Below are 112,810 nucleotides of genomic sequence, written 5' to 3'. Positions count from 1 at the left end.
TTCGAATCCATCACCTCCGTCTTTCGCAAGTACGCGGAGTTCAATGGTGTGGCGAGTCGCCCCGAATACTGGTGGTTCGCTCTGTTTTCGTTCATCACGACGGCAATAGCAGGATCGCTCGATCCTTTTGCCGGAACTGATATGGCCAATGTCGGGTTCTCGATGGGCCTGAGCAGCGCGTGGTCGATCGCACTGCTCGTGCCGCAGCTAGCTGTCACGGTGCGCCGCTTGCGCGATACCGGCCGCCACTGGGGCCATATCTTCTGGATCCTCGTGCCGGTTGCCGGTCTCGTCGTGCTCATCGTGTTGCTCACCCAGCCGAGCGTCGTGTGGCAGCAGCAAGCACAACCGAGTGTTCTCCCGCAGACCCCAGCCGCTCCATAAATTTTTCCCAGGAAACGCCGCCACCATAAGGCGATGATTTCCCACGCTGGCCGCGACGAGTGCGCTGCTCCTGTCTCTAGCCGGGTGCACGGCCGCCGAGACAGCAATCGTTGAAACGAGCACTCCCACGGTCGAGGCGATAGAGAGCGCCGCGATTTCGAGCGTAAGAACAACGGCGAAGCGCATGGCGGCCACCTATGCGTAGCGAAGCAGCCACGAGTAGCTAATCTGGGTAGATGAACGCGTGCCCGTGCCAATCGTCCGAGGCCTACGACGAGTGCTGTGGCCGCTTCCATCGCGGTGAGGCACTCGCTCCCACCGCTGAACGCCTCATGCGCTCGCGGTACAGCGCCTACTCTGTCGGCGACACCGCCTATCTGCTGAAGACCTGGCATCCGTCTACCCGTCCCGCAACGCTCAAACTTGATGCTGATGTGCGCTGGTTTCGACTCGACATCGTCTCACGCACCGCTGGCAGCATGTTCGATACCACCGGCACAGTCGAGTTTCGCGCGCACTATCGCCACGACGGCGGAGCCGACCAGCAGCACGAGAACAGCGACTTTGTGCGCGAAAATGGCGCCTGGCTTTACGTTGACGCTATCTAATGAGTGAGAACCAAGGAGAACCGGTGAACTACATACTCTCGATCGATCAGGGCACCACCAGCACGCGCGCGATCATTTTTGATCACGATGGCAAGCCGGTCACCTCGGGCCAGCTGGAGCACGATCAAATCTTCCCCAAGGCGGGTTGGGTCGAACACGACGCCACCCAGATCTGGAACAACACGCGGGAGGTCATCGGTCAAGCGCTCTCCAAGGCCAACATCACCCGCCACAGCATCGCCGCGGTCGGCATCACCAATCAGCGTGAGACTGCCATCATTTGGGATCGCGCCACCGGCAAGCCCGTCTACAACGCCATCGTCTGGCAAGACACCCGCACTCAGACCATCATCGATCGCATCGCCGATGGCGACACCGACAAGTTCAAGAAGATCACCGGACTTCCGCTCGCGACGTATTTCTCTGCATCCAAGATTGTGTGGATGCTCGAGAACGTCGACGGAGTGCGCGAGCGGGCCGAAGCGGGCGAGCTTGCCTTCGGAACCCCCGACACCTGGATTCTCTGGAATGTCACCGGCGGCCCTGACGGCGGAGTGCACGCCACCGACGTCACCAACGCGAGTCGCACGCTGCTGATGGATCTCGAGTCGCGCACGTGGAGCGAAGACATTCTCGCCGAACTGGGCATTCCGGCTTCACTCATGCCCGACATCCGCAGCTCTTCCGAGGTATACGGCACCGTTTCGACCTCGAGTCTGCTGCGCGAAGTTCCCGTCGCGGGCATCTTGGGCGACCAGCAGGCAGCAACTTTTGGGCAGGCTGCCTTCGAAGCCGGCGAATCGAAGAACACCTATGGCACCGGAAACTTTCTCATCACGAACACCGGCACCGACATCGTGCACTCCGACAACGGGCTCATCACGACGCTCGCCTACCAGCTCGGAGACGACGCGCCCCGCTACGCAATCGAAGGCTCGATTGCCGTAACGGGCTCGCTCATCCAGTGGCTGCGTGACAACCTCGGCATCATCTCTCGTTCCGAAGAGGTAGAGACTCTCGCCGCGTCAGTCGACGACAATGGTGGCGTTTACTTCGTGCCGGCGTTCTCTGGTCTCTTTGCGCCTCACTGGCGTCCGGATGCGCGAGGAGCCATTCTCGGCCTCACCCGTTTTGCCAACAAGGGTCACATTGCTCGCGCCGCACTCGAAGCCACCGCGTTCCAAACCAGCGACGTGATCGAAGCAGCAAATGCGGATGCCGACGTCGCGATGACGGAACTGCGAGTGGATGGCGGCATGGTCGCCAACTCCGCACTCATGCAATTTCAAGCGGACATCCTCGATATGCCGGTCGTTCGCCCCGAAGTCGCCGAGACCACGGCACTCGGTGCTGCGTACGCGGCCGGTCTCGCCGTCGACTACTGGAGCGGCCTCGACGAACTGCGCGATCGCTGGAACGAGGGCGAACGCTGGGAGCCTCAGATGGATGCTGCCGAGCGTGAGCGCCTTATCCGCAACTGGAAAAAGGCCATCAGCAAGACGCTCGATTGGGTCAACGAAGACACCGACTAGGCAGCTGTCGGGCGTCTCGTGGGTCTCGCAGGCCTCGCAGGTTTCGCGGGCGACGCGAGCCTACGATTCTCGCTCGCCTAGCGATTGGTCGCGGCGACCCATTCGTCGAGCTTGGCGCTTGCGCGGCCGGAGTCGACGATGTCTTCGGCGCGCTCAAGCTGTTCGCGCAGTCGCTGCACGAGAGGTCGCCGGCTTTCGTCGGCATCCTTCGCCAATTCGAATGAGGCCAGGCCAGCGGCTGCGTTGAGCAAAACAACGTCTCGCGCCGGAGACTTCTCCCCCGCCACAATCGAGCGAATCACCTGAGCGTTGTACTCCGGGTCCTTGCCCAAGAGCGCTTCGATCGGCGCGCGCGGGATTCCGAGCTCAAGCGGGTCGAGGTCGTGCTCGGTCACAGAACCGCGCGACACTTCCCACACATGGCTGTGGCCAGTCGTCGTCAGTTTGTCGATTCCATCGTCGCCGCGGTAAACGAGCGCAGTAGCGCCGCGCGTTTGGAACACCCCCACGAGCAGGCTCACTCGCTCGCGGCTACCGACGCCCACGGCCGAGGCCTGCGGGCGAGCGGGATTGCACAGCGGACCGAGGATATTGAAAAGAGTCGGAATGCCCAGCTCACGTCGGGTCGGTCCCGCGTGAGCAAAGCCGGGGTGGAAAAGCGCGGCGTAGACGAAAGTAATGCCCACCTCGTCCAACACTTCGGCGACGCGTTCCGGCGCGAGATCGAGCTTGAGGCCTAGAGCACTCAGAACATCGGATGCTCCGCTCTTGCTACTCGCGCCGCGATTGCCGTGCTTAATAACGGGCACGTCCCCCGCTGCAGCGATAACCGACGCGACAGAGGAGATGTTCAACACCGCGCCGTAGGGGTCTCCGCCGGTGCCTACTATGTCCAATGCCATCGGGTCTACTGGCAGAGGCAGCGCACTAGACAGCGCTGCATCGCGGAATCCGACGATCTCGTCGACCGTTTCGCCCTTGATGCGAAGCGCAATCAACATGGCGGCCAACTGAGCGGATGTCGCTTCACCCACCATTACAGAATTCATCGCCCAGGAGGCTTGGCTGATCGACAAATCCTTGCCGGACACAAGCGTTGAAAGGATTTCTGGCCAAGTTGGAGATGCAGACATGAATGAAATCCTACCGATCCTGAACCGACAGGCCGGGGATTGAAAAACTTACGCCGAGTTATCAGCCATAATAGATACGTGACCACAGCTGCCCTCAACCGCTCTCTTGGAGCCCAGTCTGTCCAGCGACCGAACACTGTTGCGGTCGGTACCATCGTTTGGCTTGGTAGCGAGGTGATGTTCTTCGCCGGCCTCTTCGCTATTTACTTCACGTTGAAGTCGACGTCCCCCGGATTGTGGGCGGAACAGACCGAAAAGCTCAATGTGCCATTCGCGACGACAATCACGATCATCCTCGTGCTCTCGTCCGTGACCTGCCAGTTTGGCGTCTTCGCCGCTGAGCGTATGCAAGTGAGCCGCACAGGTTCGCTGTTCGACATGCGCAAGTGGGGCATGACCGAGTGGTTCTTCATGACATATGCCATGGGAGCTGTCTTCGTCACCGGCCAGGTCTGGGAGTACGCAACGCTCGTTTCCGAGCACGTTAGCCTATCGAGCGATTCCTACGGCTCGGCCTTCTACATCACCACCGGGTTCCACGGACTCCACGTAGCTGGTGGCCTCATCGCCTTCCTGCTCGTGCTCGGTCGCGGCTTTGCCGTCAAGAAGTTCGGACACAAAGAGGCAACGACTGCAATCGTTGTTTCCTACTACTGGCACTTTGTCGACGTAGTGTGGATCGGCCTCTTCCTCATCATCTACGTGCTCAAATAAGAAACGGAATAGACGTAATGGCCTCACAGGCAGCTCGCGCGTCAGGCGGATCTCGATCCGCTGGGCGACGCCATCCCCTTGCGACTGTAGCCCTCCTGCTCGTCGGCCTCTTGGGAACGGGCGGTGCATATGCGCTGTTCACTTCCAGTGCAACGGCAGAGACCAGCGCATCCGCTGAAGCTCTCGTAGAAGAAGGCGGAAAGCTCTTCGCCGCAAACTGTGCGACGTGTCACGGTCTCGACCTTCAGGGAACGACTCAGGGCCCCACGCTTATCGGCGTCGGTGCGGCAGCAACCGACTTTCAGGTAGGAACCGGTCGTATGCCCATGGCAATTACCGGTCCGCAGGCTGAAGTTAAGCCGGTTCAGTTCACCGAAGAGCAGATCCAAGCTCTTTCTGTCTTCGTCGCAGCGCAGGGCCCCGGCCCCGCAATCCCCGCTGACATGTACCTCACCGGTGATGCAGACGTTTCTAATGGTGCTGAGCTCTTCCGCATCAACTGCGCAATGTGCCACAACGTTGCTGGTGCTGGTGGAGCACTGACCGAGGGCAAGTACGCCCCAGCGCTCTCCGGCGTAACCTCAAAGCACGTTTACGAGGCCATGCTTACTGGCCCGCAAAACATGCCTGTATTCAACGACGCCAACCTCACTCCGGAGGAAAAGGCAGACATCATCACGTACCTCAAGTACCTCGATGAGACGCCTTCCGTTGGTGGATTCACGCTTGGATCACTCGGCCCCGTTTCTGAGGGTCTGTTCATCTGGATCTTCGGCCTTGGCGCGATCGTGGCAATCACGGTCTGGCTCACGGCTAAGTCAAACTAGTTAGCGACCGCTTCACAGCGGACGGTTGAAGGGATAAGAATGGCAGACGACCACGGCGACACCGCCGGCAGCATGGCTGCGGGTAAGGACGTCGAGCAGCACGGCGCTCCTGCACACAGTGCAGGCACCGCCGTCGTCGCAAGTGACGAGGTGCCCAACCCCGGGTTCCTCCCGCATCGCCCTCGTGTAACGGACCTCGACCCCAAGGTCGACAAGCAGCAAGAGCGTCGAGTATCGATGCTGTTCGTGTTGTCGATCGTGGGCAGCGTGCTCGCAGTAGTCGCCTACTTCGCGTTCCCCATCGAGCCCGGCAACATGCAGTCGGTTCGCAACAACACTCTCTTCCTCGGCTTGGGAATCACCCTTGGCCTTCTGGGAATCGGTATTGGTGCCGTTCACTGGTCCAAGGCGCTCATGCAGGGTCACGACCTCGTCGAGCAGCGCCATGGAACACGAGGCAGCGAAGAAACTCGCGCCAAGGCTATTGAAGTGTTCACGCTGGGCAACAAGGACTCCGGCTTCGGCCGCCGTACGCTCCTGCGCAACACCCTCATCGGAGCCCTTGTTGTAACGCCCCTTCCCGCTATCGTTCTGTTCCGCGACTTGGCCCCCGCTGAGGACCCCGTAGGGCTGCTCAAGCACACCTATTGGGAGAAGGGCATGCGTTTGACGCGCGACCCCAGCGGAACCCCCATCAAGGCATCTGATCTCACGATCGGTTCTGCTTTCCAGGTCATTCCTGAAGGGCTCAACGACTCCGAGCACCGCATCGAAGAGAAAGCGAAAGCTGCTGTTCTGCTCGTTCGCTTGAAGCCAGAAGACCTGCAGGTTTCCGAGGGACGCGAAGATTGGAACTACGACGGAATCGTCGCTTACTCCAAGATTTGCACCCACGTCGGATGTCCCGTTGCACTGTACGAACAGCAGACGCACCACCTGCTCTGCCCGTGTCACCAGTCGCAGTTCGACATCAAGCGCGAAGCTGCCGTTATCTTCGGCCCAGCGAAGCGTCCACTTCCGCAATTGCCGATTACGGTCGATTCAGAGGGTTACCTCATCGCTAAGAGCGACTTTGAAGAGCCCGTCGGACCAAGCTTCTGGGAGCGCCAGCTATGACAACCACCCCCACCCAGGACGCACAGCCCAAGACACGCGGACAGCGTTTCACCGGAGCTGCAGCGAACTACATTGACGAGCGCACCAGCATCTCCGGGCTCGTCAAAGAGGTAGGTCGCAAGATCTTCCCCGACCACTGGTCCTTCATGCTCGGCGAGGTAGCTCTTTACAGCTTCGTCGTCATCCTGCTCTCGGGAACTTTCTTGACGTTCTTCTTCGAAGCTTCGATGGTCGAGGTCGAGTACGACGGTTCCTACGCACCGCTGAAGGGAATTCAGATGTCGACCGCTATGGCGTCGACGCTCGATATTTCCTTCGACATCCGTGGCGGACTCTTGATGCGCCAGATCCACCACTGGGCAGCCCTGCTGTTCGTGGCTGCGATTGGTCTGCACATGCTTCGCGTTTACTTCACGGGAGCATTCCGCAAGCCGCGCGAAATCAACTGGTTCATCGGTTTCGTTCTCTTCATTCTCGCGATGGCTGAAGGCTTCACCGGCTACTCGCTGCCCGATGACCTGCTCTCCGGTAACGGTCTGCGCATCATCGACGGAATGGTCAAGGGAATCCCGGTCATCGGAACGTGGATCTCGTATCTGCTCTTCGGCGGAGAGTTCCCCGGCATCGACATCGTCAGTCGTCTCTACATCCTGCACATCATGTTGCTGCCAGCGATCATCATCGCTGCCATCGGTATCCACATGCTGCTGCTTGTGATCAACAAGCACACGCAGTTTGCTGGCCCCGGTCGCACCAACGACAACGTCGTAGGCTCCCCCGTCATGCCTGGCTTCGCCGCCAAGGCCGGTGGATTCTTCTTCATCGTCTTCGGTGTCATCACACTGATTGCATCGACATTCTCGATCAACCCAGTCTGGGTCTACGGTCCGTACGACCCCTCCCCTGTTTCTGCAGGTACTCAGCCTGACTGGTACATCGGATTCGCCGACGGCGCCCTCCGACTCGTGCCACCAGGGTGGGAAACAGAGTGGTTCGGCTTTACGTGGTCGTTCAACATCATCGCTCCGTTGGTGATCTTGGGCCTCTTCATGGCGATCGTCGCTTTCTACCCGTTCATCGAAGCGTGGATCACTGGCGACAAGCGTGAGCACCACATCGCTGACCGCCCGCGTAACGCTCCAACCCGTACCGCTATCGGTGCAGCCGGAGTCACGTTCTACGCAGTCCTCTGGGCCGCAGCGAGCTCGGACCTGATAGCAACGCACTTCAAGCTATCTATCGAGGGAGTTATTCACTCCTGCCAGGCTCTGCTCATCGTCGGACCGATCATTGCGTACTTCATCACGAAGCGGGTATGTATCGGCCTGCAGAAGAAGGACCGCGAGATCGCCCTCCACGGTTACGAGTCAGGACGCATCGTTCGTTTGCCGCACGGTGAGTACATCGAAGTTCATGAGCAGCTCTCCGAGTACGAGCGCTGGAAGCTTGTGAGCTACACGGACTACAAGCCGCTGATGATCCGCCCGAATGATCAGGGTCGTATCTCAATCGCACAGCGTCTGCGTGCTTCGGCTTCACGGTGGTTCTTCGAGGACCGCATCGCTCCCGTTTCGCAGCAGGAGATCGAGCAGTCCAAGGACGAGCACCACTAAGGCTGCTCCCCCGCCCTAAACCCTGTGGGCCTCACCGAATTTGTTTCGGTGAGGCCCACAGGTCGTTAACGGGTGATCAACGACTGATCTAGCGGCCGCTACAGCGCGGCGCCTCTCTACAGGATCTGCCGGCGCAGACACTTCTGGAGGTCCTCGAGTTGGCTCTGCTGACTTCAACGAACCCCTCTCAAGGCAGCGCTAAAGCACACCACGCTCCGGACTCCACTGCGACCTTCTTCTGAGAAGTGCACACATTCGCCCGGGCACTCATTGCGTCTCGTGGGCGCAGCGCAGCGCAACGCACAATGTGCGCGGTGCGGCAGAGATCGGCCTCGGCCCACACTGCGAACAGCGACACCCCGAGACACCGAACCGCCGTTCCTGACCGTGCTGCAACCTCAGAGCGCCAACGAAACACCTGTGAAGCGCTCAAGGAGGAACGACCTCAGCGAATAGTCGAGACCTCCTGAGCGTCAGGGTTGGCAGCGCTGCCCACGACGCCAGGGATTTGCAGCGCTGCGGACGTTGCCGCGGTTAGCGGGGCTTCAAGCGCCGCCAGGTACGTCAGATGCGCGAGGTACGCCAAGTACGCCAAGTACGCGAGATACGCGAGATAGGACGAATTCGCCCAGGTCGCCCAGCCTGCGTCGCCGATTACCCACCTTCAGCCTCGGAGAACCCCACGAGGAGTGGACGCGAGCAACGGAAGCGAGGACGACGAGCGATGCAGACCTTGAGGCTACCCTCCGGGTCGTGCTGCGAAAGGGCAGGATCGAGTCGTCGCAACAGATCCATGGACGCTGCCATACATCGCGAAGATTCCCGCCGAGGCAAAGACGCTCGGTAGCCCGCTGCAGGCTCAAGACGACTCTTGGCATCGCTGCACAACGCCAGCACACAGACATCTGGGAAAGTCCGGCTAACGGACAAGCAGCAACTTGGGGCGTGCGGGACTCGCGTCGAAATCGCAGAGGCGCGCACTTTGTCTTTGGCTACCCCGGCGGACCTATTGCAGTCAATCGGGAGAGACGAAAACCAAAGTGATTAGTCGAAGACGCGCTTCAGGAAGTCGGCGGTCGACATATAGCCGATGCGCTCAAAGAAGTCCGCAGAACCACGGCTGGGTACAGTCAACTGACGCACACCGCGCTCGAGGCAGACGGCCTCTACCGCTTCAACGAGCCGAGTGCCGATACCGGTACTTTGCACGCTGCTATCCACCACCAGCTCTTGAAGCTGAGCTGAACTTCCGTTGGTGTGGAGCAAGTGTGCGATGGTCGCAAAAGCGTACCCGACAACCGCACCAGCGGGCTGCGCGGCCACGAGCATGAGCGTCGTAGCCCGATCGTCGACCGCATGGGCGAAGGCAGAATCGAACGCCGCGCGATCCGGAGCGTACTCGGTACCCAGCTGCTTGAGCAGCTCGAATACCGAGGACGCGTCCTGAACAGTGGCGGGGCGAATCTGCGCCGCGTTAGTGAGCGAAGTATCCGCGGTAGTACTCATACGTCCACCCTACGAGGCTAACGACGAGAATTCCTCCGCCGATGAATGCAATCCATGGTCCAATCGCTACGCCCAGGAAGACGAGCGAAGCAGCACCAGCGAGAACGATGGGCCACCAGCTCCAAGGGCTGAAGTGCCCCTGCTCGGCGTCGCCGTCTTCAATGTTGGCGTCCATCCGGTCTTCGGCAAGCTCTGCACCCTGTGCCTTGTGAACCTTGTCGAGGTAAAAGGCAATCAGAGCCCAGAGCATTCCACTCAGGAGAAGCGTTATGGTGCCTACCCACTCGACCTGCTGGTGAGCAGCATCGAGGAGCGACCATGCGGTGTACAGCCCGGCCAAGATGAAGAAGAAGACCGTGAGGATCCAGTAGAGCTTGACGTTTGCATTCATCGGTTACTTCACCTTCTCATCTGCGAGGTCGTAGACGGGAGCTTCAGGAGCGTCCTTGCCTGGACCAATTCCAACCGGGATTCCCGCTTCGGGGTGGTTCAAGTCAAATGCTGGGGACTCTGAACGGATCCGAGGGATAGACGTGAAGTTGTGGCGAGGCGGCGGGCAGCTCGTTGCCCACTCGAGTGAACGTCCGTAGCCCCACGGGTCATTAACCGTGACCTTGGGCGCCTTGCGGGCCGTCACGTAGACGTTGTAGAGGAACGGAATCATCGAGATCGCAAGCACGAATGCACCGATCGTCGAGACCTGGTTCATCCACGTCACACCATCTTCTTCAAGATAGGTGCGGTAACGACGCGGCAGCGCGACGACGCCGGCCCAGTGCTGGATGAGGAAGGTCGTGTGGAAGCCGATGAAAAGCAACCAGAAGTGGATCTTTCCCAAGCTTTCGTTGAGCATCTTGCCGGTCCACTTGGGCCACCAGAAGTAGAACCCGCTGAACATGGCGAATACCACGGTTCCGAAGACTACGTAGTGGAAGTGGGCTACGACGAAGTACGTGTCAGACACGTGGAAGTCGAGCGGCGGGCTTGCAAGGATGACACCCGTGAGCCCACCGAAGGTGAAGGTAACGAGGAATCCGATAGCCCACAACATGGGCGTTTCGAAAGTGATCGAACCGCGCCACATTGTGCCGATCCAGTTGAAGATCTTCACACCTGTCGGCACCGCGATGAGCATTGTCATGAGCGAGAAGAACGGGAGCAGTACCGAACCGGTGACGTACATGTGGTGAGCCCACACCGTGACCGACAGCGCTGCGATCGAGATCGTCGCATAGATGAGGGTGCTGTAACCAAAGATCGGCTTGCGGCTGAAGACCGGGAATACTTCAGAGACGATTCCGAAGAACGGAAGCGCAATGATGTACACCTCGGGGTGCCCGAAGAACCAGAAGAGATGCTGCCAAAGCAGAACCCCGCCATTTGCCGGGTCATAGATATGACCGTCGAATACACGATCCATGCCGAGGCCAAACATCGCTGCCGCCAGAACGGGGAACGCCATGAGGATCAGCAGCGAGGTCACGAGGGTGTTCCACGTGAAGATTGGCATGCGGAACATGGTCATACCCGGAGCACGCATCGTAATGATCGTCGTGATGAAGTTGACTCCACCAAGAATCGTTCCGAAACCACTCATAGCGAGACCGAAGACCCAGAGATTTCCACCGATGCCGGGCGAGAACGTGGTGCTCGACAGGGGTGCGTATGCGAACCAGCCGAAGGATGCCGCACCCTGAGGGGTAAGGAAGCCGGCGACCGCGATCAGCGAACCGAAGCTGTAGAGCCAGTAGGCGAAAGCGTTAAGACGCGGGAACGCAACGTCGGGAGCTCCGATCTGAAGCGGCATCAGCACGTTCGCGAAGCCAGCGAACAACGGCGTCGCGAACATCAGCAGCATGATCGTGCCGTGCATCGTAAACAACTGGTTGTACTGCTCACCAGTTGCAACGATCGAGAGACCCGGCTCAAAGAGCTGAGCACGGATGACCAGCGCCATTACACCGCCGAGCAGGAAGTAGAAGAATGACGTGATCAGGTACATGTACCCAATAGTTTTGTGGTCCGTCGAGGTGATCCAGTTCACCATGACGTTGCCCTTACGTTCGACGCTCATGAGCCCTATTCCTCGTCGCTGCTGCCGTTGCCGGGCAAGTTCTGGTTGACGTTGTATTCGAGTCCGATTTGGCCCTCGAAGCCGGCGTCGCGCTGGCTTTCGATGTACTCGTCGTACTCAGCCTGAGACACAACCTTGACGGTGAAGAGCATGAGCGAGTGATACTCGCCGCATAGCTCAGCGCACTTGCCCTGGTACGTGCCTTCCTTAGTGGGGATGAAGTACATGTAGTTGCTCTTGCCGGGGATCATGTCCTTCTTGTAAAGGAAGTCCACCACCCAGAAAGAGTGAATAACGTCGCGAGACTCAATCTTGATCTCGACCTTCTTGTCAACGGGAAGCACCAGCTGAGGAAGGTTGTCGACGTCAACAGTGCCGTCGGGGTTGAAGTCTGCCTGAACACCCGCGCTGTAGACGTTGTCGTCAACGTAGTTGAAGTCCCAAGCCCAACGCTTGCCGATGACCTCGATTGACACGTCGGGGTTGACCTCGACCTGCTCGATAGCAGCCTGGTCACGCGCAGTGAACGCGAAGAACCCGATGACAAGGATCAGAGGCACGATCGTGTAAAACACTTCGATCGGCATGTTGTAACGGAGCTGAACGGGTAGCCCGGTCTGTCCACGGCGACGGCGGTAAACAACCGCAGCCCAGATGATGAGGCCCCACGTGATGACACCCACCACGAGCAAGACAATCCACGATGTTACCCACAGCCCGATGATGCGGCTTGTGTGGTTAGTGGTTTCGGGATCTCCCGGGAGCCAGCCCTGCAACTGCTCTTGAGTACAGCCGGTCAGCACCAGCATCGTAACCAGAGCTAGTGGGATCGCTGCCCATCGAATTCGGCGGTTAGAGCGCACCTGTGACCTCTCGAAGAACACGGACTAATACCTTTCCAGTGTATATGCAGCGAGAGGGGGTATTGATTACCGCCTCGCCCCGCACAAGCGAAAAGGTGCACCAAATCGGCGCACCTTCTCGCAAAATTGCTATGAAATTAGTGAAAACTGTCGCCGCAGGCGCAGCTGCCTTCGGCATTGGGGTTGTCGATAGTGAAACCCTGCTTCTCAATCGTGTCTTCGAAATCGATGCTGGCACCGTCGAGGTACGGAACGCTCATTTTGTCAACGACAACCTCGACGCCGTCGCCGAAGTCTCGGCTGACGTCTCCGTCAAGGAAGCGCTCGTCGAAGTAGAGCTGATAGATGAGCCCTGAGCATCCGCCGGGCTGAACGGCCAAACGAAGACGCAAGTCATCGCGACCCTCTTGCGACATGAGGCTACGCACCTTGTTCGAGGCAGCCTCGGTGAGTGCAACACCGTGGGTGTCAGTTTCAACAGCGGAATCAGTCATGAGGTAATTCTACGCCCGCCGTTCCAACTTTGCGAGCAGCAACGCCTCCGTGAGGATGGCGCGCTTGAAGACTCCGAGGTGAAGCGACTCGTTGGGGCTGTGAGCGCGCGACTCGGGGTCTTCAACTCCGGTAACAAGAATCTGCGCCTCAGGGAATACCTCGACGAGGTCGGAAATGAACGGGATCGACCCACCGATCCCCGTCTCGAGAGGTTCGTTGCCCCAGGCCTCATGCATGGCCGACTTGACGATTTCAACGGCCCAACCACTCGTGTCAACTAAGAACGGGCTGCCCTTGTCGACATCGGATATCTCAAGGTGGGCACCAAAGGGTGCGTTCGCTTCGAGATGGTCGCGAAGCGCTACGAAGGCGTCTTCGGGATCTTGACCGGGTGCAATTCGGGCGCTCACCTTGACGGTGACGCTCGGCGTGAGCGTGTTGGATGCGTTCATCACGGTAGGCGCGTCGATGCCTGTCACCGTTACTGAGGGTTTGTCCCAGAGCCGACTCAAGACGCTTCCATCGCCAATCGACGAAACGCCATCGAGAAGTCCCGCTTCGTGGCGTAGCTTCTCTTCGCTGTACTCGGGGGTTTGCGATTCGCGACTAGTGAGTCCCTCCACCGCGACCGCGCCGTCTTCGCCATGAAGCGTCGCAAGAAGCTTGATCGCGGCGAGCATCGCATCCGGAACCGCTCCCCCGAACATGCCAGAGTGCGAGGCGTGCGCGAGAGTGGAGACCTTGAGCTTGAATGTCACGTTCCCGCGCAGTCCGACTGTCAGCGACGGGGTGTTGATGTCCCAGTTGTCCGAGTCGGCAACCACGATAACGTCAGCAGCGAGCTTCTCGCGATTTTCTGTGATGAAGTTTGCGAACGAGCGCGAACCAAATTCTTCCTCGCCCTCAAAGAACGCTACGAGCCCGAGATCGAAGTCGGTTCCGACTGTCTCTACAAAAGCGCGGATCGCTGCAACGTGTGCCATGATTCCGGCCTTATCGTCAGCCGCACCGCGGCCGTACAGGCGGTCGCCGCGCACGGTGGGCTCGAAGGGAGGCGAATCCCAGTCTTCATCGTGGCCAGGAGGCTGAACGTCGTGGTGGGCGTAGAGCAAGATCGTGGGCTTGCCGTTTCTCGCCTTGCGCGTCGCCAATACCGCCGGGTGACCCAGCGTGTCGCCCTCAATAGGCGCTCGAGCGAGCTCTACCGTCTCAAAAACGCCAATGTCCTCGATCAGGGCTTTAGCCGCTTCCGCGCTGCGCTTGACCTGGTCTGAATCGAAGCCATCCCACGATACTGAGGGGATGCGAACGAGTGCCCCGAGCTCGGCAACCGTGGCCGGCAAAGCCGCTTCCACGGCCTCGGTAAGGGGAACGAGCAGAGGATCGGGAGTCGTCGACGCTGACGTCGGCTGCGGCGTGTGAGTCATACGAGTAATCTTAGATCGACACCAACGCAAGGAACCCCGTGGCAAAAACTACTTCGACCGATAACACCCCCACTCCCGAGAACTCCGACGAGCACGACGGCGTCGCCTCAGGCAAGGGACGCCCTACCCCCACTCGCAAGGAACGCGAAGCCGCAAACTTGCGCCCCCTCGTCTCCAATGACCGCAAAGAAGCGCGTCGCACAGCTCGCACTCAAATGCAGGCAGAGCGCGAACGCGCCCGTATTGGCATGGCGAACGGTGAAGAGAAGTACCTTCCGATTCGTGACCGCGGACCGCAAAAACGTTTCGTGCGTGATTACGTGGATGCGCGCTTCAACGTGGGCGAATTGCTGGTGCCGATGATGTTCGCTGTAATCATCATGACGTTCTTCCCGCAGCCCGAGGTGCAGGTCATCGGCCTCATGGCACTGTGGGGCTTCTTCCTCGTCGCCACACTCGACGCCGTGCTGCTCGGACTTCGACTGCGCAAAAAGATCAACGAGAAGTTTGGCGAGTCTCGCGCCGAACGCGTCCGCTGGTACGCCGCAATGCGCTCACTTCAGCTGCGCATCATGCGTCTTCCCAAGCCGCAGGTAAAGCGCGGCGAGTTCCCGGCCTAAGGTTCTTTCGTTCGAACGGCGCCGCGCGTAAGAACACTCGCGTGGAGCCGTTCAATGACGTCGCCGCAGCGGACGTCGTCGTAGCGGGGCAACCTCAGCGTTGCGCTGTTAGGCAGCCTCTGAACGCATTAGTTTCGTGAGCTTCGAGTTGATCGAACGCGCCCAGAACGGGCCGCGGTAAATGAACCCGGTATAACCCTGCACGAGCGTGGCTCCTTCACGCAGCCGCTCAGCAACGTCTTCGGCGGTCTCGACTCCACCGACGGAAATCACACAGAACTCTGAGGGTACGACCGCCCGGATGATGCGAAGCAGTTCGAGAGAACGCGCCTCGACCGGCTTGCCCGATACTCCCCCGGCCCCGGCGGCTTCTACCGTCTCGGCGGGCGTTGAAAGCCCTTCACGGGAGAGCGTCGTGTTCGTCGCGATGATGCCATCGAGTTCATCGACAGCGAGACGCGCAATTGCGCGAGCTTCGTCATCCGTCACGTCGGGAGCGATCTTCACAAGAACCGGCGTCTGACCCGCAGCCGACTTAACTGCCGTGAGCAGGGGCTTGAGCTTGTCGATCTCCTGGAGCCCTCGGAGACCGGGCGTATTGGGTGAGCTGACGTTGACGACGAGATAGTCAGCAAGCGGGGCTAACGCCCGAGCACTCGTGAGGTAGTCCGCCACCGCATCATCGACCGCGACCACTCGCGACTTGCCGATGTTGACGCCAATGATTGGTCGGCCTGCTCGGCGACGAGCACGCTCGATCACTTGGGCGGCTCGAATAGCTCCGGCGTTATTGAAGCCCATGCGATTGATGACGCCACGATCTGCCACGAGACGGAACAGGCGAGGCTTGGGGTTACCCGGCTGCGGCAACGCCGTGATTGTGCCGACCTCCACGTGGCTGAAGCCCAACTGCCCCAGGCCCTGAATACCCACACCAGATTTGTCGAACCCGGCAGCGACGCCAAAAGGCGAGTCGAAGGTGAGCCCCAGAGTCTGCACGCGCAATGAGGGATCAACCGGACGCTGCAGCAGCTTTCCCACGCCAACTGCGGGCAGCGCACGAATCACTAAGAAGGCCAACGAGTGCGCGAACTCTGGATCGAGTCGCTTGAGAACAGTGCGGAAGAAAAAGTCGTACATGGCTAACGGTGCTCTCAGCGGTAGAAGGTGGGGAGAATCAACAAGTCACCGTGGCGACTACGAAGCGGTGCCGTGGTCGAGACGAAGTTGGTTGATCGCGGCGTCAAAGTCGTCGAGCGAGTCAAACGCTTGATAGACGCTAGCGAAACGGAGGTACGCGACCTCGTCGAGATCACGCAACGGCGAAAGAATCGCGAGACCAATTTCATTGGCGTCGATCTGAGCTGCACCCGTTGCGCGAATCGCTTCTTCGACCTTTTGGGCGAGCACGGCCAAATCGGTATCGGTGACCGGTCGACCCTGACACGCTTTGCGTACGCCACTGACGATCTTCTCGCGACTAAACGATTCCACAACGCCGTTTCGCTTGATCACGTTCAACGATGCGGTCTCGGTGGTGGAGAAACGGCGACCACACTCGGGGCACTGCCGACGGCGACGAATCGAAAGGCCGTCGTCACTGGTTCGTGAGTCGACAACCCTGCTGTCAGGATGCCTGCAAAAAGGGCAATACATAGTTCCTTAAGAGTACCCGGTTAGCGATCGGTGAACCGCTTACTCACAGCCGAGCCGTGAGCCGGGAGATCCTCAGCGGTACTGAGCGCCACGATGTGGGGCTCAAGCGCACGCAAAGCGTCGTGGCTGTAGCGAATAACCTGCTGCGGACGCAGGAACGTGTACGCGCCGAGGCCCGATGAGAAGCGTGACTGTCCACCGGTAGGGAGTACGTGATTCGAGCCGGCGAGGTAGTCACCCAAACTGACGGGTGACTGGTCACCGAGGAAAATTGCTCCGGCGTTATCGATCATGTCGAGTACCGCCCCCGATTCTTCCGTCTGGATTTCAAGGTGCTCGGGACCGTAAGCGTTACTGAGTGCAGCAGCGGCAGCCATGTCGCTCACCAAAACGATCGCCGACTGCTGCCCGTCGAGAGCCACGGATGCGCGCTGAGAGTGCAACGTTGCTGCCAATTGTTCAGCAAGGTGCGTTCGTACGGCATCCGCGAGTTCTTCGGAATCGGTGACGAGAACCGCAGCGGCAAGCTCATCGTGTTCTGCCTGACTCAGCAAGTCTGCAGCAACGAGGCGGGGATCGGCCGAGCCATCCGCAATGATCAAGATTTCGGTAGGACCAGCTTCGGAGTCGATGCCGACGACACCCCGCACAGCGCGTTTTGCTGCGGCAACGTACACGTTGCCCGGGCCCGTAATGATGTCAACGGGGTCGAGACCAAGCTCCTGAACGCCGTAGGCGAAGGCACCAATAGCCCCCGCGCCGCCCATCGCGTAAACCTCATCGACGCCGAGCAGACCGGCCGCACCCAAAATTGTGGGGTGCACTGCTCCCCCGAAATTACGCTGCGGCGGGGAGGCTAAAGCGACCGACGAAACACCGGCGATTTGGGCAGGAACGACGTTCATGATCACGCTCGAAGGATAGACAGCCTTACCGCCGGGTACGTACAGCCCCACACGGTTGACCGGCTGCCAGCGCTGAACAATCTCAGCGCCATCACCCAGCTGCGTCATCATTGGCGGCGGCACCTGGGCCTTACTCGCAGTGCGCACACGGTCAATAGCCAGCTCAAGGGCCTCGCGAACGGATGGCTCAAGGGCACGAGTAGCTCGTGTGATCTCGTCGGCGTGAATTCGTACGCGCGCGGGAAGAACGCCGTCAAGACGCTCGGCCTGGTCGAGAAGAGCTTGCTCGCCGTGCTCCCTTACATCGTTGATGAGTTGGATCGCAGCAGCGGAAGCCACCGACACGTCCATTTGGGCACGCGGGATGACACGAGAGAGTTCCGCACGGCTCAGAGCGGCGGACCGGAGATCAATTGTTTTCAGCGACATGGCTTGACCATGCTAGTTCTTTCTCTGCTTGGAATTCGCCTTGGGCAATTAGGGTTGAGGTGAGCATATGGATAATTCACACGTAGCAAACGGAATCGACGCCTTCAAGGCTGCCTTCAGGCGGCATGCCGCGGGTGTTGCCGCCATCACATCAGTTGCCCCGGACGGTCGCCCGGTGGGGTTCACCGCAACCTCTCTTGCGTCGCTTGCAGCCGTGCCACCCATGGCGACGTTCAACATGGCGCAGGTCTCGAGCTCGTGGCCCGCAATCACTGTCGGAAACCAGATAGCCATCCACATGCTGGGCCCCCACAGCCGTCACCTTGCCGAAACTATGGCTGCCGACCACGACCTTCGATTCGTGGGAGACCACTGGAAGCCCACCGAAAGTGGACTCCCCCTGTTAGAAGGCGCGACTGCGGTCATGATCGGGCGCATCGTGGACGTGCATCCGGTGCATAACAATGCCGTTGTCGTGGTCGAGATCGAGCACGGTATCCTCGGCGACGAAGACGAAGCACTGCTGTATCACGAGCGCACCTACATGCGCCCGATGGGGCTCGAGCACGAAACGCCTAGCGTCTAGCACCTCGCCGTCTAGCTATCCGACGACCTGTCGCGACGTCGTTAGTCACGCCTGAGCGGGCTACTGAAGCACCGTGCAATTAGCCGAGCGAACCCGGCCCCAGCAGAGACTTCACTTCGCCATAAAGGTCAGCGGAGACCTTTACGCGGTACGGAAGTTCGAACACTCGCGCGACATCGCCGCGAACGAGGCGCAAACGCACTTCGACATCGCCCGCGTGCCGGATGAGAACCTCGCCGAGTCCCGAAACGACATCGGTCGTCGCCCGCTGTTCTTTCACCGTCAAGACGATCGGCCCCGAGCCCAAACTGGGCCCTAGATCGGGCGAGAACATACTCACGGCGTGAAGGTTCATGCCATCGTCACGTGCGCTCGCTCGTCCGCGCACCACGACGATGGAGTCGTTGACCAGACCAGGCGCGAATTCTTGGTACGTCTTGCCCAGAAACATGACATCGATCTCGCCCGCAAAGTCCTCTACCGTCACGATGCCGTACTGATTTCCGCTGTTGCGGGCAACTCGATGCTGCACGCTCGTCACGAGACCCGCGATGGAAACGTGCTCACCATCAGCGACCGCATCCCCCGACAACACCTCGGTGATCGTAAAGTCCTGATGCTTGGCAAGCTGAAGCTCGAGACCTGAAAGTGGATGATCAGAGACATAGAGCCCGAGCATCTCGCGCTCGAAGGCGAGCTTGTCGCGTTTCGACCATTCGGGGCGCTCTGGAACACCGTCGTCGTCTTCATCGAAATCGAAGATTCCCCCGAAGAGATCGACTTGACCGTTCGCTTCGTTGCGCTTGAGGCTTACCGCGGAGTCGCAAGCGCCCTCGTGAATTTCGAGCAGGCCGCGGCGCGTTGCGCCCAAGGAGTCAAATGCTCCCGACTTGATCAAGGACTCAACGGTGCGCTTGTTGGCGACCTGGATTGATACCTTGCGCAAGAAATCGTGGAACGACTCGAAACGACCCTTTTCGGTGCGCGCGCGTACGATCTGCTCCACGACGGCGGCACCAACGTTTCGCACGGCGCCGAGACCGAAGCGGATATCGCCGGCGACGGCCGTGAAGTTCACGGTCGACTCATTGACATCTGGTGCCAGCACCTTGATGCCCATGCGCCGACACTCGCTCAAGTACATACCGAGTTTGTCTTTAGAGTCGCCGACGCTGGTGAGAAGCGCCGCCATGTACTCGGCCGGATAGTTGGCCTTGAGGTAGGCAGTCCAATAGCTCAGGACGCCATAGCCCGCACTATGCGCCTTATTGAAGGCGTAGTCGGCGAACGGCATGAGCGTTTCCCACAACACCTTGACAGCTTCTTTGCTGTAGCCGTTGTTTTGCATGCCGGATTCGAAGCCAAGGAACTGCTTGTCGAGCTCTTCCTTCTTCTTCTTACCCATGGCGCGGCGCAGAACGTCCGCTTGGCCGAGGCTGAAGCCAGCGACCTTTTGGGCAACCGACATCACTTGCTCTTGATACACGATCAGGCCGAACGTCGTACCGAGAATCTCGCGCAGGGGCTCTTCAAGCTCGGCGTGGATAGCATCGATGCCTTCAAGACCGTTCTTACGAAGCGCGTACTTCGTGTGCGAGTTCATTCCCATGGGGCCCGGTCGGTACAGGGCAATTACCGCAGAAATATCTTCGAAGTTAGTGGGCTTCAGCTGCTTAAGCAGCGCACGCATTGGCCCGCCGTCGAGCTGGAATACGCCGAGGGTGTCTCCTCGCGCAAGCAAGTCGTAGGTCTTTTGGTCCGCATCCAGATCGAGATCTTCGATAATGAGTGGGGACCCGGTATTGGCCTCGATCATCCTGAGCGCATCTTCGATAACCGTAAGGTTTCGAAGACCCAAGAAGTCCATCTTGATCAGGCCAAGGCTCTCCAGCGGTGGCTGGTCGAACTGAGTGATTATTGCGCCATCATCTTCTCGGCGCATGATCGGCAACACATCGAGCAGCGGTTCAGCCGAAAGAACTACACCGGCGGCGTGAACGCCCCATTGGCGTTTCAATCCCTCCAGGCCAACAGCGGTTTCGAATACTTTCGCTGCCTCGTGATCAGTGTCGACAATGCCGCGGATGTCGGCGGCCTCTTTGTACCGCGCAGCGTCCTTGTTGCGCACATCACCGAGCGAAATATCTTTACCCATGATGGCGGGAGGCATCGCCTTGGTGAGCTTCTCGCCTACCGAATACGGCATGCCTAGTACGCGCGCCGAGTCTTTCAGCGCTTGCTTGGCCTTGATCGTTCCGTAAGTGACAATTTGAGCTACTCGGTCGTCGCCGTATTTCTCGGTGACGTAGCGAATCACTTCGCCGCGGCGGCGATCGTCGAAGTCGACGTCGACATCGGGCATCGATACACGTTCAGGGTTGAGGAAGCGCTCGAAGATCAGGCCGTGGTGCAGCGGGTCGAGCTCAGTGATACCGACCGCGTACGACGCCATGGAACCAGCAGCGGAGCCACGACCAGGCCCCACACGGATGCCCTGTGACTTGGCCCACTCAATGAAGTCAGCAACCACGAGGAAGTAGCCGGGGAAACCCATCTGCTGAATAACATCGACCTCGTACTTGGCCTGCGCCAAGTGTGCTTCGGATGGCGCGTTGTTGAAGCGCTTGTTCATGCCACGCGCAACTTCTTTTTCGAACCAGGTCGCTTCGGTCTCCCCTTCGGGAACAGGGAAGCGCGGCATCAAGTCGCGGCCCTCGAAGTTGATCTCGCTGCGCTCAGCGATCAACAACGTGTTGTTGCACGCTTCGGGATGCTCGCGGAACAGTGAACGCATTTCGGCTGCCGACTTGAGATAGAACTCGTTGGAGTCGAACTTGAAACGGTTGGGGTCGTCAAGCGTTGAGGCCGACTGTACGCACAGCAGCGCTGCGTGTGCGGTGGCATCGTGAGCATGCGTGTAATGCAGGTCATTGGTGGCCAACAACGGCATATCGAGCTCTTTAGCGAGCTTGATGAGGTCGAGCATCGTGCGTCGCTCAATGTCAATTCCGTGATCCATGACTTCGGCAAAGAAGTTCTCTTTGCCGAAGATGTCTTGGAACTCAGCAGCCGCTTGACGCGCCTCGTCGTAGAGCCCCAAGCGGAGTTTGGTTTGTACTTCGCCACCGACGCACCCCGTGGTGGCGATGATGCCCTTGGAGTACTGGCTCAGCAGTTCGCGGTCCATACGGGGCTTGAAATAGAAACCCTCGATGGAGGCGCGCGACGAGAGACGGAAGAGGTTATGCATGCCCTCGTTGTTTTGAGAGAGCAGCGTCATGTGGGTGTAAGCACCGCTACCACCGACGTCGTCGCGAGCTTGGTCGCTACGACCCCAACGAACTCGGGTCTTGTCGCTGCGTGCCGTACCCGGTGTTACATAGGCTTCCGTACCAATAATCGGCTTGATGCCTTTGGCTGTGGCCTGTTTCCAGAAGTCGTAGGCGCCGAACATGTTGCCATGGTCGGTGATCGCAATTGCAGGCATTCCCTGCTCAACAGCGGCATCCAACAGCGGTCCGACGCGGGCAGCACCGTCGAGCATCGAGTACTCACTGTGAACGTGCAAATGCACAAACGAGTCGTTATTAGCAGCCACAGACACTCCGAATTCTTTCGAAATCTAGCCTAAGCCAGCACCCCAGACGGACTCTAACTGACGCGCCCTAGTCGGTCCGAAGCACCTCAAGTGCTGCCTGAAGGTCGGCCGGATACGGCGACTCGAACGTGACCTGTTCACCAGTCGCAGGATGGGCGAATCCCAGCTTGTGGGCGTGCAACCACTGGCGTGTGAGCCCTAGGCGAGACGAGATAGTGGGATCAGCGCCGTACATCGTGTCGCCGACGCACGGATGCCGTTGAGCAGCCATGTGAACACGAATCTGGTGCGTTCGCCCAGTTTCGAGGTGCACCTCAACGAGCGCCGCCGAAGGAAATGCTTCGAGCGTTTCGTAATGAGTGATCGAGTCTTTGCCGCCGGCTACGACCGCAAACTTCCAACTTGATCCCGGATGGCGACCAATCGGTGCGTCGATAGTTCCGGCGAGCGGATCGGGATGCCCCTGCACGACGGAGTGATAGATCTTGCTGACCTCGCGGTCGTGGAACGCACGTTTGAGTGCCGTGTACGCGATTTCAGACTTCGCGACGACCATGAGCCCACTCGTGCCCGCGTCGAGGCGGTGCACGATCCCGGCGCGTTCGGCCGCGCCCGAGGTGGAGATCCGGTAGCCGGCGCCCGCAAGAGCGCCGAGAACAGTGACGCCATCCCAACCGATAGACGGATGCGCGGCAACGCCAGCAGGCTTGTCGATCACGACAATGTGCTCATCGTCATAGATGATGCCCAGTGTGTCGAGCACCACTGGCACGATCTGCGGCTCAGTCTTTGATACCCACGACACTTCGAGCCATGCACCGGCAGCGAGCCGGTCGGACTTGCCCACCGTCGAACCGTCCATCGTGACGCCACCACCGGCAGCTACCTCAGCGGCGAAAGTACGGGAGAAACCCAACAACTTGGCGAGAGCAGCATCAACTCGTTGCCCCGCTAAGCCCTCGGGAACCGGCAAGCTTCGAGTTTCCACTGATGCTCCTTGATAGTTATGGCGAACGATGTGATGCCACACTCCCCCGGCTTCGCCGAATGGGGTGCGAACACAGCAAAAGCCGCCAGCGGCGGTGGAGCCTAAGCTCGCACCGACCGACTGACGGCCATTGCAGAAAAACTAGCTACCGGAGAAACCCGAGAAGCTGGCCGGAGGCTGCTGTGCCGACTGAGGCGCAGCGAAGTCTTCGGGGGTGAGGTGACCAGAGGGCTGCGAAACCGGAGCCTGGCCCTGCTGAGCGGACTCTTGAAGTGAAGGACCACCGGCGGTGACAAGGCTCGACGAGTCGAGCTCGTGCAGCTGGTCTTCGATGTAGCTCTTGAGCTTCTCGCGGTACTCGCGTTCGAAGTTACGCAGCGATTCGATGCGACCCTCGAGAGCTTCGCGCTGCTGCTCGAGAACTCCCAGCTGTTCGCGCTGCTTAGCCTCAGCCTGAGCAGCGATCTCAGCCGCAGCCGACTTGCTCTCGGCGAGAATCTCGGCGGCAGATGCCTGGCCCTCAGCAACGATTTCAGCGGCGGATGCCTGGCCTTCAGCAATAAGAGCGTCACGCTTCTGCACGCCCTCGCGGACATGTTCCTCGTGCAGACGGCGCGCGAGCTGAAGCAAGTTGTTGGTGCTGCTCGCGTCGTCAAGAACTGACGACACGGGCTCGGGAGCGGCGATAGCAGGGGCCGGGGCACTCTCGATAGCAGCGGGAGCCGGAGCAGCAATTGCTGCTGGCGCAGGGGCCGCAGCAGCAGCGCTGCCGGCGGACTGCTGAAGCTCAGTCGCCCGAGCTTCAGCCGCACTCAAGCGCTGACGAAGCTCGTCATTTTCTTGGTTAAGTCGGCGCAACTCAACAACAACCTCGTCGAGAAAATCGTCGACATCATCTTGGTCGTATCCCTCACGGAACTTTGTTGATTCAAACCGCTTGTTGACCACGTCTTCTGGAGTCAAAGCCATTGCCGCCACCTCTAAAACTTTCTTTCAACGTATACACAACGTTCAACGTTCGCGTCACGATCGTACTGACGGAACCTGATTAGTTGCCGCATGCTCTCTGACAAGAGTACATCGGCAGCCCCTAGTTCTAAAAGCCCCGCAAAATGGAGGTGAGAATTATGCACACAAGCATGACGAGCATCCACGATAGGTCGAGCGCTCCGTTGCCGATTCTCACCATTGGCACGACCTTGCGAACCGCCTTGATCGGAGGATCAGTAATCGTGAAGACGAGCTCGGAAAGTACAAGACCGACCCCGCTGGGGCGCCATCCTCGAGCAAAGACGACGACGAGGTCGAGAATGAATCGCGCCCACATCGTAAACATGAACAAAGTGATGGCGTAGTAAGCCACCAGGGCAATAACAGAAACGGGATTCACCCCTCTAGGTTAGCGGGCTATGAGGGGCCCGCCGCGCAGCTGCTTACTGGCCGAAGAAGGAGGCGTCGACGTCGGACTCGACCTCAGCCTGCTCGCCACTGACAGCAACGTGGGCGGGAGACAGCAGGAAGACCTTGCTCGTCACACGCTCAATTTTGCCGTAGAGGCCGAGTGAGAGTCCGCTAGCGAAGTCGACCAAGCGACGCGCATCCGGTTCACTCATCTGCGACAGGTTAATGATGACGGGGATGCCTTCACGGAAGTTTTCCGCGATCAGCTGAGCGTCCTTGTACTGGCGCGGGTGCACCGTCAAAATCTCGTTCATCTCTGCCTCCGCAGTGCTGGGCGCAGCACGACGCAACGGGGTAACCGGCGCGCGGTTAGAGCTCGCTGGAGCCGGTGCTGCTGCGACAGGGGCAACCGGCGCGGCTGGCGCAGTCGTTCCCTGCTCGTACTCGTAGTCCTCATCGGCGAGGCCGAGATAGACCATTGTCTTGCGCAGTGGGTTGGCCATGATAATCCTCCGAATGGTGAAGCTTCTGCTTCGAGATTAACCATGGTCGGGTCGATTTCCCGTGATTGCCGTGCCAATACGTAGGTGTGTCGCGCCTTCGCTGATCGCTTCGACGAAGTCGCCAGACATGCCCATCGAAAGGGCTGAGGCATCTGGATGCTGCAGTTGCACGCGCTCAGAGAGACCCCGCAACGCGGCGAACGCCGGCCGCGGGTCTTCACCTAAGGGAGCGACGCCCATGATGCCGCACAGGCGGAGCCCGGGGGCCGCGGAGACACGATCAGCGAATGCTTCAAGGTCGGCCGCGACAACGCCACCGCGACCGTGGTCATCGGTGAGGTTCACCTGCACGAACGCATCAATCGGCGTCTCGGCCTCTTCATTCGCCAGCGCGGTTATGAGCGAATCACGATCAACAGAATGAATCGATTGACAGTAGGCACGAACTTGCCGCGCCTTCTTGCTTTGGAGCTGGCCGACAAAATTCCATCGCAAATCGAGATCAGCCAGTTCAGCTGCTTTCGCTTGCGCCTCCTGATGTCTGTTCTCGCCGACATCACGAACACCAAGCCCGTGAAGCTCGCGCACGAGACTCGCTGGGTGAAATTTGGTGATCACGATGCGCGTAATCGACGACAGATCGCGGGATGCCGCACGTGCGGCATCCGCGATCCTGTCGTCGACCTCTGCAAGTCGTTCGCCCAACGGAGTTAGGTCGACCATCGTGACTACTTCAGGAAGTCAGGAACGTCGAGATCGTTGTCGTTCTCGTCGTCATCGTCAAAGCTACGGTCGATCGGCGTTGCCGGAACGACACTCGGCTGCGACTTCCAGTCGGTGTCCTTCGTCGACGCGGAGTCATTCGCTGCAATGTGCTCCGCCGGGGGCTCGGGCACAACGTAGTTCGTACGACGACCTTCTACGGGCTTAGCTGAGGGCTCTCCCCCGTCGAAGCCGGCAGCGATCACCGTTACGCGCACCTCGTCACCGAGAGTGTCGTCAATAACGGCACCGAAAATGATGTTGGCTTCGCGATGGACGGCCTCTTGAACGAGACGCGCGGCATCGTTGATCTCAAAGATGCCGAGGTTGGATCCGCCCTGAATGGAGAGCAGCACACCGTGCGCTCCATCGATGCTGGCTTCGAGCAACGGGGAGGCAACAGCCAACTCAGCCGCTTTTATGGCCCGGTCGGCCCCGCGTGATGAGCCGATGCCCATCAGCGCAGAACCAGCGCCCTGCATAACCGACTTAACGTCGGCGAAGTCGAGGTTGATCAGACCCGGGGTCGTGATCAGATCGGTGATGCCTTGAACGCCGGCGAGAAGAACCTGGTCAGCGGTCGAGAAAGCCTCGAGCATGCTGATGCCACGGTCGCTGATCTCGAGAAGGCGATCGTTGGGAACGACGATGAGGGTGTCGACCTCGTTCTTGAGAGTCTCGACACCGATTTCGGCCTGAGATGAACGGCGCTTGCCCTCGAAGCCGAAGGGCTTCGTAACGACACCGATCGTGAGTGCACCGATCGACTTAGCGATACGGGCAACAACGGGGGCGCCACCGGTACCGGTTCCACCACCCTCACCGGCGGTGACGAAGACCATGTCAGCACCCGCAAGTGCCTCTTCGATCTCTTCGGCGTGATCTTCGGCGGCACGACGGCCGACCTCAGGGTCAGCGCCGGCTCCAAGTCCGCGGGTCAGTTCGCGACCGACGTCAAGCTTCACGTCGGCATCGCTCATAAGCAGCGCCTGGGCGTCGGTATTGATCGCAATAAACTCGACGCCTCGCAGGCCGAGCTCGATCATTCGGTTGACGGCGTTCACGCCACCGCCACCGATGCCGACTACCTTGATGACTGCGAGGTAGTTCTGGTTTGATGTCACTTTCGGCCTCCACTGGAAACTATCAACCTCGACTTGAGGTTTAAAGTTATGCTCAGTATGTATTTCTTTTGTTGAGAGTATGCGGATAGCGCCCCACACGGATGCACCGTGAACCGCGTGTCGGAAAGTGTTCAGCCAAATCGGGGCGCAGCGCACCTCACCGAAGGCGCGGCGCTAGCTAGGACGGAAAATTCCGTTGCTGGGAGCCGAGACATCGAACTCGCCAGCCTCGGCCGGATCCCGCTGAGCAATGAGAGCTTCGAGCAGCGCAGCCTTGCGTGCTGAGTCGCTAGCGCTACCCCAGACCACGCGCTGGCCCACACCCGAAAGCACGAACGACACGTCGTCTTTTGTGGACGCTGACACACTATCTACCCGGGCACGGAGATCAGAGGGCAGTGCGAGCAACACCTCCGTAACCGCGGCAAAAGCAGCGCTTGACGTATCTGCTCCCCCAATATCGATGAGCGGCACGCCAGCGATACGTTCAGCCGACTCTTGAATTGTGATCCCGGCAGGGTCGACGAGCGTGAAGACGCCATCAATCTTGACCGAACCGATCGGCTCACGTTCGACGATGTGAACCAGAAGAGTATCCGGGGGCACGATTTCGGTAACGTAGCTGCGAATCAGAGGGAATACCGATAGCTCAGTATTGATGGCGTCAAAGTCGAGCAGCGCGAGTGGCGTGCCCGCTTGAGTCTCGACCGCTGCTTGGACCTCAGCAGAATCAATACGGTTCGTTCCGTCGACGATCACGGTGCGCAGAGCCAAAATGGGCGAAAAAACTGCGACCGCGATGAGCCCGAGGAGAACAGCGACAAGAGCGGCAATTGAGAGCAGCGTGTATTTGCGAGTGCGAGCTCGACGGGTGAATCGCCGCAACTCAGCCTTCTCTGCCCGCCGTCGATCGCGCGCGGCACGACGAAGCTGCCGCTTGGCCGCGACATCCGGACTCGGTTCAGCGCGGCTAAGCCGAAAACGGCTGCGCTCTCGTGGAGTGCGCGGTGCTTTTTTCGCGACGGTCGGAGCATTCGCCTCGCGCGCGGCATCCGGCGCCGGAGCGCGCGTGGCGGCCGGAGAGCTGACCTTCGGCGCACGCGAGGCTCGCGGTTTTTTCAACGGAGCCGCGCTGTCAGCAGGTCCGCTTGCGCCAGCATCAGCGGCACTACGCTTGCGACGCGGCTTTGCCGATGCGGGGTCGGGCTGTTGCGCAGCCTTATCGAATCCTTCAGGCCTCTTCACTCGGCACCTGATCTGCCCCGGGCGCGGTGTGTCCCGCGCCGCCGGAACGGCGATCGATTGCTGCGATGAGCTGCGGAATGATGCGATAGACGTCGCCACAGCTCAACGTCATCACGATGTCTCCCTCGCGAGCGACCTCGGCAACGCGCTGCGCGGCCAATTCCCAATCCGGAACAAAATCAACCCGCGACGAGTCAACAAAGCGCGATGAGACGAGCTCACCGGTAACTCCCGGGATCGGGTCTTCGCGGGCGCCGAAAACATCGAGCACTACCGTGTGATCGGCAAGTCGCTCGTACACTTCGGCAAACTCGGATGCCATATCGCGCGTGCGACTGAACAAGTGCGGTTGGTGAACGGCGATCAACCGCCCCTCGCCGACAACACTGCGAGCCCCACTCAGCGCGGCCTCCACCTCGGTGGGGTGGTGGGCGTAGTCGTCGTACACGCTGACGCCATCGACCACCGCGTGCAGCTCAAAGCGGCGCTGGGTGCCCGCGAACGTGGAAACCGCATCGATAGCAGCGCCCAGCTCGTGGCCAAGACCGATGAGCACGGCGATGGCGCCCGTGGCGTTTATGGCGTTGTGGCGGCCAGGGACGGCGAGTTGAACTCGCTCTTCGCGACCGTCGACAACGATCGTGAATGCCACCGGCCCTTGAGACGTAATCGAGTGAATGCGAACCGTGGCATCCGCGGCTTCACCGAACGTGACGACGTTGCGGTGTTCAAGACGCTGAGTTACACGCACCGCACCGGCGTCATCGCTCGACACCACAACCGCTTCGGTCGCCTTGGCAGCAAACTCGACGAATGCGTCATCAAAAGCGTCATGCGAGCCATAGTGATCAAGATGATCGGCGTCCACATTCGTAATGAGGGCGATCGCTGTGGAGTACAGCAAGAACGAGCCATCGGACTCGTCAGCTTCTACAACAAAAATGTCATCGGTGCCTGAGCCCGAGCTCGTGCCCAATCCCTGAATAATGCCGCCGTTGACGAAACTCGGCGATGCGCCGAGTTCACGGAGCGCGGTGATAATCATTCCCGTGGACGTTGTCTTGCCGTGTGCCCCCGCAACAGCAATCAGACGATCGCTACCGACAAGCCACGCTAGCGCCTGGGAACGGTGCAGCACCGGGACGCCGCGCTCAACTGCAGCAACGTACTCGGGGTTATCCGGCCAGAGCGCACCCGTGTAGACGAGAGCCTCAGCATCGCCGAGGTTCGCTGCATCGTGCCCGATAGCAATCGTGGCGCCGGCCGCACGCAGAGACTCGACGTTAGCGTTCGCTGCGCGGTCTGAGCCTGTCACCGTGATTCCGGCATCCAAGAACATGCGGGCGATGCCGCTCATTCCTGAGCCACCCACCCCGACAAAGTGCGCCGAGCGCAAGGGTCCGGGCAGCGGCATAGACAAATCGGGGAAGATCATGATGTCAATGGTAGATCGCGCGAGAGGGCCAAATCGACGAGCTCGAGCATCCGGTCGGTTCCGTCAAGGGAACCCACTGTGGATGCGCGGGCTGCCATGTCAGCAATGAGTGCCCGTTTGCGCAGCATGGGCACGAGCTCGGAGCTCACCCACTGGGGAACAAACTGGCTGTCCGCTACGAGAATCGCGGCGCCCGCATCCACGGCGGTGCGAGCGTTGTACTTCTGCTCGCCATTGCCGACGGGGTAAGGAACATAAATCGCCGGGATGCCCAGGCCAGTGAGTTCCGCCACCGTCGAGGTTCCTGCGCGTGCGATTGCCAGATCCGCAGCCGCGAGAGCCAGTTCCATCCGGTCGCAATATTTGACGACAACATACCCGGGGAGTTGAGGGTCCTCCACGGCATCGCGGTACTCCCCCGTGATGTGGAGCACTTGCCAGCCGGCGCCGAGAATGCGGGTTATTGACGCCGCAATCGTGTCATTGATGCGCTTGGCACCGGACGATCCGCCCGTCACGAGCAGCGTCGGCTTCTGGGGGTCGAGACCGAAGAACGGATCAGCGTCGGTGCGGGCAGCGAAGCGATCAAGCGTCTCTATTTCAGCCCGCAATGGCATTCCTACGACCACGCCACCACGGATGGGCGTGCGGTCGAAAGCGGTACCAACGAACGGAGTGAAAAACGATCCCAGGCGGTTGGCGATGCCCGGACGGCTATTTGCCTCGTGAATAACGAGCGGAATCTTCGCCTTGCGCGCCCCCAGATAGGCGGGTGCGGCGACGTACCCGCCGAAGCCAACGACAACATCCACCTGGCGTTCGGCAATGATCTCGACCACTTCGTCGATCGTTGCGCGAAGGAGAGCAGGAAACTTCAGCGCGGCACGGTTGGGACGACGGGGGAACGGGAGCTTCGCAATCGTGAGCAGTTCGAAACCGCGCTCGGGCACCAAACGTGCCTCAAGCCCCTCTTCGGTGCCCAAGACCAACACTTTAGCTTCGGGCTCCCGCGCACGAATGCGTTCGGCGACAGCCAGCAAGGGATTGACGTGGCCGGCTGTGCCGCCACCCGCCAGTAAATATGTGGTCATCGACGTCCTCGAGCTCGATTTGCGGCCAACATGCGTGAACGATCCGCCGGCGACTGCACAGGAGCTTCCTGCACCGCGGCAGTCCCCTTGCCTGCAGCTTTCGGCTGGCCAGAGGTTGCGGCCGGACGTGGCGTCGAAGCGCCCGGCTTATTGCCAGCGCGGGCGAAAGAGAGCACGACACCGATGGCGAGCAGCGTGGCGATGAGCGCCGATCCGCCCGTCGATATCAGCGGTAACGGAACTCCCAAAACGGGGAGAACTCCAAGGACTACAGCGATGTTGACGAACGCTTGACCAACGACCCACACCATTACACCGGCCGTCGTGATGCGCACAAAGCTGTCGTTGGTCGAGCGGATGATGCGCACGAACGCGACAGCAAGTGTGACGAAGAGGATGAGCACAACAACGGCGCCGATAAGGCCAAGTTCTTCACCGATAATGGCGAAAACATAGTCGCTGTCGGCGTGAGGCAGCCAACCTCGTTTGGCAACCGAGTTACCAAGCCCCAAGCCGAAGAGGCCACCGCCCGCAAGCGCCCAATAGGCATGTTCAATTTGCCAGCACGTATCTTGATAGTCCAGCTCGGTGCAGCCGTTGATCCAGACGTCGATTCGTGACGCACGAGAGCCACTGGTAGTGGCGAACATAATCGCTGCCAGCGCGAGGCTAACTACGCCTACAGCCAGATGACGCAGTCTCACTCCTGCGAAAAACAAGCACGCAAAAACGATGAGCAACATGATGGATGCTGTTCCCAAGTCGTTTCCGATCAGCACGAATCCGATCGCAGCGCCGGCGACCGGGCCGACCGGAAGTAAGACCTGTTTCCAATCAGTGAGTTGGTGCTGTTTTGCCGACAGCACCCACGCGACCCACACGATGACAGCGACCTTGACGAACTCCGATGGTTGCGCGCTGAAGGAACCGATCTGAATCCAGTTTTGGTTTCCGCCATAGCCCCAACCGATACCGGGCACGAAAACGAGCAGCTGCAGTACACCGCCGAGGATGAGCCCGGGAAGAGCCCAGCGTTTCCAAAATCGTACGGGGGCTCTCGAGGCGACAAGCATGAGAGGGATCCCGATGAGGGCGAACGCTGACTGACGCAAGAAGCTGCCAAAGAAGCCTTGATCGGCCGCGTAGGACTCAACCGATGACGACGACAGCACCATGACTAAGCCGAAGATGACCAAGAACAACGTTGTGCCAAGAAGCAGGAAAAAATCGCTCGACTGAGACGAAAAAATCTGCTTAACCGGCACGCGAGCGGCTACCGGCTTGTCAGCGTTACCACTGGATTGTGGCGATTTCGTGGCCGGAGCCTGCCGAGGCTGAGCTGCGGCGTTAGTCGACCGCGGGGGCCGTTGTGGTCGCTGAGGAGGCGCCATCGTCGTTTCCTCCTACTCGTTCGAGCACTGCTGCTGCGAACTTTTCTCCGCGATCCGAATAACTGCTGAACTGATCCATGGATGCCGCTGCCGGCGCCAATAAAACGGTGTCGCCTTCTGAAGCGATCCCGTGCGCCATTTCCACGGCGCGCGGCATCACGTGTTTAGTGTCAGTCGCGTCGACCTCGAAGACCGGAATCTGGGGCGCGTGTCGCTCGAATGCCGCCCGGATTGTCAGCCTGTCGTTACCAATCACGATTGCTGCTTTGAGCCGCGGCGCGTGCTTGGCCACGAGTGGCGCAACATCGACGCCCTTCAGCAGACCACCCAGAATCCACACCACGGGTTCTGCGGCAGACAGGGAAGCGCTGGCGGCGTGCGAGTTAGTCGCTTTGGAATCGTTGATCCACGTTACTCCCCCACTCACGAGCACAACCTGGTTACGGTGAGCATCGATCTCGAAACTCGCAACTCCAGCGCGCAGCGCTTCGATGCTCACTCCCGCCGCGCGCACGAGCGCACTAGCAGCCAGAATGTTAGCGACCATGTGAGGCGCAGCGAGATGACGTTGTTGTAATTCGTCGAGCGTGAAAAGTTCGAGCGCGGCGTTGTGACGGTCGTCCCCGAAAGCACGGTCAGCCAGAATGTCGCTCACGATTCCGAAATCACTGGGCCCTGGAGTATCGAGGCCAAAGCCAATTGCCCGGCATCCCTCGATGACATCGGCGTCCTCGACCATCGCCCGAGTCTCGAGGACTGCTCGGTTATAGACCGCCGCGACCTTCGTGTTGGCGTAGACGGTTGCCTTGGCGTGTGCGTAGGCGTCGCGTGAGCCGTGCCAGTCAAGGTGGTCGTCCGCAAAATTGAGGCACACGCTAGCCAGGGGCGAGATTGCACCGACGCCGTCGCGCGGCATCCCGTGCAGTTGGAAGCTCGAGAGTTCAACCACGAGAAAATCGAAACCATCGGGATAGCGGATCGCATCGAGAACGGGAATGCCAATGTTGCCGACGGCTCCTGCACGAAAACCTGCGGTTGTCAGGATGTGAGCGGTCAACTGCGCTGTGGTGGTCTTGCCGTTGGTTCCCGTGATCGCGATCCACTCGGCGGGAGTGCCCGTTTTGTCGCGCAAGCGCCACGCGAGTTCGATCTCGGTCCACAGGGCAACATTATTCTCGCGGCACCAGGTCAGCAGAGCGTGGTCGAGAGGGTAGCCCGGTGAAACGATGACGACATCGGGTGTGTGTGCTGCTAACGCAGCGACTTGAGCCTCTGCGGTGCCGCCGAGCGCAAGCGTGGCACCGATGACCTGAGCCATCTCGATGCGGTTCTCGGATGCCGCATCCGCGATCACCAGAACGTCAGCTTTCAGCTCGGTGAGGGTGTCTGCCGCGGAGAAGCCCGTTGCGCCCAGCCCGAATACAGCAACGCGGAGCTCGCTCCACGCTGCGTTCCAACTGGTGAATGAAGTGAGGTCACGCACAGCTACTGGTTAATCCATTCGAGATAGAAGGTGCCGACGCCGGCCGCAACGAAGAGCGCCGCGATGAGCCAGAAACGCACAACAACGGTGACTTCAGCCCAGCCTTTGAGTTCGAAGTGATGATGCAGCGGACTCATCAAGAAGATGCGTTTGCCGCGAGTGATCTTGAAGTAGGCCCGTTGCAGGATCACAGAGCCGGTGACGATGAGGAAGAGACCACCGATCAGAACGAGGAGAAGCTCGGTGCGGCTCATGATGGCGAGAGCAGCAAGAGCGCCGCCCAGGCCGAGCGAGCCGGTGTCGCCCATGAAGACCTGAGCCGGAGAAGTGTTCCACCAGAGGAAACCGATGAGCGCTCCGGCAATGGCGGCAGCGATGATCGCGAGGTCTAGCGGGTCACGCACTTCGTAGCACTTGTAGAGCACTTCGCGGTCGATGCTGGGGTTACTGCACGACTGGTTGTTCTGCCAGAACCCAATCACGATGTACGAGGAGATCGCGAAAATTGCCGACCCCGTCGCGAGACCGTCGAGCCCGTCAGCGACGTTAACGCCGTTCGAGGTGCTCACGATGATAAGCGTCACCCAAATGGCGAACAGGATGGCGCCGGCGACAACGCCGAACGTCGCAAGGTCAAGCCACGGGATGTCGCGGATGCCCGAAATCATCGACGACGCCGGCGTCAAGCCACCCGGGTCCGGAAAGTTCAAGGCAAGAGCGGCGAAACCTGCAGCCACGATGACCTGACCGGCCACTTTAGACCAGCCGCCCAATCCAAGGCTGCGCTGCTTGCGGGTCTTCATGAAGTCATCGATAAAGCCGATGAGGCCGAGGCCCACCATGAGGTAGATCACCAAAAGGCCCGACAGAGTGACCGGCTCGCTCGCGACCCAATGACCGACGAAGTAACCAATCGTCGCGCCCAAGATAAAGACGATTCCGCCCATCGTGGGCGTTCCACGTTTGGTGTGGTGACTCTCGGGGCCGTCGTCACGAATGAACTGGCCCCACTTCAAACGAACGAAGAGCCTGATGAACATTGGCGTGAGTAGGAGGGTAAAGACGAGAGAGAATCCCGCCGCAATGAGCAGGGCGATCATGCGGTCACCTCAGCAATCCGGTCACCGAGGTGCCGTAGGCCAGCAGAGTTCGACGATTTCACCAACACCACATCGCCCTCTCGCAGTTCTTCACGCAGCACAGCGTATGCCTCTTCGACACTATCGACGAGTACCGACTCTCCATCCCACGAACCTTCAAGACCCGCGGCGTTATGAATGTGACGGGCTGCGTGGCCCACCACGATCAGCTTCTGCACGTTCAATCGAACGATCAGGCGACCGATGCGGTCGTGCTCTTCGTTGGCGTAGTCGCCCAGTTCAGCGATCTCCCCGAGTACGGCGACAGAACGATTGTTCGGCCCGACGACCTGAACAAGGGTCTTAAGCGCAGCCGCCATCGAGTCGGGGCTCGCGTTGTAGGCGTCGTTGATGACAGTGATGCCCCCCGGAGCTTCCAGAAGCTCCATGCGCCAGCGCTCAGCGCGGTCGATCGACTCCAACGCCGCGACCGAATCTGTCGGAGAAACGCCCAAGGCGCGGGCCGCCGTGATCGCCGCCAGAGCGTTGGTGACGTGATGCTCGCCCAGGATGCGCAACTGGACCGGCATTACCGTGTCGTCAACGTGCAGGTCGAAAGCGGTGCCCTTCGCCGTCGCTTGGATGTCGTCTGCCCAGATCTCAGCAGAGGAGTCGAGCCCGAAGAACGCCACCTTCGCGTCCGTCTGCTGCGCCATAGCCTTGACGCGGCCGTCATCGCTGTTCAATACAGCTGTCGCGCTAGCAGGAAGGCTGGAGACCATCTCGGACTTGGCACGGGCCGTGGCCGCGGCATCCCCAAACTTGCCGATGTGAGCGAGGCCAACCATGAGAACAATGCCGACATCGGGCATTACTACCGATTGCAAACGAGCGATATCGCCAATGCCGTCGGCACCCATTTCGACGACCAAATAACGCGTGGAGTCGGCGACGCCCAACATCGTGATGGGAGCGCCCACATCGTTGTTGAATGAGCCCTGCGGTGCGACGGTTTCGCCGCTGCGCTCAAGAATCGTGCGCAGCATGTTCTTCGTCGTCGTCTTGCCGTTCGAACCGGTCACAGCAACTACCTGCAGGTCGCCCTTGCTCCGCACCGAAGCAACGACAAAACGCGCCAAAGCTTGAAGGGCGGCGACGCCGTTGCTCACGATGATCTGCGTCACGTCGAGCTCAAGAGGACGCTCAGCGATGACGAGAGCGGCACCGTTCTCGACAGCCTTAGCGGCAAAGAGGTGCCCGTCGGTCGTTTCGCCGCGAAGCGCAAAGAAAATGGACCCCGGAGTGTTCAGTCGCGAATCGGTCTGGACGGTGCTGGCTGGGAGTCGCCGCTGACCATCGCTACCGTCGCTCAGCTCTCCGCTGACGGCGGTGGCAATCTCGGCAAGACTCAGTTCGATCACGTGGGGTGCTCCAGGGTTGATAAACGCGGGGGAACTCACCAACGCAACGGCAGATCCGGCCCTGATGTGCTTGAGGGGGTAACACGGTAGGTGGTGAGCGTTTGGGCCATGATGTCGCGGAACGTCGAGGCGATGGCGCCGGAATATATGCTATCCGGGATCCCGGCAGTCGCGATCACAATGTACTCAGGGTCGTCTGCCGGGGCGAGGCCAGCATAAGAGATAACCACGCTACTACCGTAGGCACCGTTCTCAGCGACCTGCGCCGTTCCGCTCTTCACAGCGACGCGGTAGCCAGGAATCTCAAGATTCGGAGCTGACCCACTTGAGCTGTACACCATCTCCATCATCTGCAGCGTTTGTTCGGCAGCTGTCTCAGAGATGACTCGCGTGCCTTCGGTCGACGGCGTATCAGTGACGGTGCCGTCTGGCCACGTGCAACTCTCGACGAGAACCGGAGGCAGGCGGACTCCGTCGTTGCCGAGCGCCTGATAGGCACTCGCCATCTGAATGGATGTCGTGCTCAGACCTTGACCGAATTGAACGGCGTAGTTTGTGCGAGCGTCCCAATCGGCCGCGTCGTACAGGGTTCCACTCGATTCACCGTTGAAATCAATTCCGGTCTCCTCGCCGAGGCCGAACTGCTGCAGGTAATCATGACGAGTTGCCGCGTCAAGAAGGTCGGTGTACTGAGCGATGGCCGTGTTCGACGATTCAACGAGCGCCCCCGCCAGTGTCAGACGCTGATCTTCGTGGTAGAACGAATCACTAATGATGCCGCCACCGTTGGTGAGTTCAAGGGCATAGGGCGAAATAACCTGCGTGCTCTGGTTGGCGACTCCAGCATCGATAAGCGATGCCGCAGTCAACGCCTTGACCGTCGAGCCGGGCTCGTACGGAGTGCTGAACGCGCGCGAGCCCAAAGCTCCGATTTCAGCAAGATTAACGTCATTGGGGTCAACCGTCGGCCAATCGCTCACGGCGAGCAAGTGCGCATCGCTGACGCGCATGACAACACCGGTCGCCCAGGTCGCACCGAGAGATTCGGCAGTCTGCTCCATCCGCTGCTGCACGTAGAACTGGAGGTCACGATCGATTGACAACGCGAGGGTGCCACCGTCTTGGGGCTCGAGCGTTTCGATCGCGCTACCCGGAAGCGCGACGCCGTCCTCGCCGCGGGCGTAACTTGCTTCGACATCCGTACCGGCTAGGCACTGGTCTTCGGTGAGCTCCACTCCTGCCTGAGGCCCGTCAGTACCGATGAAGCCCACAAGATTCCCGGCGATCTCCCCGTTGGGGTAGCTCCGCTCCGGGTTCACTTCATAGTAAAGCCAAGAAATCCCTAAATCGGCCACGGTCTGATACTGCTCCAGGGTGATGCCCGTAGCGAGATATTCGAAGTCGGACTCCGGATTTTCTAGGATCATCGTGAGCATCTCGTTCGGGTCACCCCCGATGATTTCAGTGATCTTCTGCAGATCTTCCAAAACCACCACCGAGGCGTTTTCTCTGAGCAAGGTCACACGGGGTGAAATAACGATGTCGAACCGCTCGACGCTGTCGGCGAGCACGGCGCCATTCGTATCGACGATGTCACCACGTGTGCCATACGTCACACTTGTCAACGTTCGCTTCGTGTCGGCTTCGGCATTGAGTGCTTCGGCCTGCACGATCTGCAGATCGATCAAACGCACCATGAAAATGGCAGTTAGCACCGCAACCGTGAGGACAACAAACGACACTCGTGCGCGAGTAGAGCGCGGTTTCATCGGTCCTCCCTCCGAGGGGTCACCTCAATCATCGCGTGACAGGCGCAGGAATCGCGTTATTGGCGGGCTCTGGCGCGGCGGTCTCTGCTGCGGCTGCTGCCGTGCCCGACGTAGCAGCACCAGCGGTCGCAGCAGTTGCAGTCGCAGTCTTCGCTGCGGCTTCTGCAGCCGCAGCTGCTTCTGCACTCACCAAGGGAACTCCTGAGAGCAACGTGTTACCGACAAGGCCACAGCTTCCACCACAACCAGTGGGATCCGCGCTGCCCGGCAAACGGAAAACGGACCCGTCGGTGATATCAAGTGAGTACGGCGTCGCGTTAGGAACCATTCCGAAGCCTGCAGCTTGGGCGGCAAGGTTTTGCGAAGACGACTGCAAGGAAAGCGACTCGAGCAAGCTCTGCTCGGTGCGGATAAGAACCTTCTGTTCGTACTGCAAAGAGTCGATCTGGTAAGCACCCTGCGTGACGACGATACTCAGCAACAGCTGGGCGGCAAGGATCACGAAGAAACTGGCGACAGTGACAACGGCGTAGAGCATGCGCGGGCGTGCTTTGCGCTGAGCCTTTGTCGTGGTGACGATCTCGATGTGCGAGGGACGCCCCGACGGACGGTGCAGCGGTTGTGGCTGTGCATAAGCGAGGTTAGTGCTCATGAGGTGACTCGCATTCGTTCAATCGCTCGCAGTCGTACGGGCTTTGCTCTCGGGTTAAGGTCTTGCTCCTCTTGGCTGGCTTGTTCGGAGCCACGGACCAGGAGTTTGAGTTCTGCTTTGTGCTCGGGAAGCTCGACGGGCAATCCCGCCGGCGCCGTCGAGCGTGAGCGACGCTGCAATTCGCGCTTCACGATCCGGTCTTCTAGCGACTGATACGCCAGAACGACCATTCGACCGTTCAGGGCCAACGAATTGACCGCAGCCGGAATAGCGCGCTCCAGAACCGAAAGTTCTTGGTTGACCTCGATGCGGAGGGCTTGAAAAACTCGCTTAGCCGGGTGACCGGCACGCTGTGCAGCGGCAGGAGTAGCCGCGATGATCAACTCAACCAATTGGGCAGAAGTTGTCAGCGGCTGCTGTTCACGGAACTGAACGATCTTGCTCGCGAATCGAGGAGCGAGCTTCTCGTCGCCATACGCATAGAAGATGCGGCGCAATTCAAGTTCGCTGTAGGTCGCAAGGATGTGCTCGGCCGTTACCGGCGTCGAGGCATCCATTCGCATGTCTAGCGGAGCGTCTTGAGAATAAGAGAAGCCCCGCTCAACGCGATCGAGCTGGAGGGATGAGACGCCGAGGTCGAAGAAGATACCTTCGACTGACGCGATTCCCAATGAATCGAGTGCCTGCGGAATCTCGTCGTAGACAGCATGAACAAAGTGCGTGCGGCCAGCGAAAGGCTCAAGCCGGCGTCGAGCGATAGCAAGAGCATCCTCATCTCTGTCGACTCCCACGAGCGTGAGGTCGGGGAATCGCTGGAGGAATGCCTCCGCGTGACCGGCCATGCCGAGGGTTCCGTCAACGAGAACTGCTCCCGGAGCGTTCAGTGCCGGCGCGAGCAACTCAATCGAGCGCTCAAGGAGTACTGGGGTGTGGATGGTGTTGTCAGCCATGGCGTAGGGGCCTAGTTCTTGGATGCTGATCCCCATCCGACTCGACCTGATATCGGGGAAGAAAATCAGGGCGTTCGGCTGGGAGTCAGCGTCGAAGAGCTAAAAGAGTCCCGGAATCACCTCCTCGGTGGTGTTGACGAAATCGGCCTCAGTGGCCTCGTAGTAGTTGTTCCAGGCTTCGGTGTCCCAGATTTCAGCGCGGTTACCCGCACCGATCACCGTCAGGTCGCGCCCTAGCCCGGCATACTCACGCAGCCCAGCGGGGATCGTTACCCGGTGCTGCTTGTCGGGCGTCTCTTGGTTTGCTCCAGAAAGAAAGAGACGCAAAAAGTCGCGCCCCTGCTTGCTCGTGACAGGCGCCTTGCGAATCGCCTCGTGCATTACTTCGAACTCGCGCTGGCTAAAGACGTAGAGGCACCGTTCTTGGCCACGAGTGACCACGACACCGGAAGCGAGTTCCTCACGGAACTTCGCCGGCAGGATGATGCGGCCCTTGTCATCGAGCTTGGGGGCGTAGGTGCCTAGAAACACGGCGCCCTCCCCTCAATCTCCGGCCCGGATTCTGGTTGCCTCCACTTTACTCCACTTTCAACCACATATCTAAGGTTTTCGGCGAACTCGCGCAAAAGTTATCCACAGAGACCAGTAAACATAAGGGTTTCTGGGGTGGAGGAAAATGGAGCAAATTTCCAAAAATGGGAGGGCTCTACCCTGTTCAGGGCACAAAAAAAAGGACCAGCCCGAAGGCTGGTCCTTGAAAGTGGAGCGGGTGGGAGCGTTAGCCGCGACCGTCCTGGCGGCGATCCCAACGCTGGTTGATGGTGTCCATGAAGGACGAACCACGCTTCGGGGAACGCCCCGCTGAAGCCGGCGAGATATCCGGTTCGGGCTCGGCGGCACCCGAACGAGAAGGAGACACAAACAAGAGGACTCCGGCGAACATCACAACGAAACCGAGAACTCCGATAAGTGGCTGCTGAATGATTACGCCGGTAAGCAGCGCAATGATTCCAGCGACGCCCACCAAGACGCCAATAACCATCATTCGATAGTTGGGCTTGCCTTTGCGAGGACTGACTGCGCTGACGAAATCGGCGTCGTTTTGATAGAGGCTGCGCTCCATCTCATCGAGGGCCCGCTGCTCTTGCTCTGAAAGCGGCATTCCGTTCCCCTCTCTCTGGGATTTACGGCTAGGTCTCTATAGTACGCCCCGTTTCACTAGGTAGGCTAGACGAGTGCCTGAGAGTAACCAGTTAGTTGACCTTGTCCAGCTGAAGATCGATGAGTTTCTGAGCGAAAAGCGCAGCGAACTCGAAGCGATCGCCCCCGAGTTGACAGCCCTCACCGATGTGGGAGGCTCCCTTCTCGCCGGCGGCAAGCGCTTTCGTGCTCTCTTTTGCTACTGGGGATGGCAATCAATAGCGGGACTTGCATCGCCCCAAGACCCCTTTGCCGATGACACCAACAGTCAGGACCTCACCGGAGTACTGCTCTCCGCCTCAGCGCTGGAACTTTTTCATGCAGCCGCGCTCGTCCACGACGACATCATGGACCGCTCCGACACGCGCCGTGGCGCCCCTTCGGCCCACCGACGCTTTGAGGGCATGCACCACGACGGCGGCTGGAGCGGCAGCGCCGAAGCCTACGGCGAGGCCTCCGCGCTTTTGCTTGGCGACCTCCTGCTCGGCTGGAGCGACGAACTTCTCGGTCGGGGTATTGCCACCCTCCCCCGCCCGTCAGCTCTTGCGGCGCGCAAGGAGTTCATGACCATGCGCACGGAGGTGATGGCAGGCCAGTTCCTCGACATCCACGATGAAAGTGCCTGGGCTAGCTATCCCGAGTCCGAGGCCCTTGAACGCGCTCAACGGGTACTGATCTACAAATCGGCGAAGTACAGCGTTGAGGCGCCGCTGGTGCTCGGCGCAAGCCTAGGAGCCGGCAGCGACGAACAATTAGCATCGCTCCGAGACTTCGGCTTGCCGCTCGGAGTCGCATTCCAGCTGCGCGACGACGTTCTCGGAGTATTCGGAGATCCCGAAGTCACAGGCAAGCCGGCCGGCGACGACCTTCGCGAGGGCAAGCGCACGGCAATAATCGCAATCGCACGCCAAAAGCTCTCGGCCAGCGCGAACTCCATCCTCGACGAGCTTCTCGGCGACCCTGACATGAGCGACGAGCAAGTCAACATGATTCGCTCCACGCTCCAAGAATCCGGCGCGGTCGACCAAGTGGAGAGAGTTATCTCTCGCAACCTCGAGCGCGCATGTGAAGCGATTGAAACTGCGAACCTCGCTCCGACGGCTCGAGCACGACTTCTTGAGCTCGCCACTGCCGCCACTACACGTTCGTTCTAAGAACTGAGTCGTCCGCTTACTCGCGACAACGTGGGTGAGCGGACGCGATCGTCTTTCATCTCATCGAGCGAGACCGCTCAGCGGAATCGCGACTACCGCGTGAGACGCAACGAGAAAACGCGCTTAGAAGCCGAGAGCCTGAGCGACACGACGCACTTCAGCCTTACGCCCGGCGCGCAGTGCCTCCACCGGAGAAACTCCCAAGCTCGGCTCGCTCGAGAGCAGCCAATTCATCGCCTCGTCGGAGCTGAATCCCGCGTCAGACAAGACGACAATGGTTCCCTTGAGTTCACGCAACGGAGCGCCATTAACGATGAAGACATCGGGAACTTGCCAGACGCCATCAATTTTGCTGGCGAGCAGAGCGCCCTCTTCAATAAGGCGGCGCACTTGGCTCACCTTGAGCCCGAGGAGCTCGGTGAGGTCTGGAACAGTAAGCCAGTTGGTGGTGGGTGATTCATTCACACGTTAAGACTGCCACGTCATTGCCGGAAAAACTGACAGTTCGCATGGCATGCGCAGATATTCATTAGTGAACTTAGATAACACCAATCACATCAGTCACTCCTGCCACAATGGTTGACACTAGATCGCTTCTGTGACAACTTTGGAGCGGTGATCTCAGTGATCACATACACCTTCTCGGGGCCGGGAGCAGGAAGAACGACATGACACAATTCACCATGGATGACACAGACAGCGTCGCATCGAGCGTTTTCGCAGGGCTAGTTCCTGCGACATCCGCTCACCTTGACGACCGCGCACGCCGCACGGCGCAGCAGCGGGCTCGCGTTAATCGCAGCGTCATTAACACCGTTCCGGTACTGCTCGTGGGTTCGCTCGCCGCAGCAACCTTCAATTTGACCGGGCCTGTTGAGCCAGTCAACGCCAAGACGCCCGACGACCCCCGGCTGTCCGCCGAACGCGCCAACAAACCCACCACCATCACAGCAAGCACGGTCAGTGAAGCCTCGGTGGCCGTCATCGGACCGGCTCCCGCAAGCTACCGCGTGGCCGAAGGTGACACGGTCAGTGACATTGCCTCTCGGTACGGGCTCTCGACGGCATCCGTACTCGCTTTGAATGGGCTGAGCTGGTCGTCGATGATCTTCCCCGGCCAAGAACTCAAGCTCACAAAAGAAGCAGTGGAAACGCTGCCAAGCGTCAACCACGTCAAAACCACCAACGGGCAGTACACCATCGTTGCTGGCGACACCGTGAGCGGCATCGCCAATAAGTTCGGGGTATCCACCATCTCCGTGATGTCGGCAAACGGCTTGGGCTGGTCGAGCATTATCTACCCCGGCCAGACCATCATCATCCCCGGCAACCTGAGTTCGCCTACTCAGGAAACCGAGGAGTACGACTTCACCCTCGACGAAGACTACGCCGACGATTCAGTGTCGTCAGAGGCACCCTCCAGCGACGTCGTCGACGACGATGTCGCTGTCGAAGCCCCCGTCGGCGAAGTCGTCGAGTCCCCCGCCGCCGTAGTCGAACCAGAGCCGGCACCCGCTCCGGCGCCGGAGCCCGTTTCTGTTTCGGGAACTACGTACCTCGTCGTCTCTGGCGACACGATTTCAGCAATCGCTTCGCGCGTCGGAGTCTCGACTCAAGCGCTTCTCGACGCCAACGGTCTCACCGCTTCGAGCATGATCTATATTGGCGACAAGCTCACGATTCCATCGTCGAGCTCGGTTCCTGCTAGCAGCGGTGGCACTGTCACTTACTTGAATGCTGAAATGCGGGCGAACGCCGAAGTCATCATTCAGGTGGGCCGCGACCTGGGAGTCTCGGATTACGGCATTACGATCGCTCTCGCTACAGCGATGCAAGAGTCGAGCCTGCGCAACTTGAACTGGGGCGACCGCGACTCGGTCGGGCTCTTCCAACAGCGGCCAAGCTCCGGTTGGGGAACGGTCAGCCAACTCACCACACCCGAATACGCAGCACGCTTGTTCTACGGCGGACCGAGCAACCCGAACAAGGGCATCACGCGCGGATTGCTTGACATTTCGGGCTGGGAAAACATGACTCTGACCCGCGCCGCGCAGGCCGTGCAGATCTCCGGACACCCCGATGCGTACGCAAAGTGGGAAACATCCGCCCGTTCTTGGCTCCAACAGCTCGGCTAACCGGCAGAACAGCCGTGTCTAGCGGCACTCTCGAAGCTCAGAACTTTAGACTCTCAGAGTGAATGCGAACTCTACTGATCCGATGATCGGCCGTCTGCTCGACGGCCGCTATCAGATTCGTTCGCGGATCGCCCGTGGCGGCATGGCTACCGTCTACTTGGCAACCGACCTGCGCCTCGAGCGCAAGGTTGCCATCAAAGTGATGCACGGCCACCTTGCCGACGACAGTAAGTTCAAAGAACGCTTCGTTCAAGAAGCACGTTCCTCGGCTCGCCTCGCCCACCCCAACGTCGTCAACGTCTTCGACCAGGGTCAAGACAGCGACATGGCCTACCTCGTCATGGAATACCTGCCCGGCATCACGCTTCGTGACCTCCTACAAGAGCACCGCATTCTGACGACCGAGCAAACGCTCGACATCATGGAAGCCGTACTCGCAGGCCTTGCCGCGGCCCATAAAGCAGGAATCGTTCACCGCGACCTCAAGCCGGAAAACGTTCTCCTCGCCGATGACGGGCGCATCAAGATCGGTGACTTCGGCCTCGCCCGCGCGGCCAGCGCCAACACGGCTACTGGCGCAGCGCTTCTCGGCACAATTGCCTATCTCTCCCCCGAACTCGTCACGCGGGGTTTGGCTGACACCCGCAGCGATATCTACGCCGTCGGCATCATGATGTACGAGATGCTTGTCGGTGAGCAGCCTTTCAAGGGCGAGCAGCCCATGCAGATCGCTTATCAGCACGCCAATGAAGTGGTGCCCAGCCCCAGTGCAGCCAACCACCTCGTTCCTGCTGAGCTTGACGACCTTGTTCTCTGGGCAACTGCGCGGGAGCCGGATGACCGCCCCAAGGACGCGCGCGCCCTACTCGACCAGCTGTACCAAACGCACAGCTCGCTCATGACGGCGCTGCCGCCCACGGCATCCACTGCAGTGCAGCGCACGATGGTCTTACCGAGCGCTCCCGCTGCCGAGCCGCACAACTCCACGGCGGACACTCAAGTGTTCGGCGCCGAGCTTCAGCAAGTGGCGGCTCCCGCCCCCACTCAGGTTTCGGAGAACACCACGACACTCTCGACACGCGCCACCAAGCGCAAGTCGCGCGGCTGGTGGCTCGTCGTTGTGATCGTGCTGCTCGTCGGCGGTGCTGCCGGCGCAGGCTGGTACTTCGGCGCCGGCCCCGGCTCTCAAGTCACCATTCCCGAAAGCATCAAGAGCGCGACTCCCTCCGAAGCTCAAGCCATGCTCGAAGAGCTCGGACTCGTGGTCAGCGACGAGCTTGGCGAGACCTACGACCCCGTCGTAGCCGTTGATCTTGTCGCCAACGCCACTCCCGAAATCGGCACCGCCGTGCCAAACGGGTCGACCGTTCAACTACTGATCTCGCAAGGACCACGCCCGATTGCTGTCCCCGAGTTTCTCGGGATGACAGAGGAGGAAGCGCGCACCGCCATCAGCGAGGCGCCCTTCACTCTTGTGGAGCCGACCGTCAAACAGTTCGATGGAGATATCGCTGCCGGCCTCGTTGTCGACGTTCTCGGCGCTGACGGGGCTTCTATCGTGGGCGCCGAAACGTACGGTGAGCTTCAAGACGTCAGCCTCATTGTCTCAGCCGGCGCCCTCCCCGACGTGGGTTGTTCAACTGTCGATGAAGCGACCCAAATTCTGGCGGGAGTAGGGCTCAACGCCCAGCTCGGCATCGAGGTGTTCAGCGATTGCGCCGAAGGCAGCGTTGTGGCGATCGATTCGGAAAAGAACGCTGACGGAGTCGCTCGCACCTTCCGCGAAGGCGACACCGTCACGCTCATCACGTCCCGCGGTCCGGACCTCGTTCAGGTACCGGATGTGTCAGGCGAGACCATCAACGGCGCAATCTCGGAACTCGAATCTCTCGACTTTGTCGTCAACGTCGAAACTGATCTGCCCCAGGGGTTCTGGGGATCAGGCCTCGCCATCGTCTCCGGCACTGACCCGGCGGCAGGTGAAGCTATCAAACGCGGCTCAGAGGTCACGATTTACGGGCCTCAGATCTAACAGGGTTGCTCCCCGGCCCGACGATGCGCGAAGCTCCTTCGCTGCGGCGCCTTCGCGCTGTTCACGCGGTACTGTTCACCTCGTACTTGGGCTAACTCCTGCGAGACAGGCTGAACTCTATGTCGACTCGATACACAAAAACGCCCGCCACTCGCACACCTTTCAGTGCGTCGCGGTGACGGGCGTTTGTTGTTGTTAGAAAGCGCGGAGCTCTTCAGCTACCAAGAACGCAAGCTCGAGGGACTGCATGTGGTTGAGTCGCGGGTCGCAGAGCGACTCGTACCGTGTTGCGAGAGTCGCTTCGTCGATTTGCTCCGAGCCACCCAAGCACTCCGTGACGTCGTCGCCGGTGAGCTCGATGTGGATGCCGCCAGGGTAGGTTCCTGCAGCACGGTGCGCCTCGAAGAATCCCTTGACCTCATCGACAACGTCGTCGAAACGACGCGTCTTGTAGCCGGTGGGCGTGGTGAGACCATTGCCGTGCATCGGGTCGGTGACCCAGAGCGGCGTCGCATCCATGCTCTTGATGGCCTCGAGAAGGGGCGGGAGCGCGTCGCGAATCTTTCCAGCACCCATGCGGGTGATGAAGGTGAGTCGGCCGGGCTCGCGCTCGGGGTCGAGCTTGTCAATGAGCTGCTTCATTGTTTCGGGCGTCGTGGTCGGACCGAGCTTGACGCCGATCGGGTTACGCAGTCGCGAGAAGTAGTCGATGTGAGCGCCGTCAAGATCGCGGGTGCGCTCACCGATCCACAAGAAGTGGGCACTCGTGTTGTACGGGGTGCCGGTGCGCGAGTCGATGCGCGTCATGGGGCGCTCGTAGTCCATGAGTAAGCCTTCGTGGCTCGCGTAGAACTCAGTGCGCTTAAGCTCGTCGAAGTCGGCGCCTGCCGCCTCCATAAAGCGCACAGCCTTATCGATTTCCTTGGCGAGGCTTTCGTACTGGCGGTTCGCAGGGTTAGCAGCGAACCCCTTGTTCCACGAGTGAACCTGGCGCAGGTCAGCAAAGCCGCCCTGCGTGAAAGCGCGAATGAGGTTCAGCGTCGAGGCGGCCGTGTGGTAGCCCTCGACGAGACGGGCGGGATCGGCCGTGCGGGACTCGGGAGTGAAATCAAATCCGTTGACAATGTCGCCACGGTACGCGGGCAGCGTGACGTCGCCCCGCGTCTCTGAGTCGCTTGAGCGCGGCTTGGCGAACTGGCCAGCCATACGCCCCATCTTGACGATGGGCTTCGAAGCGCCATAAGTGAGCACGACAGCCATCTGCAAGATGGTCTTGACGCGGTCGCTGATCTGCTGAGCAGTCGCGCCAGCAAACGTCTCGGCACAGTCACCGCCCTGCAGCAAGAAGGCATCGCCCTGAGCAGCACGCGCGAGGCGTGTGCGGAGACGATCCACTTCGCCCGCGAAGACGAGAGGCGGCAGCGAGGCAATCTTGCTGGATGCTTCGCCAACGGCGTCGGCATCCGGCCACTGAGGCTGCTGCTTAATGGGGAGAGTGCGCCAGTTGTCTAGACCGGCAATCACGGCGGGATCAGCGAGCACGACTGGTTCTGACGGGTCGACCACGAGGAGTTTCCTTCATACATTTACTACGAGAATGACTGGGTTTGTGACCCACTAAGAGCCTACGGCACCGCACGGCGCTCAATGTCACCGTTACGAGGCTGTAAGGAGAGAGTTGCACGCCTTCTGGGCGGCGAAGAAGCTAGCGACGAGCTGCGCTGCGATCCTTGACGGAAGTGGCATACACATCGACGTACTCTTGCCCGCTAATGCGGTTGAGCTCGTACATGATCTCGTCGGTGATCGAGCGAAGGATAAACCGGTCGCCCTCCATGCCTTCAAAACGGCTGAAGTCGAGCGGTTCGCCAAAAACGATGCCGATGCGACCCATGCGAGGAATCTTGGTTCCGATAGGCATGACTTTTTCGGTGTCGATCATCGCTACCGGAACGACCGGCACGTGACCCTCAAGAATCATGCGCGCCACGCCCGTGCGGCCGCGATACATTTTGCCGTCGGGGCTACGGGTGCCCTCGGGATAGATACCGAGAACTTCTCCGCGAGCAAGAACAGCAAGCCCAGTGTTCAAGGAAGCCTCGGAGGCTTTGCCACCGGAGCGGTCGATCGGGAGCATGCCCGTGCCGTTGAAGAACGCACGCGAGAGGAAGCCCTTAATACCTTTGCCGGTGAAGTAGTCGCTCTTAGCAAGGAAGAAAATGCGGCGGTCCATCACGAGCGGCAGGAAGACCGAGTCAATGAAAGACAAGTGATTGCTGGCCAAGATCACTCCGCCTTTACGCGGAATATTCTCCAAACCGGATACCCACGGACGGAAGACGGTCTTCAAGATGGGACCGGCAACCAGATTCTTCATAAACCAATAGAACATGGCACCTCTTCTCCTCGTCGCGGGACTACCCACTCTACCGTCCGGCGCCACGCACCCCACAAACGGGTGCAAATATTCTCATGCGCCAATTCGCACGTGGTGTGTGCCCCCTCACCTAGCTAGAGTGGAGTAGACCACCTAACCGGTGCCAAAGGAGTTGCCGTGAAACAGTTTGATGTAACAGCCCTAGTTGAGGCTGACCCGGAAGCAAACGCTACCGATCTCTTGATAGATCGCGTTGCGGCCACACCCAATAACGCGTTGTTCTCGCTCCCTACAGCCAATGGAGGCTGGAGCGATGTGACGTCGACCGAGTTCCTTACCCAAGTCAGGGCCCTCGCCAAGGGCCTTGTTGCTGCAGGCGTTGAGCCCGGCGACAAAATTGGTCTTATGTGCAAGACCCGTTACGAGTGGACTCTGATCGACTTCGCGACGTGGTTTGCGGGAGCAGTACTCGTGCCGATCTACGAGACAAGTTCGCCCAGCCAAATCCACTGGAACATTACGGATTCAGGCGCCACGGCAATGATCACCGAAACGCCGGATCACTTCGCTCGCTTTGATGAAATTCGCGCGGATGTCCCCGCCATCACCAATGTGTGGCAGATCGACCTTGGCGACCTCGACAAACTTGCTAAGTCAGGTTCCGAGGTCAGCGATGAAGAAATCGAACGTCGTCGCAACATTGCCAAGGGATCAGACCTTGCGACCCTGATCTACACATCAGGGACCACAGGAAAGCCCAAGGGTTGCGTCATTACCCACTCGAACTTCGTCGAGTTGTGCCGCAACGCGCAGAAGGCGATCCCCGAGGTCGTCAATCCCGATTCGAGCACACTGCTGTTCATCACGACAGCGCACATCTTTGCTCGCTTTATTTCGATCCTCTGCATCCACGGTGGGGTGAAGGTCGGCCACCAGCCCGACACCAAGCTCCTGTTGCCGTCAATGGCGTCATTCAAGCCGACCTTCCTCCTCGCAGTGCCACGCGTCTTCGAGAAGGTCTACAACTCTTCGGAGCAGAAGGCCGAAGCCGGCGGCAAGGGCAAGATTTTCCGCAAGGCTGCCGAAGTCGCTATCGCGCACTCCAAAGCGATTGATGCCGGTCACGTACCGCTGGGTCTCAAGATCCAGTTCGCAGTTTTCGATCGCCTCGTGCTCTCGAAGATCCGCGCTGCACTCGGCGGACGTGTCAAATACGCTGTTTCAGGTTCTGCGCCTCTCGGCCTTCGCCTGGGACACTTCTACCGCAGCCTTGGACTGACCATTCTTGAGGGCTACGGTCTCACCGAGACCACCGCTCCCATCTCGGTAAACAAGCCGTCGAACTTCAAAATTGGTAAGGTCGGTCCCCCGCTTCCCGGAGTATCGGTCCGCATTGCTGAAGACGGCGAGATTCAGGCCAAGGGCGTCTGCGTGTTCGACGGATACTGGAACAACCAAGCCGCCACAGACGAAGTGTTCGAAGACGGTTGGTTCAAGACCGGCGACATCGGACAAATCGATGAAGAGGGCTATCTCGAGATCACCGGCCGCAAGAAGGAGATCATCGTGACCGCCGGAGGCAAGAACGTTGCCCCGGCCGCACTTGAAGACCCGATTCGCGCTAACCCGATCATCGGACAGGTTGTCGTCGTCGGAGAACAGCGGCCGTTCATCTCGGCTCTAATAACCCTCGATGAAGAAATGCTTCCGACCTGGCTTGGCAACAATGGGCTCGACGCCACGTGGACTGTAGAACAGGCAGCAAGCCACCCCGCGGTGCTCGCCGAGGTTCAGAAGGCGATCGACGTTGGAAACTCTCGAGTCTCCCGCGCCGAATCAATTCGCAAGTTCCACATTCTGGACGCCGACCTCACTGAGGCGAGTGGTCACCTGACCCCGAAGCTCAGCATCAAACGAAACGTTATCTTGGCTGACTTTGCCGATGTCATCGACGGGCTCTACACGAATTCGCCGGCGACCGAGGGAATCTCTCTCAAGTAGCTACAACCCCAGAAAACCCCCGTCGCACCTGCGTGACGGGGGTTTTCTCGTTAGTACATCTGGTCGCGGTCACGACCGCGACATGATTGCCTGTTAGTACCAGGGTGCCTTACGAATCTCGCGCATCGCTTCACGCTTGGTCTCAGCCTCGAGGCCCTCGATGTAGAGGTGTCCGTCGAGGTGATCCGTCTCGTGCTGCAGTGCCTGAGCCATCAGGCCATCACCGCTGAGCTCTACAGGTTCCCCCGCGAGGTTGACGCCCGTAACACGTGCGAACGGGTAGCGGCGGCGCAGAAAATAGAAGCCGGGCACCGAGAGGCACCCCTCATCGACGAGCTCCGGCTCCCCCGAAACTTCCGCAAGCACCGGATTGATGATGTAGCCGATGTCTCCATCGATGTTGTAGCTAAATGCTCGAAGGCCAACCCCAATTTGATTGGCAGCAAGCCCCGCTCGACCCGGCAATTTCACCGTTTCGATGAGGTCTTCGACGAGCGCCGCAGCGCGCGGGTCCCCGATAGTGATCGGGTCGCACGCCGAGCGAAGAACAGGGTCGCCAAAAAGACGGATCTCACGAACAGCCATGGTGTCAGTTGATCCGAACCGCAGGAAGGCCGTCCATCACGACGGCGGCAAGCTCAGTGGCCGCAGCCTTTGTGAGCTTGTTGAGGTCGCGGTAGTGCACAACCGAGCCCGTAGCCAAGCTGGGGTCGTAAGGAACGCGCACGATTTCGCGAACGCGCGACTTGAAGTGCGCCTCGATCTCCTCGAGCTTAACCAAGTTAGTGCCCTGCGTGGCGGTGTTGATCGCAACGACGGCATTCTTGACGAGGTCTTCATGACCGTTGGACTCAAGCCAGGTGAGAGTTTCGGAAGCGAGGCGAGCTTCGTCGACGCTGCCACCAGAAACGATGACGATCGAATCAGCACGCTGCAACGTTGCCCGCATGACCGAGTGCACAATGCCTGTTCCACAGTCAGTAATCGCAACCGAGTAGAACCGCTCAGCCATGTCGGCAACGACGTTGTAGTCGTCTTCGTCGAACGCTTCGGAAACATGAGGGTCGGTGTCAGACGCCAAGACATCGAGACGCGTCTCGTCACGAGACACGACCGTCTGGAACTCGCTGAAGGTGTGCAGCGATTCGGCACGCATGACGACGTCGCGCACCGTGGCACGCGTCTGCTTGTCGATTCGCTCTGCGAGGGTTCCGCGGTCGGGATTAGCGTCGATCGCAATGATGCGGTCTTCGCGAGTATCGGCCAGCGCCATCCCCAGCAGTGCAGTAATGGTGGTCTTGCCCACTCCACCCTTGCGGGTCAGAACCGGAACGAATCGCGTGCCGCCCACAAACGTCTTGGTAACGCGAGCTTCAAGCGCCTTGCGCTCACGCACACGGTAGGAGTCCCCCAGATTGACCAGGTGGAACGTCGCCGCGTAGACGAGCTCTTGCAGGAACCCCTCCGGTGCCGGCTGGCGGCTTTTCTTGCCCTGATTGATCAAGCGCTCCGCCGTGAGCATCGTCGCCGTCTCTGGCGTCGTACGCACTTCGGTGCGCTGACGACCACGACGAGTCGTCGGGCGGTCTGCCGGAGGAAGCTCCGGAATCACAGCAGCCTCGGGTACCGACTCCGGCGGAAGAGTGACCACCGACTCCGGCGCAAACGCGACGGTAGTCGTTGCCATCGCAGCAGGGTCAACGTGATGGGCCGTAACGGCAACATCATCGATAGCCACAGCGGCCTCATGCTCAGGTGTCTCGCGAACGGCAACAGGCAGCGACAGTGTGAAGGTCACGCTGTCAGAACTTGGCACCTGCTCGACGGTTGAGTCTTTCGTGTCGTGATCGGTCGACGAATCTTGCTCGTCGACGGACGACTGCACATCAGGTTCATTGCGCTTGGTAGTCACGTGTCGATCCCCTTCAGAAAGCAAACACACCACTTTACCGCGTTAACAAGAGAGACGTGACCGCCGCTTAGACAGCGATCACGTCTCTACCCTACAAAATACTGAGCGTTAGCTGGGCTCGATCTCTACAAGTAGGTCGCCCGCATCCACTTGTTGCGTCTTCGGAATGGCCAATCGCTTGACCGTTCCTGCAACAGACGCGGTGATCGCGGCTTCCATTTTCATCGCCTCGATCGAGGCAACAGCCTGGCCCGCTTCGACCTTGGCGCCCTCATCGACCTGCAACGTGACAACGCCCGAGAACGGTGCGGCAACGTGGCCAGGCTTCGATGTGTCGGCCTTTTCCGTAGCGGTCGAATCAATCTGAATGCTCTTATCGCGGATAAACACCGGGCGCAGTTGACCATTCAACGTCGCCATTACCGTGCGAATACCCTTTTCGTCCGCCTCACCGATGGCTTCAAGGCCGACGAACAGCTGAACGCCCTTCTCGATCTCGACCACGTGCTCTTGACCCTGCTGAATTCCGTAAAGGTAATCAGTGCTGTCGAGCTGCGAAAGATCGCCATAGGTCTCGCGAGCTGTCTCAAAGATCTGAGTCGGGCCAGCGAACAACAGGCGGTTGAGAGCCGAGCGGCGATCCTGCGGTTCGCCATCCAGCGCAGCCTGGTCCTCAGCGTTGATCTCCTCAACACCAATTTTCACGTTGCGCCCCTTGAGCACCTTCGAGCGGAAGGGTTCAGGCCAACCACCGGGAAGCTCTCCCAGTTCGCCCGCCATGAAGCCGATAACGGAATCCGGGATGTCGTACTTGTCGGGGTTCTCCTCGAAGTCAGCAGGATCCGCGTTGGCCGCAGCCAAAGCTAAGGCCAAGTCACCAACGACCTTGGATGACGGAGTCACCTTCGGCGGACGCCCGAGCATCTTGTTGGCCGCGGCATAAAGATCTTCGATTGTTTCGAACTGATCGGCAAGACCGAGCGCAATCGCCTGCTGACGCAGGTTGGAGAGCTGACCACCAGGAATTTCGTGATGGTAGACGCGCCCTGTGGGGCCGGGAAGACCCGACTCGAACGGAGCGTAGGCGTGGCGCACGGCCTCCCAGTACGGCTCGAGATCCGAAACCGCGTCGAGCGAGATTCCGGTGTCACGTTCGGTGTGCGCGAGCGCGGCGACCAAAGCCGACATCGAGGGCTGGCTGGTTGTTCCCGCCATTGGAGCGCTAGCGACATCCACGGCATCCGCACCGGCACGCGATGCCGCCAAAAGAGTAGCTAGCTGGCCACCAGCCGTGTCGTGAGTGTGAACATGGACCGGAGCGTCGAATCGCTCGCGGAGAGCCGTGACGAGCGTCTCAGCGGCTTCTGCGCGCAACAGACCAGCCATGTCCTTGATCGCGAGCACGTGGGCGCCGCTCTCCATGATTTGGTCGGCGAGCTTGAGGTAGTAGTCAAGCGTGTAGAGATCTTCGTTGGGGTCAAGAAGATCTCCCGTGTAGCAGAGTGCAACTTCGGCGACAGCAGTGCCCGTGTTGAGGACTGCGTCGATCGCCGGACGCATCTGCGAAACGTCGTTGAGCGCATCGAAGATACGGAAGATATCGACACCGGTGTCGGCGGCTTCGCGAACGAAGGCATCTGTCACCTCGGTGGGATACGGCGTGTAGCCCACGGTGTTGCGGCCGCGCAACAGCATCTGGATAGCGACGTTGGGCAGAGCCTCTCGCATCGACGCCAGTCGCTCCCACGGGTCTTCGGCCAGGAAGCGCAACGCAACGTCGTAAGTTGCACCGCCCCACGCCTCGACCGACAGCAGTTCAGGCGTCAGCCGCGCAACGTGCGGCATCACAGCTACCAAGTCACGAGTACGCACGCGCGTCGCCAAAAGCGACTGGTGGGCATCCCGGAACGTGGTTTCGGTGACGGCAAGGGACTTCTGCTCGCGCAGAGCGGAAGCAAAACCGGCCGGGCCGAGCTCGAGTAGCCGTTGACGCGAACCAGCCGGAGCATCAACCGTGAGGTCAACCTCGGGCAGCTTCAGCTGCGGCTTGATGATTCCCGCGCCATCGCCGTTGGGCTGATTAACGGTGACATCAGCGAGCCACGTGAGGATCTTCGTTCCACGGTCCTTCGAGCGGTGCGAGTTGACGAGCCACGGACGCTCATCGATGAACGCCGTACTCACATCGCCCGCAATGAACTCAGGATCGTCGAGAACACCCTGCAAAAACGGGATGTTCGTAGTGACACCGCGAAGACGGAACTCTGCGAGTCCACGACGGGCGCGGCGCACGGCCGACGCAAAGTCGCGGCCACGGCAGGTCATCTTCACGAGCATGGAGTCGAAGTGGGGTGAGATCTGCGAACCCGCAGAAACCGTTCCACCATCCAGACGGATGCCGGCGCCGCCGGGCGAACGGTATGTCGTGATTTTGCCGGTGTCGGGACGGAACCCGCTGGCAGGGTCTTCGGTCGTGATGCGGCACTGCAGAGCAGCTCCGCGCAGCTTGAGTTCGTCTTGACGGAGACCGAGTTCATCGAGCGACTCGCCATAGGCAATGCGCATTTGCGACTGAACGAGGTCGACGTCGGTGACCTCTTCAGTAACCGTGTGCTCGACCTGGATGCGCGGGTTCATCTCGATAAAGACGTGCTCGCCCTTGCGCTCCCCCGCCGTGTCGAGGAGGAACTCAACGGTTCCCGCATTGACGTAATCGATCGACTTCGCGAAAGCGATGGCATCGCGGTACATCGCTTGACGGACGTCTTCGTCGAGGTTGGGCGCCGGAGCGATCTCAACAACCTTCTGGTGACGACGCTGCACCGAGCAGTCACGCTCAAAGAGATGAATCGTGCCGCCGTGCGAATCCGCAAGGATCTGCACCTCGATGTGACGCGGGCGAACTACTGCCTGCTCAATGAACATCGTGGGGTCACCGAAAGCACTGTCGGCTTCACGCATGGCCTCTTCGAGAGCACCGCGCAGGTCTTCCTTCTTGTCGACTCGACGCATACCGCGACCGCCACCACCGGCGACAGCCTTGGCGAACACCGGGAAGCCGATCTCATCCGCGCCAGCAAGAAGGGCCTCAAGGTCGGTACTCGCGGGAGTGGACTTGAGCACGGGAACTCCCGCCGCAATGGCGTGTTCCTTAGCAGTGACCTTGTTACCGGCCATCTCCAACACCTTGGTGGGCGGGCCGATAAACGTGATTCCGGCATCCGCCGCTGCACGAGCGAGGTCAGGATTCTCCGAGAGGAAGCCGTAGCCAGGGTAGATCGCGTCTGCGCCCGACTCTTTCGCTACTCGAATAATTTCCGAAACGTCGAGGTAGGCACGAACGGGATGCCCTTCCTCACCAATCTGATAAGCCTCATCGGCTTTCAGACGATGAACCGAGTTACGGTCCTCGTACGGAAAAACGGCCACGGTTCTTGCTCCGAGCTCGACAGCCGCACGCATAGCGCGGATGGCAATTTCACCTCGGTTGGCAACGAGTATCTTCTTGAACATTCGGTCCTTCCTGACAAAAACCAAGCCTAGAGTGATTGAACTCTGGCAGTTTCCTCAAGGGTGCGCAAAAGTTGGCGGAGTTTTAGGTTTCTTAACTGTAGTGAAGGTATCGTCGTTACTCGTGCACGTACTTAGCGTTAGCTCCCTCAAGGGGGGCGTGGGAAAGACGACCGTTACGCTTGGGCTCGCTTCAGCAGCCTTCGCTCGCGGTCTTCGAACTCTCGTCGTCGACCTTGACCCCCAGTCCGATGTTTCGACCGGTATGGACATTGATGTCACAGGTCACCTCAACGTGGCTGATGTCCTCGCCTCGCCCAAGGAGAAGATTGTGCGCGCCGCGATCGCTCCTAGCGGTTGGACCAAAGGCCGCCCCGGCAAAGTGGATGTGCTCATTGGCTCACCGTCAGCCATCAACTTCGATGGCCCGCACCCCAGCATCCGCGATATTTGGAAGCTTGAAGAGGCCCTTGCCAACGTTGAAGCAGATTACGACCTCGTTCTGATTGACTGCGCGCCGTCGCTCAACGCCCTCACCCGCACCGCCTGGGCTGCCAGCGATCGTGTGTCGATTGTTACGGAACCCGGACTGTTTTCTGTCGCCGCCGCTGATCGCGCATTGCGCGCCATCGAAGAAATCCGTCGCGGCCTCTCCCCTCGCTTGCAGCCGCTCGGCATTATCGTGAATCGTTTGCGCTCACAATCGCTCGAGCACCAGTTCCGCATCAAGGAGCTTCGCGACATGTTCGGGCCCCTCGTGCTGTCACCGCAATTGCCCGAACGTACGTCACTGCAACAGGCTCAGGGCGCTGCAAAGCCCCTTCATGTGTGGCCGGGTGAAAGTGCCCAAGAAATGGCGCGCTACTTCGACCAGATTCTCGACCGTGTCATGCGCGCAGCGCGCATGGGCGAGTACAACAGCGGCCAGTAGCCCCTTACTGCGCGTGAAGCCAGCACTTCGGTGCTGGCTTTTTGCGTACCAGGGAACTGCGCCGCTCGCGCAGAAAGAAAGAAGCGTCGTTTAGGAGGCGCGGGATGCGCGGCGCTTAGCCAGCTCATCCATGGGGTCTTCACCCTTGACGGTGTCGAGATCAATCAGGCTGGTCTCCACCTCGCGGAGAACCTTACCGACGGCGATGCCGAACACACCCTGGCCCCGGCTCACGAGGTCGATGACCTCATCGTTTGACGTGCAGAGGTACACACCAGCGCCATCGCTCATGAGCGTGGTCTGGGCAAGATCGTGGATGCCGGATTCGCGCAGTTGGTTGACGGCGATACGAATCTGCTGCAGTGAGATTCCGGTGTCGAGCAGTCGCTTGACGAGCTTGAGCACGAGGATGTCGCGGAAGCCGTAAAGACGTTGCGAGCCTGAGCCGGCAGCACCCCGAACGGTGGGTTCTACGAGCTGAGTGCGAGCCCAGTAGTCGAGTTGGCGATAGCTGATGCCCGCAGCGCGAGCAGCTACAGCGCCGCGGTAGCCCGACGTGTCGTCGAGGTCAGGCATTCCGTCGGTGAAGAGGAGGCCAAGGTCGTAGCGTGATTCTTCGCTACGGTTCACTTCACTCATGGCTTTGCCCCTTTAGTTCTGATTGATCAGCACGAAAACAACGAACCTTCATGTTGAAGTTGACGCTTAATGTTTCGTGTTACCCCACGGTAGTCACGCCCACCGCCTCGATCAACGACATTCGCAAAAACTCGGCGGCGTGTCGGAATCAGTTGGATAAAACTGGGCCAACCTCACTGAACCGTCGTCGGCGGGAGCCGAAAAACGGTCAACAGATCGACCGTACTACGAATCGAGTCTGCTGAGGGCGGATCGAATAAGACTGCTGCGAACAATCTCTAACTGGCCCGCAATTTCCCGCGCCATCTCAGCCGCACGTGCACGACTCGACGCATCTTTGCGACGAGCAACCGGCATCAAAGCGCTCTCAATGAGGCCCAGCTCGCGCTCTGCGGCCGCACGGAAGCCCCGGAGGTGTCGTGGCTCAATGCCGCTGCGCTGAAGCTCCACAAGCGACTTGAGCACGGCGAGAGAATCTTCACCGAAAACATCGGAGGCCACGATGAGCGACGACGAAATAGCATCACCCAACAGCATGGGGCTCGCGCCGGCCTCGCGGATCAGCTCGTCGCGTGTGAGCTTGCGCTCCGCCGAGAGCATGGAAGCAGCAGCGACGGCACCGCCCGGAAGTTCAGGGGTGCGCCCCGCATCCATCTCTTCTAAGTAGCCACGAATGACCTTGAGCGGAAGGTAATGGTCGCGCTGCATAGTGAGCACGAAGCGCAAACGCTCCATGTCTGCAGAAGAAAACTTGCGATACCCGGATGCCGTACGTGCCGGAGCAACAAGCTTGCGCTCTTCGAGAAAGCGAAGCTTCGACGGGGTCAAATCGGGAAACTCAGGACTGAGCTTGGCAAGAACTTGGCCAATACTCAGCAGCGCGGGAGCCGGGGCTGACCGCGCTTGGCGCGCGACGCTAGCCACTAACTACCAGCCGGCTGCGAGAGATCGCGACGCGACGCGTAGAACGTGAGCTTGTACTTGCCAATTTGGACCTCAGCCTGGTCACGAAGCACAGCGGTCGTCGCAATGCGGTCTCCGCCGAGGTAAGTGCCGTTGAGCGATCCAAGGTCTTTGACATCGAACGTCGTGCCGTTACGCAAGAACTCGACATGACGTCGCGACACGGTGACGTCATCGAGAAAAATATCTGCCTCAGGATGACGACCCACCGTGGTGAGATCGGCATCCAGTAGGAAGCGGGCACCCACATTGGGGCCTCGGCGAACGATCAGCAGCGCTGAACCCGAAGGCAAAGCAGAAATTGCCGACTGCTCGTCTGCCGACACATCGGCGGCCATTGCAGCCACCTGCGCCGCAAACTCATGACTGTACGTAGCAGTGGTGTCGATACGCTCGACAATAGGCTGCGCGGACGTCTCGTTTGCCGACTGTACGTCGGCGCCGTGACCATTATTCATTGACTCAACCATCGCAAACCTCCCTGACTAACCAGCGTATCGGATCGGAGCACTCCTCAGACCCTCGGAAGGCGAGAAATTCGGACAGATTGTGCAACGTAAATGAAACCCGCCCACCAATACAAGAACGCGCCCCACAGCGCGAATGCCCACCCCACCGGATCGGTGACGCTCGCAATCGCAGGAAATGCCTGCCCAAGCATGAGAACAGGGAGCGCATAAAACAGGGCTGCGGTGGCCACTTTGCCCAAGTGATGAACGGGAAGAGGCCCGAAACCGTAATTGGCAGAAATGATGCCCAGCACCGCCAACATGACCTCGCGCGTGACAATCACGAAGAACAACCACCACGGGATCACATCACGAGCTGCGAGGCCAATCAGAGCAGCAAAGATAAACAGGCGATCGGCGGCGGGGTCGAGCAACTGCCCCAGTCGCGTCATCTGGTTAAAGCGCCGAGCAATGAAGCCATCGAGGTAGTCGCTGAGACTGGAAAACACCAACACGAGCAGCGCAAGAGCGTCTTGCGCAGTGATGATGAGATAGAGAAAAACGGGGACGAGCCCGAGCCTGAGAAAACTCAAGATATTGGGCACAGTCCACACACGATTGCTGATCTCGGGTGAACTACTACTGGCCACAGTCTGAGTCTAGCGAGCATCCGCATCCAAAATGCCGAGAATGCAGCGCTGTCTCGCAGGGGCGCACGAGTATCCTCGAGACCATGTCATGCATCCGGTTCAACACTCCTGCCCAACGGGCACAGATGCGAGCAATGGCCCCCTCGATGCTCAGCGCCGAGGAAGCAGCCGCGCTCCACCCCGCGCCCGAAGTTACTGACAGCAAGATCGCACGCCTGCGTCTTCTCGCGACCGACCCTAATCCTAAAATTCGCGAGAGCGCTGCGAGCAGCCACCACACCCCAGTTGACGTATTTGAAGCTCTCGCTCGCGACAGCGATGCCGGCGTCCGTGCCTGTGTCGCCCGCAACGAACACGCCCCGTGCGATGTGCTTCGGATGCTCGTCGATGACCCCTCCGAGGTTGTGCGCGGCTTTCTCGCCATCAACTTCTATGTGCCCGAGGACGCGATGAACACTCTCGCGGCAGACGGCAGCGCCACAGTGCAGCGCCTCGTTCAGTGGAAAACTGAACTCGCAACGGTCTAATGGCCGCGGGAACTGTTCGCGTCGACAGTTGGCTGTGGGCAGTGCGCGTCTATAAAACTCGCTCGCAAGCAACGGCGGCCTGCCGTGCGGGCCATGTGAAGATCGGCGGCACAAGCGTCAAGGCTGCCCAACCGGTTCGCATAGGCGACCAAATACGCATTCGTATCGCTGGCTTCGATCGCATCCTGGTGGTCAAGCAGACGATCGTGAAGAGAGTGTCGGCAGTGACCGCCGCCGAAAGCTACATCGACGAGACTCCCCCGCCGCCCTCTCGGGAAGAACGTGCTTTCGCTCCCCTGCGCGACCGCGGGGCCGGGCGGCCAACTAAGCGTGAGCGTCGGGAAATCGACAAGCTGCGCGGTAGAGACGGCAACGAAGAATGGATGCCCGAACTCTAGTTGTGCCTAAGCTCGTGTCAACCCTCGAGCGAGCCCGATTCGACTGGAACTTCGTCGAGCTCCTGCGCCCGCGCGGCAGTGCGCCGCGACACGAGCCAGACCGCACCCGCGGCTACCGCGGAGAGGGCGACTGCTGCGCCCAGGAAGAGCGCATTGTCGATGCTCGACCCGGTCCTTGCCGCCCACGACTCGGCGTGGTACTGGAACGTGATGGGGATTACTCCCCCCAGAGATGCAGTGCCGTCGCTCACGAGAAGAAGGATGCCGATTGCGATGGTCAGCGCGCCAGACACGATCATCGTCCACGAGTTTGACCACCCACGGATCGTGAGCGTTCGCGGCCGCAGCCAGCGACGCCCCCGCGCGCCGAGCCGCTTCCAGACAGCAGCAAGAACGAGCAACGGAACCGTCAGCCCGAGCGCATAAAGCGTGAGCATGATGGCGCCGTAGACCGCGTTTCCGCTGAGCGCCGCGACCGCGAGTACGGAGCCTAGGATCGGCCCCGCGCAGACACCGGCGACGGCATAAACCATGCCGAGAGCGAAGACCGAGACGGCAGAGGTGCGGTCTGTTGCCGCATCCGCACTCTCAGTTCGGGTCAGACCAGGAACCGGAATAGCGAACAACTGCACTGCACCCGCTGCGATGACGATGACGGCGGCCCCCACGATCAGCGCGCCGCGGTTCTCGTTCACGAGCGAGCCCAGTGTTGCCGAAAAGACGCCCAGTGGAATGAGGGTCGTGATGAGGCCGGCAAAGAAAAGTGCGGTCCGTGCGAATAAGGCCGAGGCAGAACCGAAAGCGTAGGCAAAGAACGCCGGCAACAGCATTACTGAACACGGACTTAAGAGAGCGAAAAGCCCACCGATAAAGGCTCCGGCGTAACCGATATCCACTGTTACTGGGCTGCCAGTCTCAACTGCTCGTCGATGACGTCTTGGAACACCTGAAGCGGTTGCGCACCGGCGATGGCAACATCATTGATCACGATAGACGGGACGCTTGTCACGCCGATTTGCTGAGCCTCTTGCGCGTTGAGTTGCACACGCTGCACTAGTGCGGGGTTCGCAAGGTCTGCCTCGAACTGCGCCATATCAGGCACACCGATATCGCGCGCGTACTCGAGGATCTTGTCGCTATCAATCTCGAGGTGCCCCGTCTCGGGCGCCGACGCGTATACCGCTGTGTTGTACTCCCAGAAAAGGCCCTGTTCACCTGCCGCGTGCGCGGCGACCGCCGCCATCACTGAGGTCTCGCCGAAAATCGGGTTGTCACGCCATTCGATGCGAAGCTGACCTGAATCGACATATTCGCTGATGAGTGTCGGAAGCGTTTCGCGAGACAGAACACCGCAGAACGGGCAGCGATAGTCCGCATATTCGATGAGGACGACGGGAGCATCGATCGCTCCGAGCGCGGTTGGATCATCAGCAACCCGTCGCGCGAGTTCGAGAGCCGGCTGCGCGTCATCACCATTCGTGACCGTGGGAAGGGGCTGAGACTGCGACGAGTCGGAGTTCGACTGCGCTCCTGCCACAAAAGCGACCGCGAGAAGCCCGAGCACCACGATTCCTCCCACGATGAACAGACCGCGTTTAGAGGATTCCTTGCGCCGATTCTGGGCTACTTGAGACGGCTTGGGGGAATTCACGCTATCGATCTCCTCAGGGCACTCACGTACCCACATCATCGGCCCGATGAGGACCATGATCCACCCTACCTACTGGCACCCCCGGGCCCTGACCGTCACGAATACGACGCCAACCTCTAACGAGACCAGGCAGTCTGCTAGTGCGGCTTTGTTGCTACACCGTCCAACCACAGCAGCGCTGATTCGTCGCGGTGAACACCAGCGGTGCCGACATGCTTGGCGTCGATCGCTGGGCCCTTTTGGATGACGTGCACCATCGCCATCCCGTGACCCCGACCAAGACCATAGTCCGACGCCAGCCAGTCAAGGATCTCGCCAGCCTTCACTGCGTCGTCGTCGAAGCCTCTTCCCTGAGCAATCGCAATAATTTCGCGTGGAGTGAGGCCCGTCTTCTTTTCGACAGTGTCGAGATACGCCTGGAACGACATCGGTTAGTCGCCCATCTCGTCGTCGCCCAGAATCGTGGCGATCTGGCCGACAGCGAGTCGCATGCCCTCTTCCATACCCATTTCGAGCATCTCTTCGAGCTGCTCGAGCGACTCAAATTGCGAGAAGATCGTGAGCCGGGTTCCGTCGGCGGTGGGTTCGAACGTCAGCCTGGCCGTCGTCATTCCGAGGTCAGCGGAGGGCTCGCCCTGTTCATCGGCAAATCCATCTTCGATGAGCAATTCCGTCGGAGCGGAGATCGAGACAAATCTCCACCAGCCGTGAAGACGTTCACCATCCGGCCCTTGCATGTAATAGTGCGCGCGTCCCTCTGGCTCGAACTCGAAACGCACGAAAGTAGCGGGCCACTCGGGCGGTCCCCACCAGCGTTCCAGTTGCCGGGGGTCGCTTACGAGTTGCCACGCGCGCTCAGCCGACGCGGCGAACTCCGCCGTCGTGGTCATCGAGAGTGCTGCGGCGTCGGTGTGTGTCGAAATGTTCATGAGGGTCTCCCATCGTGGTGAATCATCGTTGTCACCCTTCGTGAAGCACGGCTTCCATACGCAGCACTCGCTGCGTCCAGACGTTCTCTACACGAGCGAGCAACTCTTGGGCGCGCTGAATGGTCTGAAGATTGCCGCGAACGATTTGTTCGCGCCCGTGGCGCTCTTTCGTCACCAAGCCCGCGGTGTGCAGGATAGCTACGTGTTTCTGCACCGCCGCGAAACTCATCTCGTACTTGCGCGCGAGCTGCGAGACAGAAACTCCCTCGCTGAAAACGCGCGTAACGATGTCGCGGCGCGTGGCATCCGCCAGCGCTCGAAACATCGCGTCGACTTGAGAGTCGGACAGTTCATCTACAACCATTTGGTTGTAGATTACTGACGTGGGCGTAAACGCGCAAGAGCCAAACGGGCGGAACCTTCCGCCTCCTAAAGTTTTCGCAGCGTGAGGATCTGTTCCGCTCGCCCAAATGGCCCCTGGCTGTCATGCAGCACCGTCGAGGTGAGTCCAACACCGTCGGCGCCAAAACTCACCGCATTCTCGAGACCGAGCCATTCGCCAACCGGTACTCGATAAAGGTGGATTTGAAGGTCAACATTGGGGAAGGCATAACCACCCTCCCCCGGCTTCACCCGCGTCGCAATACCGTTGCTCGTATCGACGAGCCCCATGAGCCGCACGAACTCAGAGATGGGCTCGGAGGCGAGCAGGGGAACCGGAGTGCGCAGCCATACCCGACCGCGGCCGGCTTCGTGCTCAGGTAGCGCTCGCGCCTCAATAGAGCGAATGTAACCCCCGGGCCACTGTGCCAGATCGACGGGGACACCCGCGCTCTCGGGGCCGAGCATGCGATCGTCAACGATGCCCGCGACCTCCGCCGTGTCTGAAGTGTGCAAACGCCAGGCCGTCGCGCGCACAGCGACACGGCCGCCGGCGCTCAACTCCGCTTGAACAAGCTCGATCGTGCGGCCCGCCCTCAACATCGAGACGTGGATCTCGAACTCGCCACCAGGTATTAGCCCCAAAATTTCGTAGCTGATGCGCGCAATGCGCAGCTCTGGCCGCGCCTCGAAGCCCTCCAAGGCATGCGCCACAATTCCGGCGACGGGAGCCATGTGCTGCTCATGCGGATTCCAGGCACCCTGAGCATGAATGGTCGATTCGAAGCGGGTGTCACTGTGCTTGAGGTAGTACGAGGAGGGGGTTGAAGTCACCGCCCCAGCTTAATCAGCAGTGACCGCCGGCCCCAAGGGTTCAGGCTGAAGATGCTGCGCACTCTCGTGACTCCATCCAAATCAGCGCACGAGATGCGAGCGCTAGTGCGAACGAAGCTTGTCGATGAGCGCGCTCTTCGTTAACGACGAATAGCCGTGAAGGTCTAACTCCTTGGCCCGCTGTTTGAGTTCTTTCACCGTCCAGTCGTCGTACGAGCCCGACTCTCCACCCCGTCGCCCGATCTCGGAGCGCCCCTGATTCGCTGCCGCATTCGAGATGCGCGCGGCTTTCTCCTTCGACGCGCCGTCCTCGCGAAGCTCTTCGTAGAGCTCGGGATCTTTGAGGCTTGAATTCTTGCGAGAGGGCATGAGCGAACTCCTCAATCTGGTCGGCCGTGACGCTACGGATACTGCGCCGCCACCAGCCTAGGCAGATGTTTGACAGTTGCGACGAACTGTCTGGAACCCTCAAGAAACCACGGAGGAAGCGTTCAGAAAAGCGTTAGAACAGCATCGGTTGAGGCATTGCTCGCGCTGCCAATTGCGGGGGCATCTCCTCCGCGATCAATGAAGGTGTCACCGATCCTGAACTTGAACGCACCCCGGCATGGACCCGCGGCTGGGCCCGCGAGCCGACGATTCCGGTGGCTGGATCGAGAGCGGTGCGCTGCAACCCATGACGCCGAATAATCGGCTGCAATTTAGCGGCAAGCCATTTTCGGTAGTCCTTGGGCGCGTAGTTTCCGGCCGAATACATCGAACGGTACTTGTCGAGAAGCTCCGGATGCGCGCCCTCCAGCCACTCGAAGTACCACTCCTTGGTGCCCGGCTTGAGATGCAGCGCCGAATACGTGATCGATGTGCCGCCGGCTTCTTTGACTTGAGCCACGGCTCGCTCAAGGTGATCGCGAGTATCGGTCAAGAACGGAAGAATCGGCATCAGGAACACGGCACAGTCGAGACCAGCGTTGCGTGCAGCGGTTACCGTCGCCAACCGCGCCTTGGCAGTCGGGGTGCCGGGCTCGACCGACTGCTGAAGGTCATCGTCGTAGATAGCAATCGACATACCGAGATCGACCGGCACATGCTCGCTCGCCTCCACCAAGAGCGGCAGATCTCGGCGCAGTAGCGTTCCTTTGGTGAGGATGGATAGCGGCGTACCCGAACCAGCCAACGCAGCAATGATGCCCGGCATGAGCCGATAGCGGCCCTCAGCACGTTGGTACGGGTCAGTATTGGTGCCCAACGCCACAGGATGCCTGCCCCAGCTGGGTTTGCTGAGTTCCTTTGCGAGAACCTCAACCACGTTGACCTTGACGATGATCTGGGTGTCGAAGTCTTTGCCCGCATCGAGATCGAGGAACTCGTGCGTGGGGCGAGCGAAGCAGTAAGTGCACTGGTGGAGGCATCCGCGCATGGGGTTGATCGTCCACCCGAATGGCATATCACTGGCAGTCGGCACCTTATTGAGCGCACTCTTGGCGAGCACCTCGTAGAAGGTGACGCCGTCGAACTCGGGGGTTCGCACCGTTCGCACAAGATTGTTCAGCTTCGCGAGCCCAGGCAGAGCATCGGGTGCCTCGTTGCCGACTTGCTGCCCACTCCATCGCATGGTGCTATTCGAACATATGTTCGAATCGACTGCAAGCCGACGCGCGAGTGGCGTTAGACCGTTGCGACCTCGCGGGCGAACTGCGCAACCTCTCGCACCTGGGCGGAGTCTCGAGTGAGCTTTGCCGTCGTGAGGGCACCGTCATAAAGCACGATGAGACGCGACACGAGCGCATCGGTCGCATCCGGACCGACAATCTCTTTCACATGAGCCCGAAGAACGCGCCGATACCGGGCTATCGCGGCCTGCACGTCAGCCATATCGGGGCATTCGATCGCGGCGTTCGTGAAGGGGCAACCATAGAAGGTCCCGCCATCGATTTGATCAGCCACGGCCAAAAACAGACTCTCGACACGAACTCCTGGCGGGGCATCCACATCATCAAGTTCAGTTACTCGATCGAGCCACGCGTCGGCCTCCTCATCGAGGTACGCAGCGATCAGCGCTTCTTTGCTCGGGAAGTGGTGGTACATGCTGCCCTTTGCCACCCCGGCCTTGGCGATCACCGTGTCGATTCCAGTGGCGTTGATTCCGTGCGCGTAGAAGAGGTCTGCCGCGGTGGCGAGGAGTTTCATGCGCGAAGTGACGCGGATTTGCGGGGTTTCTGGAGCCATATTGCAATTCTAGACGAACCCGTCTATATTTTCTAGACGGATCCGTCTAGAAACGCTGGATGGCCGACACAAGGAGTTTTCAATGTCAGACCTCAAGATCGCCGTAGTCATCCTCGAAACCCTCGAGAACAACAACGCTCGCGTTTACCGTGGCCTCAAGACCGCCCTCGAATTCAAGGCGGCCGGCGACGACGTCATCGTCATGTTCGACGGCTCCGGCGTAGAGACCCTCGCCAAGATCGCTGATGCTGGCCACCCCATGAACGGCCTCATCACGGCCCTCGGCGACACGATCATCGGCGCCTGCGAATTCTGCGCCAAGTCGCACAAGGTCTTCGAGCCCATCCGTGACGGCGGCTTCCCGCTGCTCTCCGACAACGGCGGCGAAGCCAGCGTTCGCAAGCTCGTTGTCGACGGCTACCAGATCATGAACTTCTAGCAGCTTCTCCCCCGAGAACGGCAACGGCCCGGGCCCTCACCACGGTGAGCGCTCGGGCCGTGCTCTTTCTCCAACACGGCGGCTGCGACCGAGACACCGCGCCAGCGCTGCTAACGTCGTAGGAGTGTTCTCTAAAGTGACAGTTCCGACCACCCTGCAGACCCGCGACGGCGAAATGACTCTTCGCTACTCCGAACTCGGAGACATCGACACGATCCTGCAACTGCTCGCCGACGACCCCGTCAGCGCACTGCGTGGAGACACTGCTCGCCCCGAAGACCGCCCGGCCTACGAAAAAGCCTTTCATGCGATCGCCACTACTCCCGCAAACGCGCTGCTCGTTGTCGTCGCGGCATCGGGCGATGTCGTCGCCACAATGCAACTCACTGCCATTCCCGGAATGGCGCGTCGGGGCTCGCACCGCCTCCAAGTCGAAGCCGTACGCGTTGCAGCGAGTCAGCGTTCGAGCGGGATCGGCGGCGCGATGATGCGCTGGGTTATCGACACCGCAGCGCCCACGCTCGGTGCGTCCCTCATCCAACTCACCTCAGACGAGGCACGCACCGACGCGCACCGTTTCTACACCAAGCTGGGCTTCGAAGCCTCCCACATCGGTTTCAAGTACTCGGTCGAACTCTAAGCAGGTCAGGGCGCTGAGGCTGGCTGGCGCCGGTAGCTCGCGCCAGCGTGTTCCGCAGGCAAGCGATCGCCCCGGCCATGCAACTTCTGACGCAGCGTTCCCTCTACATACTCCTCGGGGTATGAACCACGAGCCCGCAGCACCGGGATGACATGCTCGACCACGTCTTCGAACGTGCCCGGCGTGATCGCGTACGCGAGATTGAAGCCGTCAACGTCGGTCTCCGCCACCCACGACTCCAACTCATCCGCAATCTCCTCGCCTGAGCCAATGATGAACGGGCCAAGGCCCCCAATGGCTCCCAGGCGTGCGATATCTCGCACTTTCCATTCGCTGCCGTCGCTGTTCGCCTTCTGAAAATTCGCGACCGTCGACTGGATCGCGTTGCTCTTCACATTGCCGATCGGCTCGTCGAGGTCGTACTGCGAGAGGTCGATTCCCATCCAGCCCGACATGAAGACGAGTGCTCCTTCTTCGCTCGCGTAGCTCAGATAGTCGGCATATTTGGCGTGGGCCTTCTCAGAGGTCTCATCGGTAATGATCGTCAGCAAGGTGTAGATGCGGGCCGAGTAGCGGTCGCGGCCTGCTTCTTCGAGAGCATCCCTGATGCGACCCACTGTTTCCTTGAGACCCGCTTTGGTCGAAGCGGCGACGAAAATTGCCTCGGCGTTGCCCGCGGCGAACTGGATCCCTCGTGGCGATGCCCCGGCTTGATAAATCACCGGCGTGCGCTGCACCGAAGGCTCCGCCAGATGGATGCCGGGCACCGAGAAGTGCTTGCCGCTGTGTTCGATGTCGTGAACCTTGCTGGGGTCAGTGAAGACACCCGATTCTCGGTCGCGGATCACCGCGTCATCTTCCCACGAGCCCTCCCACAACTTGTAGAGCACCTCGAGATACTCGTCGGCATGGTCGTAGCGGTCGTCGTGCTCGAGCTGATCGTCGTTACCCATGTTGCGCGCGGCTGATGGCAAGTACCCCGTCACGACGTTCCAGCCGATTCGGCCCTTCGTGAGGTGATCGAGCGTCGACATGCGTCGCGCAAAGGGATACGGATGCTCGTACGCGGTTCCCGCGGTAATACCGAATCCCAAGTTCTCGGTGACATGCGCCATCGCCGACACGAGCAACAGCGGATCATTCACGGGAACCTGAGCACCGTGGCGAATCGCAGCCTCGTTCGAGCCGGCGTAGACGTCATAGGTGCCGAGGACATCCGCAATGAAGATGCCGTCGAAGGTTCCTTTTTCGAGCAGCCGCGCAAGCTCGGTCCAGTAGTCGAGGTCTTTGTAGCGCCACGACTGGTCGTCAGGGTGGCGCCACATTCCCGAAGACTGGTGAGCGACGCAGTTCATGTCGAAGGCATTGAAACGGATTTGTCTAGGCATGCCCTCATCGTGCGCCCGGACTCGATATTGCGCACCTAGCAGCGAAACAAAGGCGCAATAGTCGGACACATAGCGACATATTCTCGCTTCGTGGCACGAGGGAGTGCACGCTAGTCCGCATCCCCCGAACCATTGGATGGACGAATGCACACGACAACCCCCACCGCTTCGCTCACGGCCGACCGCACCGAGCGCACCGACGACGATGCCCTGCCCGCCACCGGGCTGAGCGCAGCCGAATTCGCGGCTGCGTTTCGCCGGTATCCGGGTGGAGTAGCGGTGGTGACGGCGGACTCCGCAGTCGGCCCTGTGGCCCTCACCGTGACGTCGATCGTGTCGGTGAGCGCGAATCCCCCGCTATTTGCATTTTCCATTGGCCATCAAGCATCCACCGCCACGGGGATTCGAAATGCGAACTCCTACGTCGTGCACTTTCTCGGCAGCGAACAATTGCCGATTGCCCAGCTGTGCGCGACCAGCGGCGTCGACCGTTTCGCCGACCGTTCACTGTGGTCGCGCCTACCGAGCGGAGAACCGTACTTTCCGAGCGCCCCCGTGCGCATCGTCGGCCAACGCATCGATCAACTCGACACGGCGTCAGCGTCGTTGATTCTGGTTCTCGCGCAGGAGTCTCATGTGGGAACCGAGACGGATGCTGGCCCACCGCTTGTCTACCACGACCGCGGCTGGCACGAGTTGAGCTCGCAGTCGCAGCTCGGGCACCGCTAACTACAGGCTCTGGCGCCGCTAGCTACACACCAGGGCTCGCGGAAGCCGCAGCGGTGTTAGCTGCATCGGAAGGCAGAGCCGACCCAACCGGCTGCGTCGCTTCAGCAGCCTCGTCGTCATCCCAGCTCTCGACGAGCGTGATGCGGCCGCGGGATTCCTTGACTGCGAGCACCAGCGCGATGATGCCGGTCGCTATTCCGATGACTCCCAGCGGGTTCGCGATGCCGATGGCAATACCGAGGGCAGGTTCGTTCGGCCCGCTCACGATCGTTTGCAGTCCCTCTGGGGTGACATCGGGGATGGTGAGGCCCAACAAGAATGCACAAATGCCGGAGGAAATCAGCATCGCGTGCGTGATGGGGCGAGTGCTAAAACCACGCAGATCGGTGCGGCGCATGGCACGACCGACGAGCACCAGAAGGATAGCGAACGCAATGCCGAGCGTCGCGGCGTAAATGACGGTGAGATCGCCGCCGAGGCCAAAGAGATGACGACCGAACGAGACCCAGCCCGCCACCGCAATACCGAAGACAATGGCGGCGACACCAATACGGCCAGATCCGGGCTTTCCGGGAGTCTCGCGAACTCGAATAGCGCTATACGTCACGGGCATTCCTTAATCTTGCGGCGTCTCCTCAATCGTAGCGATGACGGAACAGAAGGCGCGCCTCTCCCCACGAGAGACGCGCCTTCGTCACAGAAGCAAGGAACGCGAGCTACGGAGCCACGCACTCCTGAGACATCGTTCCCAACCCGGTAATTGCACTGCGCACAACTTCGCCCGCGCGCAAATAGCGAGGCGGGTTCTGGCCGAAGCCGACGCCCGTCGGTGTGCCGGTAAAGATCACGTCGCCGGGGCGCAACTCAACAATGGCCGAGAGTTCACTGACGAGTCGCGATACCGAAAAAACCATGTCGTTCATCGGTGCGCTCTGCACGAGAGCATCGTCAATCCAACATTCGAGAGTGATTTCTGACTGCTTCAGAAAGCTCTCCGTGTCGACGAAGACTGGCCCGAGCGGTGCGAACCCCGCGAACGACTTACCGAGCGAGAACTGCGGTGGCACTCCTCGCATCTGCACGTCGCGCGCCGAATAGTCTTGGCCGATGCAGAAGCCTGCGATAGCCGCGAGCCCGTCTGCTTCGGCGATGTTGCGACCGCCAGCGCCCACGACAGCAACCAGCTCAACTTCCCAATCGACACTGTCGGTCGGCAATACGAGCGGTTCGAACGGACCCGAGATCGACGACGCAAACTTCGTGAAGACCATCGGATGTTCCGGGACGTTAAAACCGGACTCCGCAGCGTGATCAACGTAGTTAAGCCCGACCGCAAAGATCTGCTGCGGGGCGTGCGCGAGCGCACCCCACTGAGCGGGTTCAAGCGCGGACTCGCTACGGTCGCTTGCTTCGACATCCGCCGCCCACGCCTGAAACGCTGCCCAGTCCGGGTAGAGCTCGTCGACCGTGGCCGAGAATCGACCAGCACTCGCACGCTCGATATCGACGACGGTGCCGTCGACGAGGAGCGACGCTCGCCCGTCAATGACTGCGAGACGCATTGCTACTTCGCGGGAAGCGCGACGATCGCGTCGAGCTCGACGTCGAAGCCACGAAGGTTGGCCTGAATCGTCGTGCGCGCCGGGAGCGGTGCCGTGAGGTACTCTGCCGCGATCTCGTTGAACTCAGCGAAGTCATCGAGCGTCTTGAGGTAGACGCCATAGCGCACGGTGTTCTCAAGGCTCGTGCCGGCAGCCTGAGCAACGGTCTCGAGGTTGCGGAAGGTCTGGCGGACCTGCTCAGCGAAGGTCTCGCCGACGCGGTTGCTGTCTTTGTCGAACGGGCCCTGACCGGCAAGGAACACGAGCGAACCTGCGACGACGGCAGAGCTGTAGGTGCCGGCGGGCTGAGGAGCGTCTGGAGTGGTGATTGCGTGGAACATTGATGCCTTTCTTTGGGGTTGGTTGGGGTGCCCGCACTAGGCCGTGCGGGGCTGATCGCCGTGAAGGCGAGGAACTGACGCAAGAAGTTTTTTCGTGTAGTCGTGCTGAGGTGAGGTAAGGATGTCGGCGGCCGCGCCTGATTCGACAACTTCACCGTGATACATCACGTAGACGTAGTCGCAGAAACGCGCGACAACGCCCATGTCGTGAGTAATCATGAGCACCGCCATTCCACGATCGTCGGCGAGAGCACCGATGGTCTCAAGCACGGCAGCTTGCACGGTCACGTCGAGCGCACTCGTCGCTTCGTCCGCAATCAGCAGTCGTGGTGACGATGCGATCGCCATCGCGATCATGACGCGTTGACGCATTCCGCCGCTGAGCTCGTGAGGGTACTGACGGTAAACCGCGGCGGGGTTACGGATACCGACCGCATCCAGACTCTCGATAACGAGAGCCTTGGCGGTCTTTCGCAGCTCGGGGCGGTGCGCCACCAGAACGTCGCGCACCTGATGCCCTACTCGAAACACCGGGTTGAGCACCGACATCGGGTCTTGAAAGATCATCGAGGCCTGCGCACCACGGACGCCCTGGATTGCCGAGAGCGGCGCTTTGAGAAGTTCCCGACCATCGAGAGTGATGGATGATTCCTCGCCATAGTGCGCGATTCGCTCGTCATTCAGACGTAAGACCGACATCGCGGTGACCGACTTACCGGAGCCCGATTCGCCAATGATTCCTACGCGAGTGCCCGCCTCGACGCGGATAGAAACACCGCGCACCGCGGGCGGGGCGGATGCCGAAAACCGTACCGAAAGATCCCGGATTTCTAAGAGTGCTTGGTCGCTCATGCGCGGCTCCTCGTCACGTTGATCGGGCTAGTGAGATCGGGGTCGATCGACAGCGGACGATGCCGCGATGCAGGATCGGGCTCAAGAACCGCTTCGATTAGGGCACGAGTGTAGGGATGTTGCGGGTTACCGAAGACCTCGTCAGAAGTTCCGTACTCCACGATCTCCCCCAGGTACATCACAGCGACGCGGTGCGACATGGCCCGCACGACGCCCAAGTTGTGGGCGATGAACAGGTAGGCGATTCCTTGTGTGCGCTGGAGCTCTTGAAGCAGTTCGAGCACTTGGGCTTGCACCGACACATCGAGCGCGCTGGTCGGTTCGTCGCAGACAATCAGCGACGGGCTAACACCAAGCGCTCGTGCAATCGCGATGCGCTGGCGTTGGCCACCGGAAAACTCGTGTGGGTACCGGCCCGCCATCTGTGCCGACAGCCCTACCTGCTCGAGCAGCTCGCCCACGCGGGCGGCGGCACCGGAGCGCGGCACAATCTTGTGCACCAGCATGGGCTCCGCGATTTGCCGACCGACCGTCATCCGCGGATCAAGGGTGGCGTACGGGTCTTGGAAGATCATCTGCAGGTCGCTGCGGATAGCGCGCATGCGGGTCGGCGTCACTTCAGCGAGATTCTCACCTTGGTAGGTGATGGTTCCCTCGAAAGGCATCAATCCGAGCACGGCGCGCGCGACGGTCGACTTGCCTGACCCTGATTCGCCCACAAGGCCGACCGTCTCGCCGGCGGCGAGGGACAGCGAGACCTTATCGACGGCGGGCTTAGCGTTGCCCGTGCCATAGCGAACCGTGAGGTCTGCAATTTCTAGTAACGGTGAAGGGGTCATGCTGTTCTCCTTCTTAAGACGTGGCCAGGCAATTCGTGGGTGTGACGGCCGTCGCGCACTACCCGGACGCCGTTCACAAAAACGTGGACGATTCCCTGCGGTGTTTCAAGTGGGGATGCGTAGGTTGCCCGGTCCGCGACCGTGGACGCGTCGAAGACCGTGACGTCAGCGCACGCGCCTACAGCGAGCACGCCGCGGTCGGTGAAGCCCAGTCGAGCGGCCGGCTTCGCCGTCATCTTGTGCACGATCTCCACCGTGGTCATGCCCGCACGCGAGAGTTCGTCGAACGAACGTGGGAAGGTACCGATCGACCGCGGATGAGGCAGATTGGCCTCGTGCGTGAGGCTGAGGGCGAGCCCATCCGATGCCACAGAAACGAGCGGATGCTGCAACACCCGGAGAGCGTCGACGGGCCGCGTGCCGACGATGATCACGTCAACGTTGAGCTCGTTCGCGTGGAGGAGTTCCACGGCCAAAGGACCCCACGACTCGTGGTCTGATTCAGCCACCAATTCTGCGAGAGTCCTGCTCACCGCGAGCGGATTTGCTGAGGCCTTAGCCACCGTAATGGCCTCCGGCGGAAACCCGGCCGCCGACTCAAGCATCTCGGCAACGGCGGCCGGAGCATCCGCAATGCGTTGGGCGATCTCAGCCACGGGAAGTGCTCGCAGCTCGGTCGGCAAGAGCTGAAGCATCGTCGTGTGACCGGCGAGATATGGGTACGCATCGGCCTGCACATCACCGTTCGCGTCTTCGACGAGGGCGATCGCGGCGTCGAGCGCGCTGCCGTCGTCGTCACGGATCGAGCGAAAGTGCGAAATTTGCAGGCGAGCACCCGCGGTCTCAGCAATCTGCAGGGCCTCAGCCACCGCATCCGCCAGTCCATCGCCGTCGTAGGCGCGCATGTGCATACTGAGCAGAGCATTGTGTTGCGCAACTGAACGCGCGAGCTCGGTCAGCTCGTCGACCGGGCTGAGTTCGCCCGGCGAATACATGAGCCCCAAGCTCAAGCCCCACGCGCCCGCTGCTAGCGCCTCCTGCAGCTCGGCGACCATGGCCGCGCGGCGATCGTCATCGTGGTGAGGGTCGACCCCAACTCTGGTTTGAGCGGCGAGCACGATAGTTCCGTGCCCCACGAGCGGTGCCACGTTTGTCGCCGCCGGAGTGGAATCGAGCGCGGCAAAGTATTCACCCACCGAGTTCCAGCTCACCTCGACATCAGCGACGATGTCCACGGGCCCGATAATCGCGCGAACGTCGTCGGGGTTGCCGCGAATCGGTGCCGGGCTCAAACCGCAATTGCCAATCACTTCGGTGGTGATGCCCTGCAGCACGCGTGATTCACATTCCGGGTACGCAAAGCGGGTGAGATCGGAGTGCGTGTGGATGTCGATGAATCCTGGTGCCACGATCAGGCCAGCGCAGTCGACAACCACGTCGGCATCGCTCTCAGGGAAGTTGCCGATGCCGGCGATCTTTCCGTCGGCGATCAGTATGTCGGCGTCGAGAAGTGGAGCGCCGGTTCCGTCGGCAACGCGACCCCCGCGCAGCAACGTGACGCGGGTCATGAGCGACGCCGCCGTCTCATGGGGTTCGCTGATTCGGCGATAAGTTCGCCAGCGAACATCAGCACGGCAGCGACGAAGGTGATGACAAGGCCAGCCGAAATCGCATACCAGGGTGATGTGACGTAGTAGTTCTTCGAAGCCTCGAGGATCGTGCCCCACGTGGAGGCGGGCAAATCGACGCCCAAACCGAGGTAGCTCAGGCCCGCCTCGATCAGGATGGCTTCCGCCATGAGCGTGGGAATCAGCGTCAGCAGTGGGCCGGCGGCGTTAGGAAGCACGTGGAGGCCCAAGATTTGAGTCGGTCGCACTCCCCCGACCCGCAACGCTGTGACAAACTCGCGCTCCTTGAGACTGCGCGTTTGCGCTCGCATCAGGAGAAATACGCGAGGGAAGAAGAGGAACCCAATAATGACCGTGAGCGAAAGGCTCGTGGTGCCGAAGCTCGCGACCATCAAAATGGCGAAAAGCACGAGAGGGAAAGCGAGCGTCGCCGAAGCAACACTCGTGAACGCGCCATCCATAAACCGTCCTGCGTTTCCGGCGATGAGGCCGGTGGGAAGACCAATGACAAGAGCAACGAGAACGCTGCCCGCCGCGATGACAAGTTCGAGCTGAGTGGAATAGACCAGTCGAGCCCAGACGTCGGCTCCCGCTTCATCCGTTCCCAACGGATGCGCGAAGCTCGGAGACAACAGAATGGACGACGCGTCAATCGCCGATGGCGAGTACGGGCTAAAGAGCGAGGGCCAGACCGCCATGAAGAGGGCTATTACGCCGATGACAATGAGCGAGAGTCTCGCGGGGCCGACGGCGGCGATGGCAGCGAAGGTGCGCGACAGGGGCGTTCCGCTCGTGCGGGGTTCGGTGAGTGTCATTCTGTGATCCTCGGGTCGACGAGACGGTAGGCGAGGTCTGCGAGGTAACCAACGAGCAGCACCACAATCGTGGTGAGCAAGACGGCACCCTGCACTACTTGGTAGTCACGGTTGAGAACGCTCGAGAGTAGGAGTTGGCCGATACCGCCGAGGCCAAAGACGGCCTCCACGAGCACGGCACCTCCGACGAGCGCTCCGATCTGTACTCCCACGATCGTGATCATCGGGGTGACAGCATTACGCATGGCGTAGACGAAGACGCGGCGCGGTGTCGAAATGCCCATGGCCAGCGCCGTGCGCATGTAATCCTGGCGGAGAACGTCGGATGCTTCGGCATAGACGAAGCGCGTCAGCACTCCCCCGAGGAAGATCGCCAGCGTCGTGACCGGCAGAATCATCTGGATGAAGAAATCTCCGAAGTCATCGAAGGGGCTGGTGAATCCGCCCGACGGCAGAATGTCGAGCGTGACCGAGAAAATGATGATGAGGAACAGTCCGAGCCAGACTGCGGGAATCGCGATCGCCAATGTCGTCACCAGACGCACTGCCCGGTCGACGATTCCGTTGCGGAAGTACGCGGCGGCCATTCCGAAGATGATGGAGAGCGGTACGGCAATGAGCACAGCTCCAAGAATGAGGAACAACGTTGGCGGAACAGCGCCCGCTACGAGTTCGACGACGGCAACCCCGCTGCGGCTTGAGACTCCAAAGTCTCCGCGCAGGATGTCGCCAAGCCAGATGCCGTACTGAACGGGCCAGGGCTGGTCGAGCCCCATTTCTGTTCGTAGCTGGGCCAGCGTTTCCGCCGCATCCGGCCGCCCCGCCTGGGGACCGAGCAGCAGAACTGCTGGATCCCCAGGGGTGAGCCGAAGAGCGAGGAAGGCGAACACCGAGACGAACCACAAGACCACGGCGAGCTTTGCCGCCTCTATTCCTGCGCGTCGCATGATTTTCACGATGCTGCCTCCCTCGTTCCTTCGTGTTGTTGCGTGCTGTGTCGTGCGCGGTGTTACTGGCTGACGGTGACCTGCGAGAGCAGAGCCCAGCCGAGCGGGTTGACCTCGTAGCCCGAGACATCCGGACCAGCGATCGAAGCAACCGGGGTCGACTGCACGATCATGATGGGCAGTTCATCTACGAGAATCTGCTGGAGTTCGCCGTAAAGCTCACCGCGAGTGGCTTCGTCAGAGACGCGGGTAGCGTCAAGAACGAGATCCGAAACCGTCTGGTTCTGGTAGTCGTCCGCAAGGTGCGGAGTCATGATGATGTCGAAGAAGGAGTGGGGGTCCGCTCCTACGTTGAACACATTCCAGGTGGCGTCATAACCGCGGCTCACGTAAGCGTCGAGCCAGACCGAAATCTCCGTGATGTTGACGTTCAAGGTCACACCGATCTCAGCGAGCGATGCCTGCCAGACACGAGCGAGCTGTTCAGCCTCCGGGAAGCCGGAAGGAACTTCAAGCGAGAACTCGAGGTCAGACTCGCCAGCAGCAGCGAGCATTGTCGCAGCCTTGTCGAGGTCGTACTCGTAGCCGTCCTGCTCGGAGTAGGCCCAGCTGCTCTCAGGCAACGGGCTCCAGCTGCTCGAGCCGCCGCCACCGTAGGCGATTTCCCGAATGGAGTCCTTGTCGAGGGCGTACGCCAAAGCCTGGCGCACCATCGGGTCAGCAAGCTTTCCCGATGAGTTGAACTCGATCAGCGAGAGGCTGTTCGATGCGACCGGCTCTACGAGGGCGGCACGGTCGGCGTCGAGCTGCGACACCGTTGCGGCCGAGGCGCTGGCAAGAATGTCGACGCTTCCGCTGTAGAGATTGTTGAGCGCGACCTGCTGGTCGGTGATCGGCTGCAGTCGAAGAGTTTCCGTCGGCGAAACGTCACCGAAGTAGTCGTCGAAGCTCGTCAACACGATCTCGGTGTTGGCCGTCCAGCTCTCGAACTCGTACGGGCCTGAACCCACGGGCTCGGAGGTCGCCGTGTCGAAGCTCGAAGGAGCGACAATCGCGATCGATGCGAGACCCGCGAGGAACGTGGCATCCGGATTGTTGAGCGTGATGACGACCGTCGACTCATCCGTTGCCTCGTACGAGGCGACGTCGGCAAGACGGCCCGACCAGATCGAGTCTTCTGCTGTGCCGGCGCGCTCCATTGAAGCAATGACAGCATCAGCGTCAACTGAGGTTCCGTCGTGGAATACGGCATCCGGCGCTAGGCTGAACGTGAACACCGTTGCGTCTTCGTTTACCTCGTACGTCGCGAGGTCGGGCTGAAGCTTCAGCTCGGCGTCGTAGTCGACGAGAGACGAGAACACGAGCTCACGAATCGCAAATTCGAAGATGATGAGCTGATTGGTGTGAGGATCGAAGTTGTCAATGTCGCCCGCCAGAGCTACGACTACCTCATCCTTGATAGCTGCTGGGTCGTCGTTATTCGATGACTCAGCAGCGCATCCTGTAAGCACGAGCGAACTTACTGCGGCAAGGCCGATCAACGACCGACGCCATGGTGACTTGTTACTCATTGCGCTACCTTTCTGTTACTTCTCTTGGTTGGTGCAGGGGTGTTACTAGTGACCCGCAGGCTGGTTAGTGCCTACCAACGGGATTCCAGATGTCGACGACGTCACTGCCTTCGACCACGTGTACGCGGCTGAACATGTTCACTACGCCACACGCATGATTGGGGATGATTCGAACTCGGCTTCCGAAGCCGAGTTCGTCAATGCCGGTTCCGTTGAGGATGCCGTGCTCTTCGTAGGCACGCTCGAAGACGATGTCGTCGGCGAGGGCTCCTTCGGGAGCCGTCACGAGGCCGAGGGTGTCGCCGCGGTTAGAGCGGTCGGAACTCATCGCCTTGATGCCCGCATCAATGACACGACGATCGGCAGCGGGAACGCTCACCACAGTGCTGAGCACAGTGAGCGCGCACTGAGCACTCAAGGCAGATCCGAGTCGAAACTGATTAGCATCGAAGAAGACGTAGGTTCCGGCGCGAGCTTCGGTGATACCAGGTACGCGCGGTGCAGATTCCCAGCCGGGTGTCGACCCCACGGAGACGACCGAGATGGCGTGACCGGCTGCTCGCAGCGCTTCCGCGACGGCGACCAACGCTGCCGCGGCACCGGTTCCGGCCGCGACGATCTCGTCGCGAGTGCCCTTGAGGCTCGCAAGCTGGCCTTCGTGCATGTAGACGCCATCGAGCAGGATGCCCGGCAAGGCGGCGATTTCAGCCGCGACGTCGTCCGCTGCGGCAGCCAGCACTCCCGTACGAGCGAGGCCAGTGTCGATCTCCAGAATGACCGGGATCGTAGAGTCGGCCGCCACTGCAGCCTGAGACAACACTGCAGCGAGTTCGACCGAGTCGATTCCGACCGCTAGGCGCGCAGTGTGGTTGGCCTCGGCGGCAAAGCGAGCCTTCTGAGCAGAAGCCGGAGCGTTCGCCCAGAAGACGTCGTTAATTCCCGCAGCGAGCAAGGCTTCGGCCTCCGCCATCGTTGCGCAGGTGAATCCAACAGCGCCGGCCTGCAACTGCAGCCGAGCGACTTCAATCATTTTCGAGGTTTTGAAGTGAGGACGAAGAGCAACCTCCGCCTTCACCGCGAACTCCGCCATCATGCTGATGTTGCGCATCATCTGCGCGCGATCGATCAGCAAGGCCGGGGTTTCCACAGAATCGAACAGGGTGGGGCTGAAGGTCATGATCCGCTCCTCATCATGTCGGCGGCATCCCGAATCCACGAGAGTGTCGGTGCGGTTGCCGTGCCGTAGTTGTAGAGGGCGAGCTTGCTCACGCCCGAACCACGGATGGCATCCACCTTCGAGAGAAAGCTGTCTTTCGTCGGGTGGAAGCTGGGCCAGAGAGTGATGGCTGAGGCCAGGGAGTCTGCTCCACGATCGGAGAGCGCGGCCGCGGCGAGAGTGTGGTCGAGTTCGCGAGCCACCTCGCCAGCGGTCGGATAGTAGCTTTCAAGAACGAAAGAGTCGGCGACAGCAACACTTGCTGCGACATCCACGCCCTCCATCCAGTTGCTGAAAGCGGGGCGTCCCCAGACCGCTGCACTCAGGTCGAGCACAGCGCCTTTGGCGCGGATCTCGCGAGCAACCCGGCCGGCGAGCTCAGTGACCACGTCGTTACGCATGCGGGTGTAGGCCGCGAGATCGGGCCACATCATGTGGAGCGACGCAATTTCGGCGCCATCATCGGCGTCGCGACCGGCGGGTGCTTCGGCGTTCCAGGTGCGGTGAAGTTCGTTCGAGACCCGAAGGCGCAGGGCTCCGACGTCGATTCCGCGGGCTGTTCCCTGTTCTCGGCAGTGGCTGCAGAAGCACAGTGAGAGAAGGTAGCGCGTGGTCGGGTCGAGGCGGGCGCCCCACAGTTCGTGAGGATGACCGTGGTTGTACAGCAGGTACGAGAGGCTCTCTACCAACACACGATCGAACAGTCCCGAGCCGGCGATCTCCGCCACAAGCTCAACCGCGTACTGCTGAGCCGCAGGGTTTGCTGGGCACAGTCCGTGGGTGAAAGAGTCGCCGAAACAGTTTTTGATTGCTGCTTCGGGATGCTCGGTCGCCATCGTGGTGTTGTGGAATGCGATTCCCCAGCCGCTGAGCGAAATGCCCGCGGCATCCGCAGCACGCTTGAGCGAGGGATAGAGATCCGGATGCTCGGTCGCGATGGAGGAGGGCGGTACGGCCAAGCCGCTGAAGTTGTTGAAGCCGAGGGGCAAGTGACTCGTGTTTGCTTCCGCCACCGTCGAGACACGGTCGAGGCGGCGAGGAGAGATGACCTCGGCCGAGTGATAGGCGGTAGCGATGACGAGGCGGTCGACACCGAGTTCGGCAACTGTCTCGACAACGCGTTCAGCGCCGTCGGCGATGACGTCCCAAGGGTAGATGAGCAGCGATACTTCAGACAACGGGAACCTCCTGATAAATCTGTTCGATTAGTTGGAGAGTGGGTTCGAGATCGTCGAGCCCAAAGCCCGCTTCCTCGTCGCGAAAACTCGTCCACTGGCTGATGAACGGTGCCCGATCGATGTTTATCGACGGGCCGCTGCGCTCAACGCCGATAGCCGAGATCGACCACGAGCCATCCATATAAATGCGGGCCGTTCCTCTGGTGCCCGTCACGATGAGCCCTGTGCCAATCGGGTCGTACGGCACCCACGACATTTCGATGGATGCAATGGTCGATTCCCCGACGCGAGCGATAACGCTCGCGTGATCTTCGGTCTCGTGGCTAGGGTTCACGCGCTTCAGGGCTGCGGTCTCAAACTGCAACTCCCCACCGAGGATTGCGCGTGCCCGATCGAAGGCATGAACGCCATTCGTCACAAGCACTCCCCCGCCGCTAACAGCGGAGTTGAAGTACCACCCGGGCAGGCTGGCCTCTTCGAGGTGAAACTGCATGCGGTCGTTGTAGGTCAGAATCTCACCGAGTTCTCCGTCGGCGACGGCACGAACCACGGCCTGAACGCCGGCCCAGTGGCGAGTGGACATTCCGACGAAGAGTCGGCCGCCCGCACTGAGAGCGTCACGCAGCGGTGCAGGATCTTGCCCAGGAACACGATGGGGTTTTTCCACGAGAACGTCGAGCCCCGCCGCTACCAACTCTGTCGATTGCACAAGGTGCCCGGCAGAGGGAGTGGCGATGATCGCACTATCGAGGTCGTGCTCCTGAGCAAGCGCCTCCTGCACGGAGGTATAGGTGCTGGCGCCCGAATCAACGGCGCTAGCTCGCGCCAGATCCGTGTCGACGACAGCAGCAATCTGGTCACCAACAGCACGAACTGCAACGGCCTGACGGTGACCCATCACCCCCGCTCCGACGACAAGAACCCGGCGCGCACTCATGCGAAGATTCCTTCGCTCTTCATTTCCTGCAGTACGTCGCGGGCGGCCTCGAGCGTGAGGTCGATGTCCGCTTCGGTGTGCGCGAGCGAAATGTGGTTGCGCTTGAGCGTCATGGGATACATCACAAAGCCGCGGTCAGTCATTCGGCGGTGGAACGTGGCGTAAGCAACGTCATTGTTCTCCAAGAGATCGTTGTAGCTCTTCGGCTCCCGATCCATGAAGTAACAAATGAAGACGCTGCCGAGGCCCGTCACGTGAGCCGCAATGCCGAGCTCGGTGGTGATGTCGCGAAGCCCGTCCCGCATCCGAGCGCCGAGGCGGCCGGTGTATTCATGCATTCCCACTTCGGGATCACTGGCAACCGTCATCGTGGCGATTGCTGCGGCCATCGAGACCGGGCCACCGTTGAACGTACCGGCGAGCATCACGCCACCGCCAGCGGACGAGAAATTGTCCATGAGATCTGCGCGACCGCCAAGCCCCGCGACGGCGAAGCCATTACCCATCGACTTGCCGTAGCTGGTGAGGTCGGGGGTGATTCCGCAGAGCTCTTGGTAGCCGCCGGGAGCGTGGCGGAAGCCCGTGATGACCTCGTCGAAGATCAGGATGCTGCCCTCAGCCTTGGTGATCTCTCGCAGACCTTCTAAGAAGGACTGGTCGGGAAGTAGCGCGCCGACGTTATGAGGCACGGGTTCGAGGATGATCGCTGCGATCTGATCCGGGTAGCGCTCGTAGAGGGCGCGAACCGAGTCGAGGTCGTTGAAGTCAGCGACAAGCGTAGAGCCCAGAGCGTCTTCGAGGATTCCGGTAGAAAGCGGGTCAACGGTTCCGATGCGGTCGGCCGGCGACGCGACGTTGCGAGCAACGGCATCTCCCCAACCGTGGAAGCAACCTTGAAACTTGAGGAGGTACTTGCGGCCAGTGACGCCACGAGCGAGTCGCACGGCCTGCATCGTGGCTTCGGTGCCACTCATTGTCGTGACGGACTTTTCAACCGAAGGGATGAGTTTCGCGACCATGCGAGCAACCTCTACTTCGAGTTCGCTCACGCCCAGACCTACGAGGTCAAGACCGTTCAAGCTCTGCGTGACGGCGGCGGTGACACGCTCGTCGGAATGCCCCAACAGGATGGCACCGAATGCTGCGTGATAGTCCACGTAGCGGCGACCGTCGTAGTCCGTCAGGTAAGCACCCTGAGAATCGCGGAAGGCATACGGCGCACCAAAGTTCCGAGTTGCCGAATTCACTCCTCCGGGAATAAATTCTTTGGCTTCGCTGATCAGCGCAGCGGCTGTCCTAGGCACGGTATCTTGCTCCTTTTTCATCGGTTGGGTAGTCATGGCGGCGGGCTATCTAGCGAGCCGTGGATCGGGGATCTCGAGAAGCGAAAGAGCATCCTGGTGAAGGATCGACTCAACGGTTTCTTCGAGAACGTGGGGCAGGTTGCCCGCACGAAAGTCGGCAAGCGAGCGGAAACGCGCAATGGCGTCAGCCGGCTCCCACAGCGGATAGTCACTGCCGAAGAACAATTTGTTCACGACGCCCCACTCTTGGGCATTGACGAGAGCCATGAAGCCATCCATCGGTCGGTGCCAGCTCGCAGAGACATCGGCGTAGACGTTGGCGTGCTTGCGCAAAACGACGACGGCGTCGCGCTGCCACGGGTGGCCCATGTGCGCCATGATCTGCTTGAGATCTGGATGCCGGCGAGCAACTTCTTCGACAACGAGCGGTTGGCTGAGCGAGAGTCGGCCCTGCGCACTGGGCGTCGCACCCATGTGCCAGAGGATGGTCATCCGTCGTTCAGAGCAGAGTCGGTAGAACTCATCGAATGCAGGGTCGAGCGGATCGAAGAGCGACAGAACTGGGTAGAGCTTGACTCCCTTGAAGCCAAGTTCGTAAGCCTCGTCAAGCTGATCCCGCCAGTCGGTGTCGAGCGGGTCGAGCGCAGTGAAGGCAACCGTCGGCGTTGACAACTGGGCGCAGTAGTCCGCGACGAAGCGGTTCGGAGTGTGCACGCCCGCACGGGTGGCAGCAAGGCCGAAGACGATGGCGACGTCGACGCCGGCTTTCGTCATCGCAGCGTCGTACATTGCGGGCGAGATACGCGGGTACGGCTCACCGTACGCGGGCTCCCAGTTCTTCTTGTGCTCGTCACCCCAGTGTTCGGGCTGGTGGTTGTGGGTGTGGACATCAACGATCATGGTTTTCTCCTTTTCGCTGGCCACCGCGCTCAGCGCGGAACGCGGCAACAAATCGTGGGTCGGCGGCAAGCTCGGCCGCCACATCGTGAACGCGCTGCGAGAGTGCTTCGCGCAGCTCGGGGGCAAGCTCGCCGGCGGGGCCCGAGACGCTGATCGCGACCGGAACGTCCAGCCCCAACGGAATAGAAACAGCGAGGCAAATGACGCCGAGGTCACGTTCCTGGTCATCGAGGCTGTAGCCACGTTCCCGAATAGTGGCGAGGTTCGCATCCATCTGCTCGCGGTTCACGATCGTGTACTCCGTGAAGCGGGCATAGGGCTCTTCAGGCAGGTGCTGGGCGATCTGGTCGACCGGGATCTCTGAGAGCAACATCTTTCCGATGCCCGTGCAGTAGGTGTAGTCGAGCGAGCCATCACGCGACCGGAACCGCAACGGACGGTCTGGTTCTTGAACGCACAAGTGCAGCGCCCAACGCCCTTCGAGCACACCGAGGTTGGCGGTAAGGCCCGTCTCGTGAGCGAGAGTCTTCAAATACGGTGCGGCGACGTCAGCGGTGTTCGCGACTCGACGGTACGACTCGGAGATGTCGAGCACTGCGTGCCCCAGTGCGTACACCGGTGGGTCACCCTCGCGGTAGACGAAAGCCTCCTGCTCGAGCACCGAAAGCAACCGGATGAGGGTCGACTTCGGGAGTTCGAGCTCGGCTGATAGTTCAGCGAGGCTGAGCGCTTTCTCCTGCGCGCCGAGCACCTTGAGCACTTTGAGAGCCTTGACTAGCCCCTGTGAATGATACGACGTGGCACTGCGTTCCATGTGAGGGACTCTATCCAGCGGGGTGTCAAAAGTGAAGCACATGGAATGTTAATTCCATGTTGCGCGATGTGGAACTCAGCAGCCCTGGTTGAGTCGAGAAAATGTCGCCAGGGTCGCTTCCCAGTGATTGCCCCGAATGCGGGGATTGTCTTGAGCGAGCCTCACCAGAAGACTGAGAAGAACTTTTTTTCCCGAGGAGACCAATTGGCTATGCCCAGCGAAGGCCGAGTGGCCGTCTACATCGATTTCGACAACATCGTGATCTCGCGCTACAACCAGAAACACGGCAACGGGCAGTTTCAGAAGGACAAGGCCCGCTTTCATAATTCCAATCGCGCAACGCCCAGCGTGGTCGGCACGAAACTGATCGAAGCCGAGGTGGATGTCGAAGCTATCCTCGACTACGCCTCGTCGTTCGGAACAGTGGCCTTCAGTCGCGCCTACGCCGACTGGTCGGTGCCGGTGAATGCTTCCTACCAAAAGCAGTTCATCAATCGGGCGGTGGAACTCGTGCAACTCTTCCCTCTGACTGCGCTGATGAAGAACGGTGCAGACATCCGCCTGTCGGTGGACGCCATGGAGGACATGTTCAGGCTCCCGGATATCACTCACGTCGTCATCGTGGCCGGCGACTCGGACTATGTGGCACTCGCCCAGCGAGCCAAAACGCTAGGGCGCTTCGTTGTGGGTGTGGGAGTCGCCGGCGGCACGAGTGACGCCCTCACTTCATCGTGCGATAAGTTCGCGGACTACGACTCACTGCCTGGCGTCGAGTTTGGAACTCCCGCGGTATCCCCGCAGCCGAACACGGCGCCCAAAAACACAACCGTCACCGCAACGAAGACCGCCAAACCTGCTGCAGCGAAGACCCTCAAATCGGCCGCTACGCAGAAAAGCCCAACGAGCACTCAGCCCACAAAGACGACGGCTGTCACCGCGAAAAGCGCTGGGACTCAGCAACCGGCGGCGACCTCGAAGGGCCCGTCCACGACACCGGGTGGTGCAGCGGCGAGCGGAATGCGGCCGTTCAAGATGCTCGTGCGGGCGATGCTGCTGGTGCAACAGAAGGAAGATTCAGAGTGGCTCAACAGTTCGGGCGTCAAGAATCAGATGCTTCGAATTGACCCGTCGTTCAACGAAGCATCATTGAAGTTCAAAACATTCAGCGAATTTGTTGCATCGCATCATTCCCACGTTGAGGTTCGAGAGCGCAACGGTGTGCGTGAATTACGGTTACGGGCCAACGCCACTCTCCCCAAGTAGTCGCGAGACTTGGCTAGGACAGCGCGATCGGTGGCTAGGCGAGCAGTTGTTCGGCCAGCAGCTCGAGCGCGTGCACGCGCACGGGTGACGTGTTCGCGGCGTCCTCGGTGTGTGCCGAGAGACCGGGCACGACCATGACCTCGTCAACGCCAAAGCGGGTTGCGAGCGAGCGGATGCGGGCTGCCGCAGCAACAGGCTCATCAATGACCCAGCGCTCAGCCATGTCATCCACCATCTGCTGTTGCGGCGCAGCGAGCTCGGTAGCAGCGGCCTCCTCGATCGTGGCCAACGGCCCCAGCGGCATGCCGCTGAGCAAGCGCGCCATCTGCTGCAATTGCGGCAACGCGGCAGCACGCGCGGCAGCCGCAGTCTCGGCGACAGCCACGTTCAGCGTCAAGAATGTCTTAGGCGCCTTCAGCTGTTCCGAGGGCACGAAGTTGTCGCGGTAGAGCCCCAGAATGCGGGCTGTTCCTTCGCCCGAGAAGTGGTGAGCGAAGACATACGGCACACCCTGCGATGCGGCCAAACGCGCCGAGTAGTCGCTCGAACCCAACAACCAAAGGTCTGCGACGGATGCCGCATTCGGCGTCGCCGTGAGTTCGTAGGTGCGCCCCTGCTGCAACTGCAGCGTGGCACCTTCGGGGTTCATGAGGCTGCGGATGTCGGCCACGTTGCGCGGGAAGGCATCGACGTCGCTGGTCGTGCCCGTCATCCGCAAGTACGAGGTGATCACAGGGTCGCTGCCGGGAGCGCGGCCGATACCGAGGTCGATACGGCCGGGGAACGCGGCCTCGAGGATCGCGAACTGCTCAGCAACGACGAGAGGCGCGTGGTTGGGCAACATCACTCCCCCGGAACCCAGGCGAATGTTCTTGGTCTGCGCCGCCAAAATGCCAATCAGCACAGCCGGGTTCGTCGACGCCACGGCCTTCATGTTGTGGTGCTCAGCCACCCAGTATCGTGAGAAACCCAGATCATCAGCGCGCTGAGCGAGCGCGGTAGTCGCCGCAAGAGCATCGGCAGACGTCTGGTTGCTACGAACAGGAATGAGATCAAGAACGGAAAGGCGAAGTGGTGTAGTCATCACTGCTATTCAACGCTCCCGAGTCGCGGATATTCCTGAAAGCGCCGCATCGCGTCGCTGTGCACTAGCTCGCCCGCGCGGTGGGGCATTCGCACTCAATAGACTGGGGCAATGCCCACTGCCGAACCGTCGCCCTCCGCCGCGAACGACCCCACTGAGTCGAGCGAACCCACCGAGGCGACCGAGGCAACTGCTCCCGCTCCTGCGGCAGCCCGCTCTCGCGCCCGCCGCACCATCCGCAACGTCTTCATTTCATTGGCTGCCGTTATCGTTCTCGCAGTTGTTGGAATGCTTGTCTGGGCAAATGTCGGTGTGATGCAGGCCGAGCAGGGCGCGCTCGACAGCGTGCGCACCAACCCCGCCGTGCACATCACCGAGAACTCGAACTCGTTCATCATCACCCCCACCGGGGACGCCACCGGCGAAGGCTTGCTCTTCATTCCCGGAGCTAAAGTGAGCGCGGATGCCTATCTCTACAAGCTATCGGGAGCGGTCGTCGAATCTGGGCTCACCGTGGTCGTGACCAAACCCATCCTGAATCTTGCGTTCTTCGATCAACGCTCGCTCGACACGTTCACGAGCGCTGTGCCGGATGTCGATTCCTGGCTCGTTGGCGGCCACTCGCTCGGCGGCGTGCGCGCCTGCCAATACGCGGAACAGCCCGACGTGAACGGCCTCGTACTCTTCGGCAGCTATTGCGCCAACGATCTCTCGGAGGTCGACACTCGTGTTCTCAGTCTCAGCGGCAGCAACGATTTGCTGAGCACTCCGGAGAAAATCATGAATGCCGCACACCTATTGCCGACCTCGACCACGTTCTTTCCGATTGACGGTGCCAATCACGCGAGCTTCGGCGACTACGGGGTTCAGGCCGGAGACGGTGAAGCCACCCTCAACTCCTCTGTTGTGCGCGACGTAATCGCCGCCGAGATCAGCAGTTTCGTGCGCATTGGCTAACCCCGACGAAGCGTAGTCGGCGCTCACTACGCCAGGATCGGGATCGTTCCCGTGGCCGCATAACCGGCCGACTGAGGCAAAGGCTCCCCCAACACATCCGACGGAGTGTGCGCAGTGTCCGCTGCCTCGGCGGGAGTCTCGTGGTGCATCGAAATGATCGGGATCGACTCAGTGAGCGCCACTAACCCGTCGCTGATCGTGACGAGCGGATCGGCATCCGTGCTCGAGAAGATCGGGAACGAACGCCCCTCATCCGGCAGTCGACGGCCACGGCGGATCACCACGATCGTTGCTGCAGCAAGAGGAATCGCGATCACACTCGGAGCCGCCACCCACATCGATGCGCTCAGAACGCCATAAGCCCCCCACACGGTGTAGCCCATGACCAAGAGCCACTGTGTGGTCTCCGAGATGCCGGCCAGTCGAACCGCATCGTTACGGCTCTGCCAGGTGATGCGGGCCTGCGGCATCCACATGAGAAAAGAGAAACCAGTGCCCACGAATCCAAGCGCGTTAACAGCGAAGTCGGTGATGTTCATCCCGTTTGATCTGATCTTTCTGACGGTCCAGGGAAGAACTCCCGAATGGACACGATTGCTAGGCATCACCACGATGTCTCGGTAATCATAAGCACAAAAACGGGCGGGTGCTAGTACCCCAATTGGGCTCCATAACGCAGGAGCACGGAGCTCAGCAGGTTACCCTCAGTACATGGGTTTCGGAAGCACACGTCGCGAGGGCGCGCTCGCTTCATGGAACGACGAACGCGGCTTCGGATTCATTGATGTTGACGAGGCCGCTGACTCAATTGCTGCTGGCGGCCAGAGTGAACGCGTTTTCGCGCACATCTCAGCATTTCCGCCGCGCGAGACACGGCCGGCGCCCGGCGAGCGGGTCAGCTTTGCCATCGAACGCACGCGGGAAGGCAAGGTTCGCGCCCGCAACATCCGCTATCTTTCAGCCTCGGGCCGCGCGCTTCGCGTCAAGCGACGCAAACCCGGCACCATGAGCTACGTCGTCTTCGCGACCTTCGTCATTGCCATCAGCATCGTGACGGCAATCGGTGCTCTACCGTGGATCTTCGCCGCGCTGTATCTGGTGATGAGCATCATCACTTACGGCTCGTACGCTAGCGATAAGAAGGCCGCGCAGACACGACAGTGGCGAGTGTCAGAGGGAGCCCTTCTCGGACTCGGGCTCTTCGGCGGCTGGCCCGGAGCGATCGTGGCCCAGCAACGTCTGCGCCACAAAACGCAGAAGCTGATGTTCCGCCAGGCATTCTGGGGCACCGTCGTGCTCAACATACTGGTCTTTGCCATTCTGACCACCGCTCTGCGGGAGCCGGTCGTAGAGCTCATCCGTCTCATTCTCGAGGCAACTGCTCTCTAGCCCTGCCGGGTTCGCCGCCTAGGTTCTAGGGTGGTTGCATGGAGACTTCGACCGAGTTCCACACTGTCCGCCGCTCTCGCTCAGCGCCCGCGATTGGAGCGCTGCTTGCTGTTTCCGTTGCGGTCTCGGGATGCACGGCAGCGACATCCAATGGTCTTGAGGTCGTCACGGGCGACTCGCCTGCCTCTGATGTGATCGCGCTCAGCGCGGGCAGCAGCGACGTAGAAGTTGCACGCGCAGTTGCTGCTGCAGTTGAGCAACTTCCCGCGCTGGCCGAGGCGGCGATGGATGAGTCGGGCACACCGGGCATGGCAGTCGGCGTCGTGCACAACGGCGACATGATCTTTGCCGAGGGGTTCGGGCTTCGCGAAGTCGGCACGAGCGACCGGGTGGATGCCGACACCGTCTTTCAGATCGCCTCGGTTTCGAAGTCGCTCTCTGCCACGGTCGTTGCGCGCGCCATCACGCAGGGTGCCGTGGAGTGGGACACCCCGGTGCGCACGTTGCTGCCCGACTTCTCTCTGGCAGAGACGTACGTCACCCAGAACGCCACGATCGCGGACTATTTCAGCCATCGCACCGGGCTGGCCACGGGCGCGGGCGATGACCTCGAAGACGTGGGCTACGAGCGCGACTACATTCTCGATCATCTGCGTTATCAACCGCTCGACGACTTTCGCAGTAGCTACCATTACTCCAATTACGGCATTACGGTGGGAGCCGAGGCCACAGCGGCGGCGCTCGACCTGCGGTGGGAAGACGCCGTGCGCGAGCTCGTCTACGAACCGCTCGACATGTCATCCTCGAGTTCGAACTATGCGGAGTTCGTAGCGCAGCCCAACCGCGCCACGCTGCATACGCTCGTAGACGACGAGTTTCAACCGCTCTTCGAGCGAAACCCCGACCCCCAGTCCCCCGCCGGCGGTGTCTCATCGACCGTCGGTGACCTGTCGAAGTGGATGACGATGGTGCTCTCCGACGGAGAATACGCCGGCCAGCAGTTCGTCACCCCCGAATCGCTCACGCCTGCCATCACAGCGCAAAGCATCAGCGCGCGGGCTTCTGCCCCCGACCAGCGCAGCGGCAGTTATGGCTTCGGCTTTAATGTGGGGAGCCAGGCGACCGGTCGCACAACAGTGAGCCACTCGGGCGGTTTCGTTTTGGGCGCTGGAACCAATTACCAACTCGTACCGAGTCTCGATCTGGGAATTGTGACGCTGACGAACGCTGGCCCAATCGGCACTGCCGAAGCGATTAACGCACAGTTCCTCGATCTGGTGCAGCACGGGGATAGCTCGCGAGACTGGCTCGGTGACTACCGTGGCGCTCTCGCAGGCCTCCACGCTCCAGCGGGAGATCTCGTTGGCGAGGCTGCGCCTGGCACGGCGGGAGCATCCGTCTATCTCAGCGACTACGTGGGAACCTACCGCAATAGCTACTTTGGCGACCTCGTCGTGACCGAAGTTGATGGCGCCCTGCAGGCAGCCCTCGGCCCTCGGGGCGGCTACGTACTTGAGTTCGAACCGTGGGATGCCGACACTTTTGCTTTCGCTCCAACCGGCGAGAACGCGCCAGCTGGTTCACTCTCGTCGGCTACTTTCGGCCGTTCCGGTGGGGTCGTCACCGGGGTGACGCTGGAGTTCTTCAACGCTCAGGGTCTCGGAGAGTGGCTCCGCTAACGCGGAGTCATTACGCAAGCGAGAGAAAGAGTTTTTCTATCTCCTCTGACTGCGGTGAGCCGTCGGCATCCGGGTTGAGGAGACACTCCCGCATCGCTTCAGAGATCACGAGAAAACCGGCACGGTCAAGGGCTTTGGATACTGCCGCGAGCTGGTGAACCACATCGCGACATCCGGCACCGCTTTCGACCGCGGCAATTAGCGCGCCCAGTTGCCCGTGAGCGCGACGCAATCGGTTCGCGATCTTCTTCTGGGTGTCAGGCTCAGCGCTTGTCGCTGTCGTGGCCGTGGCCGCTAACGAATCCATGTGCTCTCGTTCCTCGTGAGTGAGTTGACAGTTTCGATACCCCATGGGGTATAGTTCAAGCATACCCCCTAGGGTATTTAGAAAGCAGTCAGTCAACGAAAGCAGAGTTATGTGCAGAGCAGTCACGTGTCGTACATGCGGCAAAACCACGTGGGCCGGATGCGGACAACACATCCAGTCCGTCAAGCGCAGCGTGCCCGCATCCAACTGGTGCAACGGTAAGCACTCGCAGTCCGAGATCGACGCCGCAAAGTCCAGTCAGGGCGGCTTCTTTGCCCGCCTCTTCGGTCGTTAGGAGACCACATGTGCGCCCAAGTCACGTGCCAGAAATGCAGTAAGCCCACCTGGGCAGGCTGCGGAGAACACATCGAGGACGCCCTCGCCAACGTCGCCGAACGCGACCGTTGCCACTGCTAGGCCCCCGCCTCACAGGCAGCCACCGCCTCACACGCAGCCACCGCTGACAACCGACCGTCGTCGGCGCCTTCCCTCCCCCGGACATAGCGAACACTCACTGGAGTAATCATGCTTCTCGAACGTATCTATGACACCGACCTCGCTCAGGCCAGCTACTTCATCGGTTGCCAGGCCAAGGGCGAAGCGATCGTTATCGATCCTCGCCGCGATCTCGACGTCTACCTTGAGATTGCCGCTAAAAACGGGATGACCATCACTGCCGTCACCGAAACTCATATTCACGCCGACTACCTCTCCGGCACGCGCGAACTTGCTGCCCGCACGGGCGCGGAGATCCTCGTCTCAGACGAAGGAGGCCCCGACTGGACCTATGGAAGCGCGTTCGACGGTGCTGTGCGCATGAAAGACGGCCACATCATCACCCTCGGCAACATCACGTTGCAGGCCGTCCACACTCCTGGGCACACTCCCGAACACTTCTCGTTCTTGATCACCGATGGCGCGCAGGCTGACGCTCCCGGTTTCATGCTCAGCGGAGACTTCGTGTTCGTCGGAGACCTCGGGCGCCCTGACCTTCTCGATGAAGCCGCTGGCGGCATCGACACTCGCTTCAGCGGAGCGAAGGACATCTTCGCTAGCCTGCGCGACCGCTTCCTGACGCTCCCTGACTATGTGCAGGTATTGCCTGCCCACGGTGCCGGTAGCGCCTGCGGCAAAGCTCTCGGCGCGATTCCGACAACTACCGTTGGCTACGAACGTGCGTTCGCCTGGTGGAGCCACTACGTCGAGAACAACGATGAGCAAGGCTTCATTGACGAGCTGCTCAACGGTCAACCGGATGCTCACGCCTACTTTGGCCGCATGAAGCTGCAGAACCGACAGGGCCCGAGTGTCATGGGCGCCGTTACCCCGCTACGCGAGTACACGACTGAGGAAGTTGCGACGGCGCTCGATGCCGACAGCGCGATCCTCATCGATACTCGCAACAATGCCGAAGTTCACCGTGGCACTGTGCCGCGCTCGCTCAACGTTCCCGGACCAGAGAAAGCGGCAAGCTACGGCGCTTGGGTCTACAACCCAGATACAGAATCACGCCCCGTCATCCTTTTGGCTGACGATCTCGAACACGCCGGAGAGTTGCGCGATCACCTCGTGCGCGTGGGCATCGACACGGTGTCAGGCTTCGTAACGACTCTTGACGGACTCACCCTCGTAGTGCCCCGACTCGTCGATCCCGCCATGCTCGATGGCGTTGAGCGCGTGCTTCTGCTCGACGTTCGCAACAAAACCGAGTTCGCCGAGGGACACATCCCCGGTGCTGAGCAATTGAGCGGTGGCCGCGTCATGTGGTCGCTCGACCAGCTCCCCCGCAAAGGAACCATCGTGACGTATTGCCAAAGCGGAGTGCGCAACAGCGTGGCCGCGAGTGCCCTGCGCCGTGCTGGCTACGACGTTGCCGAACTGGATGGCTCGTACCTTGGTTGGCTCGCAACTGCTGGTGCAGTCCCCGCGGTCTAACGCGACCTCATGGAACCTAATCTGATCATCGCGCTGGCCCTCGCCGTACTCGTGGGAGTTTCCCTCGGCATGCTCGGCGGGGGCGGCTCGATCCTCACGGTGCCGATCCTCACCTACGTTGCCGGCTTTGAGCCGCAGCAGGCGATTTCGGCTTCGCTGTTTATCGTGGGCGTTGCGAGTGCCGTCAGCGTGCTCCATCACGCTCGGGCAGGCCGCGTGCGCTGGCAAACTGGATTGATTTTTGGCGTCGCAGGAATGGCCGGCGCTTTTGCCGGAGGGATAGTCGGCGGCTACATCCCGGGCACGATTCTCATGGTTCTCTTCGCTGCCATGATGGTGGCTACTGCGACCGCCATGATCCGCGGCCGCAAGAAAGTACCCGCCGGTTCACTTCACGAGCCCGCGAAACTCCCCGTCGTCCGCATTATTCGTGACGGGTTCTTCGTCGGTATTGCCGCTGGGCTTGTTGGTGCCGGCGGCGGCTTCCTTATCGTTCCCGCACTCACCCTTCTTGGCGGCCTTCCGATCGCGGTGGCAGTAGGAACCTCGCTGCTCGTCATTGCGATGCAGTCGTCCGCCGGCCTCGCCGCTCACCTCTTGACCGTCGACCTACCCTGGCCGACGATCCTTGCCTTCACCGGTATCGCCGTTGCGGGATCGTTTGTGGGAGCGGCTCTCGCCGGGCGCATCCCCGAAACGGCCCTCCGCAAGGGTTTTGGAATCTTTGTTCTTGTGATCGGAGCCTTCGTGCTCGTGCAAGAAATCCCGCGCTTGATCCCTCTCATGACAGGAGCGTGACTGTTGCCCGCGACAGAAACTGCAACGGCAGCAGCAACGCCAGGCCCACCGAAAGTGCCCACCGTGGGTGCCCTTGTTGAGGGCTACGACATTCCGGTGGTCAACGAGCGAGCTGTTCGGGTAGCTGCGGGCATCCTCTTTCTTGGCGGTGCGGTCTCGATCGGCCTCGCGATTGTCGAGCATTCTGCAGTGCCGCTTCGCCCGTTCGGCGTCTTCTTTATGATGGATATGCTTCTGCGCGTCACAGTAGATGATCGCTGGTCACCCACGCTCGCGCTTGGTCGCCTCATCGTTCGCGCGCACGAACCGAACTGGGTGGGAGCCCCGCAGAAAGAGTTCGCCTGGTGGCTCGGCTACGGCCTCGCCCTACTCTCGTGTGCCGGAATGGGCGTGCTCGGTGCGCCGCTCGAAGCCACACTGCTGTTGTGCGGACTGTGCCTCACCATGCTTTTCTTAGAAGCCGCCTTCGGTATCTGCGTTGGATGCTCGCTTCAGCGCTTGCTCACAAAAACCCCACCCCAATACTGCCCAGGCGACTCATGCCGGGTTTCCGAATAACCACCTACACACACCACAACCACCCGTTTCACAAGGAGAAAAAATGTTCCGCCCCCTCGCCGCTCTCGCTGGTTCTCTCGTCGTCCTCGCATCGATCGTCGGATGCTCGACCGGCGACGGCTCCCCGGAGATCGAGCTCACCGCCGACACCATTCTCATTGACGTTCGCACCCCCGCAGAATACGACGCTGGGCACCTTGAGGGCGCCACACTGCTCGACCTCAACGGTGGCGATTTTGCTGCGGCTCTTCCCACACTCGATCCCAACGCTGAGTACGCCGTCTACTGCAAGTCGGGCAACCGTTCCAGTCAAGCTGTCGCCCTCATGCAAGAAGCTGGCTTCGAGAACATCATCGACCTCGGCTCCATCGGTGAGGCAGAAGCCTCCACCCAGATCGAGGTTGTGCAGTAGAGCACTCCCCCGCAAAGCCAAACCGCACCACGTTTGGCTCCGAACCACAGCCGTGAACATGACGCCAGCCTCCAGCACGCAGTACAGCGCCGAGAACCGGTTTGACCGCGCGACCGCGGGCTTCACGCGCGTCGTCGTTCCGACCGATCTCGGCGATGTCGTGGCACACGTCGATCCGAATGCTGCTGCGCTATCCGATTCAGCGACCCTTCTACTCCACGGGGCCGCCGGTTCGTGGACGACCTGGTTGCCGTTGATCCGCGCCTCGCATGCGACGGGCAGCCCCTTGCAGAACGTTGTCGCCCTTGACCTCCCCGGCTGGGGAGAAAGCGGCAGTATTTCTGCGACTGCGACGGTCGAAGACCTCGCGGATGCCGTAGCCCACGTCACGAGAACGCTCGGCTACGCGAAGTGGAATATTTTCGGCCACTCGCTGGGCGGACACCTCGGGCTCACGATTGCGGCCAGACACCCGGAGCGCACCGCGAGCGTAACGGCGATTTCGGCGACCGGGCCCGGCGCACTATCGGTGCTGCGGCATCCGGTTCGTCGCTTCGGCACCCTGCCGCTGCTCGCTGGCATGCTCGGCGCTATGCGCTTCCTGAGCACCCTTGGCCCTGCCGGCACCGGCCTCATTCGCATTCTTCATCGCCTTCGTGTGCTCGGCCCCCTCAGCTCTCCCCTGTTCGCCGAGCGTCGCGCTCTCGACCGTTCGGTGATCGATTCTCTCGCGGCAGAGATTCGTCCCGCCGCGTTCGCGCGGGGAGCTGCCGCGGCTGCTCGCTACGACGAATCTCAGTGGGCGAGCATCCAGTGCCCTGTCACGCTCGTGCGCGGTAATCACGATGTCTTCGTCAGTTCGACGGATGACGATTGGTTTGCCCGCATTATTCCGCACGCCCGCCAGCAGGTGTCGCCGCGTGCCGGACATTTCGCCCACATTGAGTCGTTCGAAACGTCGGCACCAGCACGCGGTGGTTCCTCAGTAGCGGCCTAAAGAGTGAGCCGATCACTCTGCTGCCTAAGCATTGCGCTGCACAAGCACGATCGAGTCTTCGGTGATGAAATCCCCCTTGCCCGGTAACTCAATCGGGCGAGGACGCAACTCGTGCACCAGCACTGTCCAGTCGTCGAGCTCCAGTTCGAGCGCTGCGAGATCTCCGTCCGGAGTGTAGAGGCTGGGGAATGGCGAGCTATGCCCCACCCCCGAGGGCGTGGCGGGTGGCCGCGGCGGCGTGCCGTGAGCCGTGATCAACAAGTATCCGCCTGGTGCCACCATCATGGCTGCTCGCTTGAGAATGTCTGCTCGCGGTAGCTCGACGGGCGACTGCAAGAAACTGGCCGAAACGAGGTCGAACGATTCGGAGCTCTCGAACTCTGAGAGGTCCGCCGCGACAAAACGCAGCTGATCGTTCGTGATCCCGGCGCCCTCGGCCGCCTTCCGACCTCGTTCGATCGCGTTGTGCGAAATATCGACGCCTGTCGTCCGCCAGCCTCGCTGAGCAAGCCACAGCGCGTCGCCGCCTTCTCCGCAGCCGAGGTCGAGCGCTGTTCGTTCTGCGTCCTTGGCGTATCCGCCCTCAAGGTCGGGAACGATGGCCGCCAGAACGGCGTTCACTCGCCCCGACCACTGGTGGGCATCGCCGGAGTACCGCGATTCCCAGAACTCTGCAGGAGACGCGGGTCGTTCGGCGATATCGAAATCCTCGGCCACTAAAGCAGCGTTGACGGCTCCGCCAGTCATCGCGCCTGCCCCCATCGACATGGGCACCGTGAGCATCGGATTCGCGACGTTGCCTACTGCCCAGATACGGTCATGACTCGTTTTGCCACCCTGATCGACGGCGATGAAACTGCTGCCCATGATTTCGGTGCGGGCAAGCTCCAGATGAGCAAGAAACGCATCGTGCGGCCTCGGAGTCCCTGCCGTGAAAATCGCATCAATCGGCACTGTTTCTCCGTCTGCCGTGCGTACGCCGGTGAGTGTGCCGACCTCATCTTCCAGCGCGACCACCGGAGACTTCACGAGTTTCACTCCGCGGGAGCGCAAACGAGAAGCTTGCTTCTCAGTGAGCTCGTCGAGCCCTGCAGTGAAGACGGTGACGTCATCGCTCCATTGACGCACTAGGAAAGCTTGATGCAGTCCGACGAGAGACGTCGCCAGAACGCCGAGTTTGGTGTCACGAACTTCCCAGCCATGGCAGTACGGGCAGTGCAGCACGCTGCTACCCCAGTGTTCAGCCAAGCCTTCGATTGGCGGCAACTCATCGGTTATCCCGGTCGCAACGATGACCACGCGGGCGTCGACGGTGCTGTTGTCGCTCACCGTAATGCGCACACCTTCTGAGATTTCGTCGAGGCGCTCAACGCTGCCCTCCCGCATCTCAACGCCATATAGCGCAAGCTCTTTCTCGCCCTTCTCACGCAGTTCGAGCGGAGTGACGCCCTCGTTTCCGAGGACGCCGTGCATGTGGTCAGCGAAGCGATTGCGGGGGGCTCCCGAGTGAATCACCAGCGTCCGGCGGCGCGCGCGCCCCAGCAGCAACGCCGCGTTGAGGCCTGCGGGGCCCGCTCCGATTACAACGACATCCCAGTAGTTTTCTTTCATGAAATCAGTGTGCGCGCGGGTGTATAGTTTCAGCAAGCTAATTTGCAGTATTGGCAAACACGCGGGCAACACCACTCGGCACTAACGACACCACGCAACCACGAGAGAGGTTCGGATGCTCGACCAACTCAACCAAGTGGGGCCACGACTGCGCGCCGCTCGCCAGCAGCGTGGGCTGACCCTTGAAGAGACAGCGCGGCTCTCGGGCATGTCGACGAGCACTCTCTCCCGCCTCGAATCAGGCAAGCGTCAGGCATCCCTCGAACTGCTCGTTCCCCTCACTCGCCAGTTGGGCATCCGCATCGACGACTTGCTCAAGCCTGAAACCCGAGACCCTCGGGTGCATCGCCCCGTGGTGATGCGCGACGGCCTGACCATCGCGCCACTCGCCCCCGACACCTCCGCCATCCAGACCTACAAGATCACCTACTCGCCGGCAGAGGCCCTACCTGACCTCCGAGTTCACGACGGTTTCGAGTGGTTTTACGTCCTCTCGGGCAAACTGCGGTTGCGTTTAGGGGAACAAGATCTCATCCTCACCCGCGGTGAGGCCGCCGAATTCGATACCCGCATCCCGCACGCCCTGAGTGCAGCCGGTTCGGGCCCCGCTCAGGTCATCAGCATCTTCAACAGCGAAGGCGAGCGGATGCACACGCACCTCTCGTAGCGAGAATCGGCTACATCGCCACCACGACCGGCAGGTACCCTACCTAGATGCGCGACTCCCCCAGCGATGTGCACTCCGACGCACACCACCCCAGGCTCAATGCGGCCAGCTCCGACGCACCGATTAGTTCGGCGAACCCGCAGCCACCGCGCGATCGGCCCGGAATCAATCGTTGGGATGTCGTACTCGCCGTGGGCATGCTGGTCGGCACGTTGCTGAGCACAGTTCTCACTCGCATCGCCGGCATCTACGATGAGCCGGCTGATTCCGTTGTGACGCTACTCTGGGCCGCCGGAATCACGCTGCCGCTTCTGTTCCGTCGCCAGAAGCCCCTCGCGGTCGTGATCGTAATCAGCGTCGTATTCATGGTCGGCGCGACACTTCACGTGCCCGAGGTGACATTCTGCAATATCGCTCTCTTCATCGCGCTCTACTCGGTGGGGGTGTGGGAGAGCAGCCGCCGTATCGCCACGATCACCCGCATCGTGATCATTATCGCGATGTTCGTGTGGTTATCGATTTCGATCGTTCAAACCACGACTGACCCTGATGCGCTGAGCGGACTCTCTCGCGTCGGGGCGTTCTCTCCCCTTTTGGCGTACCTCGTCATCCAGTTCATGACGAACGTGCTGTACTTCGGCGGGGCGTACTACTTCGGCGAACGAGCTTTCCGCTCGCGGGTGCAACAGGATGCTCTGCACGCGCGCTCGGTCGAGCTGGTGCGCGAGCGAGAGCTATTGGCGGCACAAGCTGTGACGATCGAACGCCTGCGCATTGCGCGCGAGCTGCATGACGTCGTTGCTCACCATGTGTCGATCATGGGAGTGCAGGCTGCGGCAGCACGCACCGTGCTTACGCAGGATCCGCCTGCCGCGGCTGAAGCACTACGTTCTGTGGAATCAGGGTCGCGAAATGCGATTGACGAAATGCACCGTCTTCTCGGCACGCTGCGCGATGCCGACAGCCGCGAAACAGCGACCGCCGCAGCGTCGACGCTCGGCGTTCACAGCCTCGATGAACTGATTGACACGACCCGAACTGCGGGAATGCCGACACGATTCGAACAACTGGGTGAACCGCGAGCCCTCAGCGCATCGACCTCCATAACGCTCTATCGCGTCGCCCAAGAGGCCCTCACCAATGCCCGCAAACACGCTGGGCCGTCGGGCGAAGCGGATGTTCGCCTCCGATGGAGCACCTCCTCAGTCGAGATTGAGATCGGAAATTCCGGTCGCGCACCGAGCAAACGACCATCTACTGGCCTCGGTTTGATCGGCATGGCCGAGCGTGTGAACGCCGTCGGGGGAACGCTTGAGTTGCGCCCGCGCACTCGGGGTGGGTTTCTCGTTCGGGCGGAACTGCCTCTCCACATCGACGCCACTGTGGGTCGTGCATGAGCTCAGCACCGATTCGCATCCTGCTGGCCGATGACCACGAACTGGTTCGCACGGGCTTTCGCATCATCCTCGGCGCTCAACCCGACTTTGAGGTTGTCGGCGAGGCCCGAAACGGACGTGAAGCCGTCGAACTAGCGGCCGCACTGGCCCCGGATGTGATCTGCATGGACATCCAGATGCCCGAAGTTGACGGTATCGAAGCCACCCGCCAGATCGTTGCGGACGCCGAGAGCACCGCGGCCGTTCTCGTGCTCACTACTTTCGACAACGAGTCGCAGCTGTTCGATGCCCTCGATGCGGGTGCGAGCGGCTTCTTGCTCAAGAACTCGTCGCCCGACGATCTTGCGGATGCCGTGCGCACCTTGGCGAGCGGCGACGCGCTGCTGTCGCCGGCCGTCACTCGTCGCGTGCTGGAACGACTCACGCGTACGGGCACGCAACTCCTGCACGCGGCGGAGCCCACTATCCCCGCCGAGTTGACCGCTCGAGAACACGAAGTACTCGTGCTCGTGGCGGAGGGACTCTCGAATGCGGAGATTGCTGCGGCGCTGTTCTTGGGCGAAGCGACAGTGAAGACCCATGTTTCCAAGGTGCTGCAGAAGCTTCAGTTGCGTGACCGCATCCAAGCCATCGTGTACGCCTACGACAATGGAGTTGTCGTTCCCGGCACCCACCACGATCGACCCGCCGCGCACTAAGAGCGCTCGGCCTGCTGCTCATTCCACCTCCCGCACCCTCCGCCTCCCCCTTCCGGCGGAGGCTGGAACCCGCCTGCAGACTGATCCTCTAGCGTGCTTTCGCTCGTAGCCTTGAGAACAGAAAGATTTTCTGCGAACGAAGGCGGTATTCGTGCTCCAACTCGACAACATCTCTAAGACTTTCGGGACGCGTCCAGCGCTCGACGGTGTGAGCTTTAGCGTGCGCGATGGCCGCATGACGGGTTTCGTCGGCGGCAACGGCGCCGGCAAGACCACGACCATGCGCATCCTTCTCGGAGTTCTCGAATCGGATGCCGGCGCCATTCAGCTTGATGGCAAGCCGCTGGATGCCGAGCAGCGTCGCCACTTCGGATATATGCCCGAAGAACGCGGCTTGTACCCCAAGATGAAGGTTCGCGAGCAGCTCGTTTATCTCGCTCGTCTCCACGGCTACACGCAGGCCGCCGCTGGCCGCAATGCCGACAGCTTGCTCGAAGAACTTGGCCTCGGAGAGCGCCGCGACTCCACCCTCGAGAGCCTTTCTCTCGGCAACCAGCAACGTGCTCAGATCGCGGCGTCACTCGTTCACGATCCCGCGGTGCTCGTGCTCGATGAACCATTTTCTGGCCTCGACCCGCTCGCTGTCGACACCGTTGTTGAGGTACTGAAGCAGCGTGCCGCGGGTGGAGCCGCCGTCCTGTTCTCGTCTCACCAACTCGAGATCGTCGAACGGTTGTGCGACGACCTCGTCATCATTGCCGAGGGAAGCATCCGCGCGGCTGGCGAACGGGAAGCCTTGCGAGCACAGCACTCTGCCCCTCGCTACACCATCGTCACCTCGGGGGACCTCGGCTGGCTGCGCGACGAACCCGGCATCTCCGTCGTGGAATTCGATGGCGGCCACGCAACCTTCGATGCCGAAGAAGCTTCTGCGTCACAGCGTGTCCTCCGTCGCGCTGTCGCCGAAGGCGACGTCTCTTCTTTTGCTCCGCAACGGGCATCCCTCGCCCAAATCTTCCGAGAGGTTATCTAATGAACTCCGCTACCGCTGGCCGCCCGTCGCCTCGCTTTTCCCAGTCCGTCGCACTCGTCGCCGAGCGCGAAATCACCACCCGCCTTCGCTCGAAGAGCTTTCTCATCACGACCGGCATCCTGCTGCTGCTTGTTCTCGGTGGGGTAATCGCCGGCGGCATCTTCTCGAAGAGCATCAGCACCACGACGGTCGCGACGGTCGGATCGCTCTCCTCCGAGCTGTCGAACTTACCTGGCGTCGAGGTGACGACAGTCGAGGACCGCACCGAGGCTGAAGCACTCGTGAGCGAGGGAACAGTGGATGCCGCAGTGCTGCCCTCCGAGGAAGGCTCTGTTTCGCCCGTCCTCATCATCGCCAATTCAGAGGCACCCTCGCTGCTCGTGCAGTGGTTGAGCGTAAGCCCCGAAGTCATCTTGCTCGAGCCCGAGAACCAGAGCAGTCCGCTCAGTTATATCGCGGCGTTGGGATTCGGAATCATCTTCTTCATCTCGGGCATGACCTTTGGTCCGATGATCGCGCAGAGCGTTGTTGAAGAGAAGCAGACCCGCATCGTGGAGATCCTCATGTCGGCGGTACCCGTATCCGCTCTCATGGCCGGCAAGGTCATCGGAAACTCGCTCCTTGCCTTCGCCCAAATCATTGCGATCGCAGCTCTCGCGGTTATTGGGTTGTCGGTCACCGGCCAGGCCGAGGTGCTGTCTCTTCTCGGCGCTCCGCTGCTCTGGTTCGTCGGCTTCTTCATCATCGGCTTCGTGCTGCTCGCCGCGCTCTTCGCCGGTGTCGGAGCGATGGTCTCACGTCAAGAAGATCTGGGCTCAGCCATGACTCCCGTCACGATGCTGATCATGCTCCCGTACTTCGCGATCATCTTCTTCAATGACAACGCCACCGTGCTGACCGTGATGTCGTACATTCCGTTCTCTGCACCGGTCGGGATGCCGATGCGGCTGTTCCTCGGAACCGCCGAATGGTGGGAGCCGCTCATCTCCCTCGTGCTCCTGCTTGTGACGACCGGCCTCGCCGTGCTCCTCGGCGCCCGCATCTACAACAACTCCCTGCTGAAGGTGGGCAGCCGAGTCAGCTGGTCCGAGGCCATCAAGGGCTAGCGCGGGCGCGTTGTCGAAGAGCGGCGTGGTCCCTGTCTTGACCAGGGGCAACGCCGCTCGCTCGGATTAGGTCGCGGTCAGATGCTCATTGTCAGCCGGCATCGCGAGCCGCTCATCCGGATCGTCGTTGATGGTCACACCGGCGAAAAGCACGGGCACTCCGTGCCCGGTCCAAGCAGATGCCCGATCCATCAGTTGAGCGTGCACGTGCGGCTCGCTGGAGTTTCCTGAGTTTCCACACGCGGCGATGACCTGCCCTGCGACGACGGAATCGCCAACTTTGACAAGCGCAGAGTGCTGCTTCACATGAGCGATGAGCGCGTAAATACCGTCGCCGCTGCGGATGGTGATGTGGTTTCCGACGACAAGCCGGGGCCCACCAATCTCGCGAATCGTGCCCTCGATCATCATGTACATGAAGCCAAGCGCGGAAGAACGAGCCCGGTGATCGCGCTGCGAATCGCTGGAGCGCACCACAACTCCCTCGATCATTGCCCGCACGGGCTGGCCGAATGCGGGGTACTCGCTCGGATAGCGCAGCACGATTCCGGTATCGAAGGCTGGTCGAGTACCTCCGAGCGGGTCGAAAACGAGATCGACCGCATGAGCTTGGCCATAGGCGCGAACGCCGTGGCTGGGCACTCGTGTCGCGGGACTGTTGAGCGCTAGCCAACGACCACCGACGGGTGAGGCTACGGCCACAGGCTCGCGGTGCGGCAACAGCTTCACGCCCGGCCGCAACACAACGAGAACGACAAGCATCCCTGCAATGCCCAACAATGGCAGCAGCTCGAACACCGACCGCACGACAACCACAGAAATAAGCTGCGCCCCGATGGTGCCGGCAAAGATCGTCACCACTGACGAGTACAGGATGATGACGCGAGCACGATAAAGGCCTGCGATCACGCGCTTCATGCTGCGGCCACGCGAGAGACAACCACGAAACGCTCGAGCACCACAATGGTCTCGTCGTTCACGGTGAACGTCGGATCGCCAAGGAATGAGCGCATGTCGTCACTCTGCCAATACGATTCGTGACCGGCACGCCACTGTGTGACTGATTCGCACCCTTCGCCTTCGTCACGCGCATGCTCCCACGGCACGTCGGCCAGTCGAACCTGCTGAACTTCGGTCACTTCAAGCACCGCGACTCGTTTGTCGTCCGAGTCCACAAGGGCGTAGCGCTCACCAGCAACCGGCAGCGGCTCATTCTCAATTCCGTACTCGACCAGTGTGGACGTTGTCGAAGTCTTCTCCCCCGCCAGAATTGCGGCCACGAGCGTGTCACGAAGCGCTCCCGGAAACCCGAACTCTGTCACCGGGAGATCATCGATCTCTGCCACGCCTAGTCTTCGACGATCGGCTCGGGAGGCAGCTTGCGCACCTTCGCGCGGCGACGACGACGAGCCGGGATCATGGAGCGCATCTCTTCGAGCTTGCCGAAGCAGAGCAGGCGGTCGTTCGCTTCGAGCACGGTGCTGCGGCGCGGGTTGGGCACGACGTTAGAACCGCGGTGCAGGGTGAGCACCGTGATGTCTTTTTCGCCAAGCCCGGATTCGCTGAGCTGCTTACCCACGAAGTCCGCGTCGCTACCGACGACGATCTCGGCGACGCCGTACCCCGTCGAAACGCTGAGGCGCTGGCGAACATCGATCTCGGGGAACGCCACCTGGTTGGCGATGTAGTCAATGATCGCGCCCGCGACATCCAATTCGGTGGCTCGCTCGATGCCTTCGAGTCCGGGCGACGAGTTGACCTCCATCACGAGGGGACCATCTTTGCCCTCAAGCATGTCGACACCGGCAACGCGCAGACCCATGATCTGGGCGGCCTTCACGGCGGCGCGGTGGTACTCGGGGGTGAGCTCAACAGCTTCGACGTTGCCCCCGCGGTGCACGTTCGAGCGGAACTCGTCCCCCACTGCAACACGACGCATGGCAGCAACCACGCGGTCGCCCACCACGAGGGCCCGGATGTCGCGGCCCTTACTTTCGGAGATGAAGCTCTGAATCAGCACGTTCTGCTTCGTTGAGTGCAGAGTCTCGATAATTGCCTTAGCGACCTGGGTGTCCGGAGCAAGGATTACGCCAATCCCCTGCGTGCCCTCGAGCAGCTTGATCACGACGGGCGCACCGCCGACGCGCTCGATAGCCATCTCGACATCCGCCCGGTTGTGCACGAAGGTGGTCGCCGGCATAGCGATGTCGTGGCGAGAAAGAATCTGGGTGGCACGCAACTTGTCGCGCGAGTTTGTGATGCCACTCGAGGTGTTGGGCGTGTAGACATCCATTTGCTCGAACTGGCGAACAACAGCCGTACCGAAGTAGGTGATCGAGTTGCCGATGCGGGGCAGGATGGCGTCGTAGTCCGAAAGCAGTTTGCCGCGGTATTGCAGGTCGGGCTCGTCGCCCGTGAGATCAATCGCGAACCGCAAAGTGTTGAGGACTTTGACCGTGTGGCCCCGCTGCTCGGCAGCCGCACGCAGTCGCTGCGTGGAATATGCATGCGGCGCACGGGAGAGGATAGCGAGTTTCATGGGGCGACCTGTCAAGATATGGGGGTGATAGAACCTACCCATTCAAACACGGTCGCGGGCTGGCGTGAGTGGGTTGCCCTCCCCGAAATCGGCGTTTCGTGGATTAAAGCCAAACTTGACACGGGCGCGCACAGTTCTGCCATCCACGCGACAAATGTTGAAGAATTCACCGGCGCCGATGGCAGCGACTGGGTTCGGTTCACGGTCGTGCCGTGGCAGAAATCGGATGCCGACGCCGCTGTTGTCGAACGCGAGATTCACGATCGTCGCGCCGTGCGCAGCTCCTCCGGTCACAGTGAAGAGCGCATCGTGGTTCTGCTGCACGTCGAGCTCTTCGGGCAGACGGTCACCGCAGAAACTACGCTGACGGATCGCAGCGACATGGGCTTCCGGATGCTCATTGGCCGCGAGGCGCTCGGCCAAGGGTTCCTCATCGACTCGAGTTCGTCGTTCCTCGGCGGTCGCGCCCCGCGCGGCATCCGCCGCCGAAATCAAGGTCGCGGTTAGCGGGCGTCCGTCTCGCTGAGCAACGTGCGTGCGCTGATGACGGAGCGTGTCGGGCCCTACGCAGGCTTCACACAATGACTCCGAAGCAATCTCCTCGACAGTTGTGGCCGAAACGGCTTCGCACTCGCATCTTTGCTGGCGTTTTCGCCGCACTTTTTCTGGGCGCAGCGACCGCCGGGGTGATCTCTGCTGTGCAGTATTCGGCGTTCGCGGCGACATTCGTGAGCGCCGATGGCACCGAATTACGTTTGCAGGGCGAGCCATTCGAGTTCACGGGAGCCAATAACTACTATCTCGGCCATAAACCCCACGCGACCGTTGTCGCATTGCTCGATGACGCAGAAACCGCAGGAATCACAGTGATTCGAACATGGGGGTTTCAGGACTACGGCAGCACCGATGGCTCTGGAGTAGCGCCGCACGACTTCGAAGGTGTCTGGTACCAAACCTGGGACGAAGCGAGCGGCTCACCCCTAGTCAACGAGGGTGCCAACGGTCTAGAGCGCCTTGACGTGGTGATCGCGGAGGCCGCGGCGCGCGATATCAAGTTGATTATCCCCTTCACTAACAACTGGAATGCCTACGGCGGCATGGATCAGTATGTGCACTGGGCCGGCCTCGATGAGCACGCCGATTTCTATACGGATGCCCGCATTAAGAGTTGGTATAGAAACTGGGTATCGACGCTCCTCAACCGCACCAACAGCATCACGGGGATTCAGTACAAAGACGACCCGACCATTCTCGCGTGGGAGTTAGCGAACGAGCCCAGTTGCGCGAGTTCTGGGGTGTACGCCGATGGAGAGTGCAACACCAGCACGATCACGCAGTGGGCCGATGAGATGAGCGCCCACGTGAAGTCGATCGATCGGCTTCATCTGCTCAGCGTGGGCGACGAAGGCTTCTTCTGCGGCACTGAAGAGACCTGGACCCTCAACGAGCGCTTCGGAGCATCCGACTACGGCGCAGGCTTCGGCGAAAACTGCTCCCATGGGGTCGATACGGTTGCGCTGGCAGCGCTACCGAACATTGACCTTATGTCTATGCATCTTTATCCCGATACGTGGCAGGTCTCCACCGCGTGGGGCAGCGGCTGGATCGAGAAGCATGCCCAAGCCGCGGCCGAGCTCGGCAAGCCGGTGTACCTCGGCGAGTTCGGCGTGCAGGACGCCTCAAGCCGGGCAGAGATCTTCAGCTCGTGGCTCGCAACCGCCCGCAATGCTGGCGTGACTGGTTCGCTTTTCTGGATGCTTGCCGCTGACCAAGATGACGGCACGCCTTACCCTGACTACGACGGCTTCACCGTCTATTGCCCGAGCGCTGCGTGCTCAGCTGTCGGCGAGCACGCCACCGCGCCAGAACCCAGCGACTAAGAATTCGGCGAAGAGCTCGCATGAGCTTCCTCACACACGGTCTCTCCCAGTCAACCGTAATGACCTGATTGCGTTCCCAGTCGCTCTCGATATGGCGACGACATGAGCATTGATATCCCCACTCATGAAGACCTTGTTGAACTCTCGCAGCAACGAAACGTCGCCAGCGTGTCGTTGTATGTCTCGCCGGGATCGACCGACGGCGGGCCCCCGATCGGACGCGATACTGAGGCTGCTCGCCTCGCCCTTCGATCATCAGCGACTGAAGCCCTTGCCGAGCTTGGCGTGGCTGGGGTGGAGAAAGCGGAGCTGGATGCGATCGGCCAGGCGCTGGCAGCACTCGATCACGACACTGACTTCTGGTCCACTTCGGCACGCTCCGTTGCCGTCTTCAGCTCGCCCGAGATCACGCGGGCGTTTCGTCTGCGCAATGAACTCCCCACGCTCGTAGCGACCGGAGATCGTTTCGACCTCGGGCCGCTATTGCGCGCCACCACTTTTGGTCACTCTGGCTATGTGCTGGCCCTCACTCAGGGCAATGTCAGGCTGCTCGCGCTAAACGCTGACGATTCCAGCGTTGAAGTTAGCTTGCCTGCACTGCCGGATGATCTCGGTCGCACCCTCGAAACCGCAGACAACGAGGGAAAAGCAGATATGCCGCGGGCCGATGGGGCGCTCGGCTCCAAGATCGAGTACCGCCGCTACTGCTCACGCGTGCAAGAAGCAGTGCTTGATGCCATCGGCCATTCGGGTCTTCCGCTGGTTCTGGCCGCGTCATCCGACTTGCATCCCGCCTATCGCGAAATTTCGACCTATCGCGGCCTGCTCGCCTCGGGTATCGATTCGAACCCCAGCTCGCTGTCCTTGGACGACCTAGAAGCTCGCGGTCGCACCGTCCTGGCCGAGAGCCATGCAGAGGAATTGTCGTCGTGGAACTCGAACTTCGGCAACAAGCAGAGTAATGGCCTCGCAAGTTCGCAACTGAGCGACGTGGCTCACGCCGCTACCGCGGGGCTCGTCGACACCCTGCTCTTCGATCTGGCCTCGACGGATGAAGGCATCATCGATGAGTACGGCACGATCACTTTTGCCGAAGAGCCCGGCGCCAGTACATACGGAATTGTGGACGAGATCGCCGCGCGGGTCTTGCGCACGGGCGGCACGGTGAAGGCCGTCCACGGCGACGACCTTCCCGACGATTCCCCTGTTGCCGCCACGTTCCGCGGCCCGCTGTAGAACTAAACGACACGAGGGGCGCTGGATTGACCGTGTGTCATCCCCAGCGCCCTTGGCGTTGCGGTTATTAGCGCGCTACAAGAACCGTCGCGTCATCGCAGGCGAGCGTTCGTTCGACTCTCCTCCACTACTGGTGGGCACCGCCGTCGATCCGGATCTCGGTACCCGTCACGAAGGCGCCGTCTTCGCTCGCGAGCATTGCCACGACTCCTGCAACGGCTTCGGGGCCCGCATACCCTTCTTTGATGGCCGGACTCATCTTCATGAACAGCGAGTAGTCCGCGTCCTCAGGAATGCCCGGTCCCATACTCTGCTTGCTCTCGCCGACTCCTTCAGTCATCCCGGATGAAATCGACCCGGGTTGCACTGACGTGAACCGGATGCCCTTCTTCGCGTACTCCGCGGCTAGCGCATGCGTCATCGACTGCACTCCGCCTTTGCTTGCGGCGTAGGCCGACATATAGGGATGGCCGAACGCAGCTGACGTGGAGCTGAAATTAACGACGGCAGAACCTTTGCCCTCGAGTAGAGCAGGAATGCTCTCTCGAATCATGAGGAAGGTACCGACCAAGTTGACGTTGATAACCTGCTGAAAGAGATCCAGCGTCGTCGAATGTGTGTGCGATGAACGCAGGATCCCCGCAGCGTTGACGAGTACGTCGAGTCCGCCCAGCGTAGCCAGAGCAGTTGCAACACCAGACTTCACTGATTCCTCGTCTGCGATGTTGATGACGACCGTCGACAGCTGAGAGCTGTGGTCGCCCGCTTTGCTCGCGGTATCGGCTAGTCCCGCTTCGCTCACATCCACGGCGACAACGGTGGCGTCTTCCGAGAGAAGGCGGAGCACTGTCGCTTGGCCGATGCCTGAGCCTGCACCGGTGACAATGGCGCGGCGGCCGGAGTATCTGTTCATGGGTAAGCCTCTCTTCGATGAGTGTTGCCTCCACGCTACGTCAGATTGGCACAATGCGCCATAGTGGCAGTTCCTGCAATGAGCGCATCACCGCGTACTCTCCTTATATGGATGCCGAACCCCTCAGCCTGACGGAACGCCGCAAGCGCGACACCCAGATCGAGATCGCACGAACAGCGGCACGGCTATTCGCTGACCGTGGGGCAGATGGCGTGACCGCCGAGGAAATAGCGCGGCAAGCCGGCGTCTCGATTCGCACGTTCTATCGCTACTTCAGCACCAAAGAAGATGCTGTGGCTCCGCTCCTTACGATCGGCGCGGACCAATGGCATGCGCTCGTCGCAGCAGCTGATCCCAGCGAGGACATCATCGTCGCCCTCGAGCGCACCATCTCAGCCGTACTCACTCCGCGCAGCGAGGAAGAGATTGAAGGTCTCCGATGGACTCTGGGGCTTCTTCACTCCAGCGCGAGTGATGTTCCGTTGCAGCACGTCTGGCATCGAGTGAACTCTGACTCAGAAGTTCAATTGAGGTTAGTTCTCGGCCCCATCATGCGAAGCGAAACCACCTCATTGACGTTACGTTGTCTCGCGGCCGCTGCCACTAGCGCGGTGCGGATTGCCCTGGAAACAAGCGCCGAAAGCGATCGCGAGTTGCACGATCCCAGCGCGCTCGCAACGCAGGCGTCACTCGCTTTTAGACAACTATCCGCTGGCTTAGATCTTGGACAACGCCGCTAACTAAAGCCGGAACTTGCCTGCGATTCCGCCGGCGATGCCGCCACCCGTCGAGTTGCGGGCACCGCGCACAGCTTTGTTGTTGGCGCCCGACATCCGCGAGTTCGTGAGTCCTTTTTTCGACTGAATGAAATCGTCTGTTTCGTTCAGATTCTCCATCGCCGCTTGCGTTTCCGACTCATGGCTGTGCCGCTTGTCGGTATTGCGGTAGCGGAGGTAGATGGCGAAATAAAAAATGAACCCCGAAAGCAGAAAGACGAGCCCAAGCCCACCCGAATCGTCGTCTGAGGATCCGGCAGCGAGCACTTGACCACTCGCAGTCATCCACACGGCAACACTCAGCATCAGATTCCCACCGCCACGAGAACGAGCCCGATCACAGTGCCGACCAACTGCACAGCGCCAGAAACGAGAAGCAAGCGGCTCTGGTGCACCGGCACGCTTCCCATTGTTTCGCCTGTGCGAGCGTTGACGGCAACGTAATGTAAGAACGTCTTTCCGTTAGATTTCCGTTGTTGATAGCTATAGAGCCACACCGGCAGATACGCCGACACCCAGCGTTGGCCGTGCACGTCGACTTTCTCCGACGACCACCGCACTCCGCGATCGTAAAACGCGAGAGTGCTATTGACCTTGTGACGGGCGATATCTTCCGCCTGGGTGTGTGCGATGGGCGCGAGTTGATCGAGGTTGCTGTCGCGTCGCTCGGAGGTGAAGCCCGAAAGATAGTTCGAGTCGTACCGCACCGAGTTCTCGACATCGAACGGCATGATCGTATTGATGATGTTGTTCGAGTTCTGAGAAGTGTTCTGATCGAGACGGTCGCTCGACGACTCAACAGTGAGGTCATTGACGTGAATGTCGAACTCGCGTGCCACAGCGTAAAGATCCGCGTCGTAACGCTTCTGAGTGCTGTCGCCGACTTTCACCGAATAGGAACGGGTTTGGTGCTCCCCTTGACCCTCGAGCACGGCGTGAGCGTTGATGTCGACCACCATGTAGGGCATGTAGACGCCCATAACGTTTTCGGCATTGAACTCTGCCCGGAATGTCGGATGCGCGAAGAATTTTCTTTTGCCAACGAAGTGCGCGATCTTCTCCACCGCTGACGCCTTCTCTACCTTGAACGGCAAGATCATGTCGGGGACAGCCCCGTTAGGCACTTGCTGGTTCATCGAGAGCGTGTTTCGACACCAGTGGCAGCGCGCTTGAGTGCTCGTGTTGGTATCAATCACGACCTCGGCGCCGCACGCTGTGCACTTAAACGTCAGGATTTCTTCGGTCGACGGCACGATGTCGCTTGAGCCGGAACCGACGAGCGTTCCCGTTAGCGCGCTAATGTCGCCGTTGAGATTAAATGCATCGATCGCGTTGTCGGTAGACCACTCGAAGCGGCAAAATCCGCATCGCAACTGACCAGAGGCAACGTTGAGTGAGATTTCGGTGGCACCACAGCGCGCACACTTCGCTAGTCCGTCTTTCGCTCCATCGTCCGTGTTGATGACTCGGCGTGCGTCTTCGGCATCGGCCGGCGCTGGAGTATCGGGTTCTACAGCATCCATCGACATCGGGAACTACAGCCCCAGAACTTTGGCTTTAGCAGCTTCGTAGTCGGCCTCGGTGATTAAACCTTGGTCAAGCATCCTCTTGAACTGCTGCAGTTTCGCCATGGGGTCGTCCGCCGCCGGAGCTGCTGCGGCAGGCGCCGGGGCTGCCTGCTGTTGCGGAGCGGCATTCGGTTGCTGAAAACCACCGGCGGCGCCGCCGGCTGCGTTCATGCCCATGCCGAGGAAAGCCATGCCGGCGCCTCCGCCGCCGCTGCCTTCGTTCGAACCGGCCGCTTCGAAACCACGGGCGGCGGCTTGCTGCATGAAGGAATTGCCGCGGGCACCGCCGAGAGCATCCGCCTTCTTGACGTCGCTGAGCAGAGCACGAGTGTCTTCGTCGTACTCAATGGACTGCAGCGCAACTTTTTCGATGGTGAGTCCGCGGTCAGTGGTCCACTGGTACGCGTCATCGACAGCAGCACTCAACGACTGCGCGAATCCGATAGCGTCGCCCTGAATCTTGGCAATGCGGTTCCCCTTGCTTGGGTCGTTGGTGTAATACGAGAACGCAGCGGCGAGTGAGCCGACGACTTCGTTGAAGAGTTGGCTAGCAGCATCATTATCGAGATCGGAGAAGTCGAACACCTTGGGCGACTGGCCGAGGTACGTCAGGGGAACAAAGTTCTTCACCAAGAGGATGGGGTCGACGATCTTGAGAGAGTAGCTACCGCGCGTGATCGCGCCGACCTGGGCGTTGAGATAAGCGTCGTCCCAGTAGATTTCGGACTGAGTTCCGAACTTATTATTGGGGATTTCTTTGAGGTTGACGTAGAACGCGAGCTGCTGCGATCCGGGCTGGCCACCGAACTTAAAACGTTCCCACGACGTCTTCACGGTCGAGCTAATGATGCCGTCGCCCGCGAAGAACGATTCAGCATTCTGGTCTTCTGACGTGAATACAAAGCCGCCAGGTTCTCCCACGAAACCGGTCAGCTGACCGTCTTGGAACGTCACGAGGCCATATCCCTCGGGCACCACAATGCGGCTGCCGTTGGTAATGATGTGCTCGGAACCTTGCGTGTTGGAGCCACGGCCAGCGTTTGTGCCCTGAGCCACCGCCGGGAAAATGGCCGCAGTAGGAGCGAGATGAGCTGGCGGGGTCAGAAAGTCTTTCCACTGGTCAGCGAATGTTCCGCCGATTGCTCCTGCGAACGCCTTGATGAAACCCATCTGTGTATCCCGTCGACTCGTTGTGCGGATCGACCGCCGATAGAGCAGGCTTCGTCAGTGCAGCGTGTTGCGCGGGGACGAAAAACATCGGCGAGCGACAATCTCTCAGCATGCTAGCGGGTTCGGGTAGCTGCTGTCTCGTGTTCCGCAAAGTGGTTTCGCACACCTCCGAAGCGGGTGCCGTCGCCACAGAAGGATTCTCTACCAGCCCATAGTTCCCGGCGCACCTTTGAACGGGCCCACCAGATTCTTGGTTATCCAGCCGCCGTAGAAGTCGCCCGCTTGCGAGGCGACGAGTTCGCCGTCGATCTCGCACGAGTCCATCTGGCCGGGGTAGAGCGCTACGCGCGTGCCGAGTTCTTGAAAACGGCGGGTGGGCTCGGGATAGATCCAGCCCGCTCGCTCAGCCACGACTCCCC

Annotated in this window: 115 protein-coding genes (2 of these 115 cut by a window edge); 39 read left to right on the top strand and 76 right to left on the bottom strand. The window is 60.5% G+C overall.

From position 1 onward, the window contains the following. The 3 genes from ACWTV3_RS00865 to glpK form a co-directional block, all read left to right on the top strand. A protein-coding gene (locus ACWTV3_RS00865) for a DUF805 domain-containing protein (protein WP_498476424.1) crosses the window boundary here: on the top strand, positions 1-384 show its 3' portion. The gene continues 9 nt to the left of window position 1, outside the view; only the last 384 of its 393 coding nucleotides appear in the window; the start codon falls outside the window, past its left edge; the stop codon is at positions 382-384. Positions 385-620: 236 nt separating this feature from the next. Beyond that, complete coding sequence (locus tag ACWTV3_RS00860) at positions 621-992, top strand: YchJ family protein (protein ID WP_498476423.1); 372 nt, start codon at positions 621-623, stop codon at positions 990-992. A 23-nt stretch (positions 993-1,015) separates the two neighbouring features. After that, complete coding sequence (gene glpK, locus ACWTV3_RS00855) at positions 1,016-2,524, top strand: glycerol kinase GlpK (protein ID WP_498476422.1); 1,509 nt, start codon at positions 1,016-1,018, stop codon at positions 2,522-2,524. A gap of 77 nt (positions 2,525-2,601) precedes the next feature. Here glpK and trpD read toward each other — a convergent pair whose 3' ends face one another. Beyond that, positions 2,602-3,657 (bottom strand): anthranilate phosphoribosyltransferase, encoded by a 1,056-nt coding sequence (gene trpD, locus ACWTV3_RS00850; protein ID WP_498476421.1) that lies wholly within the window; start codon positions 3,655-3,657, stop codon positions 2,602-2,604. 78 nt (positions 3,658-3,735) lie between these two features. On the opposite strand from trpD, the gene ctaE reads away from it, so the two are divergent. Genes ctaE through qcrB form a run of 4 tightly spaced genes read left to right on the top strand, consistent with a single transcriptional unit; the run spans position 3,736 to position 7,927 of the window. Then, complete coding sequence (ctaE, locus tag ACWTV3_RS00845) at positions 3,736-4,371, top strand: aa3-type cytochrome oxidase subunit III (RefSeq protein ID WP_100389062.1); 636 nt, start codon at positions 3,736-3,738, stop codon at positions 4,369-4,371. A gap of 17 nt (positions 4,372-4,388) precedes the next feature. Then, on the top strand, positions 4,389-5,198 hold the full coding sequence (qcrC, locus tag ACWTV3_RS00840) for a cytochrome bc1 complex diheme cytochrome c subunit (RefSeq protein ID WP_498476420.1): 810 nt from the start codon (positions 4,389-4,391) through the stop codon (positions 5,196-5,198). A 39-nt stretch (positions 5,199-5,237) separates the two neighbouring features. Continuing rightward, on the top strand, positions 5,238-6,314 hold the full coding sequence (qcrA, locus tag ACWTV3_RS00835; protein ID WP_498476419.1) for a cytochrome bc1 complex Rieske iron-sulfur subunit: 1,077 nt from the start codon (positions 5,238-5,240) through the stop codon (positions 6,312-6,314). Further along, positions 6,311-7,927, top strand: a complete 1,617-nt coding sequence (gene qcrB, locus ACWTV3_RS00830) for a cytochrome bc1 complex cytochrome b subunit (RefSeq protein ID WP_498476418.1) — start codon at positions 6,311-6,313, stop codon at positions 7,925-7,927. Before qcrA ends, qcrB begins: the two co-directional genes overlap by 4 nt. 1,044 nt (positions 7,928-8,971) lie before the next feature. Here qcrB and ACWTV3_RS00825 read toward each other — a convergent pair. The 6 genes from ACWTV3_RS00825 to ACWTV3_RS00800 form a co-directional block, all read right to left on the bottom strand. After that, on the bottom strand, positions 8,972-9,433 hold the full coding sequence (locus ACWTV3_RS00825) for a GNAT family N-acetyltransferase (RefSeq protein WP_498476417.1): 462 nt from the start codon (positions 9,431-9,433) through the stop codon (positions 8,972-8,974). Further along, positions 9,402-9,824: a cytochrome c oxidase subunit 4 gene (locus ACWTV3_RS00820; protein WP_498476416.1), complete on the bottom strand. Its 423-nt coding sequence runs from the start codon at positions 9,822-9,824 to the stop codon at positions 9,402-9,404. Before ACWTV3_RS00820 ends, ACWTV3_RS00825 begins: the two co-directional genes overlap by 32 nt. Before the next feature lie 3 nt (positions 9,825-9,827). Beyond that, the gene (gene ctaD / locus ACWTV3_RS00815; protein WP_498476415.1) at positions 9,828-11,507 is read right to left on the bottom strand and encodes an aa3-type cytochrome oxidase subunit I; all 1,680 of its coding nucleotides are present in this window, start codon (positions 11,505-11,507) and stop codon (positions 9,828-9,830) included. Positions 11,508-11,512: 5 nt separating this feature from the next. Further along, positions 11,513-12,370, bottom strand: a complete 858-nt coding sequence (ctaC, locus tag ACWTV3_RS00810) for an aa3-type cytochrome oxidase subunit II (protein WP_498476414.1) — start codon at positions 12,368-12,370, stop codon at positions 11,513-11,515. Between the two features lie 137 nt (positions 12,371-12,507). Next, complete coding sequence (locus ACWTV3_RS00805) at positions 12,508-12,864, bottom strand: HesB/IscA family protein (protein ID WP_100389070.1); 357 nt, start codon at positions 12,862-12,864, stop codon at positions 12,508-12,510. Positions 12,865-12,873: 9 nt separating this feature from the next. Next, the gene (locus tag ACWTV3_RS00800; RefSeq protein ID WP_498476413.1) at positions 12,874-14,292 is read right to left on the bottom strand and encodes a dipeptidase; all 1,419 of its coding nucleotides are present in this window, start codon (positions 14,290-14,292) and stop codon (positions 12,874-12,876) included. 38 nt (positions 14,293-14,330) lie between these two features. Here ACWTV3_RS00800 and ACWTV3_RS00795 point away from each other — a divergent pair, with 38 nt between their 5' ends. Beyond that, positions 14,331-14,912, top strand: a complete 582-nt coding sequence (locus ACWTV3_RS00795) for a DUF3043 domain-containing protein (RefSeq protein WP_498476412.1) — start codon at positions 14,331-14,333, stop codon at positions 14,910-14,912. Between the two features lie 108 nt (positions 14,913-15,020). On the opposite strand, the gene ACWTV3_RS00790 is transcribed toward ACWTV3_RS00795, so the two are convergent. The 3 genes from ACWTV3_RS00790 to hisD are packed head-to-tail and all read right to left on the bottom strand — an operon-like array spanning position 15,021 to position 17,902. Continuing rightward, positions 15,021-16,052, bottom strand: coding sequence for a quinone-dependent dihydroorotate dehydrogenase (locus ACWTV3_RS00790; protein ID WP_498476411.1), 1,032 nt, complete (start codon positions 16,050-16,052; stop codon positions 15,021-15,023). A gap of 57 nt (positions 16,053-16,109) precedes the next feature. Further along, complete coding sequence (gene nrdR / locus ACWTV3_RS00785) at positions 16,110-16,568, bottom strand: transcriptional regulator NrdR (protein ID WP_100389074.1); 459 nt, start codon at positions 16,566-16,568, stop codon at positions 16,110-16,112. A gap of 20 nt (positions 16,569-16,588) precedes the next feature. Next, positions 16,589-17,902, bottom strand: a complete 1,314-nt coding sequence (gene hisD, locus ACWTV3_RS00780; RefSeq protein WP_498476410.1) for a histidinol dehydrogenase — start codon at positions 17,900-17,902, stop codon at positions 16,589-16,591. A 67-nt stretch (positions 17,903-17,969) separates the two neighbouring features. Here hisD and ACWTV3_RS00775 point away from each other — a divergent pair, with 67 nt between their 5' ends. Then, positions 17,970-18,488, top strand: coding sequence for a flavin reductase family protein (locus ACWTV3_RS00775; RefSeq protein WP_498476409.1), 519 nt, complete (start codon positions 17,970-17,972; stop codon positions 18,486-18,488). A 79-nt stretch (positions 18,489-18,567) separates the two neighbouring features. On the opposite strand, the gene dnaE is transcribed toward ACWTV3_RS00775, so the two are convergent. From dnaE to ACWTV3_RS00680, 19 genes are all read right to left on the bottom strand, one after another. Continuing rightward, complete coding sequence (gene dnaE / locus ACWTV3_RS00770) at positions 18,568-22,086, bottom strand: DNA polymerase III subunit alpha (protein WP_498476408.1); 3,519 nt, start codon at positions 22,084-22,086, stop codon at positions 18,568-18,570. A gap of 67 nt (positions 22,087-22,153) precedes the next feature. After that, positions 22,154-23,074 (bottom strand): RluA family pseudouridine synthase, encoded by a 921-nt coding sequence (locus ACWTV3_RS00765; RefSeq protein WP_498476407.1) that lies wholly within the window; start codon positions 23,072-23,074, stop codon positions 22,154-22,156. Positions 23,075-23,215: 141 nt separating this feature from the next. Beyond that, positions 23,216-24,043 (bottom strand): DivIVA domain-containing protein, encoded by an 828-nt coding sequence (locus ACWTV3_RS00760; RefSeq protein WP_498476406.1) that lies wholly within the window; start codon positions 24,041-24,043, stop codon positions 23,216-23,218. Positions 24,044-24,170: 127 nt separating this feature from the next. Further along, entirely contained in the window at positions 24,171-24,464 is a 294-nt protein-coding gene (locus ACWTV3_RS00755; protein ID WP_100389080.1) for a YggT family protein, read from the bottom strand. A 43-nt stretch (positions 24,465-24,507) separates the two neighbouring features. Next, a complete protein-coding gene (locus ACWTV3_RS00750; protein ID WP_100389081.1) occupies positions 24,508-24,978 on the bottom strand; it encodes a cell division protein SepF in 471 nt (156 codons plus the stop codon). Positions 24,979-25,014: 36 nt separating this feature from the next. Further along, complete coding sequence (locus ACWTV3_RS00745; protein WP_498476405.1) at positions 25,015-25,701, bottom strand: YggS family pyridoxal phosphate-dependent enzyme; 687 nt, start codon at positions 25,699-25,701, stop codon at positions 25,015-25,017. 5 nt (positions 25,702-25,706) lie between these two features. Beyond that, a complete protein-coding gene (gene ftsZ, locus ACWTV3_RS00740) occupies positions 25,707-26,864 on the bottom strand; it encodes a cell division protein FtsZ (protein ID WP_498476404.1) in 1,158 nt (385 codons plus the stop codon). A 174-nt stretch (positions 26,865-27,038) separates the two neighbouring features. Next, positions 27,039-28,109, bottom strand: a complete 1,071-nt coding sequence (locus ACWTV3_RS00735) for an FtsQ-type POTRA domain-containing protein (RefSeq protein WP_498476403.1) — start codon at positions 28,107-28,109, stop codon at positions 27,039-27,041. Next, a complete protein-coding gene (gene murC / locus ACWTV3_RS00730; protein WP_498476402.1) occupies positions 28,096-29,544 on the bottom strand; it encodes a UDP-N-acetylmuramate--L-alanine ligase in 1,449 nt (482 codons plus the stop codon). The genes ACWTV3_RS00735 and murC overlap by 14 nt, the downstream gene beginning before the upstream one ends. Beyond that, the gene (locus tag ACWTV3_RS00725; protein WP_498476401.1) at positions 29,541-30,635 is read right to left on the bottom strand and encodes a UDP-N-acetylglucosamine--N-acetylmuramyl-(pentapeptide) pyrophosphoryl-undecaprenol N-acetylglucosamine transferase; all 1,095 of its coding nucleotides are present in this window, start codon (positions 30,633-30,635) and stop codon (positions 29,541-29,543) included. Before ACWTV3_RS00725 ends, murC begins: the two co-directional genes overlap by 4 nt. Further along, complete coding sequence (ftsW, locus tag ACWTV3_RS00720; protein WP_498476400.1) at positions 30,632-31,900, bottom strand: putative lipid II flippase FtsW; 1,269 nt, start codon at positions 31,898-31,900, stop codon at positions 30,632-30,634. The genes ACWTV3_RS00725 and ftsW overlap by 4 nt, the downstream gene beginning before the upstream one ends. Before the next feature lie 82 nt (positions 31,901-31,982). Further along, complete coding sequence (gene murD, locus ACWTV3_RS00715; protein WP_498476398.1) at positions 31,983-33,509, bottom strand: UDP-N-acetylmuramoyl-L-alanine--D-glutamate ligase; 1,527 nt, start codon at positions 33,507-33,509, stop codon at positions 31,983-31,985. Positions 33,510-33,511: 2 nt separating this feature from the next. Beyond that, positions 33,512-34,609, bottom strand: a complete 1,098-nt coding sequence (gene mraY / locus ACWTV3_RS00710; protein WP_498476397.1) for a phospho-N-acetylmuramoyl-pentapeptide-transferase — start codon at positions 34,607-34,609, stop codon at positions 33,512-33,514. Beyond that, positions 34,606-36,009: a UDP-N-acetylmuramoyl-tripeptide--D-alanyl-D-alanine ligase gene (locus tag ACWTV3_RS00705; protein ID WP_498476396.1), complete on the bottom strand. Its 1,404-nt coding sequence runs from the start codon at positions 36,007-36,009 to the stop codon at positions 34,606-34,608. Before ACWTV3_RS00705 ends, mraY begins: the two co-directional genes overlap by 4 nt. Before the next feature lie 35 nt (positions 36,010-36,044). Further along, positions 36,045-37,778 carry a peptidoglycan D,D-transpeptidase FtsI family protein gene (locus tag ACWTV3_RS00700; RefSeq protein WP_498476395.1) on the bottom strand — a complete coding sequence of 578 codons (1,734 nt, stop codon included), beginning with the start codon at positions 37,776-37,778 and terminating at the stop codon, positions 36,045-36,047. A gap of 28 nt (positions 37,779-37,806) precedes the next feature. Then, entirely contained in the window at positions 37,807-38,430 is a 624-nt protein-coding gene (gene ftsL, locus ACWTV3_RS00695) for a cell division protein FtsL (protein WP_498476394.1), read from the bottom strand. Then, positions 38,427-39,380, bottom strand: a complete 954-nt coding sequence (gene rsmH, locus ACWTV3_RS00690; RefSeq protein ID WP_100389093.1) for a 16S rRNA (cytosine(1402)-N(4))-methyltransferase RsmH — start codon at positions 39,378-39,380, stop codon at positions 38,427-38,429. Before rsmH ends, ftsL begins: the two co-directional genes overlap by 4 nt. A 99-nt stretch (positions 39,381-39,479) precedes the next feature. Continuing rightward, on the bottom strand, positions 39,480-39,911 hold the full coding sequence (gene mraZ / locus ACWTV3_RS00685) for a division/cell wall cluster transcriptional repressor MraZ (protein WP_129071303.1): 432 nt from the start codon (positions 39,909-39,911) through the stop codon (positions 39,480-39,482). Positions 39,912-40,158: 247 nt separating this feature from the next. Next, positions 40,159-40,542: an SCO2097 family morphological protein gene (locus ACWTV3_RS00680; RefSeq protein WP_498476393.1), complete on the bottom strand. Its 384-nt coding sequence runs from the start codon at positions 40,540-40,542 to the stop codon at positions 40,159-40,161. Positions 40,543-40,615: 73 nt separating this feature from the next. Here ACWTV3_RS00680 and ACWTV3_RS00675 point away from each other — a divergent pair, with 73 nt between their 5' ends. Next, complete coding sequence (locus ACWTV3_RS00675) at positions 40,616-41,734, top strand: polyprenyl synthetase family protein (RefSeq protein ID WP_498476392.1); 1,119 nt, start codon at positions 40,616-40,618, stop codon at positions 41,732-41,734. A gap of 123 nt (positions 41,735-41,857) precedes the next feature. Here the strand turns inward: ACWTV3_RS00675 and ACWTV3_RS00670 are convergent, their stop codons facing one another. Then, entirely contained in the window at positions 41,858-42,199 is a 342-nt protein-coding gene (locus tag ACWTV3_RS00670; RefSeq protein ID WP_498476391.1) for an Rv2175c family DNA-binding protein, read from the bottom strand. A gap of 203 nt (positions 42,200-42,402) precedes the next feature. Here ACWTV3_RS00670 and ACWTV3_RS00665 point away from each other — a divergent pair, with 203 nt between their 5' ends. Both ACWTV3_RS00665 and pknB read left to right on the top strand, forming a co-directional pair. Next, positions 42,403-43,869 carry a LysM peptidoglycan-binding domain-containing protein gene (locus ACWTV3_RS00665; protein ID WP_498476390.1) on the top strand — a complete coding sequence of 489 codons (1,467 nt, stop codon included), beginning with the start codon at positions 42,403-42,405 and terminating at the stop codon, positions 43,867-43,869. A 58-nt stretch (positions 43,870-43,927) separates the two neighbouring features. Further along, positions 43,928-45,901, top strand: coding sequence for a Stk1 family PASTA domain-containing Ser/Thr kinase (pknB, locus tag ACWTV3_RS00660; RefSeq protein WP_498476389.1), 1,974 nt, complete (start codon positions 43,928-43,930; stop codon positions 45,899-45,901). Between the two features lie 195 nt (positions 45,902-46,096). Here pknB and ACWTV3_RS00655 read toward each other — a convergent pair whose 3' ends face one another. Further along, entirely contained in the window at positions 46,097-47,467 is a 1,371-nt protein-coding gene (locus ACWTV3_RS00655; protein WP_498476388.1) for a class II 3-deoxy-7-phosphoheptulonate synthase, read from the bottom strand. Between the two features lie 139 nt (positions 47,468-47,606). Next, on the bottom strand, positions 47,607-48,293 hold the full coding sequence (locus tag ACWTV3_RS00650; protein ID WP_100389101.1) for a lysophospholipid acyltransferase family protein: 687 nt from the start codon (positions 48,291-48,293) through the stop codon (positions 47,607-47,609). Between the two features lie 162 nt (positions 48,294-48,455). Here ACWTV3_RS00650 and ACWTV3_RS00645 point away from each other — a divergent pair, with 162 nt between their 5' ends. Then, complete coding sequence (locus ACWTV3_RS00645) at positions 48,456-50,279, top strand: AMP-dependent synthetase/ligase (RefSeq protein ID WP_498476387.1); 1,824 nt, start codon at positions 48,456-48,458, stop codon at positions 50,277-50,279. A gap of 93 nt (positions 50,280-50,372) precedes the next feature. On the opposite strand, the gene ACWTV3_RS00640 is transcribed toward ACWTV3_RS00645, so the two are convergent. The 3 genes from ACWTV3_RS00640 to ACWTV3_RS00630 all read right to left on the bottom strand — a co-directional run bounded on the left by ACWTV3_RS00640 (position 50,373) and on the right by ACWTV3_RS00630 (position 55,704). After that, a complete protein-coding gene (locus ACWTV3_RS00640; RefSeq protein ID WP_498476386.1) occupies positions 50,373-50,864 on the bottom strand; it encodes a peptide deformylase in 492 nt (163 codons plus the stop codon). Between the two features lie 4 nt (positions 50,865-50,868). Continuing rightward, positions 50,869-52,191, bottom strand: a complete 1,323-nt coding sequence (locus ACWTV3_RS00635; RefSeq protein ID WP_498476385.1) for a MinD/ParA family ATP-binding protein — start codon at positions 52,189-52,191, stop codon at positions 50,869-50,871. A gap of 108 nt (positions 52,192-52,299) precedes the next feature. Further along, positions 52,300-55,704, bottom strand: a complete 3,405-nt coding sequence (locus tag ACWTV3_RS00630; RefSeq protein WP_498476384.1) for a pyruvate carboxylase — start codon at positions 55,702-55,704, stop codon at positions 52,300-52,302. A gap of 121 nt (positions 55,705-55,825) precedes the next feature. Here ACWTV3_RS00630 and ACWTV3_RS00625 point away from each other — a divergent pair, with 121 nt between their 5' ends. After that, the gene (locus tag ACWTV3_RS00625) at positions 55,826-56,632 is read left to right on the top strand and encodes a ParA family protein (protein WP_100389315.1); all 807 of its coding nucleotides are present in this window, start codon (positions 55,826-55,828) and stop codon (positions 56,630-56,632) included. 90 nt (positions 56,633-56,722) lie between these two features. Here the strand turns inward: ACWTV3_RS00625 and ACWTV3_RS00620 are convergent, their stop codons facing one another. From ACWTV3_RS00620 to ACWTV3_RS00605, 4 genes are all read right to left on the bottom strand, one after another. Next, positions 56,723-57,271 carry a MerR family transcriptional regulator gene (locus ACWTV3_RS00620; protein ID WP_100389106.1) on the bottom strand — a complete coding sequence of 183 codons (549 nt, stop codon included), beginning with the start codon at positions 57,269-57,271 and terminating at the stop codon, positions 56,723-56,725. A gap of 225 nt (positions 57,272-57,496) precedes the next feature. Beyond that, positions 57,497-58,195 carry a transcriptional regulator FtsR gene (ftsR, locus tag ACWTV3_RS00615; protein ID WP_100389107.1) on the bottom strand — a complete coding sequence of 233 codons (699 nt, stop codon included), beginning with the start codon at positions 58,193-58,195 and terminating at the stop codon, positions 57,497-57,499. Then, positions 58,195-58,704 carry an FHA domain-containing protein gene (locus tag ACWTV3_RS00610; protein WP_498476383.1) on the bottom strand — a complete coding sequence of 170 codons (510 nt, stop codon included), beginning with the start codon at positions 58,702-58,704 and terminating at the stop codon, positions 58,195-58,197. Before ACWTV3_RS00610 ends, ftsR begins: the two co-directional genes overlap by 1 nt. 44 nt (positions 58,705-58,748) lie before the next feature. Continuing rightward, a complete protein-coding gene (locus ACWTV3_RS00605) occupies positions 58,749-59,333 on the bottom strand; it encodes a CDP-alcohol phosphatidyltransferase family protein (RefSeq protein WP_498476382.1) in 585 nt (194 codons plus the stop codon). A gap of 83 nt (positions 59,334-59,416) precedes the next feature. Between ACWTV3_RS00605 and ACWTV3_RS00600 the strand changes: the two genes are divergently transcribed. Both ACWTV3_RS00600 and ACWTV3_RS00595 read left to right on the top strand, forming a co-directional pair. After that, entirely contained in the window at positions 59,417-59,860 is a 444-nt protein-coding gene (locus ACWTV3_RS00600) for a hypothetical protein (RefSeq protein WP_498476381.1), read from the top strand. Further along, positions 59,860-60,258, top strand: a complete 399-nt coding sequence (locus ACWTV3_RS00595; RefSeq protein ID WP_498476380.1) for an RNA-binding S4 domain-containing protein — start codon at positions 59,860-59,862, stop codon at positions 60,256-60,258. The genes ACWTV3_RS00600 and ACWTV3_RS00595 overlap by 1 nt, the downstream gene beginning before the upstream one ends. A 17-nt stretch (positions 60,259-60,275) precedes the next feature. On the opposite strand, the gene ACWTV3_RS00590 is transcribed toward ACWTV3_RS00595, so the two are convergent. The 9 genes from ACWTV3_RS00590 to ACWTV3_RS00550 all read right to left on the bottom strand — a co-directional run bounded on the left by ACWTV3_RS00590 (position 60,276) and on the right by ACWTV3_RS00550 (position 66,279). Further along, positions 60,276-61,154, bottom strand: coding sequence for a cytochrome c biogenesis CcdA family protein (locus tag ACWTV3_RS00590; RefSeq protein ID WP_498476379.1), 879 nt, complete (start codon positions 61,152-61,154; stop codon positions 60,276-60,278). A 2-nt stretch (positions 61,155-61,156) separates the two neighbouring features. Beyond that, positions 61,157-61,966: a DsbA family protein gene (locus tag ACWTV3_RS00585; RefSeq protein WP_498476378.1), complete on the bottom strand. Its 810-nt coding sequence runs from the start codon at positions 61,964-61,966 to the stop codon at positions 61,157-61,159. Between the two features lie 80 nt (positions 61,967-62,046). Then, positions 62,047-62,337, bottom strand: a complete 291-nt coding sequence (locus tag ACWTV3_RS00580; protein WP_498476377.1) for a DUF4287 domain-containing protein — start codon at positions 62,335-62,337, stop codon at positions 62,047-62,049. A gap of 3 nt (positions 62,338-62,340) precedes the next feature. Next, positions 62,341-62,838 carry an SRPBCC family protein gene (locus ACWTV3_RS00575; RefSeq protein ID WP_498476376.1) on the bottom strand — a complete coding sequence of 166 codons (498 nt, stop codon included), beginning with the start codon at positions 62,836-62,838 and terminating at the stop codon, positions 62,341-62,343. A 31-nt stretch (positions 62,839-62,869) separates the two neighbouring features. Further along, the gene (locus ACWTV3_RS00570; protein ID WP_498476375.1) at positions 62,870-63,202 is read right to left on the bottom strand and encodes an ArsR/SmtB family transcription factor; all 333 of its coding nucleotides are present in this window, start codon (positions 63,200-63,202) and stop codon (positions 62,870-62,872) included. A 65-nt stretch (positions 63,203-63,267) separates the two neighbouring features. After that, positions 63,268-64,053 (bottom strand): thioesterase family protein, encoded by a 786-nt coding sequence (locus ACWTV3_RS00565; RefSeq protein ID WP_498476374.1) that lies wholly within the window; start codon positions 64,051-64,053, stop codon positions 63,268-63,270. Between the two features lie 102 nt (positions 64,054-64,155). Continuing rightward, entirely contained in the window at positions 64,156-64,422 is a 267-nt protein-coding gene (locus ACWTV3_RS00560) for a DUF7218 family protein (RefSeq protein WP_498476373.1), read from the bottom strand. Positions 64,423-64,555: 133 nt separating this feature from the next. Further along, entirely contained in the window at positions 64,556-65,665 is a 1,110-nt protein-coding gene (locus ACWTV3_RS00555) for an Rv2578c family radical SAM protein (protein ID WP_498476372.1), read from the bottom strand. Between the two features lie 53 nt (positions 65,666-65,718). Then, complete coding sequence (locus ACWTV3_RS00550) at positions 65,719-66,279, bottom strand: TetR/AcrR family transcriptional regulator (RefSeq protein WP_498476371.1); 561 nt, start codon at positions 66,277-66,279, stop codon at positions 65,719-65,721. Positions 66,280-66,361: 82 nt separating this feature from the next. Between ACWTV3_RS00550 and ACWTV3_RS00545 the strand changes: the two genes are divergently transcribed. Together ACWTV3_RS00545 and ACWTV3_RS00540 are read left to right on the top strand one after the other, a co-directional pair. Then, entirely contained in the window at positions 66,362-66,718 is a 357-nt protein-coding gene (locus ACWTV3_RS00545; RefSeq protein ID WP_341620083.1) for a sulfur reduction protein DsrE, read from the top strand. 175 nt (positions 66,719-66,893) lie between these two features. Continuing rightward, positions 66,894-67,358, top strand: coding sequence for a GNAT family N-acetyltransferase (locus tag ACWTV3_RS00540; RefSeq protein WP_498477921.1), 465 nt, complete (start codon positions 66,894-66,896; stop codon positions 67,356-67,358). A 5-nt stretch (positions 67,359-67,363) separates the two neighbouring features. Here ACWTV3_RS00540 and ACWTV3_RS00535 read toward each other — a convergent pair whose 3' ends face one another. Further along, positions 67,364-68,746, bottom strand: a complete 1,383-nt coding sequence (locus ACWTV3_RS00535) for an LLM class flavin-dependent oxidoreductase (RefSeq protein ID WP_498476370.1) — start codon at positions 68,744-68,746, stop codon at positions 67,364-67,366. A 144-nt stretch (positions 68,747-68,890) separates the two neighbouring features. Here ACWTV3_RS00535 and ACWTV3_RS00530 point away from each other — a divergent pair, with 144 nt between their 5' ends. Next, a complete protein-coding gene (locus ACWTV3_RS00530) occupies positions 68,891-69,475 on the top strand; it encodes a flavin reductase family protein (RefSeq protein ID WP_498476369.1) in 585 nt (194 codons plus the stop codon). A gap of 22 nt (positions 69,476-69,497) precedes the next feature. Here ACWTV3_RS00530 and ACWTV3_RS00525 read toward each other — a convergent pair whose 3' ends face one another. The 15 genes from ACWTV3_RS00525 to ACWTV3_RS00455 all read right to left on the bottom strand — a co-directional run bounded on the left by ACWTV3_RS00525 (position 69,498) and on the right by ACWTV3_RS00455 (position 84,418). After that, the gene (locus ACWTV3_RS00525) at positions 69,498-70,082 is read right to left on the bottom strand and encodes a hypothetical protein (protein ID WP_498476368.1); all 585 of its coding nucleotides are present in this window, start codon (positions 70,080-70,082) and stop codon (positions 69,498-69,500) included. 109 nt (positions 70,083-70,191) lie between these two features. Further along, complete coding sequence (locus ACWTV3_RS00520; protein WP_498476367.1) at positions 70,192-71,037, bottom strand: fumarylacetoacetate hydrolase family protein; 846 nt, start codon at positions 71,035-71,037, stop codon at positions 70,192-70,194. 2 nt (positions 71,038-71,039) lie between these two features. Beyond that, complete coding sequence (locus ACWTV3_RS00515) at positions 71,040-71,417, bottom strand: RidA family protein (protein ID WP_498476366.1); 378 nt, start codon at positions 71,415-71,417, stop codon at positions 71,040-71,042. 36 nt (positions 71,418-71,453) lie between these two features. Next, positions 71,454-72,269, bottom strand: a complete 816-nt coding sequence (locus ACWTV3_RS00510; RefSeq protein ID WP_100389124.1) for an ABC transporter ATP-binding protein — start codon at positions 72,267-72,269, stop codon at positions 71,454-71,456. Then, complete coding sequence (locus ACWTV3_RS00505) at positions 72,266-73,108, bottom strand: ATP-binding cassette domain-containing protein (protein ID WP_498476365.1); 843 nt, start codon at positions 73,106-73,108, stop codon at positions 72,266-72,268. The genes ACWTV3_RS00510 and ACWTV3_RS00505 overlap by 4 nt, the downstream gene beginning before the upstream one ends. Then, positions 73,105-74,676 (bottom strand): N-acyl-D-amino-acid deacylase family protein, encoded by a 1,572-nt coding sequence (locus ACWTV3_RS00500; protein WP_498476364.1) that lies wholly within the window; start codon positions 74,674-74,676, stop codon positions 73,105-73,107. The genes ACWTV3_RS00505 and ACWTV3_RS00500 overlap by 4 nt, the downstream gene beginning before the upstream one ends. Then, positions 74,673-75,551 carry an ABC transporter permease gene (locus tag ACWTV3_RS00495; RefSeq protein WP_498476363.1) on the bottom strand — a complete coding sequence of 293 codons (879 nt, stop codon included), beginning with the start codon at positions 75,549-75,551 and terminating at the stop codon, positions 74,673-74,675. The genes ACWTV3_RS00500 and ACWTV3_RS00495 overlap by 4 nt, the downstream gene beginning before the upstream one ends. Further along, positions 75,548-76,498: an ABC transporter permease gene (locus ACWTV3_RS00490; protein ID WP_498477920.1), complete on the bottom strand. Its 951-nt coding sequence runs from the start codon at positions 76,496-76,498 to the stop codon at positions 75,548-75,550. Before ACWTV3_RS00490 ends, ACWTV3_RS00495 begins: the two co-directional genes overlap by 4 nt. Positions 76,499-76,560: 62 nt before the next feature. After that, complete coding sequence (locus ACWTV3_RS00485; RefSeq protein WP_498476362.1) at positions 76,561-78,069, bottom strand: ABC transporter substrate-binding protein; 1,509 nt, start codon at positions 78,067-78,069, stop codon at positions 76,561-76,563. A 64-nt stretch (positions 78,070-78,133) separates the two neighbouring features. Further along, positions 78,134-79,246, bottom strand: a complete 1,113-nt coding sequence (locus tag ACWTV3_RS00480) for an alanine racemase (RefSeq protein ID WP_498476361.1) — start codon at positions 79,244-79,246, stop codon at positions 78,134-78,136. Beyond that, positions 79,243-80,463 (bottom strand): hypothetical protein, encoded by a 1,221-nt coding sequence (locus ACWTV3_RS00475; protein WP_498476360.1) that lies wholly within the window; start codon positions 80,461-80,463, stop codon positions 79,243-79,245. The genes ACWTV3_RS00480 and ACWTV3_RS00475 overlap by 4 nt, the downstream gene beginning before the upstream one ends. Continuing rightward, complete coding sequence (locus ACWTV3_RS00470; RefSeq protein WP_498476359.1) at positions 80,456-81,400, bottom strand: Gfo/Idh/MocA family protein; 945 nt, start codon at positions 81,398-81,400, stop codon at positions 80,456-80,458. The genes ACWTV3_RS00475 and ACWTV3_RS00470 overlap by 8 nt, the downstream gene beginning before the upstream one ends. After that, positions 81,397-82,740, bottom strand: a complete 1,344-nt coding sequence (locus tag ACWTV3_RS00465; protein WP_498476358.1) for an aspartate aminotransferase family protein — start codon at positions 82,738-82,740, stop codon at positions 81,397-81,399. Before ACWTV3_RS00465 ends, ACWTV3_RS00470 begins: the two co-directional genes overlap by 4 nt. Positions 82,741-82,749: 9 nt before the next feature. After that, positions 82,750-83,604, bottom strand: coding sequence for an amidohydrolase family protein (locus ACWTV3_RS00460; RefSeq protein ID WP_498476357.1), 855 nt, complete (start codon positions 83,602-83,604; stop codon positions 82,750-82,752). After that, positions 83,594-84,418 carry an IclR family transcriptional regulator gene (locus ACWTV3_RS00455; protein ID WP_498476356.1) on the bottom strand — a complete coding sequence of 275 codons (825 nt, stop codon included), beginning with the start codon at positions 84,416-84,418 and terminating at the stop codon, positions 83,594-83,596. The genes ACWTV3_RS00460 and ACWTV3_RS00455 overlap by 11 nt, the downstream gene beginning before the upstream one ends. Before the next feature lie 210 nt (positions 84,419-84,628). Between ACWTV3_RS00455 and ACWTV3_RS00450 the strand changes: the two genes are divergently transcribed. Continuing rightward, positions 84,629-85,681, top strand: coding sequence for an NYN domain-containing protein (locus ACWTV3_RS00450; protein ID WP_498477919.1), 1,053 nt, complete (start codon positions 84,629-84,631; stop codon positions 85,679-85,681). A gap of 34 nt (positions 85,682-85,715) precedes the next feature. Here ACWTV3_RS00450 and ACWTV3_RS00445 read toward each other — a convergent pair whose 3' ends face one another. Beyond that, entirely contained in the window at positions 85,716-86,765 is a 1,050-nt protein-coding gene (locus tag ACWTV3_RS00445) for an MsnO8 family LLM class oxidoreductase (RefSeq protein ID WP_498476355.1), read from the bottom strand. Between the two features lie 111 nt (positions 86,766-86,876). Between ACWTV3_RS00445 and ACWTV3_RS00440 the strand changes: the two genes are divergently transcribed. Next, complete coding sequence (locus ACWTV3_RS00440; protein WP_498476354.1) at positions 86,877-87,722, top strand: alpha/beta hydrolase; 846 nt, start codon at positions 86,877-86,879, stop codon at positions 87,720-87,722. Between the two features lie 26 nt (positions 87,723-87,748). Here the strand turns inward: ACWTV3_RS00440 and ACWTV3_RS00435 are convergent, their stop codons facing one another. Then, a complete protein-coding gene (locus tag ACWTV3_RS00435) occupies positions 87,749-88,261 on the bottom strand; it encodes a hypothetical protein (RefSeq protein WP_498476353.1) in 513 nt (170 codons plus the stop codon). A gap of 172 nt (positions 88,262-88,433) precedes the next feature. Here ACWTV3_RS00435 and ACWTV3_RS00430 point away from each other — a divergent pair, with 172 nt between their 5' ends. Continuing rightward, on the top strand, positions 88,434-89,111 hold the full coding sequence (locus tag ACWTV3_RS00430) for a DUF1294 domain-containing protein (RefSeq protein WP_498476352.1): 678 nt from the start codon (positions 88,434-88,436) through the stop codon (positions 89,109-89,111). Positions 89,112-89,149: 38 nt separating this feature from the next. Continuing rightward, positions 89,150-90,790, top strand: a complete 1,641-nt coding sequence (locus ACWTV3_RS00425) for a serine hydrolase (protein ID WP_498476351.1) — start codon at positions 89,150-89,152, stop codon at positions 90,788-90,790. Between the two features lie 10 nt (positions 90,791-90,800). On the opposite strand, the gene ACWTV3_RS00420 is transcribed toward ACWTV3_RS00425, so the two are convergent. Then, a complete protein-coding gene (locus ACWTV3_RS00420) occupies positions 90,801-91,097 on the bottom strand; it encodes a metal-sensitive transcriptional regulator (RefSeq protein ID WP_498476350.1) in 297 nt (98 codons plus the stop codon). A 109-nt stretch (positions 91,098-91,206) separates the two neighbouring features. On the opposite strand from ACWTV3_RS00420, the gene ACWTV3_RS00415 reads away from it, so the two are divergent. From ACWTV3_RS00415 to ACWTV3_RS00385, 7 genes are all read left to right on the top strand, one after another. After that, positions 91,207-91,392: a DUF8730 family Cys-rich protein gene (locus tag ACWTV3_RS00415; RefSeq protein ID WP_231604861.1), complete on the top strand. Its 186-nt coding sequence runs from the start codon at positions 91,207-91,209 to the stop codon at positions 91,390-91,392. 8 nt (positions 91,393-91,400) lie between these two features. Beyond that, positions 91,401-91,514 carry a DUF8730 family Cys-rich protein gene (locus tag ACWTV3_RS00410; RefSeq protein WP_498476349.1) on the top strand — a complete coding sequence of 38 codons (114 nt, stop codon included), beginning with the start codon at positions 91,401-91,403 and terminating at the stop codon, positions 91,512-91,514. A gap of 108 nt (positions 91,515-91,622) precedes the next feature. Continuing rightward, on the top strand, positions 91,623-93,032 hold the full coding sequence (locus ACWTV3_RS00405; protein WP_498476348.1) for an MBL fold metallo-hydrolase: 1,410 nt from the start codon (positions 91,623-91,625) through the stop codon (positions 93,030-93,032). 9 nt (positions 93,033-93,041) lie between these two features. Then, on the top strand, positions 93,042-93,830 hold the full coding sequence (locus tag ACWTV3_RS00400; protein ID WP_498476347.1) for a sulfite exporter TauE/SafE family protein: 789 nt from the start codon (positions 93,042-93,044) through the stop codon (positions 93,828-93,830). A 3-nt stretch (positions 93,831-93,833) separates the two neighbouring features. Then, positions 93,834-94,388, top strand: coding sequence for a DUF4395 domain-containing protein (locus ACWTV3_RS00395; RefSeq protein WP_498476346.1), 555 nt, complete (start codon positions 93,834-93,836; stop codon positions 94,386-94,388). A 43-nt stretch (positions 94,389-94,431) separates the two neighbouring features. Next, positions 94,432-94,800 (top strand): rhodanese-like domain-containing protein, encoded by a 369-nt coding sequence (locus tag ACWTV3_RS00390; RefSeq protein ID WP_498476345.1) that lies wholly within the window; start codon positions 94,432-94,434, stop codon positions 94,798-94,800. A 58-nt stretch (positions 94,801-94,858) separates the two neighbouring features. Further along, positions 94,859-95,797 carry an alpha/beta fold hydrolase gene (locus ACWTV3_RS00385; RefSeq protein ID WP_498476344.1) on the top strand — a complete coding sequence of 313 codons (939 nt, stop codon included), beginning with the start codon at positions 94,859-94,861 and terminating at the stop codon, positions 95,795-95,797. A 24-nt stretch (positions 95,798-95,821) separates the two neighbouring features. On the opposite strand, the gene ACWTV3_RS00380 is transcribed toward ACWTV3_RS00385, so the two are convergent. Next, complete coding sequence (locus ACWTV3_RS00380) at positions 95,822-97,408, bottom strand: FAD-dependent oxidoreductase (RefSeq protein WP_498476343.1); 1,587 nt, start codon at positions 97,406-97,408, stop codon at positions 95,822-95,824. 115 nt (positions 97,409-97,523) lie between these two features. Between ACWTV3_RS00380 and ACWTV3_RS00375 the strand changes: the two genes are divergently transcribed. From ACWTV3_RS00375 to ACWTV3_RS00355, 5 genes are all read left to right on the top strand, one after another. Beyond that, entirely contained in the window at positions 97,524-98,075 is a 552-nt protein-coding gene (locus ACWTV3_RS00375) for a helix-turn-helix domain-containing protein (RefSeq protein WP_498476342.1), read from the top strand. A 47-nt stretch (positions 98,076-98,122) separates the two neighbouring features. Beyond that, complete coding sequence (locus tag ACWTV3_RS00370) at positions 98,123-99,472, top strand: histidine kinase (RefSeq protein ID WP_498476341.1); 1,350 nt, start codon at positions 98,123-98,125, stop codon at positions 99,470-99,472. Further along, a complete protein-coding gene (locus ACWTV3_RS00365) occupies positions 99,469-100,170 on the top strand; it encodes a response regulator (protein ID WP_498476340.1) in 702 nt (233 codons plus the stop codon). Before ACWTV3_RS00370 ends, ACWTV3_RS00365 begins: the two co-directional genes overlap by 4 nt. A gap of 151 nt (positions 100,171-100,321) precedes the next feature. After that, positions 100,322-101,203, top strand: coding sequence for an ABC transporter ATP-binding protein (locus ACWTV3_RS00360; protein ID WP_498476339.1), 882 nt, complete (start codon positions 100,322-100,324; stop codon positions 101,201-101,203). Continuing rightward, entirely contained in the window at positions 101,203-102,309 is a 1,107-nt protein-coding gene (locus ACWTV3_RS00355) for an ABC transporter permease (protein ID WP_498476338.1), read from the top strand. Before ACWTV3_RS00360 ends, ACWTV3_RS00355 begins: the two co-directional genes overlap by 1 nt. A gap of 66 nt (positions 102,310-102,375) precedes the next feature. On the opposite strand, the gene ACWTV3_RS00350 is transcribed toward ACWTV3_RS00355, so the two are convergent. The 3 genes from ACWTV3_RS00350 to rimK are packed head-to-tail and all read right to left on the bottom strand — an operon-like array spanning position 102,376 to position 104,848. Next, on the bottom strand, positions 102,376-103,227 hold the full coding sequence (locus tag ACWTV3_RS00350; RefSeq protein WP_498476337.1) for a M23 family metallopeptidase: 852 nt from the start codon (positions 103,225-103,227) through the stop codon (positions 102,376-102,378). After that, positions 103,224-103,655, bottom strand: a complete 432-nt coding sequence (locus ACWTV3_RS00345; protein ID WP_498476336.1) for an ASCH domain-containing protein — start codon at positions 103,653-103,655, stop codon at positions 103,224-103,226. Before ACWTV3_RS00345 ends, ACWTV3_RS00350 begins: the two co-directional genes overlap by 4 nt. 2 nt (positions 103,656-103,657) lie before the next feature. Next, positions 103,658-104,848: a 30S ribosomal protein S6--L-glutamate ligase gene (rimK, locus tag ACWTV3_RS00340; RefSeq protein WP_498476335.1), complete on the bottom strand. Its 1,191-nt coding sequence runs from the start codon at positions 104,846-104,848 to the stop codon at positions 103,658-103,660. An 18-nt stretch (positions 104,849-104,866) separates the two neighbouring features. On the opposite strand from rimK, the gene ACWTV3_RS00335 reads away from it, so the two are divergent. The 3 genes from ACWTV3_RS00335 (at position 104,867) to ACWTV3_RS00325 (ending at position 107,964) form a co-directional block, all read left to right on the top strand. Then, positions 104,867-105,355, top strand: coding sequence for an ATP-dependent zinc protease family protein (locus ACWTV3_RS00335; RefSeq protein WP_498476334.1), 489 nt, complete (start codon positions 104,867-104,869; stop codon positions 105,353-105,355). Positions 105,356-105,429: 74 nt separating this feature from the next. Then, positions 105,430-106,728: a glycoside hydrolase 5 family protein gene (locus tag ACWTV3_RS00330; protein WP_498476333.1), complete on the top strand. Its 1,299-nt coding sequence runs from the start codon at positions 105,430-105,432 to the stop codon at positions 106,726-106,728. A gap of 102 nt (positions 106,729-106,830) precedes the next feature. After that, complete coding sequence (locus ACWTV3_RS00325; RefSeq protein ID WP_498476332.1) at positions 106,831-107,964, top strand: baeRF11 domain-containing protein; 1,134 nt, start codon at positions 106,831-106,833, stop codon at positions 107,962-107,964. A 127-nt stretch (positions 107,965-108,091) separates the two neighbouring features. Here ACWTV3_RS00325 and ACWTV3_RS00320 read toward each other — a convergent pair whose 3' ends face one another. Beyond that, a complete protein-coding gene (locus ACWTV3_RS00320; RefSeq protein WP_498476331.1) occupies positions 108,092-108,877 on the bottom strand; it encodes an SDR family NAD(P)-dependent oxidoreductase in 786 nt (261 codons plus the stop codon). Between the two features lie 107 nt (positions 108,878-108,984). Between ACWTV3_RS00320 and ACWTV3_RS00315 the strand changes: the two genes are divergently transcribed. Next, on the top strand, positions 108,985-109,617 hold the full coding sequence (locus tag ACWTV3_RS00315) for a TetR family transcriptional regulator (RefSeq protein WP_498476330.1): 633 nt from the start codon (positions 108,985-108,987) through the stop codon (positions 109,615-109,617). Here the strand turns inward: ACWTV3_RS00315 and ACWTV3_RS00310 are convergent, their stop codons facing one another. From ACWTV3_RS00310 to ACWTV3_RS00295, 4 genes are all read right to left on the bottom strand, one after another. Continuing rightward, complete coding sequence (locus ACWTV3_RS00310) at positions 109,618-109,959, bottom strand: hypothetical protein (protein WP_498476329.1); 342 nt, start codon at positions 109,957-109,959, stop codon at positions 109,618-109,620. After that, positions 109,959-111,176 carry a TFIIB-type zinc ribbon-containing protein gene (locus tag ACWTV3_RS00305; RefSeq protein ID WP_498476328.1) on the bottom strand — a complete coding sequence of 406 codons (1,218 nt, stop codon included), beginning with the start codon at positions 111,174-111,176 and terminating at the stop codon, positions 109,959-109,961. Before ACWTV3_RS00305 ends, ACWTV3_RS00310 begins: the two co-directional genes overlap by 1 nt. Positions 111,177-111,188: 12 nt before the next feature. Beyond that, positions 111,189-112,391, bottom strand: a complete 1,203-nt coding sequence (locus ACWTV3_RS00300; protein WP_498476327.1) for an SHOCT domain-containing protein — start codon at positions 112,389-112,391, stop codon at positions 111,189-111,191. Between the two features lie 201 nt (positions 112,392-112,592). Next, a protein-coding gene (locus ACWTV3_RS00295; RefSeq protein ID WP_498476326.1) for a DUF427 domain-containing protein crosses the window boundary here: on the bottom strand, positions 112,593-112,810 show its end. The gene runs 307 nt beyond the window's last position; only the last 218 of its 525 coding nucleotides appear in the window; the start codon falls outside the window, past its right edge; the stop codon is at positions 112,593-112,595.

This window comes from Salinibacterium sp. AL4.1 (assembly GCF_059767305.1).
The sequence above is the reverse complement of the archived record's forward strand: the minus strand, read 5'-3'. Positions and strand labels throughout refer to the sequence as shown.

Excerpts from the sequence above, each read along its gene's own strand:
- ACWTV3_RS00860 (WP_498476423.1), top strand. The coding sequence starts at position 621 with ATGAACGCGTGCCCGTGCCAATCGTCCGAGGCCTACGACGAGTGCTGT.
- trpD (WP_498476421.1), bottom strand. The coding sequence starts at position 3,657 with ATGTCTGCATCTCCAACTTGGCCAGAAATCCTTTCAACGCTTGTGTCC.
- qcrC (WP_498476420.1), top strand. The coding sequence starts at position 4,389 with ATGGCCTCACAGGCAGCTCGCGCGTCAGGCGGATCTCGATCCGCTGGG.
- qcrA (WP_498476419.1), top strand. The coding sequence starts at position 5,238 with ATGGCAGACGACCACGGCGACACCGCCGGCAGCATGGCTGCGGGTAAG.
- qcrB (WP_498476418.1), top strand. The coding sequence starts at position 6,311 with ATGACAACCACCCCCACCCAGGACGCACAGCCCAAGACACGCGGACAG.
- ACWTV3_RS00825 (WP_498476417.1), bottom strand. The coding sequence starts at position 9,433 with ATGAGTACTACCGCGGATACTTCGCTCACTAACGCGGCGCAGATTCGC.
- ACWTV3_RS00820 (WP_498476416.1), bottom strand. The coding sequence starts at position 9,824 with ATGAATGCAAACGTCAAGCTCTACTGGATCCTCACGGTCTTCTTCTTC.
- ctaD (WP_498476415.1), bottom strand. The coding sequence starts at position 11,507 with ATGAGCGTCGAACGTAAGGGCAACGTCATGGTGAACTGGATCACCTCG.
- ACWTV3_RS00805 (WP_100389070.1), bottom strand. The coding sequence starts at position 12,864 with ATGACTGATTCCGCTGTTGAAACTGACACCCACGGTGTTGCACTCACC.
- ACWTV3_RS00800 (WP_498476413.1), bottom strand. The coding sequence starts at position 14,292 with ATGACTCACACGCCGCAGCCGACGTCAGCGTCGACGACTCCCGATCCT.
- ACWTV3_RS00790 (WP_498476411.1), bottom strand. The coding sequence starts at position 16,052 with ATGTACGACTTTTTCTTCCGCACTGTTCTCAAGCGACTCGATCCAGAG.
- nrdR (WP_100389074.1), bottom strand. The coding sequence starts at position 16,568 with ATGTATTGCCCTTTTTGCAGGCATCCTGACAGCAGGGTTGTCGACTCA.
- hisD (WP_498476410.1), bottom strand. The coding sequence starts at position 17,902 with ATGTCGCTGAAAACAATTGATCTCCGGTCCGCCGCTCTGAGCCGTGCG.
- ACWTV3_RS00775 (WP_498476409.1), top strand. The coding sequence starts at position 17,970 with ATGGATAATTCACACGTAGCAAACGGAATCGACGCCTTCAAGGCTGCC.
- ACWTV3_RS00760 (WP_498476406.1), bottom strand. The coding sequence starts at position 24,043 with ATGGCTTTGACTCCAGAAGACGTGGTCAACAAGCGGTTTGAATCAACA.
- ACWTV3_RS00750 (WP_100389081.1), bottom strand. The coding sequence starts at position 24,978 with ATGGCCAACCCACTGCGCAAGACAATGGTCTATCTCGGCCTCGCCGAT.
- ACWTV3_RS00745 (WP_498476405.1), bottom strand. The coding sequence starts at position 25,701 with ATGGTCGACCTAACTCCGTTGGGCGAACGACTTGCAGAGGTCGACGAC.
- murC (WP_498476402.1), bottom strand. The coding sequence starts at position 29,544 with ATGATCTTCCCCGATTTGTCTATGCCGCTGCCCGGACCCTTGCGCTCG.
- ACWTV3_RS00725 (WP_498476401.1), bottom strand. The coding sequence starts at position 30,635 with ATGACCACATATTTACTGGCGGGTGGCGGCACAGCCGGCCACGTCAAT.
- mraY (WP_498476397.1), bottom strand. The coding sequence starts at position 34,609 with ATGATCGCCCTGCTCATTGCGGCGGGATTCTCTCTCGTCTTTACCCTC.
- ACWTV3_RS00700 (WP_498476395.1), bottom strand. The coding sequence starts at position 37,778 with ATGAAACCGCGCTCTACTCGCGCACGAGTGTCGTTTGTTGTCCTCACG.
- ftsL (WP_498476394.1), bottom strand. The coding sequence starts at position 38,430 with ATGAGCACTAACCTCGCTTATGCACAGCCACAACCGCTGCACCGTCCG.
- rsmH (WP_100389093.1), bottom strand. The coding sequence starts at position 39,380 with ATGGCTGACAACACCATCCACACCCCAGTACTCCTTGAGCGCTCGATT.
- ACWTV3_RS00680 (WP_498476393.1), bottom strand. The coding sequence starts at position 40,542 with ATGCCGCTTTCAGAGCAAGAGCAGCGGGCCCTCGATGAGATGGAGCGC.
- ACWTV3_RS00665 (WP_498476390.1), top strand. The coding sequence starts at position 42,403 with ATGACACAATTCACCATGGATGACACAGACAGCGTCGCATCGAGCGTT.
- ACWTV3_RS00650 (WP_100389101.1), bottom strand. The coding sequence starts at position 48,293 with ATGTTCTATTGGTTTATGAAGAATCTGGTTGCCGGTCCCATCTTGAAG.
- ACWTV3_RS00640 (WP_498476386.1), bottom strand. The coding sequence starts at position 50,864 with ATGGCTGTTCGTGAGATCCGTCTTTTTGGCGACCCTGTTCTTCGCTCG.
- ACWTV3_RS00630 (WP_498476384.1), bottom strand. The coding sequence starts at position 55,704 with ATGTTCAAGAAGATACTCGTTGCCAACCGAGGTGAAATTGCCATCCGC.
- ACWTV3_RS00620 (WP_100389106.1), bottom strand. The coding sequence starts at position 57,271 with ATGAGTGAAGTGAACCGTAGCGAAGAATCACGCTACGACCTTGGCCTC.
- ACWTV3_RS00610 (WP_498476383.1), bottom strand. The coding sequence starts at position 58,704 with ATGGTTGAGTCAATGAATAATGGTCACGGCGCCGACGTACAGTCGGCA.
- ACWTV3_RS00600 (WP_498476381.1), top strand. The coding sequence starts at position 59,417 with ATGTCATGCATCCGGTTCAACACTCCTGCCCAACGGGCACAGATGCGA.
- ACWTV3_RS00595 (WP_498476380.1), top strand. The coding sequence starts at position 59,860 with ATGGCCGCGGGAACTGTTCGCGTCGACAGTTGGCTGTGGGCAGTGCGC.
- ACWTV3_RS00585 (WP_498476378.1), bottom strand. The coding sequence starts at position 61,966 with ATGGTCCTCATCGGGCCGATGATGTGGGTACGTGAGTGCCCTGAGGAG.
- ACWTV3_RS00580 (WP_498476377.1), bottom strand. The coding sequence starts at position 62,337 with ATGTCGTTCCAGGCGTATCTCGACACTGTCGAAAAGAAGACGGGCCTC.
- ACWTV3_RS00575 (WP_498476376.1), bottom strand. The coding sequence starts at position 62,838 with ATGAACATTTCGACACACACCGACGCCGCAGCACTCTCGATGACCACG.
- ACWTV3_RS00570 (WP_498476375.1), bottom strand. The coding sequence starts at position 63,202 with ATGGTTGTAGATGAACTGTCCGACTCTCAAGTCGACGCGATGTTTCGA.
- ACWTV3_RS00560 (WP_498476373.1), bottom strand. The coding sequence starts at position 64,422 with ATGCCCTCTCGCAAGAATTCAAGCCTCAAAGATCCCGAGCTCTACGAA.
- ACWTV3_RS00555 (WP_498476372.1), bottom strand. The coding sequence starts at position 65,665 with ATGCGATGGAGTGGGCAGCAAGTCGGCAACGAGGCACCCGATGCTCTG.
- ACWTV3_RS00550 (WP_498476371.1), bottom strand. The coding sequence starts at position 66,279 with ATGGCTCCAGAAACCCCGCAAATCCGCGTCACTTCGCGCATGAAACTC.
- ACWTV3_RS00545 (WP_341620083.1), top strand. The coding sequence starts at position 66,362 with ATGTCAGACCTCAAGATCGCCGTAGTCATCCTCGAAACCCTCGAGAAC.
- ACWTV3_RS00540 (WP_498477921.1), top strand. The coding sequence starts at position 66,894 with ATGACTCTTCGCTACTCCGAACTCGGAGACATCGACACGATCCTGCAA.
- ACWTV3_RS00535 (WP_498476370.1), bottom strand. The coding sequence starts at position 68,746 with ATGCCTAGACAAATCCGTTTCAATGCCTTCGACATGAACTGCGTCGCT.
- ACWTV3_RS00530 (WP_498476369.1), top strand. The coding sequence starts at position 68,891 with ATGCACACGACAACCCCCACCGCTTCGCTCACGGCCGACCGCACCGAG.
- ACWTV3_RS00520 (WP_498476367.1), bottom strand. The coding sequence starts at position 71,037 with ATGCGTCTCGCAGTCATTGACGGGCGAGCGTCGCTCCTCGTCGACGGC.
- ACWTV3_RS00515 (WP_498476366.1), bottom strand. The coding sequence starts at position 71,417 with ATGTTCCACGCAATCACCACTCCAGACGCTCCTCAGCCCGCCGGCACC.
- ACWTV3_RS00510 (WP_100389124.1), bottom strand. The coding sequence starts at position 72,269 with ATGAGCGACCAAGCACTCTTAGAAATCCGGGATCTTTCGGTACGGTTT.
- ACWTV3_RS00505 (WP_498476365.1), bottom strand. The coding sequence starts at position 73,108 with ATGACCCCTTCACCGTTACTAGAAATTGCAGACCTCACGGTTCGCTAT.
- ACWTV3_RS00500 (WP_498476364.1), bottom strand. The coding sequence starts at position 74,676 with ATGACCCGCGTCACGTTGCTGCGCGGGGGTCGCGTTGCCGACGGAACC.
- ACWTV3_RS00495 (WP_498476363.1), bottom strand. The coding sequence starts at position 75,551 with ATGACACTCACCGAACCCCGCACGAGCGGAACGCCCCTGTCGCGCACC.
- ACWTV3_RS00490 (WP_498477920.1), bottom strand. The coding sequence starts at position 76,498 with ATGCGACGCGCAGGAATAGAGGCGGCAAAGCTCGCCGTGGTCTTGTGG.
- ACWTV3_RS00485 (WP_498476362.1), bottom strand. The coding sequence starts at position 78,069 with ATGAGTAACAAGTCACCATGGCGTCGGTCGTTGATCGGCCTTGCCGCA.
- ACWTV3_RS00480 (WP_498476361.1), bottom strand. The coding sequence starts at position 79,246 with ATGACCTTCAGCCCCACCCTGTTCGATTCTGTGGAAACCCCGGCCTTG.
- ACWTV3_RS00470 (WP_498476359.1), bottom strand. The coding sequence starts at position 81,400 with ATGAGTGCGCGCCGGGTTCTTGTCGTCGGAGCGGGGGTGATGGGTCAC.
- ACWTV3_RS00465 (WP_498476358.1), bottom strand. The coding sequence starts at position 82,740 with ATGACTACCCAACCGATGAAAAAGGAGCAAGATACCGTGCCTAGGACA.
- ACWTV3_RS00460 (WP_498476357.1), bottom strand. The coding sequence starts at position 83,604 with ATGATCGTTGATGTCCACACCCACAACCACCAGCCCGAACACTGGGGT.
- ACWTV3_RS00455 (WP_498476356.1), bottom strand. The coding sequence starts at position 84,418 with ATGGAACGCAGTGCCACGTCGTATCATTCACAGGGGCTAGTCAAGGCT.
- ACWTV3_RS00450 (WP_498477919.1), top strand. The coding sequence starts at position 84,629 with ATGCCCAGCGAAGGCCGAGTGGCCGTCTACATCGATTTCGACAACATC.
- ACWTV3_RS00445 (WP_498476355.1), bottom strand. The coding sequence starts at position 86,765 with ATGACTACACCACTTCGCCTTTCCGTTCTTGATCTCATTCCTGTTCGT.
- ACWTV3_RS00440 (WP_498476354.1), top strand. The coding sequence starts at position 86,877 with ATGCCCACTGCCGAACCGTCGCCCTCCGCCGCGAACGACCCCACTGAG.
- ACWTV3_RS00435 (WP_498476353.1), bottom strand. The coding sequence starts at position 88,261 with ATGAACATCACCGACTTCGCTGTTAACGCGCTTGGATTCGTGGGCACT.
- ACWTV3_RS00430 (WP_498476352.1), top strand. The coding sequence starts at position 88,434 with ATGGGTTTCGGAAGCACACGTCGCGAGGGCGCGCTCGCTTCATGGAAC.
- ACWTV3_RS00425 (WP_498476351.1), top strand. The coding sequence starts at position 89,150 with ATGGAGACTTCGACCGAGTTCCACACTGTCCGCCGCTCTCGCTCAGCG.
- ACWTV3_RS00420 (WP_498476350.1), bottom strand. The coding sequence starts at position 91,097 with ATGGATTCGTTAGCGGCCACGGCCACGACAGCGACAAGCGCTGAGCCT.
- ACWTV3_RS00415 (WP_231604861.1), top strand. The coding sequence starts at position 91,207 with ATGTGCAGAGCAGTCACGTGTCGTACATGCGGCAAAACCACGTGGGCC.
- ACWTV3_RS00410 (WP_498476349.1), top strand. The coding sequence starts at position 91,401 with ATGTGCGCCCAAGTCACGTGCCAGAAATGCAGTAAGCCCACCTGGGCA.
- ACWTV3_RS00405 (WP_498476348.1), top strand. The coding sequence starts at position 91,623 with ATGCTTCTCGAACGTATCTATGACACCGACCTCGCTCAGGCCAGCTAC.
- ACWTV3_RS00400 (WP_498476347.1), top strand. The coding sequence starts at position 93,042 with ATGGAACCTAATCTGATCATCGCGCTGGCCCTCGCCGTACTCGTGGGA.
- ACWTV3_RS00390 (WP_498476345.1), top strand. The coding sequence starts at position 94,432 with ATGTTCCGCCCCCTCGCCGCTCTCGCTGGTTCTCTCGTCGTCCTCGCA.
- ACWTV3_RS00385 (WP_498476344.1), top strand. The coding sequence starts at position 94,859 with ATGACGCCAGCCTCCAGCACGCAGTACAGCGCCGAGAACCGGTTTGAC.
- ACWTV3_RS00380 (WP_498476343.1), bottom strand. The coding sequence starts at position 97,408 with ATGAAAGAAAACTACTGGGATGTCGTTGTAATCGGAGCGGGCCCCGCA.
- ACWTV3_RS00375 (WP_498476342.1), top strand. The coding sequence starts at position 97,524 with ATGCTCGACCAACTCAACCAAGTGGGGCCACGACTGCGCGCCGCTCGC.
- ACWTV3_RS00370 (WP_498476341.1), top strand. The coding sequence starts at position 98,123 with ATGCGCGACTCCCCCAGCGATGTGCACTCCGACGCACACCACCCCAGG.
- ACWTV3_RS00365 (WP_498476340.1), top strand. The coding sequence starts at position 99,469 with ATGAGCTCAGCACCGATTCGCATCCTGCTGGCCGATGACCACGAACTG.
- ACWTV3_RS00355 (WP_498476338.1), top strand. The coding sequence starts at position 101,203 with ATGAACTCCGCTACCGCTGGCCGCCCGTCGCCTCGCTTTTCCCAGTCC.
- ACWTV3_RS00350 (WP_498476337.1), bottom strand. The coding sequence starts at position 103,227 with ATGAAGCGCGTGATCGCAGGCCTTTATCGTGCTCGCGTCATCATCCTG.
- rimK (WP_498476335.1), bottom strand. The coding sequence starts at position 104,848 with ATGAAACTCGCTATCCTCTCCCGTGCGCCGCATGCATATTCCACGCAG.
- ACWTV3_RS00335 (WP_498476334.1), top strand. The coding sequence starts at position 104,867 with ATGGGGGTGATAGAACCTACCCATTCAAACACGGTCGCGGGCTGGCGT.
- ACWTV3_RS00330 (WP_498476333.1), top strand. The coding sequence starts at position 105,430 with ATGACTCCGAAGCAATCTCCTCGACAGTTGTGGCCGAAACGGCTTCGC.
- ACWTV3_RS00325 (WP_498476332.1), top strand. The coding sequence starts at position 106,831 with ATGAGCATTGATATCCCCACTCATGAAGACCTTGTTGAACTCTCGCAG.
- ACWTV3_RS00320 (WP_498476331.1), bottom strand. The coding sequence starts at position 108,877 with ATGAACAGATACTCCGGCCGCCGCGCCATTGTCACCGGTGCAGGCTCA.
- ACWTV3_RS00315 (WP_498476330.1), top strand. The coding sequence starts at position 108,985 with ATGGATGCCGAACCCCTCAGCCTGACGGAACGCCGCAAGCGCGACACC.
- ACWTV3_RS00310 (WP_498476329.1), bottom strand. The coding sequence starts at position 109,959 with ATGCTGAGTGTTGCCGTGTGGATGACTGCGAGTGGTCAAGTGCTCGCT.
- ACWTV3_RS00305 (WP_498476328.1), bottom strand. The coding sequence starts at position 111,176 with ATGGATGCTGTAGAACCCGATACTCCAGCGCCGGCCGATGCCGAAGAC.
- ACWTV3_RS00300 (WP_498476327.1), bottom strand. The coding sequence starts at position 112,391 with ATGGGTTTCATCAAGGCGTTCGCAGGAGCAATCGGCGGAACATTCGCT.